Source organism: Pseudomonas sp. 1176_21, from assembly GCF_052850635.1.
Genome location: NZ_VXCV01000001.1, coordinates 1 through 108467, shown reverse-complemented (window position 1 = coordinate 108467; position 108467 = coordinate 1). Strand labels below are relative to the sequence as shown.

At 62.8% G+C, this 108467-nt stretch carries 125 protein-coding genes and 2 pseudogenes (1 of these 127 running past the window's edge); 47 read left to right on the top strand and 80 right to left on the bottom strand.

The features are described from left to right. From FW760_RS00635 to fusA, 4 genes and pseudogenes are all read left to right on the top strand, one after another. Positions 1–47, top strand: the 3' portion of a protein-coding gene (locus FW760_RS00635; RefSeq protein WP_116053550.1) for a Gfo/Idh/MocA family protein. Its footprint begins 1117 nt before the window's first position; only the last 47 of its 1164 coding nucleotides appear in the window; its start codon lies beyond the left edge, outside the window; its stop codon occupies positions 45–47. 100 nt (positions 48–147) lie between these two features. Next, positions 148–546, top strand: a pseudogene (locus FW760_RS00630) (ACT domain-containing protein). Between the two features lie 74 nt (positions 547–620). Further along, positions 621–1010, top strand: coding sequence for a tautomerase family protein (locus FW760_RS00625; protein WP_058540411.1), 390 nt, complete (start codon positions 621–623; stop codon positions 1008–1010). A 97-nt stretch (positions 1011–1107) separates the two neighbouring features. Continuing rightward, positions 1108–3213: an elongation factor G gene (gene fusA, locus FW760_RS00620; RefSeq protein ID WP_078481078.1), complete on the top strand. Its 2106-nt coding sequence runs from the start codon at positions 1108–1110 to the stop codon at positions 3211–3213. A 12-nt stretch (positions 3214–3225) separates the two neighbouring features. Here the strand turns inward: fusA and FW760_RS00615 are convergent, their stop codons facing one another. From FW760_RS00615 to FW760_RS00580, 8 genes are all read right to left on the bottom strand, one after another. Next, positions 3226–3561, bottom strand: coding sequence for a hypothetical protein (locus FW760_RS00615; protein WP_116053547.1), 336 nt, complete (start codon positions 3559–3561; stop codon positions 3226–3228). Between the two features lie 94 nt (positions 3562–3655). Continuing rightward, on the bottom strand, positions 3656–4303 hold the full coding sequence (locus FW760_RS00610; RefSeq protein WP_116053544.1) for a response regulator: 648 nt from the start codon (positions 4301–4303) through the stop codon (positions 3656–3658). Positions 4304–4346: 43 nt separating this feature from the next. Beyond that, positions 4347–6728, bottom strand: a complete 2382-nt coding sequence (locus FW760_RS00605; RefSeq protein ID WP_147303866.1) for an ATP-binding protein — start codon at positions 6726–6728, stop codon at positions 4347–4349. Continuing rightward, complete coding sequence (locus FW760_RS00600; RefSeq protein WP_116053539.1) at positions 6725–9526, bottom strand: ATP-binding protein; 2802 nt, start codon at positions 9524–9526, stop codon at positions 6725–6727. Before FW760_RS00600 ends, FW760_RS00605 begins: the two co-directional genes overlap by 4 nt. Before the next feature lie 139 nt (positions 9527–9665). After that, entirely contained in the window at positions 9666–11291 is a 1626-nt protein-coding gene (locus tag FW760_RS00595; RefSeq protein ID WP_043861104.1) for a methyl-accepting chemotaxis protein, read from the bottom strand. A 201-nt stretch (positions 11292–11492) separates the two neighbouring features. Continuing rightward, a complete protein-coding gene (locus FW760_RS00590) occupies positions 11493–12296 on the bottom strand; it encodes a putative bifunctional diguanylate cyclase/phosphodiesterase (RefSeq protein ID WP_100632481.1) in 804 nt (267 codons plus the stop codon). 164 nt (positions 12297–12460) lie between these two features. After that, positions 12461–13930 (bottom strand): SulP family inorganic anion transporter, encoded by a 1470-nt coding sequence (locus FW760_RS00585; RefSeq protein ID WP_100632480.1) that lies wholly within the window; start codon positions 13928–13930, stop codon positions 12461–12463. Between the two features lie 179 nt (positions 13931–14109). Continuing rightward, complete coding sequence (locus FW760_RS00580) at positions 14110–15873, bottom strand: S8/S53 family peptidase (protein WP_116053536.1); 1764 nt, start codon at positions 15871–15873, stop codon at positions 14110–14112. A 140-nt stretch (positions 15874–16013) separates the two neighbouring features. On the opposite strand from FW760_RS00580, the gene FW760_RS00575 reads away from it, so the two are divergent. The 3 genes from FW760_RS00575 (at position 16014) to FW760_RS00565 (ending at position 19820) form a co-directional block, all read left to right on the top strand. Continuing rightward, the gene (locus tag FW760_RS00575; RefSeq protein ID WP_054916502.1) at positions 16014–17291 is read left to right on the top strand and encodes a bifunctional O-acetylhomoserine aminocarboxypropyltransferase/cysteine synthase; all 1278 of its coding nucleotides are present in this window, start codon (positions 16014–16016) and stop codon (positions 17289–17291) included. A 123-nt stretch (positions 17292–17414) separates the two neighbouring features. Then, positions 17415–19367: a DNA topoisomerase III gene (locus tag FW760_RS00570; protein ID WP_446443483.1), complete on the top strand. Its 1953-nt coding sequence runs from the start codon at positions 17415–17417 to the stop codon at positions 19365–19367. A gap of 63 nt (positions 19368–19430) precedes the next feature. Next, positions 19431–19820, top strand: a complete 390-nt coding sequence (locus tag FW760_RS00565) for a VOC family protein (protein WP_054916504.1) — start codon at positions 19431–19433, stop codon at positions 19818–19820. Between the two features lie 58 nt (positions 19821–19878). On the opposite strand, the gene FW760_RS00560 is transcribed toward FW760_RS00565, so the two are convergent. From FW760_RS00560 to FW760_RS00545, 4 genes are all read right to left on the bottom strand, one after another. Next, on the bottom strand, positions 19879–20823 hold the full coding sequence (locus FW760_RS00560) for a p-hydroxyphenylacetate 3-hydroxylase reductase component (protein WP_043861111.1): 945 nt from the start codon (positions 20821–20823) through the stop codon (positions 19879–19881). Between the two features lie 62 nt (positions 20824–20885). Then, positions 20886–22055, bottom strand: coding sequence for a p-hydroxyphenylacetate 3-hydroxylase oxygenase component (locus tag FW760_RS00555; protein WP_043861112.1), 1170 nt, complete (start codon positions 22053–22055; stop codon positions 20886–20888). A gap of 206 nt (positions 22056–22261) precedes the next feature. Beyond that, positions 22262–23674, bottom strand: coding sequence for a DOPA decarboxylase (locus FW760_RS00550; protein WP_116053534.1), 1413 nt, complete (start codon positions 23672–23674; stop codon positions 22262–22264). A gap of 85 nt (positions 23675–23759) precedes the next feature. Next, the gene (locus FW760_RS00545; protein WP_043861114.1) at positions 23760–24704 is read right to left on the bottom strand and encodes a LysR family transcriptional regulator; all 945 of its coding nucleotides are present in this window, start codon (positions 24702–24704) and stop codon (positions 23760–23762) included. A 144-nt stretch (positions 24705–24848) separates the two neighbouring features. Between FW760_RS00545 and FW760_RS00540 the strand changes: the two genes are divergently transcribed. Beyond that, on the top strand, positions 24849–25712 hold the full coding sequence (locus FW760_RS00540) for a LysR family transcriptional regulator (RefSeq protein ID WP_116053531.1): 864 nt from the start codon (positions 24849–24851) through the stop codon (positions 25710–25712). On the opposite strand, the gene FW760_RS00535 is transcribed toward FW760_RS00540, so the two are convergent. Further along, a complete protein-coding gene (locus FW760_RS00535; RefSeq protein ID WP_116053528.1) occupies positions 25653–26849 on the bottom strand; it encodes an HPP family protein in 1197 nt (398 codons plus the stop codon). The genes FW760_RS00540 and FW760_RS00535 overlap by 60 nt on opposite strands. Positions 26850–27116: 267 nt before the next feature. Continuing rightward, on the bottom strand, positions 27117–27404 hold the full coding sequence (locus FW760_RS00530; RefSeq protein ID WP_043861117.1) for a hypothetical protein: 288 nt from the start codon (positions 27402–27404) through the stop codon (positions 27117–27119). Positions 27405–27673: 269 nt separating this feature from the next. Between FW760_RS00530 and FW760_RS00525 the strand changes: the two genes are divergently transcribed. From FW760_RS00525 to ppk2, 4 genes are all read left to right on the top strand, one after another. Continuing rightward, positions 27674–28597, top strand: a complete 924-nt coding sequence (locus FW760_RS00525) for a hypothetical protein (RefSeq protein ID WP_088514877.1) — start codon at positions 27674–27676, stop codon at positions 28595–28597. 283 nt (positions 28598–28880) lie between these two features. Continuing rightward, positions 28881–29861, top strand: a complete 981-nt coding sequence (locus FW760_RS00520; protein ID WP_078481093.1) for an aliphatic sulfonate ABC transporter substrate-binding protein — start codon at positions 28881–28883, stop codon at positions 29859–29861. Positions 29862–29878: 17 nt separating this feature from the next. Next, on the top strand, positions 29879–31240 hold the full coding sequence (locus FW760_RS00515; RefSeq protein ID WP_116053525.1) for an LLM class flavin-dependent oxidoreductase: 1362 nt from the start codon (positions 29879–29881) through the stop codon (positions 31238–31240). Between the two features lie 205 nt (positions 31241–31445). Then, positions 31446–32480 carry a polyphosphate kinase 2 gene (ppk2, locus tag FW760_RS00510; protein WP_043861121.1) on the top strand — a complete coding sequence of 345 codons (1035 nt, stop codon included), beginning with the start codon at positions 31446–31448 and terminating at the stop codon, positions 32478–32480. Between the two features lie 41 nt (positions 32481–32521). Here the strand turns inward: ppk2 and FW760_RS00505 are convergent, their stop codons facing one another. From FW760_RS00505 to FW760_RS00495, 3 genes are all read right to left on the bottom strand, one after another. After that, positions 32522–32707 (bottom strand): DUF1289 domain-containing protein, encoded by a 186-nt coding sequence (locus FW760_RS00505; protein WP_043861122.1) that lies wholly within the window; start codon positions 32705–32707, stop codon positions 32522–32524. A gap of 9 nt (positions 32708–32716) precedes the next feature. Beyond that, a complete protein-coding gene (locus FW760_RS00500) occupies positions 32717–33463 on the bottom strand; it encodes an SDR family oxidoreductase (protein WP_043861123.1) in 747 nt (248 codons plus the stop codon). A 70-nt stretch (positions 33464–33533) separates the two neighbouring features. Then, entirely contained in the window at positions 33534–34670 is a 1137-nt protein-coding gene (locus FW760_RS00495) for a sterol desaturase family protein (RefSeq protein WP_043861124.1), read from the bottom strand. A gap of 268 nt (positions 34671–34938) precedes the next feature. Here FW760_RS00495 and FW760_RS00490 point away from each other — a divergent pair, with 268 nt between their 5' ends. Then, a complete protein-coding gene (locus FW760_RS00490; RefSeq protein ID WP_043861125.1) occupies positions 34939–35370 on the top strand; it encodes a DUF411 domain-containing protein in 432 nt (143 codons plus the stop codon). 10 nt (positions 35371–35380) lie between these two features. Further along, positions 35381–35815 carry a YqaA family protein gene (locus FW760_RS00485; protein ID WP_058540424.1) on the top strand — a complete coding sequence of 145 codons (435 nt, stop codon included), beginning with the start codon at positions 35381–35383 and terminating at the stop codon, positions 35813–35815. Positions 35816–35821: 6 nt separating this feature from the next. Here the strand turns inward: FW760_RS00485 and zapE are convergent, their stop codons facing one another. The 3 genes from zapE to FW760_RS00470 all read right to left on the bottom strand — a co-directional run bounded on the left by zapE (position 35822) and on the right by FW760_RS00470 (position 38512). Further along, positions 35822–36931 (bottom strand): cell division protein ZapE, encoded by a 1110-nt coding sequence (gene zapE / locus FW760_RS00480; protein WP_116053522.1) that lies wholly within the window; start codon positions 36929–36931, stop codon positions 35822–35824. 104 nt (positions 36932–37035) lie between these two features. Beyond that, positions 37036–38184 (bottom strand): PQQ-dependent sugar dehydrogenase, encoded by a 1149-nt coding sequence (locus FW760_RS00475; RefSeq protein WP_116053519.1) that lies wholly within the window; start codon positions 38182–38184, stop codon positions 37036–37038. A 28-nt stretch (positions 38185–38212) separates the two neighbouring features. Next, on the bottom strand, positions 38213–38512 hold the full coding sequence (locus FW760_RS00470; protein ID WP_043861129.1) for a hypothetical protein: 300 nt from the start codon (positions 38510–38512) through the stop codon (positions 38213–38215). A gap of 181 nt (positions 38513–38693) precedes the next feature. Between FW760_RS00470 and FW760_RS00465 the strand changes: the two genes are divergently transcribed. Next, complete coding sequence (locus FW760_RS00465) at positions 38694–39182, top strand: LEA type 2 family protein (protein ID WP_043861130.1); 489 nt, start codon at positions 38694–38696, stop codon at positions 39180–39182. Positions 39183–39196: 14 nt separating this feature from the next. Here FW760_RS00465 and FW760_RS00460 read toward each other — a convergent pair whose 3' ends face one another. Next, positions 39197–39451, bottom strand: a complete 255-nt coding sequence (locus FW760_RS00460; protein ID WP_043861131.1) for a hypothetical protein — start codon at positions 39449–39451, stop codon at positions 39197–39199. A 130-nt stretch (positions 39452–39581) separates the two neighbouring features. Between FW760_RS00460 and FW760_RS00455 the strand changes: the two genes are divergently transcribed. Continuing rightward, positions 39582–39902: a DUF883 family protein gene (locus tag FW760_RS00455; protein ID WP_043861132.1), complete on the top strand. Its 321-nt coding sequence runs from the start codon at positions 39582–39584 to the stop codon at positions 39900–39902. Between the two features lie 75 nt (positions 39903–39977). Here FW760_RS00455 and FW760_RS00450 read toward each other — a convergent pair whose 3' ends face one another. Together FW760_RS00450 and FW760_RS00445 are read right to left on the bottom strand one after the other, a co-directional pair. Further along, positions 39978–40604, bottom strand: a complete 627-nt coding sequence (locus FW760_RS00450; RefSeq protein ID WP_088514900.1) for a response regulator transcription factor — start codon at positions 40602–40604, stop codon at positions 39978–39980. A 14-nt stretch (positions 40605–40618) separates the two neighbouring features. Continuing rightward, positions 40619–42418: a PAS domain-containing sensor histidine kinase gene (locus FW760_RS00445; protein ID WP_043861133.1), complete on the bottom strand. Its 1800-nt coding sequence runs from the start codon at positions 42416–42418 to the stop codon at positions 40619–40621. Between the two features lie 198 nt (positions 42419–42616). Here FW760_RS00445 and FW760_RS00440 point away from each other — a divergent pair, with 198 nt between their 5' ends. The 3 genes from FW760_RS00440 (at position 42617) to FW760_RS00430 (ending at position 47199) form a co-directional block, all read left to right on the top strand. Beyond that, entirely contained in the window at positions 42617–44239 is a 1623-nt protein-coding gene (locus FW760_RS00440) for an acyl-CoA synthetase (protein WP_116053516.1), read from the top strand. Positions 44240–44268: 29 nt separating this feature from the next. Continuing rightward, the gene (locus FW760_RS00435) at positions 44269–46038 is read left to right on the top strand and encodes an acyl-CoA dehydrogenase C-terminal domain-containing protein (protein WP_116053513.1); all 1770 of its coding nucleotides are present in this window, start codon (positions 44269–44271) and stop codon (positions 46036–46038) included. A gap of 156 nt (positions 46039–46194) precedes the next feature. Continuing rightward, the gene (locus FW760_RS00430; protein ID WP_058540429.1) at positions 46195–47199 is read left to right on the top strand and encodes a FecR family protein; all 1005 of its coding nucleotides are present in this window, start codon (positions 46195–46197) and stop codon (positions 47197–47199) included. 31 nt (positions 47200–47230) lie between these two features. On the opposite strand, the gene FW760_RS00425 is transcribed toward FW760_RS00430, so the two are convergent. After that, positions 47231–48550: a Na+/H+ antiporter family protein gene (locus tag FW760_RS00425; RefSeq protein WP_054916515.1), complete on the bottom strand. Its 1320-nt coding sequence runs from the start codon at positions 48548–48550 to the stop codon at positions 47231–47233. Positions 48551–48815: 265 nt separating this feature from the next. Here FW760_RS00425 and FW760_RS00420 point away from each other — a divergent pair, with 265 nt between their 5' ends. Continuing rightward, positions 48816–50963, top strand: coding sequence for a methyl-accepting chemotaxis protein (locus FW760_RS00420; protein WP_054916516.1), 2148 nt, complete (start codon positions 48816–48818; stop codon positions 50961–50963). Positions 50964–50968: 5 nt separating this feature from the next. Here the strand turns inward: FW760_RS00420 and FW760_RS00415 are convergent, their stop codons facing one another. Genes FW760_RS00415 through FW760_RS00400 form a run of 4 tightly spaced genes read right to left on the bottom strand, consistent with a single transcriptional unit; the run spans position 50969 to position 53578 of the window. Further along, positions 50969–52291 carry a sensor histidine kinase gene (locus FW760_RS00415; RefSeq protein ID WP_078481102.1) on the bottom strand — a complete coding sequence of 441 codons (1323 nt, stop codon included), beginning with the start codon at positions 52289–52291 and terminating at the stop codon, positions 50969–50971. Then, positions 52288–52956, bottom strand: coding sequence for a response regulator transcription factor (locus FW760_RS00410; RefSeq protein ID WP_043861139.1), 669 nt, complete (start codon positions 52954–52956; stop codon positions 52288–52290). The genes FW760_RS00415 and FW760_RS00410 overlap by 4 nt, the downstream gene beginning before the upstream one ends. Further along, positions 52956–53270: a PepSY domain-containing protein gene (locus FW760_RS00405; RefSeq protein ID WP_043861140.1), complete on the bottom strand. Its 315-nt coding sequence runs from the start codon at positions 53268–53270 to the stop codon at positions 52956–52958. The genes FW760_RS00410 and FW760_RS00405 overlap by 1 nt, the downstream gene beginning before the upstream one ends. Beyond that, complete coding sequence (locus tag FW760_RS00400; RefSeq protein ID WP_043861141.1) at positions 53270–53578, bottom strand: PepSY domain-containing protein; 309 nt, start codon at positions 53576–53578, stop codon at positions 53270–53272. Before FW760_RS00400 ends, FW760_RS00405 begins: the two co-directional genes overlap by 1 nt. A gap of 156 nt (positions 53579–53734) precedes the next feature. Between FW760_RS00400 and FW760_RS00395 the strand changes: the two genes are divergently transcribed. The 3 genes from FW760_RS00395 to FW760_RS00385 all read left to right on the top strand — a co-directional run bounded on the left by FW760_RS00395 (position 53735) and on the right by FW760_RS00385 (position 58446). Further along, positions 53735–54817, top strand: a complete 1083-nt coding sequence (locus FW760_RS00395) for a patatin-like phospholipase family protein (RefSeq protein ID WP_043861142.1) — start codon at positions 53735–53737, stop codon at positions 54815–54817. Positions 54818–55051: 234 nt separating this feature from the next. Then, entirely contained in the window at positions 55052–56230 is a 1179-nt protein-coding gene (locus FW760_RS00390) for a tyrosine-type recombinase/integrase (RefSeq protein ID WP_446443482.1), read from the top strand. Between the two features lie 197 nt (positions 56231–56427). Beyond that, positions 56428–58446, top strand: a complete 2019-nt coding sequence (locus FW760_RS00385) for an acyltransferase family protein (protein ID WP_446443481.1) — start codon at positions 56428–56430, stop codon at positions 58444–58446. Positions 58447–58509: 63 nt separating this feature from the next. Here the strand turns inward: FW760_RS00385 and FW760_RS00380 are convergent, their stop codons facing one another. From FW760_RS00380 to FW760_RS00320, 13 genes are all read right to left on the bottom strand, one after another. Further along, positions 58510–59010 carry a DUF2514 family protein gene (locus FW760_RS00380; RefSeq protein ID WP_446443480.1) on the bottom strand — a complete coding sequence of 167 codons (501 nt, stop codon included), beginning with the start codon at positions 59008–59010 and terminating at the stop codon, positions 58510–58512. Further along, on the bottom strand, positions 59007–59501 hold the full coding sequence (locus FW760_RS00375) for a glycoside hydrolase family 24 protein (RefSeq protein WP_446443479.1): 495 nt from the start codon (positions 59499–59501) through the stop codon (positions 59007–59009). Before FW760_RS00375 ends, FW760_RS00380 begins: the two co-directional genes overlap by 4 nt. Positions 59502–59558: 57 nt before the next feature. After that, positions 59559–60173 (bottom strand): tail fiber assembly protein, encoded by a 615-nt coding sequence (locus FW760_RS00370; protein WP_353229098.1) that lies wholly within the window; start codon positions 60171–60173, stop codon positions 59559–59561. Beyond that, entirely contained in the window at positions 60170–61363 is a 1194-nt protein-coding gene (locus tag FW760_RS00365) for a hypothetical protein (protein ID WP_446443478.1), read from the bottom strand. Before FW760_RS00365 ends, FW760_RS00370 begins: the two co-directional genes overlap by 4 nt. A 1016-nt stretch (positions 61364–62379) precedes the next feature. Next, positions 62380–65964, bottom strand: coding sequence for a phage tail protein (locus tag FW760_RS00360; RefSeq protein ID WP_446443477.1), 3585 nt, complete (start codon positions 65962–65964; stop codon positions 62380–62382). 56 nt (positions 65965–66020) lie between these two features. Continuing rightward, the gene (locus FW760_RS00355; protein WP_446443476.1) at positions 66021–66605 is read right to left on the bottom strand and encodes a tail assembly protein; all 585 of its coding nucleotides are present in this window, start codon (positions 66603–66605) and stop codon (positions 66021–66023) included. After that, positions 66602–67357 carry a C40 family peptidase gene (locus tag FW760_RS00350; RefSeq protein ID WP_446443475.1) on the bottom strand — a complete coding sequence of 252 codons (756 nt, stop codon included), beginning with the start codon at positions 67355–67357 and terminating at the stop codon, positions 66602–66604. Before FW760_RS00350 ends, FW760_RS00355 begins: the two co-directional genes overlap by 4 nt. A gap of 2 nt (positions 67358–67359) precedes the next feature. Next, on the bottom strand, positions 67360–68109 hold the full coding sequence (locus tag FW760_RS00345) for a phage minor tail protein L (RefSeq protein ID WP_446443474.1): 750 nt from the start codon (positions 68107–68109) through the stop codon (positions 67360–67362). A gap of 9 nt (positions 68110–68118) precedes the next feature. Continuing rightward, positions 68119–68457: a phage tail protein gene (locus FW760_RS00340; RefSeq protein WP_446443473.1), complete on the bottom strand. Its 339-nt coding sequence runs from the start codon at positions 68455–68457 to the stop codon at positions 68119–68121. After that, positions 68457–71639, bottom strand: coding sequence for a phage tail tape measure protein (locus tag FW760_RS00335; protein WP_446443472.1), 3183 nt, complete (start codon positions 71637–71639; stop codon positions 68457–68459). Before FW760_RS00335 ends, FW760_RS00340 begins: the two co-directional genes overlap by 1 nt. Before the next feature lie 56 nt (positions 71640–71695). Next, positions 71696–72022, bottom strand: coding sequence for a hypothetical protein (locus FW760_RS00330; protein WP_446443471.1), 327 nt, complete (start codon positions 72020–72022; stop codon positions 71696–71698). Further along, positions 72009–72857, bottom strand: a complete 849-nt coding sequence (locus FW760_RS00325) for a hypothetical protein (RefSeq protein WP_446443470.1) — start codon at positions 72855–72857, stop codon at positions 72009–72011. Before FW760_RS00325 ends, FW760_RS00330 begins: the two co-directional genes overlap by 14 nt. 123 nt (positions 72858–72980) lie before the next feature. Next, entirely contained in the window at positions 72981–73262 is a 282-nt protein-coding gene (locus FW760_RS00320; protein WP_446443469.1) for a DUF4236 domain-containing protein, read from the bottom strand. A 201-nt stretch (positions 73263–73463) separates the two neighbouring features. Between FW760_RS00320 and FW760_RS00315 the strand changes: the two genes are divergently transcribed. Then, on the top strand, positions 73464–73676 hold the full coding sequence (locus tag FW760_RS00315) for a hypothetical protein (protein WP_446443468.1): 213 nt from the start codon (positions 73464–73466) through the stop codon (positions 73674–73676). A 9-nt stretch (positions 73677–73685) separates the two neighbouring features. Here FW760_RS00315 and FW760_RS00310 read toward each other — a convergent pair whose 3' ends face one another. The 19 genes from FW760_RS00310 to FW760_RS00220 form a co-directional block, all read right to left on the bottom strand. After that, the gene (locus tag FW760_RS00310) at positions 73686–73919 is read right to left on the bottom strand and encodes a hypothetical protein (protein WP_353229094.1); all 234 of its coding nucleotides are present in this window, start codon (positions 73917–73919) and stop codon (positions 73686–73688) included. A 37-nt stretch (positions 73920–73956) separates the two neighbouring features. Continuing rightward, positions 73957–74223, bottom strand: coding sequence for a DUF1799 domain-containing protein (locus tag FW760_RS00305; protein WP_446443467.1), 267 nt, complete (start codon positions 74221–74223; stop codon positions 73957–73959). A 47-nt stretch (positions 74224–74270) separates the two neighbouring features. Further along, on the bottom strand, positions 74271–74654 hold the full coding sequence (locus FW760_RS00300) for a phage tail assembly chaperone (protein ID WP_446443466.1): 384 nt from the start codon (positions 74652–74654) through the stop codon (positions 74271–74273). Positions 74655–74664: 10 nt separating this feature from the next. Then, entirely contained in the window at positions 74665–75324 is a 660-nt protein-coding gene (locus FW760_RS00295) for a phage tail protein (RefSeq protein ID WP_446443465.1), read from the bottom strand. Positions 75325–75383: 59 nt separating this feature from the next. After that, a complete protein-coding gene (locus FW760_RS00290; protein ID WP_446443464.1) occupies positions 75384–76070 on the bottom strand; it encodes a hypothetical protein in 687 nt (228 codons plus the stop codon). Between the two features lie 94 nt (positions 76071–76164). Beyond that, positions 76165–76578 carry a phage tail terminator-like protein gene (locus FW760_RS00285; RefSeq protein ID WP_446443463.1) on the bottom strand — a complete coding sequence of 138 codons (414 nt, stop codon included), beginning with the start codon at positions 76576–76578 and terminating at the stop codon, positions 76165–76167. Beyond that, a complete protein-coding gene (locus tag FW760_RS00280) occupies positions 76575–77249 on the bottom strand; it encodes a hypothetical protein (RefSeq protein ID WP_236171592.1) in 675 nt (224 codons plus the stop codon). The genes FW760_RS00285 and FW760_RS00280 overlap by 4 nt, the downstream gene beginning before the upstream one ends. Position 77250: 1 nt before the next feature. Further along, on the bottom strand, positions 77251–77643 hold the full coding sequence (locus FW760_RS00275) for a hypothetical protein (RefSeq protein ID WP_446443462.1): 393 nt from the start codon (positions 77641–77643) through the stop codon (positions 77251–77253). A gap of 3 nt (positions 77644–77646) precedes the next feature. After that, positions 77647–78024 carry a hypothetical protein gene (locus FW760_RS00270; RefSeq protein ID WP_446443461.1) on the bottom strand — a complete coding sequence of 126 codons (378 nt, stop codon included), beginning with the start codon at positions 78022–78024 and terminating at the stop codon, positions 77647–77649. 3 nt (positions 78025–78027) lie between these two features. Next, positions 78028–78333, bottom strand: coding sequence for a HeH/LEM domain-containing protein (locus tag FW760_RS00265; protein ID WP_088514734.1), 306 nt, complete (start codon positions 78331–78333; stop codon positions 78028–78030). Between the two features lie 46 nt (positions 78334–78379). Continuing rightward, positions 78380–79357 carry a major capsid protein gene (locus FW760_RS00260; RefSeq protein ID WP_054915208.1) on the bottom strand — a complete coding sequence of 326 codons (978 nt, stop codon included), beginning with the start codon at positions 79355–79357 and terminating at the stop codon, positions 78380–78382. A gap of 3 nt (positions 79358–79360) precedes the next feature. Beyond that, the gene (locus FW760_RS00255; RefSeq protein WP_428599011.1) at positions 79361–80134 is read right to left on the bottom strand and encodes a hypothetical protein; all 774 of its coding nucleotides are present in this window, start codon (positions 80132–80134) and stop codon (positions 79361–79363) included. Positions 80135–80533: 399 nt separating this feature from the next. Then, positions 80534–81625, bottom strand: coding sequence for a minor capsid protein (locus FW760_RS00250; RefSeq protein ID WP_446443460.1), 1092 nt, complete (start codon positions 81623–81625; stop codon positions 80534–80536). After that, on the bottom strand, positions 81552–83003 hold the full coding sequence (locus FW760_RS00245) for a DUF4055 domain-containing protein (protein WP_446443459.1): 1452 nt from the start codon (positions 83001–83003) through the stop codon (positions 81552–81554). The genes FW760_RS00250 and FW760_RS00245 overlap by 74 nt, the downstream gene beginning before the upstream one ends. After that, entirely contained in the window at positions 83003–84331 is a 1329-nt protein-coding gene (locus FW760_RS00240; protein ID WP_446443458.1) for a phage terminase large subunit family protein, read from the bottom strand. Before FW760_RS00240 ends, FW760_RS00245 begins: the two co-directional genes overlap by 1 nt. Then, entirely contained in the window at positions 84306–84782 is a 477-nt protein-coding gene (locus FW760_RS00235; RefSeq protein WP_446443457.1) for a DUF2280 domain-containing protein, read from the bottom strand. The genes FW760_RS00240 and FW760_RS00235 overlap by 26 nt, the downstream gene beginning before the upstream one ends. Before the next feature lie 31 nt (positions 84783–84813). Continuing rightward, positions 84814–85437: a putative metallopeptidase gene (locus tag FW760_RS00230; protein WP_176516942.1), complete on the bottom strand. Its 624-nt coding sequence runs from the start codon at positions 85435–85437 to the stop codon at positions 84814–84816. Next, on the bottom strand, positions 85412–85864 hold the full coding sequence (locus FW760_RS00225; protein ID WP_236171584.1) for a proteasome subunit beta: 453 nt from the start codon (positions 85862–85864) through the stop codon (positions 85412–85414). The genes FW760_RS00230 and FW760_RS00225 overlap by 26 nt, the downstream gene beginning before the upstream one ends. 9 nt (positions 85865–85873) lie before the next feature. Then, the gene (locus FW760_RS00220) at positions 85874–86104 is read right to left on the bottom strand and encodes an Acb2/Tad1 domain-containing protein (protein WP_236171582.1); all 231 of its coding nucleotides are present in this window, start codon (positions 86102–86104) and stop codon (positions 85874–85876) included. 46 nt (positions 86105–86150) lie between these two features. Between FW760_RS00220 and FW760_RS00215 the strand changes: the two genes are divergently transcribed. Together FW760_RS00215 and FW760_RS00210 are read left to right on the top strand one after the other, a co-directional pair. Next, on the top strand, positions 86151–86354 hold the full coding sequence (locus FW760_RS00215; RefSeq protein WP_143516634.1) for a hypothetical protein: 204 nt from the start codon (positions 86151–86153) through the stop codon (positions 86352–86354). Between the two features lie 105 nt (positions 86355–86459). After that, positions 86460–86882 (top strand): hypothetical protein, encoded by a 423-nt coding sequence (locus FW760_RS00210; protein WP_123752616.1) that lies wholly within the window; start codon positions 86460–86462, stop codon positions 86880–86882. Here the strand turns inward: FW760_RS00210 and FW760_RS00205 are convergent. The 18 genes from FW760_RS00205 to FW760_RS00120 all read right to left on the bottom strand — a co-directional run bounded on the left by FW760_RS00205 (position 86863) and on the right by FW760_RS00120 (position 95410). Next, positions 86863–87180 (bottom strand): hypothetical protein, encoded by a 318-nt coding sequence (locus FW760_RS00205; protein ID WP_054915222.1) that lies wholly within the window; start codon positions 87178–87180, stop codon positions 86863–86865. The two genes, FW760_RS00210 and FW760_RS00205, sit on opposite strands and share 20 nt — an antisense overlap. Next, entirely contained in the window at positions 87180–87551 is a 372-nt protein-coding gene (locus FW760_RS00200) for a hypothetical protein (RefSeq protein ID WP_054915223.1), read from the bottom strand. Before FW760_RS00200 ends, FW760_RS00205 begins: the two co-directional genes overlap by 1 nt. Before the next feature lie 216 nt (positions 87552–87767). Beyond that, entirely contained in the window at positions 87768–87992 is a 225-nt protein-coding gene (locus tag FW760_RS00195; protein WP_054915224.1) for a hypothetical protein, read from the bottom strand. Positions 87993–88700: 708 nt separating this feature from the next. After that, on the bottom strand, positions 88701–89291 hold the full coding sequence (locus FW760_RS00190) for a hypothetical protein (protein WP_054915226.1): 591 nt from the start codon (positions 89289–89291) through the stop codon (positions 88701–88703). After that, entirely contained in the window at positions 89288–89413 is a 126-nt protein-coding gene (locus FW760_RS00185; protein WP_256213412.1) for a hypothetical protein, read from the bottom strand. The genes FW760_RS00190 and FW760_RS00185 overlap by 4 nt, the downstream gene beginning before the upstream one ends. Beyond that, positions 89410–89769: a Lar family restriction alleviation protein gene (locus tag FW760_RS00180; RefSeq protein ID WP_054915227.1), complete on the bottom strand. Its 360-nt coding sequence runs from the start codon at positions 89767–89769 to the stop codon at positions 89410–89412. The genes FW760_RS00185 and FW760_RS00180 overlap by 4 nt, the downstream gene beginning before the upstream one ends. Continuing rightward, positions 89766–90347 (bottom strand): recombination protein NinG, encoded by a 582-nt coding sequence (locus FW760_RS00175; RefSeq protein ID WP_446443456.1) that lies wholly within the window; start codon positions 90345–90347, stop codon positions 89766–89768. Before FW760_RS00175 ends, FW760_RS00180 begins: the two co-directional genes overlap by 4 nt. Next, positions 90344–90931, bottom strand: a complete 588-nt coding sequence (locus FW760_RS00170) for a DUF1367 family protein (RefSeq protein WP_446443455.1) — start codon at positions 90929–90931, stop codon at positions 90344–90346. The genes FW760_RS00175 and FW760_RS00170 overlap by 4 nt, the downstream gene beginning before the upstream one ends. Continuing rightward, positions 90924–91091 carry a hypothetical protein gene (locus FW760_RS00165; RefSeq protein WP_446443454.1) on the bottom strand — a complete coding sequence of 56 codons (168 nt, stop codon included), beginning with the start codon at positions 91089–91091 and terminating at the stop codon, positions 90924–90926. Before FW760_RS00165 ends, FW760_RS00170 begins: the two co-directional genes overlap by 8 nt. Continuing rightward, positions 91088–91627, bottom strand: coding sequence for a hypothetical protein (locus tag FW760_RS00160; protein ID WP_446443453.1), 540 nt, complete (start codon positions 91625–91627; stop codon positions 91088–91090). Before FW760_RS00160 ends, FW760_RS00165 begins: the two co-directional genes overlap by 4 nt. Beyond that, on the bottom strand, positions 91624–91857 hold the full coding sequence (locus tag FW760_RS00155; RefSeq protein WP_196932282.1) for a hypothetical protein: 234 nt from the start codon (positions 91855–91857) through the stop codon (positions 91624–91626). Before FW760_RS00155 ends, FW760_RS00160 begins: the two co-directional genes overlap by 4 nt. After that, entirely contained in the window at positions 91857–92117 is a 261-nt protein-coding gene (locus FW760_RS00150) for a hypothetical protein (protein WP_392513888.1), read from the bottom strand. The genes FW760_RS00155 and FW760_RS00150 overlap by 1 nt, the downstream gene beginning before the upstream one ends. Further along, entirely contained in the window at positions 92114–92839 is a 726-nt protein-coding gene (locus FW760_RS00145) for a replication protein P (protein ID WP_446443452.1), read from the bottom strand. The genes FW760_RS00150 and FW760_RS00145 overlap by 4 nt, the downstream gene beginning before the upstream one ends. Next, on the bottom strand, positions 92836–93579 hold the full coding sequence (locus tag FW760_RS00140) for a hypothetical protein (protein ID WP_446443451.1): 744 nt from the start codon (positions 93577–93579) through the stop codon (positions 92836–92838). The genes FW760_RS00145 and FW760_RS00140 overlap by 4 nt, the downstream gene beginning before the upstream one ends. Continuing rightward, positions 93576–93755, bottom strand: coding sequence for a hypothetical protein (locus FW760_RS00135; RefSeq protein WP_446443450.1), 180 nt, complete (start codon positions 93753–93755; stop codon positions 93576–93578). The genes FW760_RS00140 and FW760_RS00135 overlap by 4 nt, the downstream gene beginning before the upstream one ends. Further along, positions 93752–94609, bottom strand: a complete 858-nt coding sequence (locus FW760_RS00130) for a BRO-N domain-containing protein (protein ID WP_446443449.1) — start codon at positions 94607–94609, stop codon at positions 93752–93754. The genes FW760_RS00135 and FW760_RS00130 overlap by 4 nt, the downstream gene beginning before the upstream one ends. Before the next feature lie 333 nt (positions 94610–94942). Further along, positions 94943–95134 (bottom strand): hypothetical protein, encoded by a 192-nt coding sequence (locus FW760_RS00125; RefSeq protein ID WP_024718054.1) that lies wholly within the window; start codon positions 95132–95134, stop codon positions 94943–94945. A gap of 27 nt (positions 95135–95161) precedes the next feature. Beyond that, the gene (locus FW760_RS00120) at positions 95162–95410 is read right to left on the bottom strand and encodes a transcriptional regulator (RefSeq protein WP_210015055.1); all 249 of its coding nucleotides are present in this window, start codon (positions 95408–95410) and stop codon (positions 95162–95164) included. 96 nt (positions 95411–95506) lie between these two features. Here FW760_RS00120 and FW760_RS00115 point away from each other — a divergent pair, with 96 nt between their 5' ends. From FW760_RS00115 to FW760_RS00105, 3 genes are all read left to right on the top strand, one after another. Beyond that, positions 95507–96349 carry a S24 family peptidase gene (locus FW760_RS00115; RefSeq protein WP_446443448.1) on the top strand — a complete coding sequence of 281 codons (843 nt, stop codon included), beginning with the start codon at positions 95507–95509 and terminating at the stop codon, positions 96347–96349. Positions 96350–96540: 191 nt separating this feature from the next. Further along, positions 96541–97044: a hypothetical protein gene (locus FW760_RS00110; protein ID WP_156326219.1), complete on the top strand. Its 504-nt coding sequence runs from the start codon at positions 96541–96543 to the stop codon at positions 97042–97044. Positions 97045–97052: 8 nt separating this feature from the next. Further along, on the top strand, positions 97053–97493 hold the full coding sequence (locus tag FW760_RS00105) for a type II toxin-antitoxin system YafO family toxin (protein ID WP_446443447.1): 441 nt from the start codon (positions 97053–97055) through the stop codon (positions 97491–97493). 34 nt (positions 97494–97527) lie between these two features. Here the strand turns inward: FW760_RS00105 and FW760_RS00100 are convergent, their stop codons facing one another. Next, positions 97528–97854 (bottom strand): DUF1654 domain-containing protein, encoded by a 327-nt coding sequence (locus tag FW760_RS00100; RefSeq protein WP_054915239.1) that lies wholly within the window; start codon positions 97852–97854, stop codon positions 97528–97530. A gap of 475 nt (positions 97855–98329) precedes the next feature. Between FW760_RS00100 and FW760_RS00095 the strand changes: the two genes are divergently transcribed. From FW760_RS00095 to FW760_RS00020, 16 genes and pseudogenes are all read left to right on the top strand, one after another. Continuing rightward, positions 98330–98809 (top strand): DUF1566 domain-containing protein, encoded by a 480-nt coding sequence (locus FW760_RS00095; protein WP_446443446.1) that lies wholly within the window; start codon positions 98330–98332, stop codon positions 98807–98809. Between the two features lie 214 nt (positions 98810–99023). Beyond that, positions 99024–99317: a hypothetical protein gene (locus FW760_RS00090; protein WP_446443445.1), complete on the top strand. Its 294-nt coding sequence runs from the start codon at positions 99024–99026 to the stop codon at positions 99315–99317. A gap of 20 nt (positions 99318–99337) precedes the next feature. Beyond that, positions 99338–99592 carry a hypothetical protein gene (locus FW760_RS00085; protein WP_210014844.1) on the top strand — a complete coding sequence of 85 codons (255 nt, stop codon included), beginning with the start codon at positions 99338–99340 and terminating at the stop codon, positions 99590–99592. Next, the gene (locus FW760_RS00080; protein WP_446443444.1) at positions 99589–100035 is read left to right on the top strand and encodes a hypothetical protein; all 447 of its coding nucleotides are present in this window, start codon (positions 99589–99591) and stop codon (positions 100033–100035) included. The genes FW760_RS00085 and FW760_RS00080 overlap by 4 nt, the downstream gene beginning before the upstream one ends. Positions 100036–100180: 145 nt before the next feature. Further along, positions 100181–100936 carry a recombinase RecT gene (locus tag FW760_RS00075; RefSeq protein ID WP_446443443.1) on the top strand — a complete coding sequence of 252 codons (756 nt, stop codon included), beginning with the start codon at positions 100181–100183 and terminating at the stop codon, positions 100934–100936. After that, entirely contained in the window at positions 100933–102603 is a 1671-nt protein-coding gene (locus FW760_RS00070) for a YqaJ viral recombinase family protein (RefSeq protein WP_446443442.1), read from the top strand. The genes FW760_RS00075 and FW760_RS00070 overlap by 4 nt, the downstream gene beginning before the upstream one ends. Beyond that, positions 102600–103106: a hypothetical protein gene (locus tag FW760_RS00065; RefSeq protein WP_446443441.1), complete on the top strand. Its 507-nt coding sequence runs from the start codon at positions 102600–102602 to the stop codon at positions 103104–103106. Before FW760_RS00070 ends, FW760_RS00065 begins: the two co-directional genes overlap by 4 nt. Before the next feature lie 81 nt (positions 103107–103187). Further along, entirely contained in the window at positions 103188–103751 is a 564-nt protein-coding gene (locus FW760_RS00060; protein WP_446443440.1) for a hypothetical protein, read from the top strand. Positions 103752–103812: 61 nt separating this feature from the next. Continuing rightward, positions 103813–104412: a DUF1566 domain-containing protein gene (locus FW760_RS00055; protein WP_446443439.1), complete on the top strand. Its 600-nt coding sequence runs from the start codon at positions 103813–103815 to the stop codon at positions 104410–104412. Next, on the top strand, positions 104324–104875 hold the full coding sequence (locus FW760_RS00050) for an HNH endonuclease (RefSeq protein WP_446443438.1): 552 nt from the start codon (positions 104324–104326) through the stop codon (positions 104873–104875). Before FW760_RS00055 ends, FW760_RS00050 begins: the two co-directional genes overlap by 89 nt. Next, positions 104868–104999: pseudogene (locus tag FW760_RS00045) on the top strand (reverse transcriptase); the annotation flags it as partial. The gene FW760_RS00050 and the pseudogene FW760_RS00045, both read left to right, overlap by 8 nt. A gap of 49 nt (positions 105000–105048) precedes the next feature. After that, positions 105049–105423 carry an HNH endonuclease gene (locus FW760_RS00040; protein WP_446443437.1) on the top strand — a complete coding sequence of 125 codons (375 nt, stop codon included), beginning with the start codon at positions 105049–105051 and terminating at the stop codon, positions 105421–105423. Next, positions 105423–105677: a hypothetical protein gene (locus FW760_RS00035; RefSeq protein ID WP_446443436.1), complete on the top strand. Its 255-nt coding sequence runs from the start codon at positions 105423–105425 to the stop codon at positions 105675–105677. The genes FW760_RS00040 and FW760_RS00035 overlap by 1 nt, the downstream gene beginning before the upstream one ends. Before the next feature lie 106 nt (positions 105678–105783). Continuing rightward, positions 105784–106119: a hypothetical protein gene (locus FW760_RS00030; protein WP_104572736.1), complete on the top strand. Its 336-nt coding sequence runs from the start codon at positions 105784–105786 to the stop codon at positions 106117–106119. A gap of 43 nt (positions 106120–106162) precedes the next feature. Next, positions 106163–106765: a hypothetical protein gene (locus tag FW760_RS00025; RefSeq protein WP_446443435.1), complete on the top strand. Its 603-nt coding sequence runs from the start codon at positions 106163–106165 to the stop codon at positions 106763–106765. Between the two features lie 62 nt (positions 106766–106827). Then, the gene (locus FW760_RS00020) at positions 106828–107382 is read left to right on the top strand and encodes a hypothetical protein (RefSeq protein ID WP_446443434.1); all 555 of its coding nucleotides are present in this window, start codon (positions 106828–106830) and stop codon (positions 107380–107382) included. A gap of 27 nt (positions 107383–107409) precedes the next feature. On the opposite strand, the gene FW760_RS00015 is transcribed toward FW760_RS00020, so the two are convergent. Then, entirely contained in the window at positions 107410–107598 is a 189-nt protein-coding gene (locus FW760_RS00015; protein WP_446443433.1) for a hypothetical protein, read from the bottom strand. Positions 107599–107761: 163 nt separating this feature from the next. Here FW760_RS00015 and FW760_RS00010 point away from each other — a divergent pair, with 163 nt between their 5' ends. Together FW760_RS00010 and queD are read left to right on the top strand one after the other, a co-directional pair. Continuing rightward, a complete protein-coding gene (locus tag FW760_RS00010) occupies positions 107762–107974 on the top strand; it encodes a helix-turn-helix transcriptional regulator (RefSeq protein WP_058540512.1) in 213 nt (70 codons plus the stop codon). 63 nt (positions 107975–108037) lie between these two features. Then, complete coding sequence (gene queD / locus FW760_RS00005) at positions 108038–108394, top strand: 6-carboxytetrahydropterin synthase QueD (RefSeq protein ID WP_043861143.1); 357 nt, start codon at positions 108038–108040, stop codon at positions 108392–108394. The last annotated feature ends 73 nt before the right edge of the window (positions 108395–108467 follow it).

Below are 108467 nucleotides of genomic sequence, written 5' to 3'. Positions count from 1 at the left end.
CCTGCGTGCGCTCGGATGCGGCGGATGGGCGCTGGACGCAGGCCTGAACGCCAGAAGCTGCACTTATGCAGGCCCAGCAGAATTGATTTTGCTGATCAACAATCGGCTGCCAGACTGGCGGCCGATTTCTTTTGCAGGGGCACGATCATGTCGGGTGAAACAAGTCTGGCCGCGCTGTTGCGCAGCATGCGGCCGCAGTTGAATGAAGGCAGCTACGTGTTCTGCACGCTGGCCGACTAGTCGGGGCTGCAGCCTGACGAGGTGATCGGCAGCTTTCGCGAGCAGGAGGGGCTGACGGTGATCGTGTCGCGTGGGCGGGCCGAGGCGCTGAAACTGCCTTTCAGCTACGAGGCCGCGTGGATCACCCTGACGGTGCATTCGTCGCTGGAGGCGGTGGGCCTGACCGCGGCGTTCGCCACGGCGCTGGGCCAGGCCGGCATCAGCTGCAACGTGGTGGCCGCGTTCTACCATGACCATATCTTTGTCGCGCAGGCCGATGCGCAGCGGGCGATGGCGGTGCTGGAAGGGTTGGCGGCGGGGGCCTGATGATAGCGGGGGCCTTGCCGGCGCCAGGGCCATCGGCCACGATGCACCTCCCCCGCCCCACACGGAACGTCAGCATGGCCCAGATCAAGATCTATGGATTGCGCACCACCCTCGACCAGCACCGCCCTGCCCTTGCCGAAGCCATCCATGGCGCGGTGATGAGCGCCCTGCAGTACCCGCCGGAAAAACGCTTCCAGCGCTACCTGGCCCTGGACCCCGCCGACTTCCTCTACCCCGACGACCGCAGCGAACACTACCTGATCATCGAGATCAGCCTGTTCGAAGGCCGCTCCAGCGCCGCAAAGAAAGACCTCATCCGCCAACTGTTCCAGCGCATCGGCGAGCACACCGGCATCGGCGCCCAGGACATCGAGATCACCCTGTTCGAGACCCCCCGCGAAAACTGGGGCATACGCGGCCTGCCCGGCGACGAGCTGGGCCTGAACTACACCGTGGAGGTCTGAACACACGCGCCGACCGGTAGCAGCAGCCGTGCATTCTTCTGCTTAACTGGAAGAACCCGGGCCACAGGCTGCCCGCCTTTTGCACAGGTGAACGACCATGGCGCGCACCACCCCCATCGAGCTGTACCGCAATATCGGCATTGTCGCCCACGTCGACGCGGGCAAGACCACCACCACCGAACGCATCCTGTTCTACACCGGGGTCAACCACAAGATGGGCGAAGTGCACGACGGCGCCGCGACCATGGACTGGATGGCCCAGGAACAGGAGCGCGGCATCACCATCACCTCCGCCGCCACCACCGCCTTCTGGCAGGGCTCGACCAAGCAGTTCCCCGAGAAATTCCGCTTCAACATCATCGATACCCCCGGCCACGTCGACTTCACCATCGAGGTGGAGCGCTCGCTGCGCGTGCTCGATGGCGCTGTGGTGGTGTTCAGCGGCGCCGACGGGGTCGAGCCGCAGTCCGAGACGGTGTGGCGCCAGGCCAACAAGTACCATGTGCCGCGCCTGGCCTACGTCAACAAGATGGACCGCCAGGGCGCGGACTTCCTGCGCGTGGTCAAACAGATCGACAAGCGCCTGGGCCACCACCCGGTGCCTATCCAGCTGGCCATCGGCGCCGAGGAGCACTTCATCGGCCAGATCGACCTGGTGAAGATGAAGGCCATCTACTGGAACGAGGCCGACAACGGCACCAGCTACCGCGAAGAGGCGATACCGGCCGACATGCTGGAGCTGGCCACCGAGTGGCGTGCGCACATGATCGAGGCCGCCGCCGAGGCCAATGACGAGTTCATGGAGCTGTACCTCAACGGCACCGAACTCGACAACGAGCAGATCAAGGCCGGGCTGCGCCAGCGCACCCTCAACAACGAGATCGTGCCGGCCATCTGCGGGTCGTCGTTCAAGAACAAGGGCGTGCCGCTGATGCTCGACGCGGTGATCGACTACCTGCCCGCCCCGTCCGAGATCCCCTCCATCAACGGCACCGACCCGGATCATGAAGACCGGCACCTGGAGCGCCATGCCGACGACAGCGAGCCGTTCTCGGCGCTGGCCTTCAAGATTGCCACCGACCCCTTTGTCGGCACCCTGACCTTCGCCCGGGTGTACTCCGGGGTACTGAACTCGGGCGATGCGGTACTCAACTCGGTCAAGGGCAAGAAGGAGCGCGTGGGCCGCATGGTGCAGATGCACGCCAACCAGCGCGCCGAGATCAAGGCGGTGTGCGCCGGCGACATTGCCGCACTGATCGGCATGAAGGACGTGACCACCGGCGACACTCTGTGCGACATCAACCAGCCGATCATCCTCGAACGCATGGACTTCCCAGACCCGGTGATCTCGGTGGCCGTGGAACCCAGGACCAAGGCCGACCAGGAGAAGATGGGCATCGCCCTGAGCAAGCTGGCCCAGGAAGACCCGTCATTTCGCGTGCGCACCGATGAAGAAACCGCGCAGACGATCATCTCCGGCATGGGCGAGTTGCACCTGGACATCATCGTCGACCGCATGCGCCGCGAATTCGGCGTCGAGGCCAATGTGGGCAAGCCGCAGGTGGCCTACCGCGAGAAAATCCGCAACACCTGCGAGATCGAAGGCAAGTTCGTGCGCCAGTCTGGCGGGCGCGGCCAGTACGGGCACTGCTGGATCCGCTTCGCCCCGGCCGAGGAAGGCAAGGAAGGCCTGGAGTTCGTCAACGAGGTGGTCGGTGGCGTGATACCGCGCGAGTACATCCCGGCGATCCAGAAAGGCATCGAGGAGCAGATGAAGAACGGCGTGCTGGCCGGCTACCCGCTGATCGGCCTGAAGGCCACGGTGTTCGACGGCTCGTACCACGACGTCGACTCCAACGAGATGGCGTTCAAGGTGGCAGCGTCGATGGCCACCAAGCAACTGGCGCAGAAAGGCGGCGCGGTGCTGCTGGAGCCGGTGATGAAGGTCGAGGTGGTGACCCCCGAGGAGTACCAGGGCGACATCCTCGGCGACCTCAGCCGGCGCCGCGGGCTGATCCAGGAAGGCGAAGACACCCCGGCCGGCAAGGTGATCCGCGCCGACGTGCCGCTGGGCGAGATGTTCGGCTATTCGACGCAGATGCGCTCGATGACCCAGGGCCGCGCCAGCTACACCATGGAGTTCACCAAGTATGCCGAGGCGCCGGCGAGCGTGGCCGATGCCATCATCAAAAAGCAGGGCTAGGTCGTCGCGCGATTACTGCACGGTCGACGCCCCGCCGACCCGGTCGCTGGGTGCAGGGATGTGCTGATTGCTGACCACCAGCCGCAGCAGGTGTGCACTTGCCCGGTAAAAGGGGCGCCTGCTCAGTGTGTGGTCAAGCCAGGCATTGAGCTCGTACAGGCGCACCGGTGCTTCACCCGGGTAGTCCGCCAGTACGGCGAGGACCATGTTCCACACCGCAGGGCTGGAACGCAGGCAACGGCTGTCGATGTACTGACCTATGAACTGGCGAACATCCGCTGTCTCGCAGTGTGAAATGAAGATTGTCCGCACGCTGTCGGGGTATCGCTGCTCAAGATCGGGCGCCATGATTGCCTCCTGTGGAATGCTGCCGTCGCTTGACGCCATTGAACGATACAGCCGGGTCCCGTGCCATCAGGCAAACCTGAAAACGCGGGCACGCCTACTGGAACAGGTTGGCCTCCAGGCAGTACGAGATCAGCTCCTGGTCGCTGCGCACATCCAGCTTGCGCATGGCCGCGATCTTTTGCGTGCTGATGGTCTTGGGGCTGCGATTCTGATTGATCGCGATGTCGCGCAGGCTCATGCCCGCCACGAATAGACGCAGGATCTCCACTTCGCGGGTGGACAGCGAAGCCATGCGCTCGTCGATCTGGTAGCCGTTGTCGATCACCGAGTTCCGGTTCGCCGGCGTCAGCTTGTAGATGCGGTTCTGGCTCAAGGCTTCCAGTGCGCGCAGCAACTCTTCGTTCACCGTGCGCTTGTCGATCACGCCCGCCACGCCCAGATTGTACAGCCGCGTGAGGATGAGGCTGTTGGACACCATCGTCAGCACCAGCACGCGCAGCGCGGGGAAGTTGCGCGTCAGGTAGGTGATCAGCCGCAGGCCGTCGCCATACTGGGAACTCTCCGGCATGTTGTAGTCGGTGATCAGGATCTGGGGCTGCTTGTCGTGCAGCACGTTGATCAGTTCGGTGGAGCTGCCCGCTTCGCCAACCACCTCGAAGCGCGGGTCGGACTTGATGAGTTCGCGTACGCCAAACAGCACGATCGGGTGGTCATCGGCGATGACTACAGTGATTTTATGCATGATCGCTCCGGTGTGCACAAAGTGTGGCAAGTCTCGGCCCGGGTCATACCGACCTCATCAAGTCGCAGAGCCGGTCGAGCGCCTGGTGAATATCGTCAATCAAGGTGAGCTGCAGGCTGGGCGCGCGCAGGCGGTGCTCAAGCTCACCGAACAGCCTGGCCAGCGCGTGCGCCTGCACCACCGACAGTGCGCCACTGACACCATGCACTTTGTGCAGGACGTCGGTTTGCTCGCCGGCCGCCAGGGCCAGGCGAGTGGCGCGGATGTCCTTCTCCATGGTACTCAAAAACAGGTCGCGCATGGCCGGCGACAACACGATGCCCGCTGCCGATGACTCCCCCTCGGCCAACTGCACCGACAGCTCTAGCGACGGCTGGCGCCCGGCCTCCTCGTGCGCCAGCGCCGGGGTGACATTGAGCAGCAGGTTGCGCAAGGTGGTCAGGCTCAGCGGCTTGACCACCCAGCAGGTCATGCCCGCTGCCTGGCAACGCTCGCCCTCGTCGCGCATGGCATTGGCGGTAACGCCGATGATCGGCGCCTTGGCGTTCTGCAGGCGTATCGCGCGCGCCAGCTCGTAGCCGTTCATGACCGGCATGTTGACATCGGTCAGCAGCACGTCGAAGCGGTACTTGCGCCACTGCTGCAGCGCCTGCCGGCCATCACTGGCCAGTTCCACGGTGCAGCCCAGGGCTTCGAGTTGTTCCTTGAGAATGGCCTGGTTGATCAGGTTGTCCTCGGCCACCAGCACCTGCAGGCCAAGCGCCGGCAAGGCAGGGGCTGCGCCAGGCGGCGCGGGCTCGGTGACGCCGTTCTTTTCCATCAGCACGGCGCCGGCAATCGCCCGCACATGATTGGCGCTGACGCGCCAGCCCGCCTCCATCGGCTCGGGAACCTGCGGGCCGTCGTAGTCGCACAACAGGCGCCGGCCGTTCCAGTCCGGCAGCCACTTGCCGTTGCCCAGTACCTCGACCAGCAGCGCCCCGCTGTGCACCTCGTGCTGCGCGGCGCTGAGCACCGTAACCGTGGCATGCCAGCGCAGCAGCCAGCTGCCGATGTTCTCGGCCAGCTCCAGCACGGGCGCACGCACGTACACCTGCACGCCGCCGAGGTCGATGCCAGGTTCTGCCGGCAACGGCGTGTCCGGCAGCACGAACGGCAGGCGCACCGTGAAACTGCTGCCCAACCCCTGTTCGCTGACCACCTTCACCTCGCCGCCCATCAACGCACTGAAGCGGCTGCAGATCGACAGGCCAAGCCCGGTGCCGCTGACAAGGTTGTTCGCGCGGGCCTGGTAGAACGGCTCGAACAGGTGCAGCTGCTGCTCCGGGGAAATGCCGATGCCGGTGTCGGTGACCTGAAGTTCCAGCGTGATGTCTTGCCCTTCGCCCCTGACCACGCGACAGCGCAGCACAACCCGCCCGATGTCGGTGAACTTGATCGCGTTGCCCAGCAGGTTGTTGAGGATCTGCCAGATGCGCACCTCGTCCCCGACCAGCTGGTCGGGTATTTCCGGTGCCACGCAGGCATAGATCTGCAGGCCCTTGGCACGCGCGTTGGCGATGTGCGCGGACATCACGTCCTCGATCAGGCCCAATGGCGAAAAGGCCACCGACTCAAGGGTGAGTTGACCCGACTCGATCCTGGACACGTCCAGCACATCGCTGATCAGTTGCAACAATGTGGAGGACGAGCGCTGGATGATGCTGAGGTAATCCATCTGGCGCTGGTCGAGGCCGGTCAGGCCGAGCAGCTCCAGGGTGCCCAATACGCCGTACAGCGGGGTGCGGATCTCGTGGCTCATGGTCGCCAGGAAGAGGGTCTTGGCTTCACTGGCCTTGTCGGCCATGGACTTGGCCTGGCTCAAGGCCACCGCGCGTTCCAGGTGTTCGGTGACGTCGGTGAACGCGCACAGCAGAACCTGCTGGTCCTGGTAGCGGGTCGAGGAGAAACTGAGCCGGAAACAGCGACCCTGCAGCACCATGCTCGCCTCGCCGCACAGTTCGATGCCGGGTTGGCGCGCCATCTCGACGATGGACTGCGCCACTTCGCGACTGTCCTTGGCACGCTGATTTTCCACCACCACCTGGTGGTCGTGCAGGCGGATGACAATCAGCCCGGCAGGTGCGCTTTCGATCACCGCCAGGCTGAACGCCTGGCTGTCGAGCAGCTCGCTCCGGGCTTGGCGAGCCGGCGCGATGACCTGCCGGCGATAGTGGTAGTACAGCCACCCCAGCAGGGCACTGAGCAACGCGAATGCCAGCACGATGCGCAGCAGCGGTAAATTCGCCCCACGGATGAAGCTGACGCAATCGACGCAGTACTGCGCCGCCCATTGCTCGTGGGTCATCGCCAGCAGGAAGATCAGGGCAATGCCAAGCAGCAAGCCGATACCGAGGCGTAGGGAGCTTCTGGCCAACGACGTCACGCTCGCCTCTCTTCACGCTGGCAGTGCTGCAGGCAGGTGAACAGCGCACCGAGGCCGAAGGGTTTGACCAGCAGCTGCTGCATGCCTACCGCCAGGCACCGATCGCCCTCGTCGCGCATGGCATTGGCCGTGGCACCGATGATGGGCACCACGCAGCCTTGACGACGAAGGGCCTTGGCCAGGTCATAGCCATTCATGCGCGGCATGTTGATGTCGGTGAGCACCACGTCGAACACCTCGTTCTGCCACAGCGCCAGGGCCTCATGCCCATCGCGGGCCAGGCCCACGCTGCACCCCAGCTCTTCCAGCTGGTCCTTGACGATCAGCTGGTTGATCACATTGTCTTCGGCGACCAGTACCCTCAGGTCCAGTTGCCGGGTGATCTCGTGCTCGATCCGGCCAGGCGCCGGGGGGGCGATGCCCTGGGCCTGGCTGACGGCCGCCAGCAGCCCGTTCAGGTCGTTGAGCTTGACCCGCCAGTAGCGTTGCTGCGACGGCGGCTCGCACTCCTGCGGGCATATCACTACACGCGGCCCGCTCCACTCCAGCAGGACGGGGTGCGCGGTGTGCGGGTGGGCCTCCACCAGCAGCACGTCATGCGCGGCCTGGATCTCGGGTGGCAGCCCGATATGGGTCTGCGCGCCCCAGCGCCGCAGCCAGCCACTCACGTACTCGGCCATTTCCAGCACCGGGGAATGCACGTAGATCATCTCGTCGGCCAGGCGCGGCGTATCGCTCGCCGGCATCGGGTACGAGCGCCCCAGCGGAATGCTCAAGGTAAAGCTGCTGCCCAGGCCCACGGCGCTGACCACGCGGATGCTGCCGTTCATCAAGGCGGCCAGGCGCTGGCAGATGGACAGGCCCAGGCCGGTGCCGGGCACCACGTTGGTCTTGGTCGAGGACTGGTAGAACGGCTCGAACAGCAAGGCCTGGTCGTCCGGGGCAATGCCCGGGCCGCTGTCGCTGACCTGCCAGAGGATGTCGGCCCGTTCCTCGGTCATCGAGCCGACCTTGGCACGCAGTACGATCTGCCCGCTCTCGGTGAACTTCACCGCATTGTTGAGCAGGTTGTTCAGCACCTGGCGGATGCGCGTTATGTCGCCGCGCAACAGCGCCGGCATGTGCGGGTCGACGAAGGCATACAGATACAACCCCTTGCTGCGCGCAGCACCGGCGTAGCTCTGGGTCACGTCGTGGATCAGCTCCAGCGGCGAGAACTCGCTGGCCTCCAGGGCCAACTGACCGGCTTCGATCTTGGCCACATCGAGAACATCGCACACCAGGTTGAGCAGCGCTGCCGAGGAACTCTCGATGGCGTGCAGGTAGTCTTTCTGCGGCCCCCTCAGCTCGGTACGGGCCAGCAGCTCCAGGGTTCCGAGCACGCCATACAACGGCGTGCGTATCTCGTGACTCATGGTCGCCAGGAACAGTGTCTTGGCTTCATTGGCGGCATCGGCCATCTGCTTGGCCATGGTCATCGCGGCCTCGGCCTGCTTGCGCGTACTGATATCGCTGAAGGCGCAGAACAGCACATCCTCGCCGTTGTAGCGGGTGCGCACGAAACTCAGGTGCAGGTGGCGACCGTCGCCGGCCTGGAACTCGTCGGACTGGACAATTTCGCGGTCGCTGAAGGCTTGTTCGATCCAGCCATGGCACAGGCGCTCGCGCTCCTTGCACTCGCCCAGCCACTGCTGCGACAAGGTGTTCTCCAGTACCACCTGGCCATCCGCGCGGCGCAGCACGCACAGCGCCACCGGGGCGGTCTGGATGATCGCGCGGTTGAACGCTTCACTTTCGATCAGTGCATCGATGCGCTGGGTTGCCGGGGTGATCAGGCGCCGTTCGACGCGCGTCACCAGGCGCCCCACCAGCACGCCGATCAGCAGGATCAGGGTGCTGGCAGCCAGCAACGGCCACCACAACACCTTGAGCAAGGCCTCCAGCCCAATGGCATAGAACAGCTTCCAATCCGAGTAGCCCAGCTTCTTGCGCATCACCAGCTGGTCGGGCCAGAAGCCTTCCCCGGAGAAGCCGAAGTCATGGCCTGTCTCCAGCTTCGGCAAGGGCAGCGACGGGTACACGCTCGACACGCTGCGCATCATCACATCGCCTCTGGGGTTGAGCATCATGAACTGCCCTGCCGCGTCATCGTGCAGCGTGCTGGCCACGTCGCTGGCATCCATCTCCATGCCGAGCCAGCCCGATCGGGGCTGGTGGAAATCCACCCGCACGAACAGATACAGCCGCGGCGTCGACGCCTGCTGATCGCTGAGCCAGACCGCCTGGTCCGCCTCGGGCAGGGTGGGATCAATACGCTGCAGGCGGCTCAGCACCGCGCCAGGGATCGGCGTATCGAAGCTGACCGTGCGGTTCAGGTACACCACGCGGGCCGCCACCTGATCGGCGACGTACAGCAGGTTGATGCGGTTTGTCGTGAGGAAATCCACCATGCGCCCGGACAACTGCAGGTCCCAGCGGAGATCGTCACCGGGCTGTCGGTGACCGACCTGCTGCGCCACCGCGAACTGTTGCCCAGATGGCTTCGCCACCGCCGACAGCGCGAGGCTCTTGAGCAACGCCTCGCGCTGGGTGAAGAACACCCGTGCATTGGCGATGGCATCGCTCATGAGCCCCTGACGACGGGAAACTTCGTTTCTGAGAATCGAGCTCAGGGAAATGATCGCACCCACCACCATGCCCAGCACCAGCAACTGGGCGAACAATCGCAGCAGCCGGCGCACGGCCTTGGGGGTGGAGAAGAACGAGTCGGTGGGTTGCAGGAAATGCTTCAATTTCATGGCGCCAGCTTAAGTGCCCTTTGCTGCGCAGCACTATCAGGCAAGCCTTAAAAATGCGCCCCAGCACAGCCAGGGCGCTTGGCTCAGCTCGATGTACCGCCGCGAATGCGCATGCCGTGGCTGGTGCACCGGCGCGGTTTCACGTGGTGAAACGCCGGGTCAGGTCGGCCATGGCAATCGCCAGCCTGGACAGCTCGTTGCTTGCAGTGGCCGTCTGGCTGGCGCCGTCGGAGGTCTGCACCGAGTGATCGCGAATGCTCACCAGGTTGTGGTCCACCGAACGTGCCACCTGCGCCTGCTCTTCGGAAGCGGTTGCAATCAGGAAGTTGCGGTCGTTGATCTCGGTGATCGAACGGGCAATCGCATCCAGTGCGGCGCCGGCTTCCTGCGCGATCCCCAGGGTGTCCTGGGCATTGACGCGGCTTTGCGACATCGCCGTTACCGCCTGCTCGGCCCCCGCCTGGATGTCGGCGATCATGGTCTCGATTTCCTTGGTGGACTCCTGGGTGCGGTGGGCCAGTGCCCTCACCTCGTCGGCCACCACGGCGAACCCGCGCCCCTGGTCACCGGCCCTGGCAGCCTCGATGGCAGCATTGAGGGCCAGCAGGTTGGTCTGCTCGGCAATCGCGCGAATCACGTCCAGCACCTTGCTGATGTTCTGTGCCCTGTTCGCAAGGCCTTCGACTTCCCCGCTGGTGGACTCGACAATCGTTGTCAGGTTCTGGATGGCGACAACCGCCTGGGTCACCCGCTCGGAACCGGTGCGGGTCGAACTGGCGGATTGCTGGGTGACTTCCGACGCGGAGGCTGCGTTGCGCGCCACCTCTTCGACCGCAACCGTCATCTCGTTCACGGCGGTGGCGGCCTGTTCGATTTCATCGCTCTGCTGCTGCAGCCCGCGGCTCGATTCCTCGGCCACCGAATGCATCTGTTCGGCCGCTGCGGCCAACTGGTTCGACGAGTCGCCCATCAGACGAATGGTGTCACGCAGGCTGGCCTGCATGCTCGCGGTCGAGGCCATCAGGTCGGTCAGCTCGTCCTTGCCGGACATCGGCACGACACTGCGCAGGTCGCCTTCGGCAATCCGCTGGTTGATCCCCAGCACCGCCAGCAACGGTACGGTGATGCTGCGCGCAAACAGAACCCCCATCAGGATGCTCAACACCACGACCACGCTGATGATCACGATCACGGTCTTCACCGAGCTCTGATAGATGGCCTCGGACTCGATCCCCGATTGGCGGGCACCTTCGCGGTTGATGTCCATCATCTTGCCGATAACGACCTGCAGGCTGTTCGCCAGCGGCCGAGTCGTCTGGTTTAGGTACTCGGTGGCTTCGGCGGCGTGGTCGGCCTGCACCCGCTCCAGAAAGCTGTCCAGCTGCCCTATGTAGTTGGCGATCCCTGTCTTGACATCGTCGTAGGCCGCTTGTTCGTCCGGGCTGGACACCTGGTGACGATAGTCGGTGACCGCCTTGTCGAGCTCGCTGCGTGCACCGGTGATGGTCTCGATGGACATCTTCCTGATCGCTGGGTCATCGGTACTGAGGAGGCGATAGCTTTCAAGCCGCAGGCGCAGCACCAGCGCGTCGATCGCGCCTCCCTGGCGCACACTTTCCATCCAGTTCTTCTCGATTTCCAGGGCAGCGGCACGCACCCGGCCCATTTGCATGATGGAAACCACACCCAGGACAATGACCAGCACGTTCAATACGAAAAACACCAGTATTGCTCGATGGCCCAGCCTGAAATTTCTAAGCAGCATGTTCAATCCCTCATAGAAACAAGCAGAAAATCGGAGGCACCCGACTCCGCGTCGTTGCTGGTGGGGACTTTAATGAGGGCGTTTGAAATAGCCTATCAGGCAAGCCTTAAAACGGGCCTGCACACCGCCCTCCGATGATCGGCGATCGAGGTACGCCCACCCTCCGAGCGGCCAGGCGCCCTTGCGTGGCGGTGGCAGCCGCTAGTTGAACAGGCGTTGCAACTCCGTCGGCGGCAAGGGCCGACTGAGCAGGTAACCCTGCGCGTAATGGCAGCCCTGGCCCACGATGAAGTCCAGGTGGTCAGCCTCCTCGACGCCTTCGGCAACCACTTCGAAGCCCAGCTCGCACCCCAGCCCGATGATTGCACGACAGATGGCGTGCAGCTTGCCGCTCTGGGGCTGGCCGCTGACGAAGCTCCTGTCGACCTTGAGGATGCTCAATGGAAAACGCAGCAGGCAACTCAGGGCTGAGTAGCCGGTGCCAAAATCATCCAGCGCCAGCCGCACGCCCAGGCTCACCAGTTCATCGAGGCAGGCCTTGACCTGGGCACTGTCGCTGACCCACTGGCTTTCGGTGATTTCCAGGATCAGGCTCGCCGGCGGCAGCCCGCAGGCCTGCAGAACGCGCCGCACCGAGGCGGCGAAGCCGACCTGCTCCAGCTGCAGGCTGGAGACGTTGACCGAACAGTGCAGCTGCCCCTGCCCGGCCAGTTGCCAGTCGCGGACCTGTCGACAGGCGCGCTGCAGCACCCACTCGCCAACCGGTACGATCTGCCCGGTGGCTTCAAGGGTGGGGATGAATGCCAGCGGCGGCACCAGTTGCCCGGCAGATCGCCAGCGCAGCAGCGCCTCGACACCCGCGATGTAGGGGCGACCCTGATCGACGCGGTAGAGCGGTTGATAATGCAGTTCGAACTGATCCCGCTCCAGGGCCCTTCCGAGGTCCGACTGCAACGACGTACTCGCGACGGGCGTCGAGACCACGTAAAGCGCCGACTGATTCATCACTCACCCCTCCCACGCAGGCGTGCCATAGCCCATCCACCGCTTCGAAAGACTCCTCCAATCAACAGGCTTGCCGTCAGAGAACGTCACTCCCGTGACAGGCCAATGTTCAGGCACATGCCGCAGCGCGGACCATCAGCAGATCCTTAAAAATGCGCGTGGGCTCAGGCGGTGTGCTGCTCCCCCGCGCGCCTGAGCAGTTGCTTGCAGCGCTCGGTCAGGTGCACCACGCGCAGGTGCTTGCCGGCCTTGGCATAGCGCTCGCGCAGGGTCTTGATGGCAGCGATCGCCGAGTAGTCGACCACCCGCAGGTGGGCGCAGTCCAGGGTCACCTCGGCCGGGTCGTCGGCCGGGGTGAACTGGTTCAGAAAGGTGGTGACCGACGCAAAGAACAGGGTGCCGTGCACGCGGTACAGCTTGCTGCCGTCGGCGTGCACGTCGCTGTCGGCGTACAGCTCGCGGGCCTGCTGCCAGGCAAAGTTCAGGGCGGCGATGATGATGCCGAACATCACGGCAGCCGCCAGGTCGGTGAACACCGTGACCACGGTGACCGCCACGATGGTCAGCACGTCGTTCACCGGCACCTTGTGCAGCACCCGCAGCGATGCCCAGGCGAAGGTCTGCTGCGCCACCACGAACATCACCCCCACCAGTGCCGCCAGCGGAATGCGCTCGATCAGCGGCGCGAGAAACAGCACGAACATCAGGATCATCACCCCGGCCACGACGCCCGACAGCCGGCCGCGCCCGCCGGAGCCGAGGTTGATCACGGTCTGCCCGATCATCGCGCAGCCGCCCATGCCGCCGCACAGGCCCGAGACCATGTTGGCCGCGCCCAGCGCCACACATTCGCGGTCGGGGTGGCCGCGGCTCTCGGTGATTTCGTCGGTGAGGTTGAGGGTGAGCAGGGTTTCGAGCAGGCCGACCATGGCCATCAGTACTGCATATGGCGCGATGATGCGCAGGGTGTCGAGGGTCCATGGCACCTCGGGCAGGGCCAGGCCCGGCAGGCCGCCGGCAATGTGCGCCATGTCGCCCAGGGTGCGGGTGGGCAGGTCGAACAGGTACACCAGCAGGCCCACGCCGAGAATCGCCACCAGCGCCGGCGGCACGGCGCGGGTCAGGCGTGGCAGCACGTAGACGATGGCCATGGTCAGTGCCACCAGGCCGAGCATCAGGTACAGCGCATTGCCGGCAAGCCAGGCCTGGCCGGACTTGAAGTGTTCGAGCTGGGCCAGGGCAATCACGATGGCCAGGCCGTTGACGAAGCCGAGCATCACCGGGTACGGCACCAGACGCACCAGCTTGCCCAGGCGCAGCAGGCCGAACAGCAGCATCACCAGCCCGCCCAGCAGCACCGTGGCCAGCAGGTATTGCACGCCGTGCTGCACCACCAGCGCGACGATCACCACCGCCATCGAGCCGGCGGCGCCGGAAACCATGCCCGGGCGCCCACCGAACAGTGCGGTCAGGGTGCAGATGATGAAGGCGCCGTACAGGCCCAACAGCGGGTTCAGGTGCGCAACCAGGGCGAAGGCGATGCACTCGGGCACCAGGGCGAAGGCGGTGGTGAGGCCGGCGAGCACGTCGGCGCGCACGGGGGCGAGTCGGAAGGGTTTGCGTGTGGGCTGCATCGGGGTTCCAATCGGCAGGGCATCGCCTGCGGGGGTGACAGGGTATCGAGGGGGTGCAAAAGGTTGGCTAGCTTACCTCAAACACAAACGGCGTCGCAGCCATCGCGGGGCAAGCCCGCTCCCACAGGACTGTGCAGAGCCTGTGGGAGCGGGCTTGACCCGCGATGAAGGCGACACCCTCATCGCACCCGGTCGCGGCTCTGCACCGCCAGGTCCAGGGCCTTGTGCATGTCCAGCCGCGCCGAGCGGCCGACGTCCTTGTCATTGAGCTGGTAGTTGCGCTCGGACGGCAGGATCGGCGCGGTCAGGTCTTCGGCGTCCATGGGCTCGAAGTCGCCCTCGCCGCCCAGGGTCATGGCGCTGCGGCGCAGCAACAGGCGCAGTTGCTCGGGCTGCAGGCGCGGGTTGATCGAGAGCATGGCCGCCACCACCCCGGCCACCATCGGCGTGGCATAGGAGGTACCGCAGTGCACCTCGCCGCGCTGGTCGGCCTGCGCAGTGGACGCCTGCACGCAGGCGGCGGCGGTGATGTCCACGCGCGCATCGATGTTGGAGGCGGCGCGCTTGACCACATAGGCCGGATCATCCACCGCCACCGGGCGCTCGCTGCGCTGGTGCCCGCCCACCACCAGCAACTGCTCGGTGACGAACGAGGACGGCAGGCGGTACTCGTCGGTACCCGAGTACGACGCGCCATTGCCCGCCGAGTTGATCACCACCACGTCCGGGTGCTCCTTGCGCAGCCACAGGAAGAACTCCTCCAGCAGCTCTTCATAGCCGCTCATGGCCAGGCCCGAGCGCACCAGCGAGTCGACCTCGTCGCCCTCGACGTTCTTCGCCCCCACCCGGTGGATGCCCCAGCTCCAGTTCAGCACCCGCACGCCGTCCTCCACCAGGTTGACCGAGGCGGCGATGTTGGCGGTGATGCCGGCGTCGGAATTGCGCTCCACGATCACCTCGAAGCCGGGGCTGGCCGGGTCGAGCCCGCGCAGAAAACCGGTATTGCCGCCCTGCTCCCAGCGCGCGGCGAGCACCCCGGCCACCGTGCTGCCATGCCCGTCGGGCTTGTCGGCGTCACGCGCGTACAGGCAGGTGCGTGGTCGCTCGCCGCGGCACGGGCCCAGGTAATCGGCGAAATCGGGGGCGTCGAAATCCACGTCGCGCTCGATCACGCCGATGCGAACCGGGCTGACCGGTACCGCCGCATCGCGGGCAGGGATGCGCCGCTGGTAGAAGTTGACCGCGTCCATGAAACGGTTGGCGGCCCACTCCTCGCCGCCGGGCCGGGCCTGCGCATCTGCGGGTTCGCGCTCCTCGCCCTTTTCCGGCGCGGACTCCTCGATCACCACGGCGTCCACGCTGACCTCGCTGCCCAGGCGCAGCACCATGGCATCGCGCTGCACCAGGTCACTGACCGGCAGGCGCAGCTGGTAGACGTTCAGCGGCGCGATCGCCCCCACCACCTTGGCGCCGTACTTGTCGGCCAGGCGCCGGGCCTCCTGCAGGCCGTCGTGGCGCTCTTCGATCAGCAGGCTGACCAGGTCGACATAGGTGGTCAGGCCGTCCATGTTCTTCGCCACCTCGCCCGGCCCGGCGGGCACCACATGGCTGGCCTTGAGCGACAGCCACACCGGGTTGCTGGCCTGGCCGCCCGCGTCCTGCAGCCACAACGGGCCGCTGTCCAACCGCGCCGTATCGAGGTTCAGGCGCAGCGTATCGCCATCGCGGGTGACACGGGCGGCGGGCAGCACGTGCCCGTCCAGATGCACCCCGGGCGTGCCCTGCGCCAGGCCGCGGGTGCTCAAGCACCACTGCTGCTGCACCGCGCTCAGCACATCGCCACAGCGCTGCAGGCCGGTGATGCGCAAGGGCTCGGCGGCGATGGCCAGGGTGCTGGCCAGGGCCAGCAGGGCGAAACCGGGTGCAATCAGGTGGGGCAGCATGGGCGACTCCGTTGCAGGGTGGCAGGCAATGACCATCCGACCGGCTGGCGCAGGTCATCGTTCAGCGGGGCAAGGCTTGACCCCGCGTTTGCGCGCCGCGCATGCTTCGGCCTCCACGACTTTCAAGGAACGACTGCATCATGAAGCTGGAAACCTTGGCGATCCATGCGGGCTTCAGCCCCGATCCGACCACCAAAGCGGTTGCGGTGCCGATCTACCAGACCACCTCGTTCGCCTTCGATGACACCCAGCATGGTGCCGACCTGTTCGACCTCAAGGTGGCCGGCAACATCTACAGCCGCATCATGAACCCCACCAACGATGTGCTGGAACAGCGCATGGCCGCGCTGGAAGGCGGCGTGGGCGCACTGGCGGTGGCCTCGGGCATGGCGGCGATCACCTACGCCATCCAGACCGTGGCAGAGGCCGGCGACAACATCGTCTCGGTGGCCAAGCTGTATGGCGGCACCTACAACCTGCTGGCCCATACCCTGCCGCGCTTCGGCATCCAGACCCGCTTCGCCGCCCATGACGACATCGCCGCCCTCGAGGCGCTGATCGACGACAAGACCAAGGCGGTGTTCTGCGAGTCGATCGGCAACCCGGCCGGCAACATCGTCGACCTGCGCGCGCTGGCCGATGCCGCGCACCGCCATGGCGTGCCGCTGATCGTCGACAACACCGTGGCCACGCCGATCCTGTGCCGCCCGTTCGAGCACGGCGCCGACGTGGTGGTGCACTCGCTGACCAAGTACATCGGCGGCCACGGCACCAGCATCGGCGGCATCGTGATCGACTCGGGCAACTTCCCGTGGGCCGACCACAAGCAGCGCTTCGCCCTGCTCAACACCCCCGACCCGTCCTACCACGGCGTGACCTACACCGAGGCCTTCGGCCCGGCGGCGTTCATCGGGCGCTGCCGCGTGGTGCCGCTGCGCAACACCGGCGCGGCGCTGTCGCCGTTCAACGCCTTCCTGATCCTGCAGGGGCTGGAGACCCTGGCCCTGCGCATGGAGCGTCACACCGAGAACGCCCTGAAGGTGGCCCACTACCTCCAGGGTCACGAGCAGGTGGCGTGGGTCAAGTACGCCGGCCTGCCGGACCACCCCGAGCACGCGCTGGCGCTGCGCTACACCGAGGGCAAGCCGGCGTCGATCCTGTCGTTCGGGATCAAGGGCGGCCAGGAGGCCGGTGCACGCTTCATCGACGCACTCAAGCTGGTGGTGCGCCTGGTGAACATCGGCGATGCCAAGTCGCTGGCCTGCCACCCGGCCTCCACCACCCATCGCCAGTTGAACGACGAAGAGCTGGAAAAGGCCGGCGTGCCGCGTGACATGGTGCGCCTGTCGATCGGCATCGAACACAGCGACGACATCCTGGCCGACCTGGCCCAGGCACTGGAAGCGTCGCGCGGCTGAGGCATCGGCGGGCAGGCAAGCGCTACACATTCATCTGTATATCCATACAGATAAACCTTGCCTGCATCGCCAATCCTGCGCATTCTAGGGCCCATCACAGCCCGACCAAGAGCTCACCCGGCCATGCGCCTGTACCTCTGCGAAAAACCCTCCCAGGCCAAGGACATCGCCAAGGTCCTTGGCGCCAGCCGCCGCGGCGACGGTTGCTGGGTCGGCACGGGCGTCACGGTGACCTGGTGCATCGGCCACCTGCTCGAAACCGCCCCGCCCGACGCCTACGATGCCCGTTACAAGCGCTGGTCGCTGGCCGACCTGCCGATCATCCCGGCGCAATGGAAAATGCTGGTAAAACCCAGGACGGCCGCGCAGTTCAAGGCGGTCAAGCGCCTGCTCGGCGAGGCGGCCGAACTGGTGATTGCCACCGACGCCGACCGCGAGGGCGAAATGATCGCCCGCGAGCTGGTGGAGCACTGCCGCTATCGCGGGCCGATCCAGCGCCTGTGGCTGTCGGCGCTGGACGACGCCTCGATCCGCAAGGCCCTGGCCGCCCTCAGGCCCGGCGCCGCCACCTTCAACCTGTACCACTCGGCCCTGGGCCGCTCGCGTGCCGACTGGCTGATCGGCATGAACATGAGCCGGCTGTTCACCCTGCTCGGCCGCCAGTCCGGCTATCAGGGCGTGTTGCCGGTGGGCCGGGTGCAAACCCCGACACTGCGCCTGGTGGTGGACCGCGACCGCAGCATCGCCGATTTCGTGCCGGTGCCGTTCTGGGCCATCGATGTGCAGTTGCGCAGCGCCGGCGAGGTGTTCAATGCCCAGTGGCGTGCGCCCGACGAGCTGTGCGACGACCAGGGCCGCTGCCTGAACCAGGCGTTCGCGCAGCAGGCGGCTGCGGCCATCCAGGCGGCGCCCACGGCGCGCCTTTTGACGCTGACCACCGAGCGCGTGCGCGAGGCAGCGCCGCTGCCCTTCGACCTGGGCACCCTGCAGGAGCTGTGCTCGAAGAAATTCGGCCTGGGCGCCCAGGAAACCCTCGACATCGCCCAGGCGCTGTACGAAACCCACAAGGTCATCACCTACCCGCGCAGCGACTGTGGCTACCTGCCCCTGAGCCAGCACGCCGAGGCGCCGGCGATTCTTGCCGCGCTGGGGCGCGCCGACCCGAGCCTGGCGCCCTTGCAGCCGCACCTGCAGGCGCAACGCCGCTCACGCGCGTGGAACGACGCCAAGGTCAGCGCCCACCACGGCATCATCCCCACCGCCGCCGCGCTCGACCCGGCGCGCCTGCCGCCCAAGCACAAGTCGGTGTACGTGCTGATTCGTGCCCGCTACCTGGCGCAGTTTCTGCCCAACCATGAATACGACCGCACCCAGGCCGACTTCGATTGCGCCGGGCAGGCGCTGCGTGCGGTGGGCAAGCAGATCGTCGAGCCGGGCTGGCGGCGCGCGCTGCCCGAAGCCCTGACCCCGCCCAAGGGCCGCGAGGCGCCGGTGGCGCAAGTGCTGCCGGCATTGCACGAGGGTCAGCTGTGCGAGGTGGCCGGGATCAACCTCAAGGACCTGTGGACCCAACCGCCCAAGCCCTTCACCGAAGGCGACCTGATCAAGGCGATGAAGAACGTCGCCAAGCTGGTGGACGACCCGCGCCTTAAACAGAAGCTCAAGGACACCACCGGCATCGGCACCGAAGCGACCCGCGCCGGGATCATCCAGGGCCTGCTCGACCGGGGCTACCTGGTCAAGCAGGGCAAGGCGCTGTCGGCCACGCCGGCGGCGTTCAGCCTGATCGACGCGGTGCCAAGGGCGATTGCCGACCCTGGCACCACGGCGATCTGGGAGCAGGCGCTGGACATGGTGCAGAGCGGCGAAATGAGCCTGGAAGCGTTCGTGGCCAAGCAGTCGGCGTGGATGAGCAAGCAGGTGGAGCGCTGCTCGGGCATGAGCCTGCGCATTTCAGGGCCGCCGGTGCCGGCCGGGCGCGGCGGCGCGCCGTGGAAGAAGAAGAAGAAGCGCAAGAGCAGCGCCACGGCCGGCAAGCGACCCCGTGCCACCAAAGCGAAAAAAACCGGGGCTTAGGCCCATGCCGGCTGCTTCGCCGGCAAGGCCAGCCCCTACAGAAACCACCGACAAGGAATGTGTATGAAACTGGGCTACACCATCGTTTATGTACCCGATGTCGAGGCATCGTTGAGCTTCTTCGAGAATGCCTTCGGCCTCAAGCGTCGTTTTCTGCATGAGTCCGGCGATTACGGCGAGCTGGACACCGGGCCAACCACCCTGGCCTTCGCGTCGCTGGAACTGGGCGAGTCGAATTTTCCGGAAGGTTTCGTTGCCGCCAGCAACAGCCACAAGCCCCTGGGCATGGAGATCGCGCTGGTGACCGAGAAGGTCGCGGCGGCCCACGCCAATGCCCTGGTCAACGGCGCCGAGGAAATCAGGGCGCCGCAGAGCAAGCCCTGGGGCCAGACGGTTTCCTACTTGCGCTGCCCGGCCGGGGTGCTGGTGGAGCTGTGCTCGCCGATGGGTTGAAAGCGCTTGGCCAGCAAGGCTGGCGCCTACAGGGGCCGTCCTTGGCAAAGCCTTTGGCTCACGCGCGAATCACTGCCTTGAGCACCGTCTTGAACGTCTCGATCTGCTCGTCGCTGAACGCGGCAAACACCGTGTCCTGCTGCTCGCGCGCAATCGTCCACAGGGCCTCGGTCTGGTCGATGCCGGCCACGCTCAGGCGCACATGCCCGGCCGCCTCGCTGTCGCACACCAGCCCCTTGCGCTTGAGGTTGGCCACCGCCTCGTCGATCTCTCGCGCCGGCATCGCCACCTCGCGCTGCAGGTCGGCCAGGTTCAACCCCGCATCGTTCTCCAGCACCATCAGCATGCGCGCCTCGCTGGTGCGCAAGCCACTGGACAGCTGGCGCGGCTGGTAGCTGGCTTGGTAGGCACGCAGCGCCTGGGTCATCAGGTAGTACAGGTTGTGGCTCAGGCGCCCCTGAAAATGGCTGCTGGGGGCCTGCCCCTCTTCGCGTCGGGTCATGCGGGTGTGCGGCAGCACCATCGAGTACGCACCCTGGTGGTAGAGCAACGGCGAACGCCCGCCATCGTCGAACGCTACCACCTTGCCCAGCATGATCCAGTGGTCACCGCCGTCGAGCAGCTGATGGCGTTCGCACTGGAAGCACGCGGCGCAATCGGCCAGCAGCGGTGCGCCCCCCTCGCCCGCCCGGTGCTCGATGCCGGCAAAGCGGTCCTCCCGTGGCTTGGCGAAGTTATTCGACAGCTCGATCTGGTCGGCGGCCAGGATATTCACCGCAAAGTGGCTGGCGGCTTCGAACACCGCGAGGCTGCTGGAGCGCTTGTCCAGGCTCCAGAGGATCAGCGGCGGGTCCAGCGAGACCGAATTGAAGCTGTTGGCCGTGACCCCGACCTTGTTGCCCGCGGCATCGGCGGCGGTGACCACGGTGACGCCGGTGGCGAAGTTGCCCAGGGCGCGGCGGAACGCGCGGCTGTCGAAGGCCACGGCAGGTTCAGTAGACATGCAAGACTCCCCGGCTGCCGCCAGGGCAGCCGTACGTTGTTGTTATGGGCAGGGCGCGGTGTTCACACCATGCTCGGGTCGGGCTCCAGGCCCATCAGCTCGCGACCGAGAATCTGCGCGCAGACGTCGTAGTCGGTGTAGGCATGGGCGCCGGTCATGTGCGAGTCGCGCCACAGGCGCTGCATCTCGTTGGCCTCGAACCAGGCGGTGCCGCCTGCGGCTTCGAACAGGCGATCCACGGCCTGGATGCACATCTTCACCGCGTAGCCCTGGTTGGTGCGCCAGAACGCCAGGGTCTCGCGGCTGGGGTACTGGTGGCGGGCGCTGTGGTCGGCGTGCTCCTGCCAGGTTTTTTCGAGAAAAGCCCGCGCGGCTGCCACCTGGTGGGTGGACTCGGCCAGGCGCATCAATGCGGGGGTGGCTGCGCCAACCGCGGCGCCGGTGTAGGCGCGCACGCGGTTGGCGGTCTTCTCGCGGAAGGCCTGGAGCATGCGCTCGGCCACCCCCAGGCTGACCGTGGAAAAGCCACTGGCGAAATACGGCCGATACGGCGAATAGAATACCTTGCTGTCCGGGTACAGGCCGAAGCCGGCGGACTTGCCTTCCATCATGTCCTTGGCTTTCTGGATGCGGTACTCGGGCACGAAGGCCTTGTCGATGAGCAGGGTCTTGGTGCCGCTGCCCTTCATGCCCGCAGCGTGCCAGTCGTCGCGGATCACGTAGTCGCTGCGCGGCAGCACGGCGAAGCAGTAGTCCTGGGTGCCTTCGGCGTTGGCGCGGCGACAGCCGACGATGGCCCATTCGGCATGGTCGCTGCCGCTGCTCCAGCCCATCTCGCCGCTGAACAGCAGGCCGCCCTCGACCTCCTCGATACGCCCGAACGGCGCGATGCTGCTGCTGGCAGTGGCGTCGCGATCGGTGCCCCAGATCTCTTCCTGCAACCGGGCCGGGAACATCGCCAGCTGGTGGCTGTGGGTGCACAGCAGGCTCATGGCCCAGGCGGTACTGGCACAGGCACCGGCCAGCGCGGCGATGCAGTCGGCGAATTCGGGCAGGGAAATTTCCAGGCCGCCATACAGCTTGGGCTGGAAAGCGCGGTGCAGGCCGATGCCCTTGAGCAGCGCGATGTTTTCGGCGGGTACCTGGCGATCCTGCTCGGCACGGGCGGCGTTGGCGGCGATGGTCGGCAACAGTGGCTTGAGGTCTTCAAGCAGCGGGTTTGGCTTTTTCATGGAGGGCCCTGCTTATTATTGGATGTCCGGGCCGGGCTGCGAGGTGGGCAGCTGGCGGCGGATGCAGGGCCAGTATGGGATGGGTGTGACGGGGGGAAAATGCACCTTCCAGAGGCAAGGTTGTACTTTTCATGGGCCTCTTCGCCGGCAAGGCCGGCGCCTACTATCGGTAGGAGCCGGCCTTGCCAGCGAAGGGGCCGCAGGGATCAGCCCTTGACCACCTGCTGCAACCCCTCCCACAGCCTTGCCACATGCTCGCGCTCGGTGGGCAACGCGCCCACCGACACCCGCACCATCCACTGCCCGTTCAACGTCGCCGGGGTCACATACGCCGCGCCCGAGGCATTGAGCCGGTCGGCCCAGGCGCGGGTGTGGCGGTCCAGTGCCTCGCCTTCCAGCCCGCCAGGCTGGTGACGAATGCACAGGGTCTGCAACTGCACCGGCGCCAGCACCTCCCAGCCCGGCGCCGCACCTACCTGCTGTTCAAGCCAGCGAGCATTGCCCAGGTCGCGGCGCAGGCGTTGCTGCAAGCCTTCCACGCCTTCACTGCGCAACATGAACCACAGCTTCAACGCACGGAACCTGCGCCCCAGCGGGATGCCCCAGTCGCGCAGGTTCTTCACTTCGCCATCGACCGCCGACTGCAGGTAGCTGGGGTTGGTGCTCATCACACGGATCAGGTGCTGCGGGTCACGTACGAAATACAGCGAGCAGTCGAACGCCACCCCCAGCCATTTGTGCGCATTGACCACGATGGAGTCGGCCTGCTCGATGCCGGTCCACATCCAGCGGCATTCGGGCAGAATCATCGCCGAACCGGCCATGGCCGAGTCCACATGCAGCCACAGGCCATGGGCGCGGGCGATGCGGCCGATCGGTTCGAGCGGGTCGAGGGCGGTGGTGGCCGTGGTGCCGGTGGTGGCGACCACCGCGCACGGTTGCAGCCCTGCGGCAAGGTCCTGCTCGATGGCCGCTGCCAGCGCTTCAGGGCGCATGGCGAAGGCTTCGTCGACTTCGATGTAGCGGATGTTGTGCTTGCCGAAGCCGGCCAGCAGCGCGGCCTTGTCTACCGAGCTGTGGGCCTGGGCGCTGGTGTAGATCATCAGCGGCCGGGCCTGCGCTTGCAGGCCACCCTTGACCAGCGCGTAGTCGCTGGCGCGCTCGCGGGCGCAGATCAGCGCCACCAGCGTGCTGCTGGAGGCGGTGTCCTGGATCACCCCGCTCCAGGCACCGGACAGGCCGATCATCTGGCGCAGCCAGTCGACCGTGGTTTCCTCCAGCTCGCTCAGCGCCGGGCTCGACTGCCACGACAGGCCGAGCACGCCCAGGCCGGTGCTGAGAAAGTCGCCCAGCACCGAAGACAGCGTGCCGTTGGAGGGGAAGTAGCCGAAGAAGTCCGGGTGCTGCCAGTGCGACAGGCCGGGCATCACCAGCTGGTCCACGTCGGCGAGGATCTGCTCGAAAGGCTCGCCCTGCTGCGGCGCGGCCTGGGGCAAGGCATTCTTCAGGTAGCCCGGCTCGACCTGGGCCGTGACCGGCAGGCTTGCGACATTGGCACGGTAATCGGCGATGCGGTCGATCAGTTGGTGACCTTGCTGGCGAAATTCTTCTGGGCTCACGCGCTGGCTCCTGTGGGGGTGATTGCAGTGCCAGCGAGTCTAGGCGCTGGCTGGCCGCTGAAACACGCCGCGCCGCGCATAGCTGCTATGGCGAATCCACATAGCTGCCGGTGACGCCGAACTGCGACTGCTGCCACAGCTCGAACACCTGCGCACGAAACCAGCGGTGCTCGGCCGAAGCCTGCAGGCGCTGGTGCCACACCACCCAGTAGCGCTGGGTGTGTTCGACGAACGCCAGCGGGCACCACACCACGGGGTGCAGGCGGCTGAGCTGACGGGCGATGTGTTCGGGCACGGTGACCAGTGTCTGGCTGGCGCACACCACCTGCACCGCCGCCGAGAAGAACGGCACCTGCAGGGTGATGCGCCGGGCAAGGCCCTGGCCGCGCAGGTGGCGGTCGATGAAGCTGTCCTTGTCGCCGCCGCCACAGATGCGCACGTGCCCCCAGGCCAGGTAGTCATCCTGGCTCAGCTCGGCGTGCCGGGCCAGCGGGTGTTCGCGGTGCATCAGGCACACCGCGCGATCCTCGCCGAGCATGCGCCCGTGCAGGTTGGCCGGGGCGCTGTCGAACAGCGTGGTGGCCAGGTCGATTTCACCGCTGGCCAGGCGTTCGAACTGGTCCGGCGACCAGCTGCGGTAGTCGATCGACACCCCCGGTGCCTGCTCGGCCAGGCGGCTGACCAGCAACGGCAGCATGTGTTCGGCGATGTAGTCGGAGGCGGCCAGACAGAAGCGCCGCTCGCAGCGCTGCGGGCTGAAGGCCTCGGGTTGGCGCAGGGCGTCGAGCTCGCCCAGTACCTGGCGCAGGGGCAGCACCAGCGCCTGGGCCCGTTCGCTGAGTACATAGCCGCGGCCCTGGCGAACCAGCAGCGGGTCGTCGAAGGCTTCGCGCATGTGCGCCAGCTGGCGGCTGAGCACCGACTGGCTGCTGCCCAGGCGCTCGGCGGCATGGCTGAGGTTCTTGAGCTGCAACAGCGTGTCGAGGGTACGCAGGTGCGCAAGGCTCAACGAGGCGAAGGTGGGGTTCAAGGCGCGCTCCGGCGGTGTAGTCGCCCTAGGCTAAGGGGTTTTGTGCCTGACGCAAAATCCGTTGCGTGGCCTTCGCCGGCAAGGCCGGCTCCTACAAGGGTACTGAAAGCTCTAGACTGTGCGCTGGTAGAACACGAGGCCCCCATGGATATCGACCTGGCGCGTACCTTCATCGAAATCGTGCGCAGCGGCAGCCTGGTGGCCGCCGCAGAGCACCTGCACGTGACTCAGACCGCGATCAGCGCACGGGTGCAGAAGCTCGAGCAGTTGCTCGGCTGCCAATTGTTCGTGCGCAGCCGCAACGGCGCCAGCCTGACCGCCGACGGCAAGGGCTTCGTGGCCTACGCCAACCAGCTGGTGCACACCTGGGAGGCGGCGCGGCGCGACCTGCCGTTGCCCGCCGGCGGCTACCAGGTGCTGCACATCGGCGGCGAGGTCAGCCTGTGCAACCCGCTGCTGCTGGACTGGGTTCGCGTACTGCATCAGGAGGTGCCCAGCCATGCCATCCGCAGCGAGGTGGGCGACAGCGACACGCTGCTGCGCAAACTGGACATGGGCCTGCTGGATGCAGCGCTGGTGTACCAGCCGGGGTACGGCCCGGGGGTGCAGGTGGAGCAACTGCTGGAAGAGAAGCTGGTGTGCGTGCGCCGTGCCGGCCAGCCCGAGCCGTATATCTACATCGACTGGGGCGAGGCGTTCCGCCGCCAGCATGACGCAGCGCTGCCCGAGCACGCGCGCCCTGCCTTGAGCTTCAACCTCGGCCCGATGGCCTTGCAGTACATCCTCGAACACGGCGGCAGCGGCTACTTTCGCGCCCGCGTTGTGCAGAGCTACCTGGACTGCGGCGTGCTCGAACGGGTGCCGCAGGCGCCGGAGTTCACCTACCCGACCTACCTGGTGTACGCCCGCGAGCGCGACTCGGCAGCGCTGCAACAGGCGTTTGGCCTGTTACGCGGCGTGGTCGCGGGGGACAGTGACTGGTCCCAGCGCTGGGACCCGCTGATCTAGACCGGCCTGCTCGCGCTGCAGCAGTTGCTGGTGCAGCGCGCCGATCAGGTCGGTCTGGGTGACCACCCCGACCAGTTGCCCGGCTTCGAGCACCGGCAGGCAATGCAGGCCCTGGTCGCACAGCAGCGGGATCAGGGCCACCGCCGGTTCGTCGCTGTTCACGCTGCGTACCGGTTTGGTCATGACCTGTTCCAGGCGCACCGGGCGACGCCGGCCGAACAGCGCGCGCCAGCTGAAACGGCGTGCGGCCATTGCCGAATCGAGCAGGTCGCCGACGCTGACGATACCCACCAGCTGGCGCGCCTCGTCGAGCACGGGGAGGATCTTCAGGCGATGCTCGCCCAGCATCTTGAAGGCTTGCTCAAGCGTGGTGTCCGGGCTGGCGGACTGCACGTCGCGCGACATCACCCGGGCAGCCGTCATGCCGCCCAGGCTGCGCTGCAAGGCATGGCGCTCGGTGGCCAGGATGATGCGCTCCAGGTCATCACGGGTCACGTCGACGAACTCGCCCAGTTCATTCAATGCGCGGTCCAGGTCGCCGGCACTCACCCCTACCCGCTCGCTCACGGGCGCATCCTGGGTACGGTGCAGGTCGGGCCGCGGGGCGACGATCTTGGGGTAGCGCACGCCGGTCAGGCGGTTGTACACCACTGCCACCAGCAGCAGGCACAGGGCATTGAGCAGCACCGGCTCGACCACCTTGGCGCCCAGGCTCGCCAGCGACGGGTCGGCCATCGCCAGGCTGACCGCCAGTGCCGCGCCCGGCGGGTGCAGGCAGCGCAGCAGGCACATCAGCAGCACCACCAGCACCAGCGCCATGCACACCACCACCAGGCTTGCGCCCAGCCAGTGGTGCAGCACCAGGCCTACCAGCATCGCGCAGCTGTAGCTGCCCAGCAGCGGCCAGGGCTGCGACAGTGCGCCCGAGGACACCCCGAACAGCAGCACCGCCGACGCAGCCAGCGGGGCCATCAGGTGCAGGGTGACGGCGTTGCCGAACAGCACGCTGCACAGCCCGCCGGCCACCAGCAGGCCGAGCACGGCACCAAGGCCGGCCCGCAGCCACTCTTTGGGCGGGATATGCAACGCGGCGGGGATGAAGCGATCGAGCCAGTTGTTCAGACGGCGGGTGGGCATGCGACGACCTGGTACCTGTTGAAATAAAAGAAGCCCGCCCAAGACGAGGGGGCTTTGTATCGCGAGGGGGCAATACGCAAAGGGCTCCGTCCCTGGAGATGGAAATCCGGGGGTTCGGATGCGCGCAGTCTGAACAAAAGCGGGGATGGGCTCCAACGCAAAAAAATGCAGCTTGAGTGCAATTATTTTGCTGGATGAGCCGGCGGGAGGGTTATGGCAGGAACGCAAGGCTGCGCTCCTGCCGCTGACCGGGCCTGAACGGCCGAATCAGCCAAGCAGTGCCGGGTCGATGCCATCGCAGTCGAAGGCGATGTAGCCACCCACTTCATCGGCCCTGCCATCGGTGATCTCGCCGTGATAGGACAGGCCGTTGCTCAGGGTGACGCAGATGTGGGTGGGGTCCTGCGGGGCGTCCAGCTTGCCGTTGAACTCGACCGTGAAGCGGGTTTCGCCATCGACCTTCAACCCGATCAACACATTGGCATTGTCCACGGCCTCGGTCTCCTTGCCTGCGTATTCGGCGCTGACGGTCACGGTGGCGGTGTCTTGATACATGCTAGAGCTCCAACGGCAGGAATGCGTGACGCCCACTGGCGCCAACCGGCGGCTAGGGTAAGCCACCAGGCGGGGTGTGGGGAATCCCCGTCGGGCGCAAGGTTGCAATTTGCATGAGGCAAAACGGGCACTCATGCAGGCTGCATGGCCTTAGGACGGTTCGGTTTTACAACTGATTGATTTTGAAAGGATAAATATTTCGTAGCATTTGGCACAGCAACTGCTCTACAGGAGGGGGAAGACCCATTTTCATGACTGGAGCACCAACAATGATTACAAGTGCCGATACCTACGCCGTCCCCGCGGGGGACACCTCCAGCCACTCAGGGGTGTCCTGGGCGGCCATCTTCGCCGGTGCCACCGGTGCCGCCGCACTGTCGCTGATCCTTATCGTGCTGGGCTTCGGCCTGGGGTTCTCGGCTGTCTCGCCGTGGCCGGGTGATGGCGCCACGGCCAAGCAACTGGGTATTTCGAGCATCGTGTGGCTGGCGCTGACGCAGATCATTGCCTCGGGCCTGGGCGGCTACATCGCCGGGCGGCTGCGGGTCAAATGGGCCAACCTGCATGGCGATGAAGTGTATTTCCGCGATACCGCCCACGGTTTCCTGGCCTGGGCCTTTGCCACGCTGGTAACTGCGGTGCTGGTGGTGGGTTCGGTGAGCTCGGTGGTGAGCGGCGGCGTCCAGGCCGGCGCGATGGCGGCCTCTGGCGTGGCTGCGGCCGGTGCCGGCGCGGCTGCCAACAGCAGCAAGGCGAGCAATGACGATTCGGCCTACTTCATCGACATGTTGTTCCGTGACGAACGCCCGGTGGCGGTCACCGATGACGCGGCCCACGGCATTGCCGCGCGCATCTTCGTGCGTGGCCTGGCCGACGGCCAGCTGAACGCCGAAGACCGTACCTACCTGGCCAACGTGATTGCCCAGCGCACCCAGATCAGCCAGGCAGAAGCCGAACAGCGCATCGACACCGTGTTCGCCGAAGCCCGCCAGGCCATCGAAGAGGCCAAGCAACTGGCCGACGCCGCACGCAAGGCCGCTGCCGCCTCTGCGTTGTGGATGTTCGTGGCCCTGCTGTGCGGCGCGTTCTTCGCCAGCCTGTTCGCCATCTGGGGTGGCCGTCGCCGTGATGCCGCCGTGTTCCTGACGGCCGACCCGGTGCGCGTCGACCCCACCACTGCCCGTACCCTCTGACAGGAGATTCACCATGCGCTCGATACTGCTGTTCTTCCTCGGTGTGCCTATCCCGATCATCATTCTGATCGCCTTGTTCATGCATTGATGCACACACAAAGCCCCCGACCCGTCGGGGGCTTTTTTGTGGGCGACTGGCACGGTCGATAAATTCAAAAAGGATATAAAAATAACTATTTGTTCTAACTAAAAGTAATAAAAAAATTGCACTCCGCGGGCGTCAGCCTTTACTTTCAGGCCCTACCAGAAAACACCTGACGAACCCGCCTGCGGAGCCCTCACCATGTCCAACAAACCTCCTTCGACCCTGCGCCGCCTGCTGCTTGGCGGTGCCTTTGCCGCGCTCGCCAGCCTGGTACTGCCTGGCCCGGCCGCCTACGCCGAGCCAACCAAGAACCTGCGTATCGGCTACCAGAAGTTCAACAGCGTCAACATTCTCAAGGGCTCCGGCGCCCTGGAAAAAGCCCTGGCACCGCAAGGCATCAAGGTCAGCTGGTACGAGTTCGCCGCCGGCCCGCAGTTGCTCGAGGCCCTGAGCACCGGCGCCATCGACCTGGGGCACGCCGCCGATGCGCCCTCGGTGTTCGCCCAGGCATCGGGCAAGTCGGTGGTGTACCTGGCCGCCGAACAGCCCTACCCGCGCGGCATCGGCATTGTGGTGCGCGAGCAGGACAAGGTCGCCGATATCGCCGCCCTCAAGGGCCAGCGCGTGGCCACCGGTCGCGGCTGGAATGCCCAGTATCTGCTGGCCGTGGCCCTGCAGGACACCGGCCTGAGCTACAAGGACATCGACCCGGCCTACGTCAACAACGCCGCCGATGCCGTGGCCGCCCTGCAATCGGGCAGCGTCAAGGCCGTGACCCTGTGGGACCCCTTCCTCGCCGCAGCGGAAAAACAACCCGGCCTCAAGACCCTGCGCGACGGCACCGGGCTGACCAACAACCGCACCTTCTACCTGTCTTCGCCAGCCTTTGCCGACGAGAACCGTGGTGTGCTCAAGACCTTCTTCACCGAGCTGGGCAAGGTCAGCAACTGGGCCAACGCAAAACCCAAGGAAGTGGCGGCCCTGCTGGCTCCGCAACTGGGTATCGGCGCCGACGTGCTGGAAGTGGCCAGCGAGCGTCGCAACTACAACGCGGTGGCCATCACCCCCGAGATCACGGCCGAACAGCAGAAGCTGGCGGACACCTTCCAGGGCCTGGGCCTGATTCCCAAGCCGCTCAAGGTCGCCGACGCCGTGTACCCCGTCTCCGTACTGCCTTGACCGCGAGCGATTCGAGCATGTCCAAGCCCATCCGTTTCAACGCCTTCAGCATGAACGCCGCCACGCACCAGTCGCCGGGGCTGTGGCGCCACCCACGCAACACCAGCAGCGATTTCAATCGCCTGAGCTACTGGACCGGGCTGGCCAGGCTGCTGGAGCGCGGACGTTTCGACGCGCTGTTCATCGCGGATGTGCTGGGCGTGTACGACGTGTACCAGGGCAGCCACGACGCAGCCCTGCGCGGCGGCGTGCAGGTACCGGTGAACGATCCGTTGCTGATCGTGCCGGCCATGGCCGGGGTCACCGAGCACCTGGGCTTCGGCATCACCTTCAGCCTCACCTATGAGCACCCGTACCCGTTCGCCCGGCGCATGTCGACCCTCGATCACCTGAGCGACGGGCGGGTGGGCTGGAACATCGTCACCGGCTACCTGGACAGCGCCGCGCGCAACCTGGGGCTGGCCCGGCAGCTGGCCCACGACGAGCGTTACGAGCTGGCCGAGGAGTACCTGCAGGTGCTCTACAAGCTGTGGGAGAAGAGCTGGGACGACGATGCGGTGGTCCGCGACCGGGCCCGCGGGGTGTTCGTGGAGCCTGCGCGGGTGCACCCGATCGGGCATGCCGGTGCGCACTTCCAGGTGCCTGGCGTGCACCTGAGCGAACCATCGCCCCAGCGCACCCCGGTGCTGTTCCAGGCCGGCGCCTCGGCACGCGGGCAGCGCTTTGCCGCTACCCATGCCGAATGCGTGTTCATCAGCGGCCCGACCCAGACGGTACTGCGCAGCTATGTGGACGGCATTCGCCAGGCCACGCGCGAGGCCGGGCGCCAGGAGAACGAGGTGCTGATATACGCGCAGGCGCTGCTGATCGTGGGTGACACGCGCGAAGCGGCCCAGGCCAGGCTGGACGAGTACCGCCAGTACGTGGATATCGAGGCGGCGCTGGCCTTGCTGTCGGGCTGGACCGGGATCGATTTTTCCAACCTGGAGCCGGATGCGCTGATCGAGTACATCGAGAACGATGCCGGGCGCACGGCGCTGGCCGCCTTTACCAGGTCGGACCCGAACCGGCGCTGGACCGTGCGCGAGGCGGCGGAGTTCGTCAGCCTGGGCGGGCGTGGCCCGGTGCTGCTGGGGTCGCCGGTGGAGATTGCCGACCAGCTGGAGCAATGGCTGGATGCCACCGGCATCGACGGCTTCAACCTCACCTACGCGGTGGTGCCGGATGACCTGCAGGCGGTGGTCGACACGGTGGTGCCGGAACTGCAGCGGCGCGGGCGCTATCGCACCGAGTATGAGGCGGGCACCTTGCGCCACAAGCTGTTCGGGCGTGGGGATCGGTTGCCGGCCGAGCATGCGGGGCGGTTGGTGCAGATCTGAGACCGTGCCGTCTGCAATCGCGGGTCAAGCCCGCTCCCACAGGTTCGACGGTTTCTGTGGGAGCGGGCTTGACCCGCGATTGCAGCACCACCGTTACCGCGTGATATATGGCCACTTGCCTCCACGCTATTGACCAGGATCAACAGATCGCAAAATCACACTCCTACACTAGATAGAGGAAATCAGAACGCAAAACAGGCCCACCATGAGCGAAGAATCCACCGTACACCCCCTGCCCCTGCCATCCGCCTCGTCCAACGACAGCAGTTCGCCGGCCACGCCCAAAGCGGCCGTCACTCGTTCGCGCCGCCCACGCGCCCCGCGCAAGCCTGCTCAGGTGATCCCTGCCGAAATCGAAATCAGTGCCATCAGCCACGAGCCTGCCGCGCTGCAGGTGGCCAGTGCGCCGCGTCGCGGCTCCAACGAAGACAGCGTGTCTGCCGCCCTGCCCGCCAATTACCCCTACCGCAACCGCATGCGCCGCGCCGAGTACGAAAAGGCCAAGCATGAGTTGCAGATAGAGCTGCTGAAGGTACAGAACTGGGTAAAAGCCACCGGCCAGCGCATCGTGGTGCTGTTCGAAGGCCGCGATGCCGCCGGCAAGGGCGGCACCATCAAGCGCTTCATGGAGCACCTGAACCCGCGTGGCGCACGTATCGTGGCCCTGGAAAAACCTTCCGACCAGGAGAAGGGCCAGTGGTACTTCCAGCGCTATATCCAGCACCTGCCCACCGCCGGTGAAATGGTCTTCTTCGACCGCTCCTGGTACAACCGCGCCGGCGTCGAGCGGGTGATGGACTTCTGCACGCCGATGCAGTACCTGGAGTTCATGCGTCAGACCCCGGAGCTTGAACGCATGCTGTGCAACAGCGGCATCCTGCTGTTCAAGTTCTGGTTCTCGGTGAACCGCGAAGAGCAACTGCGCCGGTTCATCTCGCGCCGTGACGACCCGCTCAAGCACTGGAAGCTCTCGCCCATCGACATCAAGTCGCTGGACAAGTGGGACGAGTACACCGCCGCCAAGGAGGCGATGTACTTCCACACCGATACTGCCGATGCACCGTGGACCGTGATCAAGTCGGACGACAAGAAGCGGGCGCGCCTGAACTGCATCCGCCACTTCCTGCACACGCTGGACTACCCCGACAAGGACCCGAAAGTCGCCCACCAGCCCGACCCGTTGCTGGTCGGCCGCGCCTCGCGCGGGCTGGAGGAAGAGGACCTGGTCAACACCCACTGACCACCGCTGGGGGCGCGTCAGGATGGCGCGCTACCTGCGGCCTAGCGCTTGTTTTTCTTCTTCAGGGCCTTCAGGCGCTTGGCCGCCCGCTCCACCGTGGCCATCTTCTCGGGCCGCTTCATGCGCTTCCACTGCTTGATCTCGTCCTTGCTGCGCCCGCAGCTCACGCACAGCTCGCCGCTGAGCTTGCACGCCGAAATGCACGGGTTGTCGATATCCTTGGCCATGCTGCGCGCTCAGCGCCCACCGCCCAGGTCGATGAAGCTGCCGGTGGTGTAGGAGGCCTTGTCCGACAGTAGCCACAGGATCGCTTCGGCCACTTCGGCCGCCTGCCCGCCACGGCCCATGGGGATGCCCGGTTCCAGCTTGCGGACCCGCTCGGCATCGCCGCTGAGGGCATGGAAGTCGGTGAAGATGTAGCCCGGCCGTACGCCATTGACACGCACGCCCTCGCCCGCCACTTCCTTGGCCAGGCCCAGGGTGAAGGTGTCCAGCGCGCCCTTGGAGGCGGCGTAGTCGACATACTCGTTGGGCGAACCCAACCGCGCGGCCACCGATGACACGTTGACGATGGCACCGCCCGGCCCGCCATGGCGGGTCGACATGCGTTGCAGCGCATGCCTGGCGCACAGCATCGGCCCCACCACGTTGGTTTTCATCAGCTTGAGCAGGCGAAACTCGGACATCTCTTCCACCCGGCTCTGGTGGCCGATGGTGCCGGCGTTGTTGACCAGCGCCGTGACCCGGCCCAGTTCCTTGTCGACACGCTGGAACAGCTGGATGATTTCATCCTCGACGCTGACATCGGCGCGCACCGTGATCGCCTCGGCACCCAGCGCGCGCACCTGCTCCAGCACGCGATGGGCCGAGGCGTCATCGGCAAGGTAGTTGATGCAGATGCGGTAGCCGGCCCGCGCAGCGGCCAGCGCAGTGGCCGCGCCAATGCCGCGACCGGCGCCGGTAATGATGATCACGTTGTCCATGGATACTCCTGGCCCCAATGCCGTTCACCCGGCAAGGCTAACGCAGCATGGGGCAGCGGGCAAAGGGCTATCAGGCCTTGGGCTCGGGCTTTTGCAGCGGGTACAGGTGCTGGCGCACGATGCCTTCGGGCAGGTCCTTGCCGAATACGCCGTAGCGGGTCGGCCATTCCTTGCGCGGCAGCTTGAAGGTGCCGAACAGCATGTCGACCAGGGGCAGGTGGATCGCGTAGTTCTTGTAGATGTAGTCCTTGTGCCGGGCATGGTGCCAGTGGTGGTAGCGCGGCATCACCAGCACGTAGTTCAGCCAGCCGCCGTCGATTCGCACGTTGGCATGCGCCAGCACCGCCTGCACGCCCACCAGGATCACGTAGGCATTCATCGCCTGCGGCGAGAAGCCCAGCAGGATCAGCGGTACCAGCACGCCGGTGCGGGTCAGCAGGATTTCGGCGAAATGGATGCGCGAGCCGGCCAGCCAGTCCATCGCGGTGCTGGAATGGTGCACCGCATGGAAGCGCCACATCCACGGCACCACGTGGTACAGGCGGTGCAGCCAGTACTGCCCCAGGTCGGCGACGAACACCGCCAGCACGAACTGCACCACGATCGGCAGGCTCTGCACCTTGGCCTGCAGCGTTTCGGACACCACCCAGCCGGCCAGCCAGGTGGACGAGGCGGTGACGAAGATCAGGATGAACTGCACCAGCATGTGGCTGACGAAGAAGTAGCTCAGGTCGGTACGCCACTGCGGGCGCAGGATGTTCTGCTGCGGGTCCTTGGCGTAGAGCTTTTCCAGCGGGATGAAGATGATCGCCGAAACCAGCAACGCCAGCACGAACCAGTCAAGGCCAAGGGAATACGGGGTTTGACCGATGGTTTCGGTCTGAATGTTGGTGCCGCCCAGAAACACGGCCAGGCCCGCCGCGCTGATGCCGGTGAAGCCCAGGCGCTTGCGCCGGTTGAGCAGGATGTTGAGGGTGCCCAGGCTGAACGCCAGCACCAGCCCGGCCAGCAGCAGGGTGCGGGCGAACTGCTCGCTGTAGACCTTGCGGAACTCGCCGAAGGTCAGCCACTGCGGGAACAGAAAGCACAGCACCGCCAGCAGGCTGAGCAAGCCGAGCATGGCCGACAGGTAGCCGCTGATACGCCCTTCACCGAACCGGAACGGCTCGTGCCCGTGACGCTTGAAGTAGGCCTTGAGTGCCTGCATGGGTCATGTTTCCTTGATTGACTGTGGTACTCCATCACCGATGGTCGCCCTGACCAGGCACGACGCCATCGTTTGGGGTTAGAGGAGCGAGTGCTCCCACAGGTCACGCAGGCAGTGTCCTACCTTACAAATCTGTAATGCAGCGCTCAGTCTGGCGACAGCTTCACCCGGCTATGCTCCAGCCATGAGCCCGGTTACCCTGTTGCACTGACCGACCACCGATCATTCGAGACGCGGGTTGCCCTGGCGGCGGCCCCGGAGATCCACGATGCTGAAAAAGAATTTCGTTGCCTTCGGCCTGCTGGCCATGAGTGCGCTGGCCCAGGCCGGCCAGACCATCGATGTGTACCGCGACCCCAACTGCGGTTGCTGCAAGGAATGGATCAGCCACCTGCGCGACAACGGCTTTAGCGTGAATGACCATGTGGAGCCGAACATGAGTGCAGTCAAGCAGCGCCTGGGCGTGGCGCCGCGCCTGGCGTCGTGCCACACCGGGGTGATCGACGGCAAGTTCGTCGAGGGCCATGTGCCGGCCGAGCAGATCCAGCTGCTGGCCAAGCGTCCCGACCTGCGCGGCCTGGCCGTGCCGGGCATGCCGATGGGCTCGCCAGGCATGGAGATGGGCGATCACAAGGATGCCTACCAGGTCATCGGCCTGACCCGCGACGGCACCGACGAAGTGGTCGCCAACTACCCGTGAGCACGGCGCCATGCTGAGCGGCTGGGGGCTGTTCCTCAGCGCCTTTGGCGCGGCCACCCTGCTGCCGTTGCAGTCCGAGGCGGTATTGGTCGGGCTGCTGCTGCACGAACCTGATGCCTGGTTGCTGCTGCTGGCGATTGCCACCGCCGGCAATGTACTGGGCTCGGTGGTCAACTGGCTGCTGGGCCGGGGTATCGAGCACTTGCGCGACAAGCGCTGGTTTCCGTTCAGCCAGGCCCAGCTGGACAAGGCCCAGCAGCGCTACCAGCGCTATGGCCAGTGGTCGCTGCTGTTGAGCTGGATGCCGGTGATCGGCGACCCGCTGACGCTGATCGCCGGGATCATGCGCGAGCCATTCTGGCGTTTCATGCTGCTGGTGACCGTGGCCAAGGCCGGGCGTTACCTGGTGCTGGTGCTGCTGACCCTGGGCTGGGTGCACAGCTGAGCGGCTTCAGCAGAAGCGTTGCAGTTGCATCTCGCGCAGCCGGCTGAGGGTGCGGCGGAACGGGAACTCCAGGTAGCCTTCGGTATACAGCGCCTCGAGTGCCACCTCGGCCTCCAGGTACAGCGCCACGCGGCGGTCATAGCATTCATCGACCAGCGCGATGAAGCGCCGCACGCTGTCGTCGTGGATCGACAGCTGCGGCAGTTCGCGATCCCCCGCCACTACCCGCTCGGCGCCGTCCTCGGTGCCACGGGCGATTCTGCCCGGTCGTTGCCGGGCCCCGAGTGCAGGCACCTCGCCCAGCAGAATGACCTTGAAGCGATCACACAGGGCCATGAAGTCCATGGCGGCCAGGGGCTGCTCGCACAGTTCGTTGTAAGTGCACCACACCGCCGAGGTGCTGCGTCGCACCACCTTGACCGTGCGGTAGCCCAGGCTCAGGTCCTCGCGGCTGACCGGTTCACCCGCGCTCGACTGCTCGAACACCTGGGCCAGCGCGCTGGGCTGGCCCGGCTGGCGCACCCAGTAGCGTTGCAGTTCGGCACCGGGATGCAGGCGATGGTCCTGGCCGCCGTCCACCGCCACCACGTGCATGTGCCGCTCGATGGCGGCAATCGCCGGCACGAAGCGTTCGCGATTGAAACCGTCGGCGTAGAGCTGCGCCGGCGGCTGGTTGGAGGTGGCAACGATGACCACGCCGCTGTCGAACAGCACCTGGAACAGGCGACCGAGAATGATGGCGTCACCGATGTCGTTGACGAACAGTTCGTCGAAGCACAGCACGCGGATCTCTTCGGCCAGGCCGTGGGCAAGGGCCTGCAAGGGGTCGGCGGTGCCGTTGAGCTGGAACAGGCGCTGATGCACCCAGCGCATGAAGTGGTGAAAGTGCTGGCGGCGGGCGGGCACCTGCAGGCAGCGGTGGAACTGGTCCATGAGCCAGGTCTTGCCGCGCCCGACCGGGCCCCACAGGTACACCCCACGCGCCACCTCGCCGCGCTCAAGAGCCTCGAAGCAGGCTTGAAGGCAGTCGACGGCATGCTGCTGCGCAGCGTCGGGGACAAAGCCATTGAGTGCGATGGATTGCTGGTACAACGACAGCGGGGTGAGGCTGGACATGCCGGGGGCCTGTGCGGAAAAAGGCCAAGGGTAGCATCAGTGAGGTTTGCGGGGCGTGCTTCGCCTGCAGCAGCCGGCCTTGCCGGCGAAGGACGCGCCGCCGCTTACTGCGTCAGGCCCACCTTCAGCAGCGCACCGTCACTCTCGTCGGTCAGCACATAGAGAAAGCCGTCCGGCCCCATCCGCACATCGCGAATGCGCGCATTCAACTGCCCCAGCAGGCGCTCTTCATGCACCACCTTGTCGCCATCCAGTTGCAGGCGGATCAGCTCCTGGGCGGCCAGCGCGCCGATGAACAGGTTGTGGTCCCAGGCCTTGAAGCGCGGGTTGTCGTAGAACGCCATGCCGCTGATGGCCGGGGACTTCTCCCACACGTGCAGCGGGTCCACCGCGCCCTCGACGCGCTTGCCCTTGGCCTCGGGTATCGGCAGCAGCGAGTAGTTGATGCCGTGCGTCGCCAGGGGCCAGCCGTAGTTCTTGCCCGGCTTGGGAATGTTGATCTCGTCGCCGCCGCGAGGCCCGTGCTCGTTGGTCCACAGTTCGCCTGTCCACGGGTTCAATGCCGCGCCCTGCTGGTTGCGATGGCCATACGACCAGATCTCGGGGCGCACGTTGCTCTGGCCGACAAAGGGGTTGTCCTTGGGCACCTGGCCGTCGGGCAGGATGCGCACCACCTTGCCCTGCAGCTTGTCCAGGTCCTGCGCGGTGGGCCGCTGGTTGTTCTCGCCCAGGGCGATGAACAGGTAGCCGTCGCGGTCGAACACCAGCCGCGAACCGAAGTGGTTGCCGCTGGACAGCTTGGGCTGCTGACGGAAGATCACGTTGAAGTCGTCCAGGCGCAGGTTGTCGCTCGACAGGCGGCCGCGCCCCACGGTAGTACCGGCCGTGTCGCCATCACCCCCGCCTTCGGCATACGAGAGGTAGACCATGCGGTCCTGCTCGAACTGCGGCGACAGCGCCACGTCGAGCAACCCGCCCTGCCCCTTGGCCCACACCTGCGGCACGCCGCTCAACGGCGAACCGACCTTGCCGTCGGCACTGATGATGCGCAGGTTGCCCTGGCGCTCGGTCACCAGCATGCCCTGCCCGTCGGGCAGGAACGCCAGCGCCCATGGGTTCTTCAGCCCCTCGGCCAGGGTACTGACGGTGAGCTGGCCTTCTTCGCTGGGGAAGGTGCGCTCGGGGGCGGCGGTGGCGGTCAGCGGCAACAGCGCCGCAGCGCAGAGGGAGAGTAGCCAGGTACGTGATGACATGCAGGGTTCCTTGCAGTGGGCCAAGCGATCAGGGCGTACGCGTCGATTCGCGCGGCGGGCGGGAGGGGTCCAGGCGCGGCGGCACCTGTTCACGGCGCAGGTTCTGGCCGTTGCCGATGCCGCCATTGTCGAGGGTGGGTGGGCGCGGCAGCGGCTGGGTGGAAGGCCCGCGCGGCGGTGGCGTGGAACGCACGGTGCCCTGCTGGGAATTGGGGTTGGCGCGGCGTACCGGGTCGTTGTAGGGATTGCCCGCGTCGGCGGCCTGAACAGGCATGCCCAGTATCAGGCTCAGTGCTGCGCCGGTCAGTGCCGGCAACCATCGGTTCATCGCGTTCATCTCCTGCACAACGTCAGTGGCCCCAGGCGTTGGATAGCCTACGGCGCGAGAGGTTCGCGACGAAACCCGTTGCCGGGCCGGAGATGATTCAGATTGTTACGCTGCTTGCGCCACTTTCAACCGCGCCGGGCATTTGCCACACTGCAGAGACATTTGTCCGGAGCCAAGCCCCATGCCCTGTTTCCTGCGTCATACCCTGCGTGTCGGCCTGGGCCTGCTGCTGGCCCTGAGCCTGAGCGCCTGCGCGTTGCTGCAGGGGCGCGACCCGTTGACCATCAGCGTGATCGGCATCGAGCCGCTGCCCGGCCAGGACCTGGAAATGCGCATGGCGGTGAAACTGCGGGTGCAGAACCCCAATGAAACGCCCATCGACTACAACGGCGTGGCGCTCAACCTGGAGGTCAATGGCCAGCCGCTGGCAACCGGGGTCAGCGATCAGCACGGCAGCATCGGGCGCTATGACGAAGCGGTACTGAGCATTCCGGTGAGCATCACCGCGTTCTCGATGCTGCGCCAGGCCGTGGGCCTGAGCCGGGTGAGCAACCTGGATGGCATGCCCTATGTGCTGCGCGGCAAGCTGGCCGGGGGCGCCTTCGGCACGATGCGCTTCACCGACAGCGGGCGGCTGGCGCTGCCCAAGCCCACCGATACGGCGTGGTAGCGCTGGGGGGTCGGCTACTTGGCAGCCGCCATCAGCTTGTTGACTTCGCTGCGCACCATGTTGGCGAACTCCGGCGGCGACATGCCGTCGAGCTCGGCGCGCACCCACTCGGCCCATTTGCCCTTGCGCCGCGGCTTCTCGCTGATCAGCCGCGCGGCTTCGGCCTTGGCCTTGCCCAGGTTCGATTGCCAGAGCTCGAACAGTCGCGACTTCTCGTCCTCGATCTGTGCCCGCTCGGCGAAGCTCATGTTGGCCAGATTGAAACTCATGGGGATTCCTGCCACTTGAAAATGGGGGCTATCTTACACTGTAGCCACCGAGCGCCGCCAAGGCGCTGCAACTTTCGGCGCGCTCAGGCATCCATTGATACAGTGACCATCATTCAACGAGGAAGCGTACATGGCCAGGAAAAGCACCCTTAAAGCCGATGCCGAACAAATCAAGGACCAGGCCTTCAGCGAACTGCAGGCGCTGATCGAAGAGTCTGACAAGCTGCTCAAGGACAGCTCCACCCTGGTGGGCGAAGAAGCCGAGACCCTGCGCGCACAGGTGGGCCTCAAGCTCAAGCAGGCCCTGGATGCGGTGGGCGGCGTGCGTGAAAAGGCCAAGCCGGCGGTGGATGCCACCGAGGATTACATTGGCGGCCACCCGTGGCAGACCGTGGCGATTTCGGCCGGCTTCGGGCTGGTGGTCGGGCTGTTGCTGGGACGTCGCTCCTGACACCCAATCGCGGGTCAAGCCCGCTCCCACAGGCTTGCACTGTACCTGTGGGAGCGGGCTTGACCCGCGATGCATTCAACGCAGTTTCAAGGGGTCCACCACCCCACACGCAATCGCCATCCCCACCAGGTCCGGCAGGTGTTCGGCCTGCATGCGCTTCATCACCCGCGAACGGTACAGGTCCACGGTCTTCACGCTGACCTGCAACTGCTCGGCAATCTCCCGATTGGTATAGCCCTGCACCAGGGGCACGAACACGTCGCGCTCACGCGGGGTGAGGCTGTCGATGCGCCCCTGCACTTCATCGCGCTGGCGACTGCTGACCTGAACCCGTGACGAGCGCCCGAGGGCATCCTGCACGCTGTCGAGCAACAACTGGTCGTTGTAGGGCTTCTCGATGAAATCGATGGCCCCGGCCTTGAAGGCGCGTACCACGATCGGCACATCGGCATGCCCGCTGACAAAGATCACCGGCACCTGCACGCCCCGGGCGCGCAAGGCTTCCTGCACGCTCAGCCCACCCATGCCGGGCATGCGCACATCCAGCAGCACGCACGCCGGCAACGCCGCATCGCAGGCCTCCAGAAAAGCCTGGCCACTGGTGAACGGCAGCGCCTGCAGGCCCACCGACTCCAGCAGCCAGACGGTGGAGTCGAGCATGCCCTGGTCGTCGTCGACCACGTAGACCTTCGGTTCCTGCATGGAAATCCCCTTGTTCATGCACTGGCCACCGGCGCCAGCCGACAGCACAAAATCAATCCACCGGTATCACCCGGGTGCGCCTGCAAGGTACCGCCGAACCCTTCGACGATACTGCGGCTCATGCTCAAGCCCAGCCCCAGCCCTTCGGGCTTGCTGGTGGTAAACGGGGTGAAGATGCCGTCCAGCTGCTCGGCGGCCACCCCGGGGCCCTGGTCGGCCACCTGGATACGCAGCCAACCGGCCTGCTGGTCGGCGCTGATCAGCACGCGCGAAGGCGCCCCGGCATGCTGCTCGCGGTTGGCGTCGATGGCGTTGCGCAACAGGTTGAGCAGGACCTGTTCGAGCAAGACACGATCGGCGTATACCGGCGGCAGGTTGTACACCATGTGCTGCTCGATGGTCACCTGGGCCTGCGCCGCCTCCCAGGCACACAGGCGCACGGCCTCGCGCGATACATCGGCCACGTTGAGCGCCTGCAAGCGGCGCGGCTCCTTGCGCAGGAACGAGCGCAGGCGCTTGATCACTTCGGCGGCATGGGTGGCCTGCTCGGTGATGCGCTGCAGGCCCTGGGCGACCCGCCCGGCCGCCTGCGGGTCACGCTCCACCGCCAGCAGGTAGCGCTGACTGGCACTGGCATAGTTGACCACCGCTGCCAGCGGTTGGTTGATCTCGTGGGCGATGCCGGAGGCCAGCTCGCCCAGGGTGACCAGCCGCGCGGTGTGCGCCAGTTCATCCTGGTGCCGGCGCTGCTGGCGTTCACGCAGCTCGCGCTCGGTCATGTCGCGAGCCACCAGCGAGTAGTAGCGCTCGCCACCTGCCGCCCGGTGCGCCAGCAGTACCAGCGACACCGGGAACGGCGCCGAGCCGTTGTAGGGCGCCAGCCGCGCCTCGCATTGCCACACCCCTTCGCGCTCGGCGCAGGCCCAGCCCTCTTCGTCGAGGCGTTGCAGGGCTTCTTCGTCCAGCAGCTCGCGCAGGGGCGGCACGGCCTGCACCTCCAGCAGGCCCAGTGCACGCCGGGCGGAACGGTTGAGGTAGGTGAGCTGGCCGGCGGGGTCGGTGAACAGCACCAGGTCGGTGTTGGCCTCGACCACCTCGGCCAGGCGCCGGCGGTTTTCCTGGGCTTCGATGCGCACGGTGATGTCGCGTGACACGCTGACGATCTCGACCACCGCACCGGTGTAGGTTTCGCGGATGGCGCGGCTGGCGATCTCGAACCACAGGTCGCGGCCATCGCGGTGGCGCACGCGGCAGGTCATGGTCTGGTAGCCGTCCTGCTCCAGCGCCTGGGAGGCCTGCAGCAGCGATTGCTGGCGGTCCTGGGGGTGAAACAGCGACTGCACCGCCACCCCGCGCAGCTCTTCCGGCCAGTAGCCCAGCAGGCGATAGGAGGCCGGCGAAGCATCCAGGAAACACCCGTCGGGGGTATGGCGCGAGATCAGGTCGGTGGTGTTTTCGGTGATCAGGCGGTACAACCGACGTGCCTGGCTGGCCTCGCGCTCGGCCAGGCGCTCAACCGTGGCGTCGCGGCAGCGGGCCAGCACCTGCAGGCCGCCCTCCAGCGGGACGAAGGTCCACAACAGGATACGCTGTTGCACCAGGGCCTCGACCTCGGCAATCGCCCGCTGCTGGTGCAGGCAGGCGCTCACCAGCGCCTTGTAGTTGGCGGGCAGCAGGCTGCCGACGGGCGGCTTGGGCCAGGTGTCGAACAACGCCTGCACCGCCGGGTTGGCGGCCACCACCTGGGCGGCGGCATCGAGCAGCACGGTGGGTTGCGGGTCCTTGTCGAGCAAGGCCGAGGGAGGAAAGGTCACTTGGGGCTCCGGCTTTTTATAGTATTTATACCATATTGCTATAGTCTATCTTCCAAGTAATATGGAGAACAGCGTAAAAATGAAACACCGAAGTCGGTCTGCGTACCGCCTTCCAGAAACCTGATCAGAGCTAACAATCAGCCATCGGAGGTTTCAGCCAGCGCCTGATCGCGGCTGCCTCCTGCACAGGAACCGTTCATGTCGATCTTCTCCCAGGGCCTGCAGCCCGCCCCCGTCAACCATGTCGCCCTTTCCCCGCTGAGTTTCATCGAACGCACGGCTGCGGTCTATGGCGATTACCCGGCGGTGATCCATGGTGCCATCCGCCGCAACTGGCAGGAAACCTACCAGCGCTCCCGCCGCCTGGCCAGCGCCCTGGCCGGCCGCGGCATCGGGCTGGGCGATACGGTGGCGGTGATGCTGCCCAACATTCCGGCCATGCTCGAGGCGCATTTCGGTGTGCCGATGATCGGTGCGGTGCTCAACGCCCTGAACGTGCGCCTGGATGCCGAGGCCATCGCATTCATGCTCGAGCACGGTGAAGCCAAGGTGCTGATCACCGACCGCGAATTCCACAAGGTGATCGAAGCAGCGCTGGGCCTGATGGCCCACCCGCCGCTGGTGATCGATGTGGACGACCCGGAGTACGGCGAGGGCCGCGCCGTCAGCGACCTGGATTACGAAGCCTTCCTGGCCGAGGGCGACCCCGAGTTCGTGTGGCACTGGCCCGAGGACGAGTGGCAGGCGATCTCGTTGAGCTACACCTCCGGCACCACCGGCAACCCCAAGGGGGTGGTCTACCACCACCGCGGCGCCTACCTGAACGCACTGGGCAACCAGATGACCTGGGCCATGGGCAACCACCCGGTGTACCTGTGGACCCTGCCGATGTTCCACTGCAATGGCTGGTGCTACCCGTGGACCGTGACGGCCCTGGCCGGCACCCATGTGTTCCTGCGCCGGGTCGACCCGCAGAAGATCCTGACCCTGATTCGCGACCACCAGGTCACCCACCTGTGCGGCGCACCGATCGTGCTCAATGCGCTGATCAACATGCCCGACTCGGCCAAGGCCGCCATCGACCACCCCGTGAACGCGATGGTGGCCGGGGCGGCGCCACCCGCCAAGGTGATCGGCGCGGTGGAGGAAATGGGCATCAAGGTGACCCACGTCTACGGCCTGACCGAGGTCTACGGCCCGGTGACGGTGTGTGCCTGGCATGCCGAATGGGACGCGCAGCCGCTGGAGGAGCGGGCCCGCATCAAGTCGCGCCAGGGCGTGCGCTACCCTACCCTCGAGGGGCTGATGGTGGCCGACCCGCAAACGCTTGAGCCGGTGGCCCGCGACGGCAACACGCTGGGCGAGATCTTCATGCGCGGCAACACCGTGATGAAGGGCTACCTGAAGAACCCCGAGGCCACCGCCGAAGCCTTCCGAGGCGGCTGGTTCCACACCGGCGACCTGGCAGTGTGGCATGCCGACGGCTATGTGGAGATCAAGGACCGGCTCAAGGACATCATCATTTCCGGGGGCGAGAACATCTCGACCATCGAGGTCGAAGACACGCTGTACCGCCACCCGGCCGTGCTCGAGGCTGCGGTGGTCGCCCGCCCGGATGAAAAATGGGGCGAAACCCCCTGTGCCTACGTCACCCTCAAGGCCGGTTTCGAAGGTACCCGCGAGGCGGACATCATCGCCTTCTGCCGCGAGCATCTGGCCGGCTTCAAGCTGCCCAAGACCGTGGTGTTCAGCGAACTGCCGAAAACCTCCACGGGCAAGATCCAGAAGTACCTGTTGCGCGACTGGGCCAAGGCGCTCTGACCTTTTTTCACCTTTATTCGGAAACCGTTATGCCTGAGTTCAATGCACCGCTGCGCGACATGCGTTTTGTTCTTCACGAAGTGTTCCAGGGCCCGGCCCTGTGGGCACGCCTGCCGGCGCTGGCGGCCAGCGTCGACGCGGATACCGCCGATGCGATACTGGAAGAGGCGGCCAAGATCACCGGCCAGCTGATTGCGCCGCTCAACCGCAGCGGCGATGAGGAAGGCGTGCACTTTGCGCAGGGTCGGGTCACCACTGCGCAGGGGTTCGTGCAGGCCTGGGAGACCTACCGCGAAGGCGGCTGGGTCGGGCTGGCGGGCAACCCCGAGTACGGCGGCCTGGGCATGCCCAAGATGCTCGCGGTGCAGTTCGAGGAGATGCTCTACGCCGCCAACTGCAGCTTCAGCCTGTATTCGGCGCTGAGCGCCGGCTGCTGCCTGGCCATCGACGCGCACGCCAGCGAGGCATTGAAGGCCACCTACCTGCCGGCGCTGTACAGCGGGCAGTGGGCCGGCACCATGTGCCTGACCGAACCGCATGCAGGTACCGACCTGGGGATCATCCGCAGCAAGGCCGAACCCCAGGCCGATGGCAGCTACCGGGTCAGCGGCACCAAGATCTTCATCACCGGCGGCGACCAGGACCTGACCGAGAACATCGTGCACCTGGTGCTGGCCAAGCTGCCCGACGCGCCGGCCGGGCCCAAGGGCATCTCGCTGTTTCTGGTGCCCAAGCGCCTGGTGGGCGAGGACGGCAGCCTGGGTGAAACCAACGCGGTGAGCTGTGGATCGATCGAGCACAAGATGGGCATCAAGGCCTCGGCCACCTGCGTGATGAACTTCGATGGCGCCGTGGGCTACCTGGTGGGCGAACCCAACCGCGGCCTGGCGGCGATGTTCACCATGATGAACTACGAGCGCCTGTCCATCGGCATCCAGGGCATCGGCTGCGCCGAGGCGTCGTACCAGAACGCCGCACGCTACGCCCGGGACCGCCTGCAAAGCCGCGCCGCCACCGGGCCGCTGGCCAGCGACAAGGTGGCCGACCCGATCATCGTGCATGCCGATGTACGGCGCATGCTGCTGAGCATGCGCGCCCTGACCGAAGGCGGCCGGGCGTTCGCCACCTATGTCGGCCTGCAGCTGGATATCGCCAAGTACGCCGAGCAGCCGGAGGAGCGCGAGGCCGCGCAGCGCCTGGTGGCCTTGCTGACACCGGTGGCCAAGGCGTTTTTCACCGACATGGGCCTGGAAAGCTGCGTACTGGGCCAGCAGGTGTTCGGCGGGCATGGCTACATTCGCGAATGGGGCCAGGAACAGCTGGTGCGCGATGTTCGCATCGCGCAGATCTACGAAGGCACCAACGGCATCCAGGCGCTGGACCTGCTGGGGCGCAAGGTGGTGGCCGATGGCGGACAGTCGCTGGCGCTGTTCGCCAACGAGATCCGCAGCTTCTGTGAAACCCGTCCGCCCCTGTGCGAACCGCTGCTGCATGCCCTGGCGCAGCTGGAAAGCGTGAGCCAGTGGGTACGCGAGCAGGCCACCGGTGATGCCAACGCGGTGGGCGCGGCGTCGGTGGAGTACCTGCACCTGTTCGGCTATGTGGCCTACGCCTACATGTGGTCGCGCATGGCGGCCACTGCCCGCGAACGGCGCGAGCAGGAGCCGGCGTTCTACGAGGCCAAGCTGGCCACGGCTACCTTCTACGTCGAGCGTCTGCTGCCCAGGGTACTGTCGTTGCAGGCCAGCATCCGCGCAGGCAGTGCGCCGCTGTACCAGTTGCCAGCCGAGCTGTTCTGAGCCGCGCAACGCTCCAGGCGGGTGCTTAAACGATAAAAACCACGCATTTGCGTGGTTTTTCGTTCAAATATTTCTTACAACTGATAGTCATTCACGATGAACTCGGTTCTCGTTGGCCACCTGCCAAGGGTAGAATGGCCAAAACCGGGAGTATCAATGAACCAAACCAGCCTCAGCGCAGCCGAACTTGATGCCATCACCGATGCCGCTGCGCACTGGTGCATGCGCCTGCATGCTGAGGACTGCAGTGAACAGGAACGTGCCGCCTGCGCGCAATGGCGCGCAGCCGACCCACTGCACGAGCAGGAATTCCAGGCCATGCAGGAGATCTGGCAGACCGCCGACCACCTGCCCCGCCCTGCTGCCCCGGTAATCAATCTGTCAGCCAGGCCACGCGGGCGCGCCCTGCGTCGGCTGGCCTCGGCTGCGGCCGTGGCGCTGGTGGCGCTGCCGATTGGCGCCTGGGTGGGCTGGGAACAGGGCTGGCTGCCCAACAGCTATGAGCGCGTTGAAAGCGGCAATGCCATCGCCCGCGCGGTGCTGCCGGATGGCAGCGAGGTGGAGTTGAACCTCAACACCACCCTGCGCTACGCCAACTACAAGGACGAACGACGGGTGACGCTGGTCAACGGCGAGGCCTTCTTCAAGGTGCAGCACGATACCCAGCACCCGTTCGTGGTGCGTGCCGGCAAGGGCCAGACCCGGGTGACCGGTACCCAGTTCAACGTTTGGAAGTATCAGGACCAGGTGAAGGTCACCCTGGTGGAAGGTTCGGTGCTGGTCAGCAGCAACAGCAGCGACCCGGACAGCGGCTATCGCCTGGGCCCCGGCATGCAGGCCAGCTACCGTCGCGGCGACTACGAGCCGGCCCTCAGCCAGACCTATGCCCACGACACCAGCCTGGCCTGGCGCGGCGGCAAGCTGATCCTCGACAATCTGCCACTGGACCAGGCCCTGCCGCTGATCAACCGCTACCTGGAAACGCCGTTGCTGCTGGCGGACGCCAGTACCGGCAGCATCCGCATCAGCGGCATCTACAACACCACCGAGGTCAATCGCCTGGTGAGCAACATGCCCAAGGTGCTGCCGGTGTACCTGACGCGCAACAAGAACGGCGATACGGTGCTCAACCGCATCTCGCCGCCCCCGCGAAAAAGCTGAGCCTCGCGCCCAGCTCCTGCGCCCTGGCGCGCTACAGCACCATCGCCGCTACCCAGCCGAACGCCAGCAACGGCAGGTTGTAATGCAGGAAGGTCGGCACCACCGTGTCCCAGATGTGATGGTGCTGGCCGTCGACGTTCAGGCCCGAGGTCGGGCCCAGGGTGGAGTCCGACGCCGGTGAGCCGGCATCACCCAACGCGCCGGCAGTGCCGACGATGCACACGGTGGCCAGCGGGTCGAAGCCCAGTTGCACGCACAGCGGCACGAAGATCGCCGCCAGGATCGGCACCGTGGAGAACGACGAACCGATACCCATGGTCACCAGCAGGCCCACCAGCAGCATCAGCAGCGCCCCGACCGCCTTGCTGTGGTCGATCCAGCCGGCCGAGGCCTCCACCAGGGTCTTCACTTCGCCGGTGGCCTTCATGACCTCGGCAAAGCCGGACGCGGCAATCATGATGAAGCCGATCATGGCCATCATCTTCATGCCTTCGGTGAACAGGTCATCGGTGTCCTTCCAGCGCACGATGCCCGACAGCGAGAAGATCAGAAAGCCCGCCATCGCACCGATGATCATCGAGTCCAGCCACAGCTGGATGATGAACGCCGCGGCGATCGCACAGCCGGCCACCATCAGCGTCAACGGGTTGTAGCTGACGGCCACCTGCTCGACCTGCTCGATCTTTGCCACGTCGTACACGCGCTTTTTGCGGTAGCTGAAGAACACCGCCAGCAGCAACCCGAACAGCATGCCCGCCGCCGGTATCGCCATGGCCTGGGTCACGTTGACGCCGCTGACGTCCACCCCGCTACGGCTGACGTTGGCCAGCAGGATCTGATTGAGGAAGATGTTGCCGAACCCCACTGGCAGGAACATGTAGGGGGTGATCAGGCCGAAGGTCATCACGCAGGCCACCAGGCGCCGATCGATCTGCAGGCGAGTCAGCACGTACAGCAGCGGCGGCACCAGCAGCGGAATGAAGGCGATATGAATGGGCAGGATGTTCTGCGACGAGATCGCCACCACCAGCAACAGGCCGATCAGCAGCCACTTGATCTTGCCGCCTTCGGCATTGCGCTGACCATGGAACATCGACAGGGCGCGATCGGCCAGCGCATGGGCCAGCCCGGACTTGGCGATGGCCACGGCGAATGCGCCCAGCAGCGCATACGACAATGCCACCGTGGCGCCGCCACCCAGGCCGCCGTTGAACGCCTTGAGCGTGCCTTCGATACCCAGGCCGCCCACCAGGCCGCCGGCGAGCGCGCCGATGATGAGGGCGATGACCACGTGCACACGGGCCAGGCTCAATATCAGCATGATGCCGACCGCGGCAATTACTGCATTCATTTCATGACCTCTAGAAACCAGACAAAGCTTGCGCTGCGGCGACAGACTGCGAGCGCAGTGGCCGAACGACAGGTGTTTTTATGGGAGGGCGCACACTCTGAAGCAGCACCCGCCACTTGTCAAAGTACGGGGCTAGACGGCTGCACGCGGGTCGCATGCATGACTGAAAACGACGCATTTCAATTGAACGTTTGAATAAAGAAAAACTGCGCCTGGCCGTTACAGTCGTCAGCCTCAATCTTTTTTTGGATCAAAGGACTTCGTCATGTCGTCGAGACAACTTTCCATCCAGTGGAAAATCACCCTGCTGGCCGGGCTCTGCCTGGCCAGCATCGTTACGCTGCTGGTGGGCCTTTCGCTGTACCGCATGGAGCACAACTCCGAGCTGGTCAAGGCCAGCAGCATGCAGATGCTGACCGAAGCGGCCCAGTCGCGTATCGAGTCCCAGGGCGAAGTCCAGGCCTTGAGCATCCGCCGCCAGTTCATGGATGCCTACCAGTACGGTGCAGGCTTTGCGCGCCAGGTGCTGTTTTTGCGCGAGCAGGCCGAAAAGCGCTTTCTGGACGCCTTCGACCTGCGCGAGGACATGACCCGCCAGGTGCGCGCCGCGCTGCAGGCCAACCCCGACCTGCTGGGGCTGTCGCTGGTGTTCGAGCCCAACGCCCTGGACAACAAGGATGCCCTGTTCGCCAACCAGGCCGAGCTGGGCAGCAACGAGGCCGGCCGCTTTGCCCTGTACTGGTCGCAGCCCACGCCCGGCAAGCTGACCTCGATGGCGCTGCCCGAAAAGGACATGACCGACACCAGCATCGGCCCCAGCGGCGAGCCGGCCAACACCTGGTCGGTGTGCCCGCGTACCACGCGCAAGACCTGCGTGATCGAACCCTACTTCTATGACATCGCCGGTCAGCGGGTGCTGATGACCAGCATCGTGTTCCCGCTGATCGTGGCCGACAAGGTGGTCGCCACCCTGTCGATCGACATCAACCTGAACAGCCTGCAGGCGCTGAGCCAGCAGGCCAGCCAGAACCTGTACCAGGGCCAGACCCGCATCGGCATCATCAGCCCGGTCGGCCTGCTGGCCGGCTACAGCCCGGATGCGGGCAAGCTGGCGCAACGCTTCGACCAGGTCGACAGCACCAGCGGCAAGGAACTGATAGGCCTGCTGAGCAGCGGCACGCCCCTGCAGAGCCTCCACAAGGACGAGCGCCTGAAGGTGCTGGCATCGTTTGCACCGATTCCGGGGGGCAAGCCCTGGGGCGTGCTGCTGGATGTGCCGCAAAGCGCCCTGACCGGCCCGGCCGAGACCCTCAAGAACGAGCTCGACCAGCGCAATACCAGTGGCACCCTGATCGAGCTGGGCCTGGGTGTGCTGGCCGCGATCGTGGGGCTGCTGCTGATCTGGGTGATGGCGCGCAGTGTGACCCGCCCCATCCTGGGCGTGGCCGCCATGCTCAAGGACATCGCCAGCGGCGAAGGCGACCTGACCCGCCGCCTGAACTACGACAAGCGCGACGAGCTGGGGGAACTGGCCGGCTGGTTCAACCGCTTCCTCGACAAGCTGCAGCCGATCATCGCCGAGGTCAAACGCTCGGTGCAGGCGGCGCGCGACACCGCCGACCAGTCTTCGGCGATTGCCTCGCAGACCAGCGCCGGCATGGAGCAGCAGTACCGTCAGGTCGACCAGGTGGCCACGGCGTCCCACGAAATGAGCGCCACCGCCCAGGATGTGGCGCGCAGTGCTGCGCAAGCGGCCCAGGCGGCGCGTGACGCCGACCAGGCGACCCGTCAGGGCCTGGCGGTGATCGACCGCACCACCACCAGCATCGATACCCTGGCAGCCGACATGAACACCGCCATGGCCCAGGTCGAAGGCCTTGCCGACAACAGCGAGAAGATCGGTTCGGTACTGGAAGTGATCCGCTCCATCGCCGAGCAGACCAACCTGCTGGCGCTCAATGCCGCCATCGAGGCGGCCCGTGCCGGGGAAGCCGGGCGCGGCTTTGCGGTGGTCGCCGACGAGGTGCGCAACCTGGCCCGACGCACCCAGGAGTCGGTGGAGGAGACCCGTCAGGTGATCGAGCAACTGCAGGCCGGCACCCGCGAGGTGGTGGGCGCCATGGACAGCAGCCACCGCCAGGCCCAGGGTAGCGTCGACCAGGTCGGTCAGGCCGTGACTGCGCTGCGCCAGATCGGCGAGGCCGTCACCGTGATCAGCGACATGAACCTGCAGATTGCCAGTGCCGCCGAAGAGCAGAGCGCGGTGGCCGAGGAAATCAACAACAACGTGGCGACCATTCGCGATGTGACCGAGTCACTCTCGGAGCAGGCCAATGAGTCGGCGCGGGTCAGCCAGTCGCTGAACAGCCTGGCCAACCAGCAGCAGGGGCTGATGGACCAGTTCCGCGTCTGATGGTGTTATCGGGCTACCCTGCGGGGTAGCTCGATGCTCACCCGCAGCCCGCCCAGCGGGCTTTCCAGCAACCTCATCTGCCCACCCCAGGCTTCGGCGATATCGCGAACGATGCCCAGGCCAAGCCCATGGCCATCGACCTGTTCGTCGAGCCGCGCACCGCGCTCCAGCACCCCGGCCCTGGCATTTTCGGGGATGCCCGGGCCATCATCGTCCACCCACAAGCGATACACCCCGCCCTCTTGCTCGATGCTCAGGCAGACCTCGCTGTCGGCCCACTTGCAGGCGTTGTCCAGCAGGTTGCCCAGCAGCTCGAGCAGGTCTTCGCGGTCCCAGGGCAAGGACAGCCCATCGGGCACCTGATGGCGGATGAGCAGGTGATCGCCGTGAATCATGCCCAGGGTCGATAGCAGGCCCGGCAGTTCGGTGGCGCAATCGAAATGCGCCCCCGGCAGGGCATCGCCGGCCAGCCGGGCGCGATTGAGTTCGCGGCTCAGGCGTTGCTGGATCTGCTCCAGCTGAGCCTGCAACTGGGCGCGAACCTCGGGCAGGTCGTTCAGGCGCTCGCTCGACGCCAGGCTCATCAGCACCGCCAGGGGGGTCTTCAGGGCATGCCCCAGGTTACCCAGCGCGTTGCGTGAACGTCTGAGGCTGTCTTCGGTGTGTGCCAGCAGGTGGTTGATCTGCGCCACCAGGGGCTCGAGTTCGACAGGCACCTCACTGTCGAGCTGCGAGCGCTTGCCCTGCTGCAGTTGGGCGATCTGTTCGCGCGTGCGTTCCAGTGGGCGCAGGGAGCGTGTGACCGTGATGCGTTGCAGCACCAGAATCAACAGCAGCGCCACCAGCCCCAGGCCAAGGCCGAGCTGCTGCATGCGCCGGAAGCCGTCGCGCACGGGGGTATAGTCCTGCGCCACGCTGATCGAGATCGCCTGGCCCAGGCGCCGGTAGTCGGCACGCAGCACCAGCAGTTGCTGGCCAGCCGGGCCCAGCTCCAGGCCCGCGTGCAGGCCGGGAGTTGGCGGACGGGGCATGTCCATGTCCCAGAGCGAGCGGGAACGCCAACTGCCCCCTTCGAAATCGATACGGAAGTAGTAGCCGGAAAACGGCCGCTGGTACGCCGACGACAGGCGTCGCTCGTCCAGTTCGAGGCCGCTGTGGCCGCGCACCAGCGCCACCAGCAGGTTTTCGCTTTCCTTGCGCAACCCCGTCTCCAGGTAGCGCTGCAACCCGACCTCGAACAGCCACAGGCTGATCTGCGCCAGGGCCAGGCCGACCACCACCAGTACACCGACCAGCCCCAGGCTCAGGCGCGCCTGGATCGACTTCACTCGACCACTCCGCCAAAGCGATAGCCCTGGCCGCGATGGGTTTCGATCACGCTGCGCCCCAGCTTGCGGCGCAGGTGGTTGACGTGTACTTCGAGCACATTCGAGTCGCGTTCGGTTTCGCCGTTGTAGAGGTGCTCGGCCAGGTGGCTTTTGGAAAGGATCTGCTGCGGGTGCAACATGAAGTAGCGCAGCAGGCGAAACTCGGCGGCGGTCAGTTGCACGTCCTGTCCGTCGCGGCTCACGCACTGGCGGCCTTCGTCCAGGTGCAGGCCGGCGGCCTGCAGGGTCGGCTGGTTGGCCAGGCCACGGGCGCGGCGCAGCAGCGACTGGATGCGCAGTTGCAGCTCTTCGGGGTGAAAGGGTTTGCTCAGGTAATCGTCGGCACCGGCCTTGAGGCCCTCGATGCGCTCGGCCCAGGAACCCCGTGCGGTCAGGATCAGCACCGGGGTCGACAGCCCGCCGGCGCGCCATTGGGCCAGCACCTCGAGGCCGGGCAGGCCGGGCAGCCCCAGGTCCAGGATAATCAGGTCATAGGGCTCGCTGCTACCCTGGTACACCGCATCTCGGCCGTCGGCCAGCCAGTCGATGGCGTAGCCCTGGCGCTGCAGGCTCTGGGTGAGTTCATCGGCCAGCGGGACGTTGTCCTCGACCAGTAACAGGCGCATCAGTCATCTTCCTCATCTTTGATCAGCACACCCGTGCGTGCATCGAACTTGATTTCACGCACGACCCCTTGCGGGGTGACCAGCTCGACTTCGTACTCGTAGCGGTTGTGCTTCTCTTCCAGCTCCGCCTCAAGCAACTTCGCCCCGGGGTAACGCCCCAGGGCGGAGTTCAACAGTTGCTCCAGCGGCAGGATGATGCCCTTCTGACGTAGCTCCAGGGCTTCATCCTGATCGAGGTCGCGGGCCAGGGCCGGCGTACAGAAGACCAGCAATGCGAGGAACAGCCACGGTGCCGTTCGCTTGCGTGCAGTCATCAGGTGTCCTTGGCGTCCTTGAGTACTTCACCGGTCTTGGCATCAAGGTCCACGTCCCATTCGACGTTCTGCGCGTCACGCAGTTCGACCTTGTACACATAACGGCCGTACACGTCCTCGAGCTCGGAGTCCTTGATGGTGGCACCCGGATGCTTGGCCAGCGCTTTTGCGTTGAGGTCATCCAGCGACAGGATGGTCTTGGCCTGGACCAGCTGCACGACTTCATTGGTGGGGATGTCTTTAGCCAGCGCAACGTTGGCGCTCAGGGCAAGGGCGGCGGTGGCGAACAGGGCAGTCAATGTTTTCATCGTGTCTCTCCATTTAGGATCAATCTTGCTTACGGGTTCAGAATACCGAACCGAACTTAACTGAAACTGAAAACAACTGGCGCCATGATAGCTCAGGCGCGCCCCTGTTCCGTCCACGCTTCTCTATAATCGTTGATCCAGGACAACGAGGCCCTTATGAGCTCAATCCAGATCAAGTTTCCAGCGCTGACACTCAAGGCCGGCACGCGGGCGTTTGCCCATGTACACGAACGCGGTCTGCAGGCTGCAGACGTGGGGGTGCTACCGGGCGCTGCAGGCGGCCCCAAGGCGCTGGGTATCCAGGGTATCGACCTGGCGCTGTTCGGCCAGTGGCTGCCCACAGCACCGCGCGCGCGCTCGCTGATCGGGGCATCGATCGGCTCCTGGCGCTTCGCCAGTGCCTGCCTGCCCGACCCCGCCCAGGCCCTGCTGCGCCTGGGCCATCTGTATACCGAGCAGGATTTCGCCAAGGGCGTGACCCAGGCCCAGGTCAGCCAGAGCTGTCGTCGCATGCTCGATGACCTACTGGAGGGCCAGGATGCTCGCATTCTCGACAACCCCCACTATCGGCTCAACATCATGCTGGTCAGAAGCCACGGCCTGCTTCAGCACGATCATCGAGGCCGACTGGGCGTAGGCCTGTCGTCGGTGATTGCCGACAACCTCGTGAGCCGTTCGCGGCTGGCCCGGCACTTCGAACGCGTGATCCTGCATGACGCACGCTGCGCACCGCCGTTGAACCCCCTCACGGACTTCCCTTCGCGCTGCCTGCCGCTGGCGGTCGACAACCTGCGTCATGCCCTGCTCGCTTCAGGCTCCATTCCCATGGTGATGGAAGGCGTGCGGGACATTCCGGGGGTCGGGGCGGGCACCTACCGGGATGGTGGCTTGCTCGACTATCACCTCGACCTGCCCTACAGCGGCGAGGACATCGTGCTTTACCCTCACTTCACCCACAAGGTGGTGCCGGGGTGGTTCGACAAGGCCCTGCCCTGGCGGCGCAGCAATGCGCAATACCTGCAGAACGTGCTGTTGCTGGCACCCTCGCCGCAGTACCTGGCCCGCCTGCCCTACGGCAAGCTGCCGGATCGCAGCGACTTCAAGCGCTTCATGGGCGATGCCGGTAACCGCCAACGTTACTGGCGTACCGCCATGAGCGAAAGCCAGCGGCTGGGCGACGAGTTCCTGGAACTGGTGGAAACCGGCAAGCTGCACCAGCATCTGCAACCGTTGAAGTAGGCTTGCTGTTAAGCTGCCGGTCAGCATTGGTTTTCAGAGTTCTAAGATACCGTGGAAATTTTCAAAGATTCCACAGTGGATTCCCGCCGAAAACCGAGCGATACCATAAACAGCCATGACGCCCTAAAACAGGCGTCATTGGCGTATCGCCGCGTACCACTCTGTACCTTCCCAATCTCGAAAACCTAGTACATCATCCAGTACATCCAACTACCACCAAGAGGCAATGTACTAGTGGCGCTCACTGACACCGCGGCCAGGCAGGCCAAGTCCCGGGAAAAGGGCTACACCCTTGCGGACTCGCTAGGGCTCACGCTGTACATCGCCGATACGGGGGTAAAGAGCTGGCATTTCAGGTTCACGTGGCTTGGCAAGCAGGCCAGGATTTCGCTTGGGACTTACCCAGAGATTGGCTTGAAGGAGGCGCGCGCGCGGCGGGATGAAGCGCGGGAGGATGTTGCGCAAGGCAAAGACCCACGCGAATCAAGGCGGGTGAAGAAGACAGAGCGCCTCGGCGCTCAGGAGAGGACATTCCGCCGAGTCTATGACGAGTGGCTGGAATTCAGGAAGGGAAGCCTGACCGAGTCGACGATCAAGATTATTTCGAATGCGATGGAGCTGGATGTACTGCCGGCCTTTGGCCTGCGACAGATTGATTCCATCAAGCGATCAGACGTGATCACGCTGATTCGCAGGATTGAGCGCCGAGGATCGTTGACCACCTCAGTCAAGACCAGGCAATGGATGGGTCAGGTGTTCCGGTACGCGATTGCAACCGGCATGATCGAGAACAACCCCACGGCGGAAATGCACACTGTCACTGAGAAGATGGCGCCGCATAAACACCGGCCGTTCCTGGCTTTCTCCGAAATGCCCGCCATCATCAAGGCCATCGAGGAAAGTCAGTCAGGCCTGCAGCTGCAATGCGCCACCAAGCTGCTCATCCTTACGGCTTGCCGTCCGGCAGAGGTGCGCAAGGCCGAATGGGCGGAAATCGATCTGGACACCGCGACCTGGTCCATCCCTGCCAGCAAGATGAAGATGCGCCGCGACCACGTGGTACCGCTATCGCGGCAGGCCGTGGAGATACTACGCTCGATGCTGCCGATATCCGGCGGCATGAAGTACGTGTTCCAGAACCGGTCAGATGCCGTCCGCCCAATCGGCATTAACTATGCCGTCAACCTGCTGGACCGCTGCGGATATACCGGCCGGCAGTCGCCGCATGGATTCCGGCACCTCTTCTCCACCGAGATGAACACCCGCGGCTACAACAAGGACTGGATCGAGCGGCAGCTGGCCCACGCTGACAGCAGCGCAATCCGCGACGTGTACAACCACGCCACATATATAGAGCAGCGCCGCGACATGATGCAGGCCTGGGCAGACATGGTGCTTCCCTTCACTACTTGAACTGTCATTAGCTAACCACTAGGCCTTTCGCCTAGCAAGAGCTAGCCCGGATATGCGAAGTCGCTCAAGGGTTTCTTCGCGGTCTCCCACCACTCGAAAGAGACATCTTGACGGCTGCAAAAAAAACCTACGCTCTGTAGACTCTACGCTCTGTTAAATTGACGATGGCTATCGTCTTCTGCTTATGGATATTTTAAGTGGGCTCTCCTCAGCACTCCATGAATACTTTTAATTTCAGGCGCGATATTAATGGGCTTCGCTCTTGGGCCGTTATTGCTGTGATCCTGTATCACTTTGGGATTCCTGGATTCGGCGGTGGCTACGTCGGAGTAGATGTGTTTTTTGTGATCTCTGGTTATTTAATGACTGGAATTATCGCAGCCGGCCTAAATGATAAAGCCGGGAGCTTTTCATTGCCGTCATTCTATATAGCCAGAGCTAAACGACTGCTGCCGGCGCTTGCGGCACTGTGTAGCGTGCTGCTACTGCTTGGATGGTTCTATCTCCCGCAGGCAGATTACAACACACTAACAACACACATTCTTAGCGCAATTGGATTTTATTCAAATTTCCAATTTCTATCGGAAGCAGGGTATTTTGACGCAGCATCTTATGACAAATTGCTGCTCCATACTTGGTCACTTTCGGTTGAATGGCAATTCTACCTAATCCTCCCAATAATATTAAAGATTGTATGGAGAATTAGCCCGCGCCAACGATCGCTCGCTACAAGCATACTATTGCTGTCAATGTCATCGCTAGCCATTTGCATATATACATCTGAAGTTGATAGATCTTCTGCCTTTTATCTTTTCCATACTCGCGCCTGGGAGATGCTGGCTGGCGGTTTAGTATTTTTTATGCGTAGAAAAGACCCAACATCAGAAATTAACGGTAGATTATTAGAAGCATCGGGCGCAGTTCTTATAATACTGTCGATGACTTTTTTTGATTCCACAACAAATTGGCCAAGCTGGAGAGCTTTGGCTCCAGTCATCGGCACTATGCTCATCATTGCGGCGGCTAGACAGGATTCGGTACTAACTGATTCCAGGCCAGCCCAATGGATTGGTGATTGCTCTTACTCGCTCTACCTATGGCATTGGCCCATCGTGGCCACAATGGCATCCTTTGAGCTGCTAGGAAACCCCATCGCCATTGTTGCCGGCCTAATATTAACTTTTTTTATCGGCCGCCTGTCTTACACCCACATAGAGAAAGGAGCCAGAAGAAAAACAGTAAATTCATCAACAACCAAATCACTTTCATTAATCTTAATTGCACTTATTGCAATAGCAGCTCCTAGCTTGATAATCAAACACCTGGAAGGAGCTCCGAACAGAAGCTTTGCAACGAAAGTAGGTTTAATATTAGAGCAAGCAGAAAATAAAAACCCCAGACTGGAAGAATGCAGAACACCAGGTAGACAGCCATTTACAAAGTGTCATTATGGCGGAGAAAATCTTGGCGTAATTGTTTTAGGTGACAGTCATGTCCCACCGATAATACGTGCTATTGAAAAATCACTACCAAAAGAGCTATACGCCCTAGACTTAAGCATCTCAGGATGTCTAACAATAAGGAATATAAATATTGTCACTGCCCCTAAGTCGCGGTGCTCAGAGCTTATAGAAAACGCGTTAGATATATCAAAAGCAGCGCCACATGACATTCCGATAGTGATAATAAATAGAGCTAGCGCCTATATTTTCGGCCCAAACGAGCCCGACAGGAAGGCAGAAATAGAGCAGCCCGCCGTATATGTAACAAAAATGTATAGCGAACGAACACAGGAATACCTTGATGAGATTCGAGAAGGAATTATAAGCACTGCGTGTGAGTTCGCAAAAAATAGAACGGTTTACATGATGAAGCCGATTCCCGAAATGAAACTAGACGTACCAAAAACAATGGCACGACGAGCAATGATACCTGGGAAAGAAACAGACATATTTATAAGCATCGATGAGTACAAGGAACGAAATGCTTTTGTGCTCAATGCGCAAGAGGAAGCGCGAGACAGGTGCGGGATTGTAATTCTCGACCCCACGCCATACCTATGCGATAAAGGTCGCTGCTCCGGCTCTAAAGATGAGCTCCCTATCTACTTTGATGATGATCATTTAAATGAGCGCGGAGCAGATCAAATAGTGCCAATGTTCAGATCAATGATGACCCCATCTGCATTACCTGGCGCAAAGATCTCAAAAGAGTAATGCACGAACAGCTCAGATTAACCCGCCAAGCCACGCGGCCAGCATGGCAGTTTGCATGATCGGCTATTGACCACCTAGCTGAGTGTAGGATTGCTGGCAGGTCAGCCCCCTTCCCCGGCTTTGATCAGCATCAGCCGCCAGGTCTCCCGCTCTTTCATCAGCGCGCTTGAGCACGTCGGCAAGCACCAGGGCGACGCGGGAAGCTGCCGCGCTTGCGGCGGCAGTGCAGGAATGGCCGCCGGCCGGACTGGTGATACGGCTGGCTGTTCGGTCAGCTTCATCCCGCAGGCTGAGATCAGCGCGAGCAGCGGCAGCATCAGCCACCGCACGGTCAATGATTTTCTGTCCATCCAGAATCACCTTGTTCATTTGTTGTTGGTGGGCCTGCTCCTTGGTCCGCTCTGCAGTCTCGGCCAGGGCCCAGGCCTGCTTGTCGCCAGCATCGCGCGCGGCCCACCTGCCCTGCCACTCGGCGTCCATCGTCGTGCGCCCATGCTCATAGGCGCACCAGTACGACGCCAGCAACAGCAGCAAGGCCGTAGCGCGCCAGGCCCAGCCGTTCACGCCAGCCTCCCGCCGGCCGCGATGTAGTGCGACAGCAGGTCATCCAGCTTGCGCTCATGCTGCCCGTACCCAGCGCCTGGCAGGCTGGCCCAGATGTTCCGGCACTTCGTGATCGCGGCTTGGATGCGGCCGGCGTGCACGTCCGCCAGGGCGCCACGTTCCTTGACTAGGTGCAGGGCCAGCTTGTCTTGGCTGGTGGGCCCGAAGTCGGGCAGCTTGAGCAGGTCGCGATAGTGCGGCCAGTAGCGCTGGAGTTGCTGGTACCGGCCAGCGGCCGTGGACTTCAGGCCCTTATTGTTCACTGTCACCAGCACGCCAGGGTGAGTGCTGTAGCTCTTGAACGTGTTCGGGCTATCGATGCCGCCAACAACCACGTCATAACCATCGTCGCGGGTGTGCTTGCTAGTCGAGGTGCCTTCGGACCAGGCCAGCATATCGAGGAAAGCGAGCGCATTCTTGCTGCCCGCCAGGGAGTCGGAAATTCGAGCCATGCGTTTCTCCAGGCAATAAAAAACCCGCTCAAGGCGGGTATCGGTGTTCAGCTGTGGTCAGGCCGGCGGCGCGGGCCAGTCGATATCGGTCGGGTAACCTGGCTGCTCAGGTAGCCGGCTCAGCGCGACCCGGTATTTCTTCCAGGCCTTGAGCGAAAGCAACTCAGCGTCGGTCGCGTCGTCCAGGTCGACTGCGTCCTGCAGGGGTGCAATTGCCGCGTCTGCAGCGGCGCGGCGAAATGCGGCATCAGCGACCACGGCGGCAAGGCGAGCGGCAGTGGCTGCCTGCTCTTTGCCCTCTCTCGTGATGACCAGAGTCCAGTCGATGCTGGCGTCTGAATGCGGCCAGGTCTCGGGCGCTACCGCAGCATCTGGAAGCCCGTCGGTCGGCAACGGGACCCTGCCGTCTGCAGGGTCAATGATAGGTTCCGGCCAACGCACAGCTTCACCCGCGCCAGGTGGATACGGCAGCCGCAGCACAACGTGAAGCTCGCCATCGACGCGCTGCGCATCGCCGGCGAAATGCGACTCTGGAAAAGCCTCGAGCGGCAGCGTCGCGCCTTCAGGCAACTGCGACAGATCGAACCGGGCGCCATTGAGCGTGAGCACGTCGCCGGCCCTGAGTACTTCGAACGGCAGATTGATGCCAGCCGGAGAAAGTTTGATGATCATGAGTACCACCTTCCTATTGCCAATACGCAGATGCCGGACGATGCGGTAGTTGTGGTGTACACCTGGATTGAGGCGCTAGAAGTCGAACTTGAAAGTGGACGAGCCCCCCATGCCGCACCCGAATTGACTGAGGCCCAGACCATCGGGGCTCCTGCGAATGGCGCAGCAAACGTGACGGGTATGTTCTTGAAGTAGGTGTTACCCGATGCAGACCCAACGAAGTTCGAGCTCGTTGCAGAGAACAAGCCCGTGTCAGCCATTGCCATGCAGAGCATGGTGCCGTTAGGCAGCTTCAGGTATTCGCCATTTGCATTCGCGCCGTATTCGAAGAGTGCGCCGGTCGGTACGCCGCCGGACTGGCTGACTGTGCCGAGAATGTCTGCCAGTGCCGCCAGTTTCAGGCCCAGGTTGCTGCGAGCATCAGCAGCGGTCTTCCCGCCGGTACCGCCCTGGGCGATCGAGAGGGCTGTAGTCAGCGCTGACAGCGACGTGATGTCGGAGTTGGCGCCGGCGTTCGCCTTGTGGGAGACGTTCTGTTCGGACTGCGCAGCTGCCGCCGCCGAAGCCGCAGCAGCGGTGGCCGATGCCGACGCCTGGGTATTGTGACCGGCCGCGGCATTTCGATATGCGAGCGCGTTCTGAGCGGACGTTTGAGCTGCAACTCGGTATCCATCCGCAGCCTGCTCGGACCCCAGCGCTGCTCCAGCTGAGATTTCGGCCGCTGCGCGATCGTTACCAGCTTGAGTTGCCGACGCGCCGGCGCGGGTCGCTGAGCTTTCTGCGTCGCTAGCAGCCTGCTTAGCTGCTGCAACGTCCTCCTCCACGCTCACAAGCCCGGCGGTGATTGCACGCAATCTATCCGCCGACTCCTTCACATAACCTTGCATCGGCGCGAGAGCATAATGGCCGACGGTCACCGCCTCCCCTTGGTAGGCCGGAATAATTGACAGCACCGAAGCACTGGCGATGTTGGTGACCTCGTACCAGCGCCCATCAGGCCCCTGAAATGCGTCACCTACACGTCCATTGGCAGAGAACGCCGTGCCTGTACCAGTTACTGTGACCTCTCCAGGCACGACTGCAACCGTGCCACTTCTATACCAAGACATAAATTCTCCAGGCAATAAAAAGCCCGCGCGAGGCGAGCAAATGTTTTCTACTGCTGGCTCAAGTGCCAGGTAGCCGGGCAAATACCACTGCAGGCGCGCCTAAATCAGACCAGGCTGTGATCCCACCCGGCCCCGAACCGACGCCAAACAACTGCAATCTGTTTTCTGAGTAGTTGAATCGAGCGCCGGTTGACAGCCAGTCAGGACTGTTGGGTGCAAGAATTCCCCTTGAAAAAGGGTTGATCATGAAATATTCATCGGTTGCTATCGGTCCTGTTATGGCCGAGCGCCAATAATACGCAGAGCCGATGTCTGTCCAGTTCCCCCAGCCCTCAAATGCCCACGCATTTGTTGCCTTGGTGAACAGGACGGGGGCCGCTCCAGAGTCGTAAATAATTACCCCCTCCCCATCCCACATTCTTAGCCCCCAGGCTGATGCTGATCGGGAGGCAAATACCGCAGCGAACCATTTACCAGCTGGCCTGAAGCCGATGTTTCCTGTTGCATCAAGCCGGAACCCTGTCCATGCCCCCGGCCCACCTAAAACCGTCATTCCGTTGTACAGAACTTGGGGTTGGCTGGGCGAATTTCGGATGAACACACACGGCGGCTCGGGAGTTCGTATAGGAGCGGGGAACGTGATAGTCACGGACGTAGAAGTTGCAGCGTACGTGCCGCTATACATCGCACATAGCCTGGGGTTATCGGCGTCAATTTGAATGTAACTATCGTCATTCCTTACCAGCAGACCGAAGCTCAATTTCTATACCTCATCACCAAAAGCCTGACCTGGATTGCGGTCACAGCTTCATTCAGCCCACTAGGCTGGTCAGGGTGTATCGCGCGCAGAGTTACCCCCCCGCTATAAACGGCCATGTATGGCATTGCGTTCACCGCATAGGTATTCGGGGCCGCTTGCGTAGGAAGTAACGTTGCAACACAGGTCGATGGGTTGAAACCGGGTATTGGTACGACGATTACTAATCCGTTTCCTTGAGGACCTAGCCTATACAGCTGATTGTGAATGACCTGGTACGTGAAGCTGTCGGTGTCCATTTCCAGCACGCCTTCATCGTTCCAGGTCCGCAGTCCGTAGGTCATGCTGTGAGATCTCCAAGCTGGACGCGCAGCCGATTGTTGCCATCGAACACTTTCACTGCACGATGGGTGATCGTGAGCCGGCCCTGCCCGGCTACCACACCATTGATTTCGAGCGTCCCGTCCTTGTTCAGCCTCCAGCCCTGCACGCCCGCCACGTAGTTTGTCGAGCTGATGAAGCTCCCGATCTTGGCGTTGGTGATCGTGCCGTCCTGGATGAACGCCTGATTCATGAACACTTGGCCGGACTGTACGACAAACGGCGTGAAGAGCTGCCCATTGTCCAGCGTGCCGATCACAGCGAAGCGATTGGCATTGACGAGGAACTGGCTGATCGGGTTGCCGTTGTTGTCGTTCTCGATCGACAGGCCGAAGCCCGCCGCGACGAGCTGGTTATTGCTGGTCTGCTGCATCTTCACCGACCACATCGTGCTCAACTTGCCGTCGGTGTCGGCCTGGGCGCGCGCCACGGTCTGGATCTCGGACTTGCTGTCGCCGACCTCGGCACGGATCTGCGTGATTGCCTCTGCCGTGGCCTCGGTGCTTGTCGCAACGGTTCGCTCAAGCTCAGAGATGCCAGCCGACACATCGCCAACCGTAGCGGCCAGCTCTGTTGCGCGCTGGGCCAGGGCTTCGTCAGCTGTCGCACGGACGATCACTTCCTGCGCAAAGGCGGCATTGGCGTCATAGGCGTTCATGGCGTCAGTGAGGTCGCCCTCGCCGTCGTCCTCCCGCCATGCAGCCCTGAGCGCCTGCAGGCTCGATGCCTGGGCCGTTACCACCCCATCCAGTTCGGTGATGTCGGCCGTGTTCATCTGTACCTGCATGGCCAGACCGTTGGCCGATTCCAGTGATTGCCCCACATCCAGCCAGAAGGCCACGTTTGGCGGGGCGTTGCCGCCCTCTGGATCTGCTGGTACGTCGTGCGCGGCTTGGTAGATCCTGCCAGCGACCACAACCATCTCGCCCTGGGTGTAGGCCTGCTCAGGGTCGTATGCCTTGAGCCCGTCCAGTGCGTCGATCTGATCTTGCAGGCCGGGGATCTTGTCGATCTGATCCTTGAGGTCCTGGCCGAGTTCCGTCTCTCCGATCTGCCCCGCAATGAGGTCGAGGATCGGCGCAGCATCCATGCCGCTTTGCCCCAGCACGCCGTTATCCACGGGGTACCACGGCCCGATGTTGCCGGTGCGGTCGACGAGGCGTGCCCAGAAGAAGAACGACACGCCCGCAGCCAGCCCCTGCAGCATGAAGTCACGCTGCGGGTGGGCCAGGTCGGTGAGCTTCGTTGCCGTCGACAGGTCGTTGCTTGGGCTGTACCAGATCTCTGTGCGCTGTGTGTCCTCGGCGCCGGGCGGAAAGCCCCAGCGCAGGCCGATTGCGAACAGCTCGCTCGAGGCGTTCAGATAAGACACCGCCGGTGGCAGGCCTTCCTTGCCCTTGAGATCGGTGAGTATCGAGTCTCGCCAGATCGACGAGATATCGAACGCGCTGACTGCGCGAACCCGGGCGAGGTACTGACCGGCGTAGATGCCAACCACATCGACTGACGCGGTGCCGGTGCGTTGAAGCCTGATCCAGTTGCCATTGTCCTTGCGCCACTCGACGTCGTATCCCACGGCCCCTTCCACCGCAGGCCAGGCAATGGTCATCGTGCTGACGGCCAGGCCCTGGCTGATCGCGTAGTCCGAGGTCAGGGTGACGCTCGCCGGCGGCGGAACAGTGGTCACCGGGATGACGCTGATTGGGCGCTCCTCAAGCTTGGCGCCGGTGTCGATCGCTGGAAACTTGCTCGGGTTGAATTCCAGCCCGGTGATCTCGTACTCGCCCTCGGCGGTGCGCGCAGTCTTCAGTACGCGAAACAGCTGGATGGCCAGGTCGTCGGCATCGATTGCCCACTGCAACTGAGGCTCCGGCTGCACGCTGTAGGCCGTGGTCACGGTCACGGCGCGTCCGGCAACCGACTGCACGGTACGGCCTTGGGCACTGCCGTTTGGCAGGTTGATAATCAGGCGGTCGCCGGCCTTGATTTGGGTGTCGCGGTCCAAGGTCACAACCTTGCCGACAGCCGCGGCGATGCGCCCGCCGTTCGGGCGGCCAGAAAGAAGCTCATCCGCAACCGGAATGACGTGCCCAGGCAGCGGAATGCGTCCCTCCATGCCAGTCTTGAAGGTGACAGTCCGATCCTGGTTGTTGCTCAGCAGCGCCCACTTGCCGCGGCGCTGGGCCTCGCTGGCCCTGGTGCAACCAATAGCCGAGATCTCGATCGGACGATCCTGGAAGCGGCGCTGCAGCGCCAGGTCGGTGACCGGGATCACATCCGTGTCGTAGTTGTTGCCGGGGTTGTCGTAGCTGACCAGGGCCCGGCTGTAGTGCGTGCTGCGCTCGGCGCCGCCATAGGTGAACTCGCCATCGATGACGTTCGCCCGGGTGAACACGTAGTCGAAATCCTGCGCACGCGGCATGTCGGCCTGCATGAACAGCGCGCCCTGGGCCCAGTACACCATGCCTCGATAAATGGCAGAGAGATCGCGAAGCAGCGTCCAGGCCTCGGCCTTGCCCTGCAGGTTCAGGTCGCACAGGAATCGCGGTTCCTGCCCGCCCACCCCATTCGGTACAAGCTGGTCGCAGTACTGGGCGATGCGGTACATCTCCCACTTGTCGACCATCCACGACTTGATGCGCTTTCCCAGGCCGAACCGGTCTTCCACGCACAGGCCATAGGTGACGAATGCAGGGTTGTTGGTCCACGCCTGCTTGAAGGTGCCGTCCCATGTACCGGTATAGGTGCGGGCAATCGGGTCGTAGTTGGTAGGCACTGGCCAGCGGCGCGCCTTGCACTTCACCGTCACAGACGGGATGTTCTGGAACTGCTCAGCGTCGAACTCGATGTAGAGCAGCGCAGTGTTCGGATAGCGCAGCTTCTGGTCGATGATCTCGGTGTAAGCCTCAATCATCATGGTGTCGGCGATGTTGCCAGCGTTCCGATTGGGTGTGAGGCGGCGAACGCGAACAACCCATCCTGTGGTCGCGGCCGGCAAATCCACGCGCACTGACCGTTGGTAGCCATTGCTGGTCTTGCCGCTTACCGAGTTGCGGTGTGCTTGAACGAATGCGCCACCATCGGTGGCGATGTCGATCGCATACTCGATGGTGTAGCCGTTGGTGTCGCCAGAGCTGGTGTCTTGGCTGAGCAGGCGTGGCCAATTGAAACGCAGCCGTATTGCCGACAACTGAGTGTTGCTCAGCGCACGCGTCCATGGCTGTTCGCTGCGCAGTTCAACGCCAACCGAGGTCTCGCTCTCGATCGCAGGAATACCCTTGATGTAGCTTTGCTCCACAGTGCCACGGCGGAACTCCCATTTCACGCCCGGGAAGTTCATATTGCCGCTGGCATCTTGGATTGGTGTGTTGTCGAGGTAGATATCGCGCGCTGTCGGCGTTCCGTCGAATTCGCCCTCGCCCACTGCCAGAAGTATCTTGGCGATGTTGGTTGACCGCAGGCTGTCGGGAGCCTCGTAGGGAGCCTTGGGCTTCTTGCTGCCGCCTTTGGCGCCAGTGACGTCAGGTGGGAGTGCTGCGCCCATGCTTTCCTCCGGGCAATAAAAAACCGCCCGAAGGCGGCTTGTCGTCTGTTCTAAGGCTACGCCTTGTCTTCGGCGTAGATGGACGCGGAAATGATCGCCCCACCCCACCGGCGCTCGCCGATGCAGATTGGCACGGGGTTTCCGCTGGCGGTGGTGTTGTTCGCACTGCCGAAGGCGTATGAAGGTCGGTTCTCGGGCGCTGCGCTCTGAGACAGCCCCTTCGCCTGCGGACTCAGCATTTGGATTACACCGCCGAGCGCCATGGCCGCGCCGATTTGCATAGCCCATGCCTGCCCTGTAACAGCGCCAGCTACCACCATGGCCACGCCGACGATAGTCTGGAGAAGACCGCCGCGCTTGCTACCGCCGATCACCGGAACGATGCGCACCTCGCGCGCGCCGCCGCGACCGAAGTCTTCGGCGCCCACGTTCTTGCGGTTGCGGAACACGGCGAACCGCAAACCCATTCCATCCAGGCGCTGGATCTCGGCCTCAAACCCCTCCAGCGTTGCTTTCAGGGCCTTGAATACCTCCCAAACCTCGCCGCTATCGATCTGCCGGCGGTGGGTGCGCCCGAACTTCTGGGCCAGCGATCCGGATAGTTTGATGGTGGTCATGGGTGCGTAGACGATGGCGCTCATCGGGCCTCCTTGTGCCGCAGAATCAGGCGAGTTCGGTCATGCCAGGGGCCGCCATAGATGATGATCTCGGATGGCCGGTCGTACAGGTGGTGCAGCAGAAATGGCCCTGGGCCGAACAGTTCGGCCTGCTCACACGGCAATTTCGGGTCGCCAGCCAGGTAGATACCGGCATGGTTCGGGTGCACGGTGCGCCCTACGGCCATGACGATCATGTCGCCGCGCTCTGGCGTGTCCACCTGGTAGAACCCGGCAGACTCGTAGGTCTGCTCGTAAAGGCTCGGGCCCGCGGCCTGCTCCCACCATCCATCCTCTCGGGCGTAGTCTGGGAACTCCACGCCCCATTCCCGCTGGTACCAGTCGGCGCACACTTGCCAGCAATCCCAGGCGCCGTGCACAAATGGCCGGCCCAGCAACGGGGTTTCGCCGGTGGGTGTGATCGTCCGCAGGTCACCTTCCGGCCAGGACAGGATGTGCCAAGGCAGCCCGGTGGCCTCGCACATGGCCAGGTCACGCGGCGAAGGCCTGCTGGTGGCGTCCGGGTGAGAGTGAACGACGCCGATCACCTGTCCCTGGTCTTCCGCGCCGGCGTACTGCTCCGGGGCAATGCGGAACTCCTCGGTCGGCTCGGTTGCCACGTTCGCGCAGGGGAAATACACCTGCCTCCGGCCCACGGCCAAGATTAGCCCGCAACACTCGCGCGGGTACTCCGCCGCAGCGTGCTTCTGCACGGCAGCAAGGATGTGTTTCAGCATGATCAGCTCCTGGCGATCAGGGAGACGGCAGGGAAGCCGCCGAAGGGCAGTTGGTTGCCTTGGCCGAAGCGCACCACGCAGCCAGTGTCGAGACAACCGTTGCACTGATCCTTGGCCGGGTCATCCGTGCGGTTGCCGTCGAAGTCGAAGTACGGCCCGGTGTACCCGCAGTTCGGCCCCCGGTAGCCGTTCGTCATGGCCCAGTGGCACAGCTGAGTCATCTGGCGGCCGATGCTCTCGCCGCCGACATCACCGGGGCTGGCCAGCTCCCACGACACGGTGGTGCCGTTTTCAGACACTTTCTGGTCGATGTACCAGACCTCAATCGCTTCCTCGGTCGGGTCTGCCTCTGGGTTGCCTCCCGGGAAGTTGATCGGGTCCAGGTACCGCCTCATCGTCTGCCGAATCGTCAGCTTGAACTCCAGCAGGTTGTCGAAGGCCAGGCACAACGCTGTGATCCGCCCGTTGACGTTGCCGACCGAGATCGTTGGGCGTACCGCAGTCCCGTCCGAATTTGCCTCGATACCGTCGACCTGTATGGGCCAGGCGCCGTACTCATTTCCCTGCCACCAGATCGACTTGGCCGGCAGTTCATCTGCGTTGACTCCGGCCGCCGCCAGCTCTTCAGGTGTATGGGGGATGGCGTGGCCGTGGAAGCGCAGAACATCAGCCCCCCAGTCCGAGCCGTCCAGTTCAAACAGCAGCACCTCGCTGCCTGGCTGGAGCAGCTGGATGTCTTTGATCAGTGACATGAGGATTCCTTACGGGTGGAAGGCCCGCTGGAAGGTGGCGGTGACCTTGAACTGCTCGCCGCCCATAGGGGTCGGCTTTGGATCGGCGCAGGTGAACAGGCCCAGCTCGCCAAGCGGCGTGATCCAAAGGAAGGCCTTCGCGCCAGCGTGCCGATCGAAGAAGTCCATGACCTCCAGCACCCGGCTCTTCCTGCCGGTGATGGTCACCGGGTAGCTGTCTTCCTTGTTGTTCGGGCCATCGCCGACGACCTGTCGGTATCCACCGCCGAAGCGAGAATCCCGCACCCTGTACTGGATATCAGGGGTCTCGCCGCGCTCAGTAGCCCAGCGGAAGGTTTCAATGGCCATCAGGTTCTCCGCGTTGCGTTTCGGTGGCTGATTCCGCCCGGTCGCCAAGATTCTGCTACGGCCTTCTGGGCAGCGATTTCCATCTGCTTCTGCATGTTCTGCTGCAGTAGGCCATGGTCCAGCTCCATTCCCTCGCCGCTCCTATCCGGAACACTGATGTTCACGGGCGCATTGACTGAGATGGACGTGGAGGCACCACCGCCAGCCGCAGCAACTGAAGTAGGCCCAGCCCCCAGCGGCGTGATCGTGCCGCCCTCGGCCCCCATCATCAGGTAGGTCTTCCCTCCCTGATTCAGCAGCTCCGGTCCCAGTTCGTTGACCTGGTAGAGCGAGTTCGCCGCTACCGGGCCACCAGCAGCGCGCTGGCCGGAGACGAAGTTGTCCATGAACTGCGGGCCGTATCCGGCCTGCGTCGACCCAGCCGAAGCTGCAGCGCCACCAGCTCCACTGAACCACGAACCGAGCGCACTGCCGGCAATGCTCGATAGCAGCCCTGATGCAGCCTGCCGGGTGGCAATCCGCGCCATGTCCGCCAGCACCGACTTGGTGAAGTCGGAGAACGACAGCTTGCCGGTGATGGCGAAGTTCGCCACCGCGTCCTCCATGCTGGTGAAAGCATTGCCGAACAGCGTGCGAGTCTGGCCGGCGACGTCCCTGGCCTGCTCGAGGTAGGTGGAGAAGGCCGACCGCGCGCCAAGCGACCAATCCTGCTGTTGTGCGTCTACATCCTGGTAGTACTTCTCCTGCCTCGCCAAACGCGAATCCAGGGCTTTCTGCAGGGCCTGATTTTCCTTCTCATATAGGCTTTCGCTTATTCGGCCCTCGTTGCGCTGCTGCTGGAGGTTGTCCATCTGCTGCTGGTACTGCTGCTCGATGCTCAACCGCTCTTGCATGCGCTGCCGGGCGACATCTCCCAGGCCCATGCCGGCCAGATTGCTGTCGAGACCGAGCGATGCGCGCTGCAACTGGCTGTTCAGGTTGCCCTGAAAGGCCGCAAGCTTCTGCGCCTCCTCCGTGGACACCTTGCGCAGCTGCATCTCCTTCTCCAACCCAGCATTCTTCTGGAGCTGGGCGGTGACCTGCTGCTGGTTGGCCAGCAGCGACTTCTGGTCGGCGGTCAGGACCTTCTTGTCCTTGATGTCGGCCAGCTGCTGCTCCCATTTCACCAGCGCCTGGCCAGCCTCACCCAGCTTCTGCATCTCGCCGCGCTGGGCACCGATGAGGCCGTTCTGCTGCTGGAGGACAGAGTACTGCTGGCGGGCCTGGTCGAGGGCCTTGGTGCCTGCGTCCTCGCGGTAGGTCGGCCCTGCTGGCCCTGACTTTTCTTTGAATTGCTCGCGAGCTGCATCACGCAGCTGGTTGAGTTCAGCATCCGTGTATACCCGGCCACCGTCACCAGCGGCAGACTTCTTGGCGAGTTCGTTGATCTCCTCCAGACGAGCCGCCAGCTTGTCTTGATTGCTTGCCGTAGTTCGAAGCTGGCCGTTGAGAGTTTCCTGGGAAAGGATGGAATCGCGCTGCCTCTGACGGTAGTTTTCTTGGGCCTGATCAATGGATTTCTGAAGCCTGATCTGGTCGTTGAGAGCCTGGATGCGACTTTCCAGTAAAGCTCTCTCATTGCCCGCTTCTGCGCTCTTGGCAACAATAGAGTTGCCCGCGACATTCTTTTCCAGCGCTGCCAGATCCTTTTGCGCTTCGGCTAGTTGGTCTGCCAGGCTCGCAGATCGGCCGAAATCAAGCGCCGCATCGCCGGCATTTTTCGTCATCCCCCAGACGCCGCGCCATGCTTTTTCGATCCAGCCCAGGTTTTCGACGATCTCCTTGGTCCTAGAGTCAATAGTCTGGGCATAGGTATCTGTCAGCAGCTTGGCTGCTCCGACTGTGTCACCTTGCTCTTTCAGGGCAGCAATCTGAGCGTACGTACTGGCGGTAAGGAAGTTATATTGGTCGTTCAGCTCTTTGGCGGCTGATACTGGGTCTTTCCCGATCTTGACGAATTCGGCGACAGTCTGCTCAACCGCGCGCCCTGTAGCGTCCTTCATCTGAAGAGATGCAGTTGCAACGGTGCCGATGCTTTCACCGGCAATATTCGCATTACCTGCAAGCTGAGCCAGAATCTCAGCTGCAGCCCCAGTTGTACCTACAGTCGAGGCGATCTGCCGGGAAAGATCTGCCATGGCGCCCACGTTCGTGCCGGCCGCATTGCCGCTTAGAATCAGAGACTTCCGAAAAGCCTCTTGCTCCTCACTACCTTTGTAGTAGGCGACTCCAAGGCCGGCCACCGCCGCTCCAGCAAGCGTGAAGGGGTTGATCAGGCCGGCGATGTATCCGCCCATAGCCCTTGCAGCCGGCCCAATACCACCAAACATGTCCTTGAGCTGGCCGCCTTGCTGGAGAAACACCGTCAGAGGGGCTTGGCCGCCCTGTAAGCTCACGACGATGTCTGTCAGTTGCGCCGGAACTCCTCGCAGCGCTGCCGCCGTCGCTCTGGCCGACATGCCAGTGCGGGACAGTGAGGAATCCATCCTGCTCAATCCTTCCCGCGCCTGATCTATCTTCCCTTTGTAATCTGCGAATGTGTCCGCGTCCAAAGCGCCAGAAGCCTTGAACCCCTGAAGTCGGCGCTCCATGTCATCTAGCCTGCCGAGGGCAGCGACAGCCGGATCAATTCGACCCAGCAGCTCCTGCAGGCCATCAGCTTGAGTGCCGGTCGTGACAGCTGCCTGCCTTGCAGCAGCAGCGATTCTATCCTCCGTCTCAATGAGGGCGCGACCGCGCTCGTTGATCTGCGCCTGATAGGCTGACCAGTCAGTCGCGGCGGACTTCGAGGTCTCCATGGCGCTGCCAACGCTTACTACACTCGATGCCAGCCCCTTGTGATAGTCACTTGCCTCAAGGGAAGCCTTGGCCATGGCGGTGAGTCGAGCCATGGCCTCACTTGCGGTTTCTGCAACCTTTTCTTCAGCAGAAGCCAGCTTGCCCATTGATTGCTCGGCTGCTGAGCTGCTAGCGGCAAGATCCTTGATCGAAACGCCGGAGGATCTGGCCTGCGCCCCAACAGCAGCTGCAGCTTTCTCTGCACGCTCTCCGGCTTTTGCGAAGTTCTCCAGATTATCGGCCGCAGTGACTGCTTCTCCCGACTCGACGCGGACCCCCAGGACGGCAATATCACCTTGGCTCATGATTTCTCCAGGCATAAAAAAACCCGCCGAAGCGGGTTGTGTGAAATGTGGGGTTTCTACTGCTGTCCATCAGCTTTACATAGAGCTCTATCCAATGAGCTCTCATCAACTCCTTCAAACGATACTGCCTGACCGCCACCATCCTTCCAGATCACGGTGTAGCGCTTGAATCCAACGTAACCGCCCATGGCATTTTTCGAGTTAACCTCACCACACACCCAGCCATCCTTCTTGCTCCGCTCATTCCGGAATTGAGCAGACGACGGGTCAGTGAGCTTCTCTGCGACGGCCTCCCGCGCCCTATCAATATCGCTCTTCCCGCAGCCAGTCAGGGTTACCCCGACCAGCGCCAGTAAAGCCAAAGTACGGTTAATCAAAGTCATTTTCATCCTCGTCATCAAGTTCAGTGGACATGATGCCAATAAGTCCGCCCATGCCGCCAACCTTGTCTATATACCCGTCGAAGAAATGCCCTTCAGACCCACACATGACCTTCATGCCCTCAAGGAGACTCACCTTCTCCTGGTAGCTGCATTTAGTGGCACCAATCACCTTCGCCATGAGAAGAAAGCGAAGATAGTCACCGCCATCAAATGGGATCGAGCCTATATCTGATGACATCTGTTGCCAGTCGCCTGGCTCGACAAAACTCTTGGTTACTGGGTACCAACCACCTTGCCAATCCTCGTCCACAAAAATTGGAAGAATCTCCCGAGGCAGGCATTCAATACGCCCATGTTGCTGCAGAACTTTGAGTTTATTCTTTCGCCAGACCATAGCCACGAACCGGTATCCCACAATTAGATCGGACGGGGCGGTCTGACTCTCATATGGCAAACGGTAGTACCGCTCCACAAATGGGCTGTAGCTCTCGACAAGCTGTATTCGATGCCCAAACGGGCCGATCTTTCCACTATCTCGCACATTCAAACAAATTCGTTCAGGGCCATCCCATGGCATCTGCTTCAACGTTTCAGGTGCGAACAGCCACCGTAGGTAAGTCTCATCCGGGCCAGCGAAACGCATAGCTGACCGCAGGTACAGCATAGCGCCGCCCTTCGTGACATTCTGCAGAGCGCCAGCGCCGTGCTTCCTGATAGTGTCTTCGATTTGACGCTTGTCCTTGGCGGTAAGGCGATACGCCGCTGGATCATATTCGTGACTTATGGTGTCTTCGGGGCCGTAGAGATACGGCTGAAGGAGTTCTAGCGGATTCACATCGAGAGCATCCCTGTCTACATGCAGGGCAATCTACCACCGTCAGCAGGAAGCGCCAAAGCCCAGCTCTAGTAAGGCGCTTGGCTCAGACGCAGAAAACCAGCGCGGGGCTGGTCTATGCAGTCAGCTGAAAACCCACCAAAGAACGCCTGCAATCATCAGCCAAGTGACGACGTGCGCCCACATTGGTGTCGGTGCGGCCGGGGCGGCGCCCTTCTTGCCAGAGCTATAGAGCTTGGATGCCGATAATCCCGAGCCAGGAATTCCGGCAGTCAACCGCGTACCACGCTTGCCGAGATTGGCGGTAAAACCCTTGCCGCCAACCGAAGTACTGACTCCGCTTTTGCTGAGGTTTATCCGCACACCCGGGGCGACCTTAAAGCTCTTTAGAAAACGCAACGCCATGATTCGACTCCTTGAAAAAGGCAATGCGCCATCATCCTCCGAAGTCATTACGACGACCATCCTGTTCGCCCATCCACCCTGGACGGAAAGCCAGTACGCGGGCTGGGCTGGGGCGTAGTAGCGTTGTGCCTCCCAACGAACCGCCCCGGTCCGTTGCCGGAAAGCCCATGGACTGGGGCATTGATGACCTAGGAGGTCCTTATGAGTGATGAGCAGTACGCAAAGAGCAAAGCAGGATGGATTTACACCTGGGGAGTCGTACGTGACGAGCCAAAGATCATGGTAGGTGCATTTCCGACCAAAGAAGCCGCACAGGCTAGAGCCTTGACCATGGGCGAAGGCTACGCGGCCACATACATGTACCATCTCCCAGGCACCGATGAGTACATCATCGAGGATGAGCCGAAGCGCTGATTGCCGAGGTCAGATCGCCATAAAAGTGATCTGACCTACCCCATCTTTGAGCTCAGCCCTCAGCCCAGGCTTACCCTTGTACTCTCGCTGATAACCACTCCCGCCAGGACCGACTTTGCCAGTAATCCCTACTCGATCGACTTCCGTATCACCATCCAAGATTGCAATCTCAGCCTTGGCGCCACATACGTCGCCCCCCTTCATCGTGAACAGATCCCGGATTGTCAGCATGTAACGCTGCATGTTCATCTCCTGCGGCCTGGCCGCGTCAGTCGTTGCGCTACTCCGCCGTCTCGGCCATAACGGCCAGAGCTTCGTGCTCCATGATGCGGAGGTCAGGAAAAATATTGGTGAGCTCTTGGCGTTTGATGCCGAGCATTGAGGCGGCGGCCGGAATCACTGTGTAGTCCAGCCCAGAAGGCCCGCCCGGCCCAAGGCGCCACTGCGTTCCAATTGCCTCGAACAGGCAGAAGCCGAGCCAGGCATCTGGCCAGACCTCCACCCCGACCGCTTCGATGTCGTCAGGCGTCAGCCCCAGTGCGCCCAACTGTTCGGCGGACGGGCCCCGCTCGTACAGCGCCCGTGCCGCCGCCCTCAGTTTCCCAGGCGAGCCGGGCTATAGGCTGCCTGGTAGGCATCGATGACGGCCTTCGGAGCGCCAGTGCAGGTACGCACCAAGTCGAGGATGGCGTCGTCGCTGAACTCGTCGTCGAGACCCCAGCCGACCACGATATCCTTCAGTTGATCAGCCTGAAGCTTGATCTCGGCGTCAGTGGCGTCCTTCCAGCTGACGCCCTCCTCCTTCGCCTTTTCCGCCCAGGCATCGCGCGCCTTGTTCCAGCGGTCGAACATCTCGGCCAGGGTGACACGATCCATGTAGCGGAAAGTGAACTCCACCGGCACCGCCTCACCGCCAATACGCGGCACCTGAACCAGGGCAGTGAACTTCGGGTTCTGCGAAATCTTGATCTTCGCCATGGGGGTCTCCTTAGGCCGCTTTCAGGTAGCGCAATGGGCGGCCGGACAGGCCTACGCTGATGGTGCGGGTCATCAGGTTATTCCGCTCCATGGTTGGGGTGGTGGTGATACTCACGTAGCCCGGATAGAGGATCTGGTCACCGTTGCGCAGCTTCAGGCGCACCACAGTCAGCTCCTTGGTCTCGTCGAAACCCTCTACAGCGCCAACATAGGCGGCGGTGGGCTGGTCCTCGACCACAATGGCCAGGCTGATCGGGTTGCGGTTGGTTGGCATCTGACGGTCATCGTCGTCTTCCAGGTAGCCGACGGTCAGGAACTGCTGTTCACCGCCAGATGGGGTAAAGCCGGTGACCTTGGAGATCTGCACCCAGTCGGTCACGGGGATGACGGAGCCCAGGCCGGCGCCGGGGGTGAAGGTATCGACGTCAGCGGTGCTCACACCGCCCAGCGCGAAACTGTCAGTCAGCGCGTTGGCCACCCGGGCGGCGCGGTCGGTGAGCTTGGCCCAGCCGGAGTCGATCAGCACCACGGCCTGCGTGTCGAGACCATGGTCCTCGGCGGCCAGAACTGGCGGCGCAGCGTTGGAAATTGCAGTGAAGGGGATGGCAGTCCCCAGGGTCATGGCGATCTCAACGATAGCGCCGTTCGGCAGCGGGAAGCGTGCGGCCATGGTGTTTTCCTCTTGGGTAGAAACGAAAAAGCCCGCTCAAGGCGGGCAATATGAAGAAGTCAGTTGCGGTGAAGCATGCCGCCGGGCTTGAGTTCGTCGCGGATCACCTGGCGGATCTGGTCGGCTGGGTCGGTGATCTTTAAGTTGACCTCCTCGATACTGGCGGCGAGCGCGCTGAGCAGATCACTTTGCGACTGCAGCTCAGCGCTGAGGCCGATCGAACCTTCATCAAGGAACGCCTCGCTGATATAGGTCTGACCACCTTCAACAACGAAAGGCTGAACCAGGCCCGAGATCACGATGCGAGTCACCCCGCCATAACTGACAGTCAGCTTGCCCTTCTCCAGCTTGATCGAGGCGCCCATGCGGGCCTGCACACGAGCCGACGCTTCATCGACGGTCTCGGGCCGCTCGTAGGTCAGCGTGGTACGGATGTCCGAGCCGTCGCGATCGAACGAAATATCCTCAGTCGAGAATTCGGCGCTATCTCGATGCTCGGCGGGGATTTTCATCACCTGGTCGCCGATGAACCTGTAGCGCTCGACTGCGTTGCTGGGCAGGTCGCTCTCTGCCCACTCGCCAACCGTCACAGTGGCCATCTGCGGCTCAGGCGGCAGGCTGCCGAGTTGAACATCAGGGCCGTTGATTTCGAGGACACCTGAAGCCAGATCGAGCTTCCAGCCGGAACCCTTCTTGCCGCATGGCGTTTTGGGCGTGTAGTTGACGGATTGGATCGAGCCGCGCATTTGTGGATCTCCAGAAACAAAAAAGCCTCCGCAAATGCAGAGGCTTGAGATGGACCAGATGGTTGGCGCCGCTCTCCCGGCAATCTACATCTGGCTATTGGTCCGCGACGCCGCGGTAAGTGAAGCTGCCCGGGACCGAGTAGGTCGCAGGCTCGGTGATGGTGGGCCCCTGCTCCAGCGGCTCGACGATCAAGCCTTCGAAGCCGTTGCGGCTGAGCTCGGTGTCGACGCGGAACAAGATGCTCAGTTCGTCGACCATGACCTCAGCAGTAGACAGAGCCTGGCCCGCCGGGCAGACGATGCTCACCTGGTAGACACCGGTGTACTCGTAGGCCTCGCCACCCAGGTAGCGGCAGGCGGTTCCAGCCGGCAGAAGGTACGCTCGTAGGTAGGACTCGTTTATCTGTGGCTCAAAGCCTTCTTCAAAATTGGCGACCCGGATCTGTCGCGCCGCAGCCCAGTCCATCAGTTTGATCTCGATGGCCTGACGGGCTCGTGCATGGCTCATACTTGGTTGTTCCTGATAGCTTCGTCGACGATGCGCTGAAAGTTGGCCAGGGTGACCCGGACCATACCGTGCGGTGCCTGGGTTGAGTGCCCGTATTCCAAAGGCACCGCGTAGATTAGGTTGTTCACGATGTAGGCCGTCTGGCCAATGGTCAGGGCCTGCACCTGGGCCTGCAGGTCAGCGATCGCCTGGCTGCCCGACGGGTCGATGCGGTCGAGCTCGCCAGTTGCCGGAGCATCGATGGAGAATTGCCAGTTGCCCCGGAACCGTCCGCCGACGTAGCCCTGGCCTGCTACCAAGCCATTGGTGGCGAAGTTCTGCTCGCGCTCGGTCTTGGTCAGGGGCTTGGCGTACTTGACGCCCTTGCGCAGATTGCCGGCTTTGGTGAAGTTGTCCTGGTTCAGGTTGATCAGGGTGTTGCGGACCGCGACCTTGAAGTCGTAGTCATCGGCGGCCCTGGTTGCCTTGGCCCGATGGGCCACGTTGGCCGCCCATATCTCAGGGTTGCCTACCGGCGACATGCGGATAACGCTGCTGCCGATCTCGATCACGATTTCGCGGAAGGTAGCGTCGAGTGCTTGCTCGGCCTGCTCGGCGAACGCCCGGATAGCCTCGGCAAAGCCGCCCTGCAAGCCGCCGTAGCGCTGGGTCATGTGTGATCCGCGGGGCATGTCACTTCCTCAGTTGGACGGCCCAGGTGGCTTGGGCTGGGTCTTCGGATACGTTGAGCGTCCGGAACCCGCTGATCAGGTCGCCGATCTTCGGCACGGCCGGGGTGGCGGCCACCGCATCGGCCCGCCCTTCGAACAGTTCGTTCTGCAGCACCAACAGCTTCACGTCCTCGGTTTGGATGCGCGAGCCGTCGATTTCCTTGGCCAGGTAGCTACCGAACACACCGCGCCCGGCGTAATTGATGGTCGAGGCCGGGACAGTGCCGCCGATCTCGGGGTCATATCCGCCCTTCACGGTGCGAGATCCGGCTACAGGCTTCACCGCGTCAGCAAGGCCGTCTGGATCATCGAACGCTTCCGCCAGCTCCGCTTGGAGTTCTTCGCGCATGCCCATGGGTCAGATCCTCTTGAGCATTACGGTGCCGACGCGGCGGGTCCAGGGTGCGATGAGGTCGAGAGCGAAGTTCTCGCCGGTCGAGCGATCGACAGACCCCGCGACGTAGGTCTTACTGGTCGAGGTGCCAGCCTGGGCCGACACAGTCTTGCTCTGGATCTCGCGCTGGGTGTCCTTGTAGAGCTGGCCGGCGGCGGCCAACTTGGCCACCTGCGCGCCAGCACTCACGATGGCGTCCGGCACCGGGTCTGGCACCATTCGCTTTATCTTGGCCGTCAGCCAGGCGTTGGCCATGGCCACGGCAAGGACCGCATCACCGGCGCCAGCCCAGCCCTGCCCGAGCTTTTCGTCAACGTCAGCGACAGTGATGAAGTCAGTCATGGATCACTCCTGGGGGATCAGGGCTTGCAGGTCGGGCTTTTTCGCGCCGGCGTCGAAGTCGATGCCCTTGGCAGTGAGCCATTCCTTCAGTTCGGGAACGTTCATCTTGCGCGGGTCAGTCTCGGCCTCTTCTTGGCCGTCTTGCTCGCCAACCTTGATACCCGCAGCCTCGTAGGCCTCGACGATCTCAGGCGCCTCGCCTTCGACCACAACATGCGTTGCGCCGTCGATGACCCCGAAGAACTGACTCAGGAGCCGGTAACAAACGCCGCGCTCGCGGCCTGGCTTGTCGGTGTAGATAACTTTCATGGTGATCTCCTGCACAGGGCGCCAAGTCGGCGCCCCGCATCATGGGTCAAGGGGTGGCGGTGCCGCTGATGACGGCGGCGAACGGTACCTGCTTGCGGTCGAACACACGTTCCCAGTTCGCAGCGCTGGCGTACTGGGTGGCGCTCGGGCTCAGGTTAAGGTTGTTGCTGCCTTTCCAGCTGAAACCGGCGGGCTGCAGGATGAAGGTCTTGCGTTCCCACAGGACTTCGGCACCGCCGCCATTGCCACCGTCCGGTTTGCGCTGCAGCTCGACCGGCACATGCGGGGCACCCTCGCCATAACCGAAAGCGCCTTGGCCGAAGAATACCGACAGGAATTGACCGGGCGCGTAGGTCAGGCTGTCATCCATGAAGACCGGCTTACCCAGGTAGGTGGCCAGAATGATTTTTCCGGTCGAGTCGCGCAGATACTCAATCAGGTCCTGCTTGACCATCTGGTTCATGACCACCGAGTGCACGCCAATGGCTCCGAACATGTCGGCCGCATCGCCGGCAGTGAAGGCAGCGTCCTGAAACGCGGTGGCGCTGATGGTGGCACCTGCGTCCTTGACCATGTCACCGGCATTGTTGGCAATGTTCGACGCGATGATGCCTCGTGCAGCGCCCAGCAGATAACGCTGCCACTGGCGGGTCCAGTACGTACCGAAGCGGTTGCGGATGTGCTGCATGGGCTCGCTATTGGCCAGCTCAGCAGTGAGGTCGGCAACACCGTAACCTTTGTTGAGGTAAAGCGTGCGGGCCCGCATGCTGCCCTGCTCGGCCTTGCCGACCTCGCCCAAGTCATCCGGGTTGTCGTTGGAGATGTTCGGCGCCTCGTCGGCGTCGAGATCTTGCCAGTAGCTGATCTCGGAGGTGCCCTGGCCGTTGTTGGCGATATTGTCGAGCGTCGGCGAGCGGGTCACGATTCCCGATTCGAAGACGGAAGTTTTTTCAGGGGTGTTCACCGGCGCCAGCGCGCCGTAGTAGTCGCGGACGAAGATGTCCGACAGCTGGGTCGTGGCCATGGATTAGGTTCCTTGGGTGGCTTGCAGTTTTTTGAATGCTTCGGGGTTGTCGCGAGCGATCGCAGCGCGCTCGGTCTCGGTGTACTCACCCCACTTCTTCGTGGCCTTGCCACCGTTGTCGCCGGTCTGCCCGGCACCCTGAGCCCTTGGCCACAGGTGTGTGGCGGTTTCGCGCAGCGATTCCGCCCATTCGAGGGGAGACAGCGGGGTCTTGCCATCCTTCCCGTACACGACTTCGCCGGCACGGTCAGTGGCAATAGGCTCGCCGTCTTCGCTCAGTTTGAAGGTGCCGCGGGCGCGGAGGATGATGTCCTCGGCAGCCTCAGGCAGCGCGCCGGCTTTGATGGCCGCAGCGCGAATGGAATCGGCTAGCACCTTGTCGCTGTACTTGGCAGCGAAGGCTTCGGCTTTGTCCGCGCGCTCGTTGGCGGCCTTGACCTGCTTATCCAGGTCGGTGCGCAGGCGCTCGGTACGCCGGGTGATGACTTCGTCCAGCTTGCCCTCGGCGATCAGCTTGGTCTCTTCGTCCTGGCCAACCTTGGCCAGCAGCCCCTTCACTGCCTCGATATCCAGGCCTTCGAATTGACCCTTCAGTTTGTCCAGCTCGGTCTTGATGGTCTTGTTGGAGCCGATCAGCTCCTGGTTCTTGGTCTTGAGGCCCGAGACCTCACCGTCCAGGAATTTCTGCACCTCGCCGCCCAGCGCTGCCTTCAGCGCAGCGGTTTGGGTTTCGTCGAGAGTGAGGCCGTGGGCGGCCGGGTCGAAGTCAAAAGGCATGTGGCTATCCCCTTGGGATTGATTGGCCCGCCTTGCGGGCATAAAAAAGCCCCGGCGACTGCCAGGGCTGGTTGAACTTTCCGCAGTTAAGGCGCAAATCCAAAACAGCTGATCCGACCTCTATCGGTGAGCGAAAGCTGAATCCATGGATACTTGGCCTCCAACCTCAACTTGATCTGACGAAATTCCTCTTCGGTCCGATCTGCAGGCCCTTCGATAGGAAATTCCCCGGTTACTCCTATTCCTCTGCGATGCGGCATCGCCAAGTAGGATTCGAGAATCTGAATGGTGATCTCTAGACCAGAGTCAAACGTGATACCCATAAACACCTCAATGATTTGTGAAAGCGCAATGTTAAATCACGTTTCAACACTGAAAATTGAGGGGTTTCCGAAACACTCACAAACCAGCCCGACCAAACGCCAACGGCTCCAGCTCCTTGAGCTGGTCCAGCGTCAGGGGCTTGAAGTTCTTGTCCAGTTGCAAGGCGGCGAAGCGTTCAGCCGTCAGCCCACCATCGCGGAACAGCTTGCCACGCACCGGCCCCAGTGCGGCATCCTGAAACGCCGCTGGTTGCGTTTTGAGCCACTGGTAGTAGCTGAGGCTTGCCGAGACCTGCCCGCCGCCGTCCGCGCCCACTGCTGCCCTCGTGGCCCCTTCCCCGAACAGCGCCGACAACCTGGTGATCGGCGTGATGGTGGTTCGGCAGTGAATGTGGAACGGGGGCACTGGCCCTTTGCCCATCTCGTACTCCCGACCATCCAGGCTCCGGCACTGCACGCTGGTCTTTCGGTCCAGGGTGGCGACGATGCGATAGCCTGGCACCACCTCAGCGTTCGCCTTGAGTGTTTCCATGCGCGCCGTGGTGGCCACATGCTGGACTGCGGTCTGGACGACGGCACGGGCGCTTTTGTTCGTGACTGCCAGCACGCCGTCGGTGAAGTTCTGCACGGCGGTGCCGCGTATGGCCTGAGTGATCTCGGCGTTGGTCTGGCCCTGGACGACGCCCATGCGGATGGCGTTGGTTACCCGATCCGACTCGGTGCGCGTCCATCCAGTCAGGAAGGACTTCAGCAGCTTGCCGCCATCGACGCCCGCCACCTGCAGGGGCTGTGTGTTGATCGCCGCCCTGAGTAGCGAGTCCGCCGGCATGACCGCATCGATCAGCAGCGCCTTGGCCAGGCTGCGGCCCTCGAATGCGGCCTCGTACTGCGCGATGTCCACCAGGTCGGACTGCATCCGGTCGCTGAAGGCCTTGTAGATCTCTAGCAGCTTGCCGCCCACACGCCCTAGAAACTCCTCAAGCCGGCTCCGGCTGTAGGTCGTCAACTCCTTGCGCGTGAGCTGATCCCTGACCTGCGTGTCGACCTTGCGCAGGACGGTTTCGAACTTCTTGACCTCGCCAGCCTTAAGCCGCTCAAGCAGAACCGAGTGGCGGCTTACTTGCTCCAGCAGCTTCTCGTCCGCCGTTTGCTCCGCTTTCGTCGCCATCGTCTTTGTCCAGGTTGACGCCGCCAGCGCCGTGGTCGTCGCCGATCAGCTCGGCCTCTTCGTTGTACGGGCGCTCGGGCAGCTTGCCAGTGGTGAGGTACTGCCAATACGTCTCGGCGCTGATGGTGCCTGCCATGACGCTCTTCTGCAGCTCGGCCAGCACCTGGGCGTTGACCTCCGGGATCACGAACTCAGGCTTAACCGTGAAGACCACCTCATCCGGGTTGAAGCCGGTCCACTCTGCGGCGTACCGCAGGGCCTGCTCGATGGCCTCTGCAGCGGTCATCACGATGCTATGCAGCGTTGCATGCTGGTCGTTCTGGCGGGTTTTGCGGGCCTCGCCCGATTCGGTGCCTGAGACGTCCATGACCTTGGCGCCAGCTTCGAGCGCGGCGTTCTTCTGGTCGCCCATCGCCGTGCGCACTGCCTGAATGCCAGCGCCCTGGAACTCTAGGTAGCCGCATTTACCGTTCGGCCCAAGATCCCAGGCCGCAGACGGCCCGGTCACGCTGAGCTCCACACTCTCGTCCAGCCCAGAGACCCACGGCTGCGGGTGGCTGGTCTGGTGCAGTGCGGTGAAGTAGTCGGCACTGAGCTGGTACGACTTCAGCGCAGCCCGGGCCATGGTCAGCAGCGGGACCTCGTCCACGTCCGGTGAGTTGTCGGTCGAGCCGCAGTAGATGACCGGGATGTAGCCTAGACCGCGTACCAGATTGGCGTTGCCGTCGACGACACCCAGTGGCCGGTCATCCTCTACCAGCTCTCCGGCCTCGTTGCGCACGCCAGTGCGGCAGACCGTGCCGTCCATGTAGAACTCGCGATAGACCGTCTCGCATTCGTGGCTGTACCGATCCTGCTCTTTGCGCCGGAATTCACGGAACACTGACAACACCAGGTCCTGGCGGCCGCCTTGATCGGCAGTGTCCCAGTTGATGGCGTTGCGCACCGCGTAGGTGGCGAAGTACGGCTGGCCCGCATCATCGATGTTGACCACCAGCGGTACCCGGCCATGAGAGATTGCCTGGCGCACGATCCGCAGGAACAGCTGAGTCAGGCCGAAGCCGTCGGCCGTGGCGTTGTCCTCAAGCCCCTTCAGCCCCGCAGGCAGCTTCACCTCGGGTATCAGCCGCGATACCAAGCCCATCATCGAGCGCAGCGAGTCACGCACCCAGTGCTCGTACTGAGCGCGGTCAGTGTAGTTCCGGTAGAGGTAGGCATTGCCTGCGCCGTCCAGCTTCTCTGCCTCGACCATACCGCTTGGCTTCGGCAAATTGCGCGGGCTGCGCTTGATGGCGCATTCGCCCTCCAGGGCGTCGTCCATCATCCGCCACTCTTCGATGTGAGCGTCGTAGTCTGGGTTGGTTGATTGAACAGGCATTACGCCAAACCTCCGATGCGGCGGGTGCCGGCGGACTGAGTCTTGATCGGGAACCGCTTGGCGATGAAGTAGCCGGCGGCGTCGTTCATGTGGTCGTGCCCTTTCTTGGGGTCCTTGTCCGGTTCGCCCTTGTCGGTGTACGTCTGCCGCTCCAGGCACTGAGTGAGCTGCGGGCACTGGTCAATGTTGACCTTTAGACGCCGTTCACCGTAGGTGTTGAGGAACATGGCATTGACCGCGTTGACGCGATCCTTCACCCCAGGGTTTTGTGAGTCGACGACCACGGTGAAGCCAGCCTTCTTCAGCAGTGAGAGGTCAGACTCGCTGGCGTTCTTGCTGCTGGTGTTCTGGCCGCTGGCATCGGGGTAGACGGAGACGCTGTGCCCCGAGAAACGCACCTTGATCTTCTCGATCATCTCGGGCGTGTCACGCACCGAGTGGAACTCATCCAGTGCCAAAGGCAAGCCGTCTCGGACCACGTACACAACTGCGGCCATCTTCATGACGTTGAAGTCCATACCGATGTGTATCGCCTCTCCCGGCTTGATGCGCTCGCTGGTCCGGCACTCTGCCCTGTCGAATGTGTAGTAGACGACCCCGGCATAGTTCTCGAACCCTGCCTCGTACTCCTGGCGGAACGTGCGCGGGTCCATCTTGCGGCGAGCGGCGTCCAGTTCCTCGGCCGGGACGTTGCCGCCCTGCAGCGAGGTGTACTGCCAGCTCTTGTGGTCAGGCTCGCCGCCCGGCTGCCCGTCGCGGTAAGTGTCGTAGCAGTGATTGAAACCCTTCGGGGTGCCGATCCGCAGCGCATGTCCGCCTTTGCGCGACTCTCCGGTCTGGGGGATCGTGTACTGGCAGGTCGAGAGCATCGGCCGGAGGACTTCTTCCCAGGCCGCCCACGGGCAGTCCGCCCACTCGTCCACCAGGACGAAGAACAGGCCCGAGCCCCGCAGGTTGTCGTAGTTGTCCAGGCCGACCACGCGCATGATGTGGCCGGACTTGAGAGTAATCGAACACTCGGTCTCGTTCGGCCGTGCTGCGCGCCACGCCTCAGGGATGGCCTGCTTCAGCCGGCGCCAGAACACCCGCTTGGCCTGCTTGAACGTTGGCGCCCCATACCAGATCTCGTCCTCGACGCTCACGCCCCACTCCGCAGCCAGCCGGGCCGCGCGGCGCATCTCTGCCTTGCCGAGGAAGGTCTTGCCGAATCGTCGCCCGCACACCGCATCACGGAAGCGCGCCTCAGGCTGGAAACCCCAGCAGTAGATGTTCGCCTGCTTCGGCGTCAGCTTCACCGGCGGATCATAGGTACGGGGTAACGGGGACATTCTCGTCTGGCTCCAGCTTGTACTCAGCAACGGCGTGCTGCTGGTCCGCCTGGGAGCCCAGGGGCTTGTCTGGTTCGAGCTTGCGGTTGACGTACATGTCGCCGCACTCCTTGGCCGCCTGCTCGTAAAGCTGGGCAGTCAGGGCCAGGTTGCGCATGTTCTCGGCCTTCTCGGCCATTCGCCCAAGCCCGCGAAGCCGGAACGCTCGGTTGGCGATCGGAATGTCTGCCGTCTCTTCACGAAAGCGCTTTCGGCATTCGTGGAACAGGCCAGCCCACTTTTGGGCCAGGCCTCTGCCTGCATACTTGGTTGGGTCATGCGACTCGCACTGCTGGCGACTCACCTCGATCCCGAATTCCTTCTTGACGGCCTCCACCACCTGGCTGGGTGAATCGAAGCAGGCCAGAGCCTGAACAATGAAGGCTTTGACCTCGCTTCGTAGTGCTGCCATGGGTTTGTCATCCGTCAAAACCTGTCAAAAATCAGGCCGACTTTAGTAGGCAGGTTCCGCAGGCCCTCGAAATGTTGATCTTGGCCACCTCAGGCGGCCGGCTTGCAGCGTCGATCAGCTGCTGAACGTCTTCGCTGGCGCCGTAGCGGCGGACCACACCGACGAATTCCTCCACATCGTGTCCGCGGAGCGTCAGGCTTGGCAGTCCGTCCTGGGTGAACTTAGGAGCACCGTACTGATCGAGCTTCTGGGCAATGTGGTAAAGCTCGTGCTCGATGAGGGCGCAGAACTCGGTGTCGGAGCACTGTGAGCAGTAATCAGCAGCCAGGGTGATGACGAAGCCCGGCACCTCACCGAACCAATCGATCATCTGTTGCTCTTGTCGGGCCTTCTGCCATCCGCCAGCGCGGAACATCACCGCCTCGGCCTGGCCAACTACCGTCCGACCTTGTTTCTCGAAGCAGGCTGAAGCCCACAGGAAGCGAAGCGGCGCGTCGATCAGGTGGGCATGGTCAGGGTTGTGCAGCTCGCCACCCTCACTGAGAATCGCAGCCTGAACCCATTCGCCAACCTCGGGGGCCGGCTGAATCCGGGCACCGAGCATAGACAGCTCGGTCAGCTCAAGGAGATCAGCCGGTGGAACTGGCCTTTCCATGCTGTTCAACCCTCATAGTCCGAACCCTGCCGCCGGTGTAGATATCCCGCTTCATCGCGGCCCTGACCGCATCCTCTGCGCTTGCACCCATATCCATTGCAGCCAGGGCATAGGCTGAGCCACTGCCAATGGCGTCAGGGTTGGCTGGGTCGAGTTCCTGCTTCCAGATGCCCGTCTTGTCGTCGTAGCCGACCATGAGCAGCCTGCCGCCATCGACGGCATAGCCTGAACATTCGACCGGGACCGCCGAGGGGGTGCCGAAGTAGGCCGCAATCAGGGCCTTCTCGTCGCACACAGCACCAGCCAGAAAGAAGCTGACCCCATCCACCACCTGGCACTTCGAACAATCATCAGAAACGATTGCGCCACCCCGCACCTGGCGAGTGTCGCAGGCGATAACGCCGTCCTTGTCGGCAATAGTGGTCATGACGGGCTCTCAGGCGAACGGGTCAGCGGGGTTGGCGATCGAGCGCACGAACCACATGAAGCCCTGCTGCAGGTTGGTCTTGGCCAGGGCCAGTAGCCGTGGGTCGACACCCTCAATCTGCCCGACCTGCTTGAACAGCTCACCGGCGTCGGCCTCCAGAGCCTTGATCGAATTCATGCCGTCGATCTCGCTCTGGGTGAGGTCGCGGTAGCCGGTGATCTTCTTGTGCTGGTTATCCATGGATGATTCTCTATGCTGTTTGCAAGGCCTAATGGAGAAGGACGCTATGGAAGGAAAAAAGGATCTCGCCAAAAAGCATCTAGAGCTGATCGACCAACTCAAGCGGCTTTCTAGCATGCTGCACGATCACCCAGGCAGCACCGATCCACTGCTGGTCATGCGGCTTGATTATCGAATACACCAACTAGAACAAGCTGTCGTGCAGGAGAAAGGCTGGCGATCTCCATTTTCGACAGGGGTTAAAAGATAGGCGCCTGATCTGTCAGTCAGCATCGCGCCACGAAACGGCGCATTTCGATTTTGTGGCGCGGTGGACTTATCCTATCCGCGAATGAATTACCCCACAGGGATCGGGATGACCAAGCTAACCAAGATTCGTATTGCCCTCACGCTCGGTGCGATCGTAGGAATCGCTCCTGTGACACTGATCTTCATATGGGGACTAATCTATTTGGTCATAGCCATCGTCTATACGGATAAGATTGCCTTGCCAGTGACGATAATCGCCATCTCTGTACCGAGCCTATGGGGGTGCTGGAAATCCTATGCAGCCGCAATGGCGAGCAAGCCCAGGCACCCACGTGACTGGCGAGTTATCGCGTCAGTCATTGTCGCCACTTTCTGGGCCTTCCCATGCAGCGCGGCAATGAGCTGGGATCTCACGATCCTATTCACCTTCCTCATGCCGGGATTGACTGCAGCGATCATGCTCGCCGTGACCGAGTGCCGCGCTCGCAGGAATGGTCAGAACGGCGAGGTTACGGCGATACCCGATTGAGGGCCTCATCAGCCTTGTCGGCTGCCTTGGTCGCGGTAGTCGCCGCCTTGGTTGCCTTCTCGGCTGCCGTGCTGGTCTTCCGGGTCAGCTCATCCAGGCGATGGTCACGCTGCAGTGTGGCCTCGTCGTAGGCGGCACGGATCTCGGCGACCTGCTGGCGGTAGGAATCTGCCAGCGCCCACTGCCCGAGCTGGAAGCCGAAGAACACCCCGCCGGTGACCAGCAGCATCGCGATGAACCACACCTCGACCCTGCGCCACCAATGGCGAGCCATGAACTGGATTGCGCACTTGTCCATCAGGTTGTACCTCCCAGCTTGATGCGCAGGCGGGCGATCTCGTCGCTTTGCAGCGTCACCCGCTCTGTGAGGTTGGCGACCTGACTGGTCAGGGCTTCGATTTTCCCTTCCATGCGGCCGACTGTTGCGGCCAGGTCATTGCGCTCCTTGGCGAACTGGTCAGCGCGGGCCTCGGCAAGCTTGCGGGCCTCGCGCTCCGAGTCGAGCAGCTCATTCAGCCGGCGGACGGTGCCTATGTCGGCATTGTCCATGGCGCGGTCAGCGGCATCCTTTGAGAGGAACTTACGCAGCCAGAGGAAGCCACCCAGCAATACGGTGCCCGTGCCGCCCAGCCAGGTAGCTGTGCCTGGGCCGAGGTCGGTTGGGTCCATTCTTAACTCCGGAAACGAAAAAGCCCCGGCAAATGCCGAGGCTTCAATAAAAAAACCCGGCCTTTCGACCGGGCATCCCGAACCGCCTTGCCGACCCGTGTTGCCACGAGCATGTGCAGTTCGGATAGCCATACTGCCATGTAATCGCTGTATCCGCTACGTCAGCTGGAGACGCGGGTCACCGGTGAACCGCAAAAGCTCAACGCAGATAAAGCTTTACGCTTGCGGGGCGGGAACTTCATCAACGCTGATGCAGTGCTCAATTTCGGTGATCTTCACAAGGGCCTGCTCTGCGAGCGGATAAGCGCCAAACACCCGACCTTGGTAGAACACAACCCATACGAACTCTACCGGTTCAGAGCCACCGAAAGTGCGAACCAGATCTTGGAACCTCTCAGCCAAGTCATCGAAATGCATCTGCGCCATGCCACGCAACACCATGCTGAACGCTCCTTCACTCAAAGCTGCATTCTGCGCTCAGTGAAATGTGTGGGCAACTCGGGGCTTGATTTCAAGGGTGCAGAGGGCCGGTGCTTACCCGGCTTGATGGGCTGGATCGCTGGGTCACGTACCCCAGCCTCTCATCGCGTAACCGATCAGGGAGCGCACGGCTTTGATCAATGCCACTACCGACTTAGCCCAGCTGCCTGGGCGTGTCATCTGCATAAAACGGGACGGCCGACACAGCCAAGATCCTCGGCATTGCCTAGACTGCAGCCCAGACCGACATGATAGGAATCGTGATGAGATTTAGAATTGACTATTTCCTGAGGGGAAAGGAGCGATGGTGGTGCTGCGAGGCATCAACTGACACCCTATCGCTCGATGATGCTTTGCTCGCACTCATCACGCTCCACATGTCCTATGAGGACCAGGTATTGCGCGTCGATCTGCCTCGCACCTCAGCTCTGGATCACATTCAGCTGGCGAAGGAGCTCGGTATCTCAGACGTGAGAGTGAGCCCCTCAATAACAAAAAACCCCGATTTGTAGGTCGGGGTTCGTCTGTGTCGTGCTGCTTGCAAGCCGCATAAACGAAAAGCCCAGCACGACGGCGGGGCTATGTTGAATCTTAAGAGTAATTTGCCAAAGGCAAAACTCTAACAGTGGCGATACGGTATCACCAGCCGCACGGGAACGCAATAGGCCCTCAAGCGGCACTCTTCATTTCGTAAATTACGGCCGCAACTGGTCCGAGCGCCATCCGATCCACATCCTCACAGCAGTCGAACGCCAGCCGCACGAACCCACCCCAGTCGCGCTCCCAGTTGGCTGATTCCAGTCTTACCCCGTAGTGAGCATCCAGCCAGGCCCTGAAACCTTCCGGCGACGCCAGGGGGTCATCGTTGGCCGACTGGCCGCCCTGGTGCATGTAGCGGTACCGGGTCATGACTCCCTTCACCACGTACTCGAGCTTTTCGCGCTTGGCGGCGGTCATGCGCGGCGACTTGCTCTGCACCAGGCTGAAGATCACTTCCTCTGCTGTCTCTCGGGTGTCGTCATCCAGGCGCGGGTTGTACATGAAGTTGCCAAAGGAGCGGACCTGGCTGTGCAGCTTGCCGATCGCCGACTGCACTCGCCCGGCAAGCGCCTGGTGCACCGCGTGGCTCGCACTGCGCTGCTTGTCGGTGGTCTGCACCATTGCTCCCAGCAGGCCCAGTTGCTCGATGAATGCACCCTGGCTATCCCAAGCCGTGTAGAGGCAGTCGTGCCATGCCTGGCGTGCGCTGTTCAGTTTCATCGGGCACCCTCCTCGCGCTTGCGCTTCATTGCGATCAACTGGCCGCGCCCAAGGCACCAGGTCGAAGCGATTGCCATGGCCAGCAGGAAGATGCAGGCCGTATCGGTGATGGTCCAGTTCATGCTGTCTCCTCAGGCTCGTCATTGCGCGGGAAAAGGTTCAGCCGCTCGTTATCGCCTGCGTCATACAGGCTCCGAGCCTTGGCGTGGCGATCATTCCAGCGCTCGGCAGCAATGCGCATAACATCAAGTACGGTAAGGTCGAAAATGTGCTCGAAGGTGCTCAGGGAGCACGAATCGATGTTTGGCCCCTGCGCACCGCAGTCATGGCACCAAACGTGCGCCGAGTAGTCCTCGTCGAAATGCTCTGTCTGCGGCCTGTCGATCGCCACGGGCGAGTTAGTGACGAAGTCAAAAGCCGAAATGCAGGGGGGGCCTTCGCAGAATGGGCAAGGTGCCAACTTGATTTGTTCGGTCATGCCGCTGCCCTCCTCAGGTCTTTGAGCTTCTGCCTGTACAGGGCCTTGATGGCCTTCAAGTCTTCGATGGTGTAGCGCTTGGCCTCATGAGGCCCTTCGATCCAATCGACCCGTTCTTGGCCAATGCGGCGGATCAGCTCCAGGCGGTATTCCACGATGTTTCCCGACAGCTGCGTGTTGCAGGGCGAGCACTGCTTGTGCACGTTGAGCGGATCGAAGCGAAGCTCAGGACAGGCAGCGGTCGTGCGATAGTGGCCAGCGTCATATTTGCCTTGGTGATGCCGCCCGCAGCTGATGCACGGCTGATCGGCGTCACGCAGGCGAACCCAGGCGTTGAACGCCTGCTGCGCCTCGCGCATGTAGTCGCCGCGGCTCTTGAGCTTCTCCTTGCGCACCTTGACCTCGCGGCGCTCGCGCTGGTCGATGGCCTTGCGGGCCTTCTGCTGGTTGGCCGGGGCATGGGCAAGTGCGCACTTCGGACTGCACACCACCTGCGTGCTGTTGAAGCTCGGCCGGAACTTCCCCCCGCAGGCCTTGCAGGTCTTCTGCTTCACTTCCTTGAGGGCTACGCGCGTCATGCAAAGCTCCCGATCTGGTCAGCAGCAGCCAGGGCGGCCTGCTCTGTTTCGAAGTGAGCCGACAGCACCAGGCGCCAGCAGGCGTTGAACACGTCGCGGTACAGCGGCTCGAAGGCCGTGTCATCCATTGCCGCCCAACTGATCGACTTGGCTTCCTTGCGGACCCCTTCGGGTGTGCGCACCAGGTGGAAATGGCCGGCCTCGATGGTCACCCACTCGCGGAACGCTTCACGGCTCTTGTCGACTGCAGGGAAGCGCTGGGCGCGATCGGCTTCGAGCTGGGCGATGTAGGAATCTACAGCGACTGAGAGCTGCCCTGGCTTGCCGCTGCACTCCTCGAAGTACTTGGCCAGCCCGCGGATGCCGCGAAGCTCCTGCCGAGGCACCAGGCCACCCACAGGCTCCCAGTAGTCCCAAGCCAGATCAAGCATGGCGAAGAACTTGCCGTGGAACTTGGCGTTGCGCATGCGGGTGAATTTGCCGTGGACGACCTGGCCCAGCTTCCACTTCTGGGTGACTTCACGGTCGGCCTCGGTAGCCGGGACAAGGCCTTGGGCGGTGCGGACAAGGGCTAGCTCAGCCATGACCCACCCCCTTCGCCACTGGGTTGGTCAGCCAATGCAGAGCCAGTGGCCCGCACGTGATAACCACCAGCATCAGCATTGGGCGCATGCCGCCGCCAACAAGAACGCCTATCACCGCATAGAGCGAGCAGACAAAAAATGCGATCTGTGCGCGAGTCATGGCTGCTCCCCCTTGCCCATGGCGGCGTCTACAGCGGAGTCGTATTCGGCTGCCGACTGAACATCGAGGATCGCCCTGCCCAAATCGATGTGAGGAATATCGTCACGGATCGCGCGATATCGCTCGGCATCCTTGCGCAGTGCCTCGTTCTCGGCCTTGAGCTGGTCTCGGTCGGCTGCTAGCGCTTCAAAGTCCTCCAGAGGGCCAAGAACGCCATCCCCTCCACAAGTCCCGCACACGTCCATGTCCGGCTCTGGCGGCTGGTGGTGACCTTGGTACGAGTCGCGACCGGAGTAGATCTCGCCCCGTCCTGCGCAGTCACGGCACACGCATAGCCGAGCCTTAATGCGATCAATCTCCGCGAGCAGGGCCAGGACAGCAGCCGGCGTGGAGACGCCCGCAAATGTCGTCACCGCGTCGATTTCTGCCTGATTCGGCCCAGCCTCACTGCAGATTGTGATTTCAACATTCGCGGCGCCGGTCACTGCGTTGGCGGCCTCGGCCAGCGCCTTCAGCTTTGCTTTGTCGATGGTCATGGCGCCACCTTCAGGCCCTGGGCCTCGATGGCATTAGCGCATTCATCGCGCATGGCCTGGGCGGCATCTTCGCTGAATCCGTAACCCTCCGCGCCTGGCAGCTCCACCACCACGGCCTCGCGGGAGGACTTCCAGCCAGCCTCAAATGCTCGGAGATAAGCGCCACGCATGCGCTTCGGCTTGCGGCGCATGAATTCTTCGAACTGCTCGCGCATCTTGTTGGTGTCCATCAGTGCTTCTCCTTGGCCAGGTACTCGTGGCACAGCTTGCCGGTGGTCTTGTGCTCAAGATTCCCCTGGCGGTTGGTGAAGAACTCACCCTTGGGCAGGTATTCACGCGTGAACACGCCATGCCACTTGCCGATGCTTGGGTCGCAGGCCGCGCACAGCTTGCGGCCTTGGCATGGGTTCCCCGCGTCATTGCGGAACCAGTAGCCACTGGTAGCGGTGTTGTCGCGGCAACCGCACTCTTCACACTGGAATAGGCTCACACCCCCTCCCCGGCCGGCTGCCCGGCGCGCTTGATGTTCAACTTGGCCAGCAGGTGTGCCCGGCATGCGGCAGCACCACTGGGAATTTGCTGGACTTCGAGCAACCGGGCCTGGCGTTGGCGTGCGTACTCATCTGCCAGCTCGATCAGGCTCTTCTGGCTGTCGTGGCCGATGCCGGTGGCGATCTTGCCGTCCAGGGGCTGGCCTTCCTTCGCCCGGCGCAGCACGATGTCGTAGGCCCGGTCGAAGCGCGCCAGCAGGCCCTTGTCGTTCTGCTGTGCGGCGCGCAGGTCGAACAGGCCGGTGGCCACGGCGGCGATCTTCACGCCCTCGTGGCTGTAGACGCCCAGCAGGGCCTCGACCCAGGCAGCGGCCGGCGCCGGCATACCGAAGTCCTCAGGAGTCGGCTGGCACATGGCGATGAACTCGCCCACGCTCGGCGCGAAAGGCTTCTTGAGCTTTCGGCACTTCTCGATTCCGAACTCGATCTGCTCGATGGTGCGGATGCCTTGGGCGGCGAACTCCTTGATCCACTCTTCCTTGGCGGCCGCCAGAGCCTCTGTGGAGGGCCAGGCTTGGCGCCAAGCAGGGAAGATGCCCCGTAGACGCCTGAACAGGCCGTTGACCACCTCAGCGGTCTCCAGGGAGACCACAACGGGGCCGCCATGCAGCTCTGGTGGCCGGTTGTTCATTGACGTCATCAGTTGGTTGGCTGATCTCATGTGCGCACCATCAGCCCTTCGGCCCAGGTCGAGTCGTTGAAGTCGGGTTCGTTGGAGCGGGTACCGCGTTGCTGTGCACCCGGCAGCACCTTCTCCGGGAACAGGCCGGTCCAGCCGTTGCTGATCGACTGGTTGATCACGGCGTCAGGCGCGTGGTGGCCGGCCAGAGTCTTTGCCTGCTTGGCGCAGGTGGTGGCCGTCAGCGGCTTGCGGATCTCTTTGCGGTGCTGGCACCAGTCGGCCCAGGTATCAGGACTGACGTTGGCCGGGCAAACCTGAATCGGATCGAAACCCGCGACCTTCGCGGGCGAAGGTTTTTCAGTCCTTACTCGCTTTTTCAGTCCTTGCTCACCATCAATACTTACTAGTGTCGGATTTGCCGGATACGGCTGAGCCGGAAGCGGTTCAACCGGATACGGCAAAGCCGGAAGCGGTGTTTCCGACACGACGTAGTGGGTTTCACCCAACAAACCGGACTCCCCACGATCCTGGCGGCGTTCAACGTAGCCAGCGGCGATCAGCTCTTGCAGAAGGCCGTACACACCGTCACGCCCGGTAGGTTTCGACGACTTGGCAGTCTCGTTGCGCAGGTGGGTTACAGACACAGCCCAGTGGTCCGGCTTGCCCAACAGGAAGACCAGCAGGCCACGGGCAGCCCAGCTCAGGCGACCGTCCTCGCTGATCGACTTGTTGAGCATGTAGAAATTGGCCTCAGGGCGAGGCGCGCGGATGATGCTCATGACGACATACCCCACTGAAGGGCCAGGCCGATCACGATGAACCACCCTGTCAGCGCGAGCGTGCGGAAGATTCGCGCATCGTCCTCAGCCTTGTGAGCGCGAATCAAGTTGGTCATAGTCTGGGAACGCTGATCGTCAAAAAGCTGCTGGATGCGATCGCGGTCTTCTGGGTTCATGCTGCACCTCGCACGGCCTTGTCGTGGGTGTGCAAGCCGTCCCAGTTCTTCTTCATGGGCAGATCGCCGGCAAGGTACAGGTCGTACAGACGCACGGCGCCCTTGCGCAGCAGGATCGGCGTGAAGCTGATGAAGGGCTCCCTGCCGTGCGGGGTGATCTCCTGCTGATGCTCGGTCATGTACTTGTCGCGGGCGTACGAGCCGACGCGCCAGCGGGTTCCGGACTTGCTCTCGTTGTAGAGCCAGCTGCGGCCTTCCAGGTAGTGCCCGATCTGCATGACGTTGACCCCATTGAGGCCCTTGCAGAACTGGGTGGCGGTCATGCCTTCCTTGAACAGGTTTTCGAGGTGCTCAATCTTGGTGGCCTGGGCCTTCACTTCGACGGTCAGCAGAACGCGGGCCTTCTCCGACTCCAGCGCCATCTGGAGGATTTCCAGCTTGCTGAGGTCGGAGGGCTGGGCGGGGGCGGTATAGCCACCCGTTTTGCGAATGCTGGGCAGCACTTCGCTCACCACCCACTCCTCAAAGCGTTCGGCTTGAGGCATCTTCGAGCGCATTACCAGCCGGTATACGTCACGCTCGGGGATGATGTTTGCCGAAGGGCCAAGGGTGAACGAATCGTTCACCCCCACCGGGCGCGGGCTTTTGCAGTGGTCGCGCACGGCTTTTTGTGGATTGGAATAGCCGAGACCTTCAGCAACATCGCGGGCAGAGAACCAGGGCTCACCATCAACGAGCACGACACGAACGTCGAACCCCTCGAAATTGAACAGGTTTACTGTGCGCGCCACGAAATCGTGGTTCGCATTTCGTGGCGCGAGGGCCACGGTATTGCTTTGGATGGTCTGGTGCATATATGATGACCTCGCACAAGCGTTACGAATGCAGTACAAGAAGCCGGTCTAGCCACCGGCTTTTTTGCGTCTGCGGTTTGGGTGTTGGTGTTTTCAACGGCAGTTCCTCATGAGTCCCTCAGGGGCTTATCAGCCCTTTCGAAACGACCGAACATTGCTTCGGCCGGGCTCTGTTCTCGTCATCCGGTCGAGAGCCTCGTTGATGATTCGTGCCGCCAGTTGCTCAGGGGTTAAGCCCTTCTGCCTGGCAAGAAACTCCAGATCTGAATTGCCCTTCCCGTCGAGCTGGATTCCCAGCTCTTTGCTTTCTGGCACAGGGCCTCCTCGGCCACTTCAGGCCGCGTCAGTGTTCGCGTTAAGCTCTTGCATCATCTGGTCGAGACCGCGCTCCAGAATTTCCCTGGCGAGAACTGCCTTCTGCGTGCGCTTGAAGCGAGCCATCGCCGACAGCAGATCGTCGGCAGCCTCATCCAAGCGAACCTTGGTGGGCTTGTTGTGCAGGTGGTCGGGGTCGAAGTACGACACGGTGGGTTCCTTTGTGGTTGAAAGTGGTTAAGCGGCGGAAAGCGCGTGGGTCGGGTTGCTGTCGATCTGGCCCCATGGGAACGAAGGGCACAGATCGGCACGATTCACGACGCCATTCGTAAGCGCCTCAATCTGTAATGCGCGCTTGGCTGGGACCGTGCGCTCTCCTGAACACCATTGATTGACGGTGGGTGCCGCAACATTCAGCCGGCGCGCCAATTCCGCCTGGCTGCCCAGCACGCGGGATGCTTCTTTGGCTGCTTCTGCTGATTTCATGAGTTCTCTCCTGGAGATTTACCGATGAATATAAGGCATTACCTTATTTCGCACAAGCCATTGCCTAACCGCGCTGGCGATAGGCCTAATTAGGCAATGCTTACCGGACCAGAACTAGGTGCAGCCATTGATGCTGCGCGGATCGCCAAGGGCGTATCCAAGAAACAGCTCGCAGACGACTTCCAGGTGAAGCCTCCGTCGGTGCAGGGCTGGGTGAAAAACGGCCGGATCGACAAGTCCAAGCTGATGGACGTGATCGCTTACTTTTCTGACGTGGTTGGCCCTGAACACTGGGGGCTTCGCCCTGGCTTCTCCTACGAGAGCATCCAGGACGTCACTTCTGAGCCTGCTGCAGAGCCGGCGCCAACCTCAGCTGCCGATATGGTTCGCGCCATGCTCGCCAAACAAGGCAAGAACTTGTCGGATTCGGCGCGCGCGCAGTTGATCGCAGCCGCCGAAGCGACCGATGAGGGAAATGTGATTACAGCGGATTTCTCCCGGCCTGGACTGGTCGGCGACGAGGTTCGGATAGCCCACTACGATATTCGCGCAGCAATGGGTGGCGGCCAGATCCCGCACGATTACCCCGAGATGCTCAAGGACATTCGCGTTAGCCCGAGTCACCTGCGGGAAATCGGCGTTGAGTTCGAAGAGCACCACCACCTGAAAGTGGTCACCGGCTGGGGGCAGTCGATGGAGCCCACCATCAAGCATCGCGACCCGCTGATCGTGAATATCAACGTCCGCGACTTCGTGGGCGATGGGGTGTACCTCTTCGTCTGGGATGACCTGCTCTACATCAAGCGGCTGCAGGTGGCTGATGAGGAGCACTTCGAGATGATTTCTGACAACCCGCGGCACAAGGATCGGCTGATCCGCCGGGACATGACCTACATCCAGGCCCGGGTGCTGCTGGTCTGGAACGCTCATCTGGTTTGATCCGCTACATTCGAACCAAATGACCTGAACCTACGCCTACCCTGTCCGTCTTTACTATAGTGATCCTGCGCGCCACGTTTATCGGTTTTACGATTTCGTGGCGCGAGGTGGATTGACTATTTCTCTACGGAGCCGATAATCACGGTCCGATTTGGCGAATTTCGCCATCGAGTTTTCAAATGGAGGCTTTCATGTCAATCAAAGCGGCAGCACCGGCCCTTATAGTCGCCGCTCTCGCCTTGGTAGGTGACTACTCGACCATCTCGCATCAAGAAGACTCACGCGCAGTGCGTGAATCCTGTGCCAACCCAGTCAGCTTATCCAACCTGCGCGGAGCTATCTCCGAGCTAACACAAGGCTGGGCTGAGCTTGATTCGGTCTACTCTCAAAGCGTAGCTGCAGTCATGAAGTCGAGCTCGCTGGACGATACCAAGTATCTCAAAAATATCGAGCTCCTTCAGGCTGTTAGGCAGCTTGAAGAAAATCTTCGTTTGGCTGATGTGCCTCCTCCACTGCAACCCGATCACATCGCATTGCGCAGGGCGATCGCGAAGGTTCGCACTAGGATGACTACGATTGACAGCATCTATCAACAGTTCTTCGTCAAGCCTGAAGAATTCCAGAGCGATCTGAGCCGTACCGGTCTGCGCGACCTGGCTGAGCACACGACACGTAGACTCGGCCAGCTGGCCTAAGGCACTCGATGACGGTAGAGGTATCTTTCCATCCAGGGACGTTTGGTGAGTTTTTCTCTCCCATAGACGAGAAACACCCAAGGCTTTCAGATCTGCTGCTGAGCGAATTCCGTACGTATATGGAATCAAATCGCCTGGTCATACCGTCGATTTTTGGTCGCGACGTGCCCTACACGCAACCACCTTTGGCACTCCAGTCATGCCTAATGCACATCCATATCAGGATCCCGCCCAACTCCTTTCCGAAAGGCGTGCCTCAGCATGACAGGGTCTGCAAATTTGGCCGGCCTGGCGATGACGCAGCGCTGGTTTACGTTCCGGGTGAGCTTTATGAGAATCGTTATCTGATCCTTGCGATGTTCTGGCCTGACGCGCATACCAAGGCTAGGGATAGATCTGCCATGCGCTATCTTGCTCGATTAGCTAAAGATTGGCGCGAGAACAATTAGAACCAGCCCGCCTCGGCGGGCTTTTTCATGCTCGTCAAAAAGGTGCCTCCTCCTCTACCCTCTCCTCCTCCCAACCCTTCTCCACGACCAAGTCGTCTCGATCCTCGGCGCTCTGTTCCTCCCAGCGGACCGTCACGCTCTCGTCGTCGTTGAACGTCAGGTCCAGCTCCGGCGTCTCGGCCAGCAGCCCCATCACCTCCTCCCACTCCATGTCTCCGTCCGTATCCAAGCGATGGATCGTCACCCAGCGCTGCGATTGCGCGATCGGGTGATTGATCATCGACGAGACCCGCAGGCCCAGCCGCTCGAGGGCTGTCATTTCTTGGCGCGCTTGTGGAGTCGACTTCTTCTGCTTGGCCATACCTTCCTCCGCTAACTGTACATTCATCCAGTATTAGGCAGAGCTTACCCGAGCTATCGAACGATGCAAGCCCGGAAGGCGGATTAGGCACTCTCGAAAAAGTTAGGCATTACCTATTTACAATTATTAGGCATTGGCTTATCGTTCATTCCATCGAGGCGCTCCAAAGCCCCTCGGGAGGCCCTCAACCGGGCCCGCTCTTTAGCGACACACCTTGCCGGATCGACACCGGCCCAGATTCAAAGGCAGCGATGGACTGGCCTCAACAGTCCAGAGGGGTGGCAACTGCCCCGGGCGTGCAGCGTAAAGCGCCGAGAACAGTTATCCAGCGGGACGAAATGCCGAAAGGCCCGCGGCTGGAGGAACAACGAGATTTGAGCCAGCGACCGACGCCAGTAGCGGGTCGCGGCAGATTTCCTCGATGCCCTTCTTGCGAGGGGCATCCGGGAAATCAACCCGACACAGGAACAACTCAATGAACGCACAGCAGCAGCTCACCCCGCCTGCTATCGGCCAGATCTGGCCAGGCCAGGGCGGCATCTACGCCGGGATCATGCCGGCGCGCAACAGCCAAGAGGCCTACCACCTGATCCTTGGCGAAGAGCTGGGCCGCTTCGAGTGGGGTCCGTACGGCGAAGAGTCGTCGGCTACTAGCCTGATCGATGGCCTGGCTAACACCAAGAACCTGATCGGCGAAGGTGATGACTATCCGGCTGCCAAGGCTGCCGCCGCGCACATCGCCGACGGACACAGCGACTTCTACCTGCCGGCCGCTGCCGAGCTGTACGAAGCGTGGTTGAACCTGGGCGACCAAGACTGGCACTGGGTGTGGTCGAGTTCGCAGCGCTCCGCCTACTTCGCATTCGACATGTACTTCGGTGATGGCTATCAGGACTACGGCGTCAAGAACGACGAGCTCCGTGTCCGCCCCGTCCGCAGATTGCCCATTCAGTAATTCATTCATTCGATGAGCGCAGCTCATCACGCTTTTGCAGGCGATTCCGGAACTCAGGACGAGTTAGACCAGAAGCAGCCCGGGCGGCGCCGGGCGCCTGCACCACTCCCCTAAATTTCGACCGCATTGGCAGGCGCCAGGCCACCTTTCACGGTGGGTTTGGTCGCCCGCGCCTGGCCCCTGGCCAATGCGGTTGGCTACCGAGGTTTTCGCGATGAGCGCACCACCACTCATGGTCACCTGCCCCGACTGCGGCGGCGACGGCAAGGAGACTTGCCACAACCCAGATCACGGCCTGATAGGCGCGCTAGGTTTTCACGACATCGGACGCATCGGCTGCCCATGCTGCGGCCATGACGAGCGCCACAAGGTCAAGAATGGCGGCGTGTGCGACACGTGCGCTGGCGAAAAGCAGGTTACCGAAGAGGTCGCCCGACAGTTCTGCCAGGACCTCGACTACGACTTCGAGCATGTGATGGGAATGCTGTCTTCCCCACCCACCGAGTAACCAACCACCTGGAGGCGACCATGCACCCAAGCATTCAAACCCGGCGCGACATTCTTTCCGTGCTCAAGGAGCGCTCTGTGATTGCCACTGCCGAGTTCTACGAGAAGGTTGGCCGGGTGATGCCGGTGATCCTGTTCCGACTCCAGGTAAAGCCTGCGGGCCGGGACTTCTTCCACGTAGTGGACAGTTCCAGCGGCAGGGTCGTTGGATTCCGCCGTGATCACAACGAGGCCTGTGCATTGGCGCGCCGGCTGGAGACGGAGACAAGGTCATGAGCAACTTCCTCGAAACGCCGGAAGGCCCGAACTGGCTGCACGACTCGATCAACAAGCTGATCTGCGGCGAGAGCGTCACGGCGCCTCGCCCATTTGGCAAAGAGGTCTCGCTGGTAACTCCCCAGTCGCTGTACGAGGCCCTCGCGGAGCACTTGGGCGCACAGGAGCACATCGCGCCGCTGCTGACCGACAATCGGGAGTACCCGATCGAGCGGATGATCTGCGAGGTCATCGCCGACGGGCGTGGCATCCACCGCAAGGTACACGACCTTGCCTGCGAGGCGGTCGGCCCCTCCAAAGCGGGCCACCCTACTGCCCTGCATGACGTGGCTGAAGCCCTGATTCGGCCGTGGGCCAATGAGTATGGCCGGGCCCTAGCCGAAGAGGTCGCTGCTGACCAGGCTATCGATCGGTACGAGCAGGCCAAGGCTGACGCAGCATGACAAGCCTGCAGTACGCCCGACGCCTCGCCATCTGGCGATCCTCCTTCCTGATCCTGACCGCCTGCACAGCGGTAATGCTGGCGGTCCCGCTCACCCAATAGTCTTTTCATCAGCGCCCACCGCAGGGATGGCGCGGGAGATTCGCATGTCCGATTTGACCGTAAAGCAAAGCTTCAGCCTCACCCCTTCATCGCTTACTGAAGCGATGGAATTCGCCAACATCCTGGCCCAATCGACCATCGTGCCGAAAGAGTTCCTGGGCAATCCAGGCAACATCCTGGTGGCTATTCAGTGGGGGTTGGAGCTGGGCCTTCAGCCATTGCAGGCCATGCAGAACATCGCAGTCATCAACGGCCGCCCGGCACTCTGGGGTGACGCAGTGATCGCCCTGGTGCGCGGCTCGCCACTTTGCGAGTACGTGTATGAGGAAGACGACGGCCACACCGCGACTTGCCGGGTAAAGCGCCGCGGCGAGAACGAGCAGGTGCGCATCTACAGCATGGAGGACGCCAAGACAGCCGGCCTGGTTGGTAAGGCCGGGCCATGGACTCAGCACCCAAAGCGGATGCGCCAGATGCGCGCCCGGGCTTTTGCTCTGCGCGACGTATTCCCTGACGTGTTGCGCGGCATGCCAGTCGCCGAAGAACTGCAAGACATGCCGAAAGATCGCGAACAAGTAGCGAATCTTTCGAGCGTTCCGAAGATTGACGCACCCGAAGCTCTGCCTGGATATCCAGACGAGAAGCTGACCGAGAACCTACCGAAATGGCGAGCTGCGATCGAGGCTGGCAAGTCTTCGGCTGAGCACCTGATCGCCACCATCGGCAGTAAGTATGCACTCACTCAACAACAGATTGACGCCATCAACCAGCTGAAGCCTATCGAAGGGGAAGCCGCATGAAGATCCATAACGTCACCCAGGGCTCAGCCGAATGGCACGCCCTCCGCGCTCAACACTTCACCGCCTCAGAGGCGCCGGCCATGATGGGCGCCTCGAAGTACCAGACTCGCACTGATCTGCTGAAGCTGAAGAAGACCGGCATCACTCCTGAAGTGACGTCGTCACAGCAGCGCATCTTCGACAAAGGCCACGAGACCGAGGCAATGGCACGGCCAATCGTCGAGCGCATGATTGGAGAGGATCTGTTCCCGGTGGTTGGCACTGAAGGCAACTTGCTCGCCTCCATGGACGGCATGACCATGCTTGGCGAGACTCTGTTCGAGCATAAGCTTTGGAACGAGTCCTTGGTTGCCCAGGTACGCGCCGGTGAATTGGAGCCGCATTACTACTGGCAGCTCGAACAGCAACTGCTGGTCAGCGGTGCCGAGAAAACGATCTTCGTTTGCTCCGACGGCACTGAAGCCAACTTCGTTTCGCTGGAGTACTTCCCGGTCGCTGGCCGGGCCGCGCAACTGGCCGAGGGCTGGAAGCAGTTTGAAGCTGACCTCGCCTCTTTCGAGCCGGTCGCGGCTGTGGCCGAGGTCGTTGGCAACACCCCTGAAACGCTACCAGCGCTGCGCATCGAAGTTACCGGCATGGTTACTGCCAGCAACTTGGAACAGTTCAAAGCTCACTCGCTGGCCGTCATTGAAGGCATCAACACTGATCTGCAGACCGACCAGCACTTTGCTGACGCCGAGAAAACGGTCAAGTGGTGCGGCGACGTAGAAAGTCGCCTTGAAGCTGCCAAGCAGCACGCTCTGAGCCAAACCGAAAGCATCGACGTCTTGTTCAAGACCATCGAAGACATCAGCGCTCAGGTGCGACTGAAGCGCCTGGAGCTGGATAAGCTGGTCAAGGCGCGCAAGGTCGCCATTCGCGATGAGATCGTGATCACCGCTGCCAAAGCGCTGCAGGTTCACATCGACAAGATCAATGAGTCGTTTGGAGGCAAGGTTCGCTTGCCGGCTGTACCAGCTGATTTTGCAGGCGCCATCAAGGGCAAGAAGACCATCAGCAGTCTGCGCGATGCTGCCGACTCTGAACTGGCCCGGGCCAAGATCGAAGCCAGCCAGATCGGCGATGGTATCCGCACCAACCTGGAGAGCCTGCGCACTTTGGCGAAGGACCATGCTTTCCTGTTCAACGATGCCCAGCAATTGGTGCTCAAGGATAACGAAGACCTGGTCGCGCTGATCAAGGTACGCATCAGCGAGCACCAGCAGGCCGAGGATCAGAAGGCCGAAGCTCAGCGCGAGAAAATCCGCAAGGAAGAGCGCGAGCGCCTGGAGCAAGAACAGCGCGCCGAGACAGCACGCCTTGAGGCAGAAGCCAAAGCAACTGAGGCGCCTGCTGCCGCGCCGGCAACAGGGCAAGCCTCTAATCCAGTTGCCTCGGTACCGACCCAACCCAAGCCAGCAGCGAAGCCGGCAGCACCAACTGCTTCAAAACCACTCGCCTATCAGGCCGAGGTCAAAGACTTCGAAGCCTTGGTGAAGGCCGTAGCCAACGGCCAGGTGCCAATCGATGTGCTTACCGTCAACTGGCAGGCACTCGACGCGATCGTCGCTGCCAAGGGTTCAAACTTCAACATGGCGGGGGTAACCCTGACTCAGGTGGCAGCATGACCGACAACCAAATCATCGCCGGCGCCCAGCGCCAGGCAGAACTGGAGGCAGCTAAGCATGCCTTCTTCGCATCTGGCGGCCGGGTGGTCGAGCTCCAGGGGTTCAACTACAAGCCCCGCCCGCCCAAGGCAGCTGGCTCCGATCAGATCTTTTCCATCAAGTCGGAGGCCCAGAAGAAGCGCGCGGCAGAAGCCAGGCGAATCGCGGAAATCCGCGAAATGTCGAAAACCATGACGCAGGCCGAAGTGATGGAGGCCACCGGGTTATCCAGGAAGCAGCTGTTCAAGCTCTCTGAAAAGTACGGCATCGGCTTTCAGTCGGCCAAGGCCCGCGAGCACGAAGAATGCCGCCGGCGCCGGGAAGCGCTTTCAGGGTTCGTGCGGTACTGCGCCGAAGACCAGGGCATGAACAGAACTGATACCGCCGAGGCACTGGGTGTCAGCAGGGCGCTGATCTCGACCATCCAGAAAGAGTTCGATATCAAATTCCAGGCGGCCCAATGAGGCGCATCAACAACCGAGTGCAGCAGCGCCGCCGGCAGTTGCACGTTCACTTGCCGCCCAGCGGTTTAAAGGGGGTGCCGTATGGCGATGACGCCGAAAGAGCGCGACCTGAGGCGCCGAGAGAAACAGGAGCGCCTGGGCGAGCAGGACTTGAGAATCAAGGCCACTGCCGCACACGCCGCACAGCTCGCTGACCTGATGCTGTGGGGCGAAATGGTCGAGAGCAGCGAAGCGCTCACCCTCCTGATCTACCATGCGCACAAGCTGGGCCGGGAGAAATTCACCTTCTTCGCCGCTGGGGCGCAACTCGAGATTGAGAGCGACCAGCACATCAAGGCAGAGCGCACCGAGATCAGGCTGATGGCCAGGCGCGGCACCGTCCATCAGGTCGACGAAATGGGCGGGTGGATCAACGCCACCGACCGAAGCTTCGTAGTCCGCCTGCTGATTGAGCGTGCCCATGCTCTGGGGCCGATTCAGGCCCTCACATTGCTGTCGCTGCCTCCGCGCCACGATTTCGTCATCAGCAATTCCGTGGCGCGAACTCTCTATGAGTGGCGAGTGCAGCGTGAGCTTCGTGCATCAGACATCCGCCTGGGCGATGACCCCGATGACACCGGCCTGTTGTTGCTCGGCAACGGCTGAACCAAAACTTCAATTACCCATATGCCGCCCAGGTAGGGCTGCTCATTCCTGAGAGATGCTCATGAAATCTGAAATGGTAAAGCTTGAACACAACGGTCTGCACTTCAAGGTGGCCCGCCCGAAGCTCGCCGAACTTGCCCTGGTTAGCGCTCTGGCCGGCCTGTCGTCCGCCAACGCCCCGAGCAACATCGCTGTGCCGCCAGTCGGCCAGCCTTGGCCGGGCCAGGGCGGCATCAACGGAGGCTTCGTGCCGGCCATCGGTGACGTGCCAGCGCACTACCTGATCTTCGCCGACAGCGATGTTGGCGAGCACGAGTGGGGCGGCCGCAATACTGAGTCGAAAGCTACCAGTCGGCACGACGGCAAGGCCAATACTGACATCCTGATAGCAGAGGGCGGCCATCCTGCTGCTGAAGCAGCCCGGGCATACCGCGCTGACGACCATGCCGACTTCGACCTTCCGGCCGCATCCCAGCTCTACCAGGCCTGGGTACACGGGCTGATCACCGAGGGGGCGTACTGGAGCAGTTCGCAGCGCTCCGCCTACAACGCATTCAGCATGTACTTCGGTGATGGCTGTCAGGGCTACAACGGCAAGCTCAGCGAGCTCCGTGTCCGCCCCGTCCGCAGCGTGCCGATCGACTCGCTCATCGAGGCGTGACGCTATGGCCACCATAGAATCAATGCTGAATCGATCCGAGCGGGTGGGCGAATGCCTTATTTGGCGAGGTGGCGTTAACGCCGGTGGTTATGGGTATGTTTGGCACGAAGGCAAGAATCGCGGCGCGCATCGTGTCAGCTATGAGCTGAACATTGGCGAAATACCAGATGGCATGGAGATCCTTCACTCTTGCGACACGCCTGGATGCATTGAGCCATCTCATCTTTCGCCCGGAACCCATCGCAAGAACATTCAGGAAATGGTGGCACGAAGCAGGCGAGATACAGCGTCCGGCTCGAAGCATGGGATGTCGAAGCTAAGCGAGGTGCAGGTAGCGGAGATTCGATCCCGATACAGGCCGCGCTGCCGCGTGAACAGCTCTTGCGCACTGGCAAGGGAATTCGGCGTCACGCAGGCGACCATCTGGAGCGCCTTGAAAGGATCCACATGGAAAAGCGCCTGATGTCTTCGGCCTGCTCAGCCAGGCCAGCCACAGCCAGAAAGACCGCGCAGCGCTGGCGAACCTGATCCTGCGCCGGGGCCATTCGGTCAACGGCGACCTGACAAAAACCTACCTCAAGCGATAACCCCTCTCCCCTCTATTCACTGCCGCGATATGGCGGCCAAGGAGCACCCGTGCGCCTGAAGAAAGCTGAGCGTGAGCAGGTCCGCCTGAAGTACGACGGACTGTGCGCCTACTGCGGCAATGCCCTGGGCGACCGCTGGCACGCCGACCACTTCGAGCCTGTCGTCCGCAACTGGGGCGAAGCCGCGAAGACAGTCCCAGTCCTGCGGCCAGGCAATCACAACCTGGCCAACATGATGCCGGCCTGCGTCCCGTGCAACCTGAGCAAAAACCGCATGCAGCTAGAGGACTGGCGCCGCTGGCTCGCCGGCCACGTCAACAGCCTCAACCAGTACCACCCCATCTACCGCCTGGCCAAGGCCTACGGCTTGATCGCCGAGACTGGTGCCGAGGTCGTCTTTCACTTCGAAAAGGTGAGCGAGTAATGAGCGACTTCGAGATTGCTGTAACGGAGATGCCCGCAAACAAACTGCCGGAGTACATCAGTGCGCTGGACCAGGCCACGCGCGACTGGACTGATCGCGCTGCTCGTGGCGAATGCCCATGGGTTTGCGCGGACTGTTGTTACACCTTCAACGAAGGCATGCCAGATCAATGCTGCCACGGGTTGCAGGAGTGCACCGACATTATCAAGCGCGACAAGCTGCGCGCCATGCGTGAAGGAAACGAACCATCATGACCCGCCTCGCCCTCTGCCTCCTGCTGCTGGCCACCGGCGCCATCTGCAGAGCCGTCATAACCAAAATCACCGACTGGACAGTCCAGGTGCCGAAGGATCTGATGTCATGACCGAACAAAGTCCCAAGGAATTCTACTCTGTCGATCAAGCCTCTCAGCATGCTGCTGAATGGTGCAAGCGCAATCCCGCATGGCGCAGGATCTGTGATATCCCTGATATCTCCGTGTTCGAAAAAACCTACGATGAGATCCCAAAGCGCGAGCGCGCCTACTGGGAAAAGAACGGCGGCGAAGAATGCTGGCGTGAATTCGGCGCCGGGGGAACCAAGGTGCCTACCGGGTTCATCTCTGGAAAGGGCGAGTTCTTCGACCACGTCCTCAAAGTTCCGCTTCATCACAACATGATGATGGTTTACCGCGTGGGCAAGAGGTGGAAGCCATGATCGCCCTCGCCTATATGGCCTACCTGATCTGGAGGGCTCCGAGATGAACAAATTGGTCTGTGGCTGGGGAGTGAACGACGCCGATTACCAGATCCAGATAAGCATTCCGAATCCAACTGGAGGAGCGCTGAAGGGGACGACCAGGATCGACTGCCCTTACTACCGGGCATGGGGCCGCATGGTCGAGAGATGCCACGGCGGAAGGTTTCCAGCCTATGCCGGAACCACGATCTGTGAAGAGTGGAGGCACTTCATGACCTTCAGATCATGGATGGAGCAGCAACCCTGGAGAGGGAACGAGCTCGACAAAGACATTCTCGGCGACGGCACGCTCTACTCCCCTGACACATGCTGCTTCGTGCCGAGGAACGTGAATATGTTCTGGAACAAGACGAGCCGAAGCGGCCACGGCCTGGTTGGCGCAAGCTACCGAAAATCAACCGGCAGATACGTAGCCCAATGCAAGATCGGTGATCGGAACATGGCGCTTGGGTATTTCGATACCGAAGCTGAAGCCCATGGCGCCTGGGTCGCAGCCAAAGAGAAAGCCATGGCGATCCTGCTTGGCAGCGTCAGTCTGGAGCCAAGGGTGGTAGCAGGCATGTACAACAAGCTGAAGCAGTTCCAGGGCCGGCTAGCGGCCTAACCCATCTCCCCCTACATACAACTCAAGCCCGCCGACATGCGCGGGCATGGAGAGCTATTGCCATGATCATCGACGACATGATGACGGACAAAATCACGCTCCACGGCCTGGGCTTCGTTCAGGTTCAGCTACAGGGCGGCCAGCGCCTGCACGTGTGGCACCCAGAGCTGCCCCGCCGGGCCTGCTTCGAGCACTCGGCAATTCACGACCACCGCTTCAACTTCGCGTCGCGGATCTTAGTCGGGAAGCAGATCAATCACTGCTACGACATGCGCAGGCTGGATGATGAAGGCGAATTCGTTCTCTACCTGCATGAGGGTGCGCGTCAAGCCGGCGGCGGAAGACCATGGACACCAGACGGTAAGGCCAACATGGTGCACCACTCGACCTGCACTATTGCCGCCGGCGATGTGTACACCACCAGGGCCTATGAGTATCACCGGACAGAACCAGGCGGTGACGGCCGTGTGGCCACCGTCATGCAGAAGCGCGGCGAGTACCCGGCCGGCGCTCATTCCACCTGCCGCTACGGCGTGCAGCCGGACACAGACTTTGATCGCTACCAATGGCCCGCCGCCCGCCTATGGGAAGTCGTGCGCGACGTGCTTCTGGCCTGACCACCAACCTGCCGCCCCGGCCCGACCTTACTCTCGCGCAAGCCTCCGGAACCGCACCAGGTCAGCTACGACCGCCACAGCGAGCGCGATCATCACGCAATCGAACCCGCGCTGCAGCGCAATGCTGTGCGCGTCTGTGAGCACCCAGGCCATCAGCAGCAGATCCATCACGGCCAGCAGCACAAACGCCCGGGTTATCGCATTCAACGCTCTCATGGGAAGCCGTTCCTTCGTGCTCGGTTTTCCCTATGAAAGCACGCCTGCGGGGTCAGGAAAGCCCTGCCCAGCAGCTCAAGGCCATTCCCACAACGCACCCAGAAAGCGGTGCGATTACGCAATTTTTTGACACGTGCCGCCACCGGCGGCGTGGAGACCACATATGCGCCACGCAGAAAACATTGATCGCTTCCTGCGCCTCGATGAGGTGCTGCACGTGACCGGCATCGGCCGGAACACCGTGTATCGCAGAATCCGGGAAGGCACCTTCCCAAAACAGGTTAGAATAGGACCCAACTCGGTCGCCTGGCGGCAGTCGGACATCTCTCAATGGATGACCTCTTTTGAGCCCAGCGACGACCAATCAGTACATTGAGCAGTACATCGAATCAGACAATTCCGCTCAAGCCCTTACCCCACCAGCATTACAGGTTCACCAGTGGAAATTTTCAAAGAGTTCACCTTCGAATCGGCCCACCGCTTGCCGAATGTGCCCGCCGGGCACAAATGCGGGCGCCTGCACGGCCACTCCTTCAAGGTTGCCTTGCACCTGACCGGCCAGCTGGATCCGCATACCGGCTGGATTCGCGACTTCTCGGAGATCAAGGCGATTTTCAAGCCGCTGTACGAGCAGCTAGACCACAACTACCTCAATGACATCCCTGGCCTGGAGAACCCGACCAGCGAAGTGATTGCCAAATGGATCTGGGACCAGGTCAAGCCGTTGCTGCCAGAACTGAGCAAGGTGCGTATCCATGAGACCTGCACCAGTGGCTGCGAGTATTACGGCGACTGAGCTGACAGTGACATGTCTGAAAACCACCTCCCAAGGTGGTTTTTTTATGCCCGCCTTGCAGGAAACTTTCAGC

What these genes read in the sequence shown, in the direction of transcription:
- FW760_RS00610 (WP_116053544.1), bottom strand. Translation starts at nt 4,303, where the DNA reads ATGCATAAAATCACTGTAGTCATCGCCGATGACCACCCGATCGTGCTG.
- FW760_RS00615 (WP_116053547.1), bottom strand. Translation starts at nt 3,561, where the DNA reads ATGGCGCCCGATCTTGAGCAGCGATACCCCGACAGCGTGCGGACAATC.
- FW760_RS00245 (WP_446443459.1), bottom strand. Translation starts at nt 83,003, where the DNA reads ATGCCTGTTCAATCAACCAACCCAGACTACGACGCTCACATCGAAGAG.
- FW760_RS00375 (WP_446443479.1), bottom strand. Translation starts at nt 59,501, where the DNA reads ATGGCTCGAATTTCCGACTCCCTGGCGGGCAGCAAGAATGCGCTCGCT.
- FW760_RS00310 (WP_353229094.1), bottom strand. Translation starts at nt 73,919, where the DNA reads ATGCAGCGTTACATGCTGACAATCCGGGATCTGTTCACGATGAAGGGG.
- FW760_RS00555 (WP_043861112.1), bottom strand. Translation starts at nt 22,055, where the DNA reads ATGAAAAAGCCAAACCCGCTGCTTGAAGACCTCAAGCCACTGTTGCCG.
- FW760_RS00355 (WP_446443476.1), bottom strand. Translation starts at nt 66,605, where the DNA reads ATGAGCGCCATCGTCTACGCACCCATGACCACCATCAAACTATCCGGA.
- FW760_RS00420 (WP_054916516.1), top strand. Translation starts at nt 48,816, where the DNA reads ATGTCGTCGAGACAACTTTCCATCCAGTGGAAAATCACCCTGCTGGCC.
- FW760_RS00565 (WP_054916504.1), top strand. Translation starts at nt 19,431, where the DNA reads ATGAAACTGGGCTACACCATCGTTTATGTACCCGATGTCGAGGCATCG.
- FW760_RS00570 (WP_446443483.1), top strand. Translation starts at nt 17,415, where the DNA reads ATGCGCCTGTACCTCTGCGAAAAACCCTCCCAGGCCAAGGACATCGCC.
- FW760_RS00135 (WP_446443450.1), bottom strand. Translation starts at nt 93,755, where the DNA reads ATGAACCCAGAAGACCGCGATCGCATCCAGCAGCTTTTTGACGATCAG.
- FW760_RS00235 (WP_446443457.1), bottom strand. Translation starts at nt 84,782, where the DNA reads ATGGCAGCACTACGAAGCGAGGTCAAAGCCTTCATTGTTCAGGCTCTG.
- FW760_RS00285 (WP_446443463.1), bottom strand. Translation starts at nt 76,578, where the DNA reads ATGAGCCATGCACGAGCCCGTCAGGCCATCGAGATCAAACTGATGGAC.
- FW760_RS00330 (WP_446443471.1), bottom strand. Translation starts at nt 72,022, where the DNA reads ATGACTTTGATTAACCGTACTTTGGCTTTACTGGCGCTGGTCGGGGTA.
- FW760_RS00110 (WP_156326219.1), top strand. Translation starts at nt 96,541, where the DNA reads ATGTCAATCAAAGCGGCAGCACCGGCCCTTATAGTCGCCGCTCTCGCC.
- FW760_RS00495 (WP_043861124.1), bottom strand. Translation starts at nt 34,670, where the DNA reads ATGCAGGCACTCAAGGCCTACTTCAAGCGTCACGGGCACGAGCCGTTC.
- FW760_RS00300 (WP_446443466.1), bottom strand. Translation starts at nt 74,654, where the DNA reads ATGGCGAAGATCAAGATTTCGCAGAACCCGAAGTTCACTGCCCTGGTT.
- FW760_RS00195 (WP_054915224.1), bottom strand. Translation starts at nt 87,992, where the DNA reads ATGGTGTTGCGTGGCATGGCGCAGATGCATTTCGATGACTTGGCTGAG.
- FW760_RS00465 (WP_043861130.1), top strand. Translation starts at nt 38,694, where the DNA reads ATGCCCTGTTTCCTGCGTCATACCCTGCGTGTCGGCCTGGGCCTGCTG.
- zapE (WP_116053522.1), bottom strand. Translation starts at nt 36,931, where the DNA reads ATGTCCAGCCTCACCCCGCTGTCGTTGTACCAGCAATCCATCGCACTC.
- FW760_RS00190 (WP_054915226.1), bottom strand. Translation starts at nt 89,291, where the DNA reads ATGAAACTGAACAGCGCACGCCAGGCATGGCACGACTGCCTCTACACG.
- FW760_RS00575 (WP_054916502.1), top strand. Translation starts at nt 16,014, where the DNA reads ATGAAGCTGGAAACCTTGGCGATCCATGCGGGCTTCAGCCCCGATCCG.
- FW760_RS00010 (WP_058540512.1), top strand. Translation starts at nt 107,762, where the DNA reads ATGCGCCACGCAGAAAACATTGATCGCTTCCTGCGCCTCGATGAGGTG.
- FW760_RS00360 (WP_446443477.1), bottom strand. Translation starts at nt 65,964, where the DNA reads ATGGGCGCAGCACTCCCACCTGACGTCACTGGCGCCAAAGGCGGCAGC.
- FW760_RS00530 (WP_043861117.1), bottom strand. Translation starts at nt 27,404, where the DNA reads ATGTATCAAGACACCGCCACCGTGACCGTCAGCGCCGAATACGCAGGC.
- FW760_RS00440 (WP_116053516.1), top strand. Translation starts at nt 42,617, where the DNA reads ATGTCGATCTTCTCCCAGGGCCTGCAGCCCGCCCCCGTCAACCATGTC.
- FW760_RS00030 (WP_104572736.1), top strand. Translation starts at nt 105,784, where the DNA reads ATGACCGAACAAAGTCCCAAGGAATTCTACTCTGTCGATCAAGCCTCT.
- FW760_RS00540 (WP_116053531.1), top strand. Translation starts at nt 24,849, where the DNA reads ATGGATATCGACCTGGCGCGTACCTTCATCGAAATCGTGCGCAGCGGC.
- FW760_RS00100 (WP_054915239.1), bottom strand. Translation starts at nt 97,854, where the DNA reads ATGGCCAAGCAGAAGAAGTCGACTCCACAAGCGCGCCAAGAAATGACA.
- FW760_RS00105 (WP_446443447.1), top strand. Translation starts at nt 97,053, where the DNA reads ATGACGGTAGAGGTATCTTTCCATCCAGGGACGTTTGGTGAGTTTTTC.
- FW760_RS00460 (WP_043861131.1), bottom strand. Translation starts at nt 39,451, where the DNA reads ATGAGTTTCAATCTGGCCAACATGAGCTTCGCCGAGCGGGCACAGATC.
- FW760_RS00090 (WP_446443445.1), top strand. Translation starts at nt 99,024, where the DNA reads ATGAGCGCACCACCACTCATGGTCACCTGCCCCGACTGCGGCGGCGAC.
- FW760_RS00585 (WP_100632480.1), bottom strand. Translation starts at nt 13,930, where the DNA reads ATGCAGCCCACACGCAAACCCTTCCGACTCGCCCCCGTGCGCGCCGAC.
- FW760_RS00210 (WP_123752616.1), top strand. Translation starts at nt 86,460, where the DNA reads ATGACCAAGCTAACCAAGATTCGTATTGCCCTCACGCTCGGTGCGATC.
- ppk2 (WP_043861121.1), top strand. Translation starts at nt 31,446, where the DNA reads ATGAGCGAAGAATCCACCGTACACCCCCTGCCCCTGCCATCCGCCTCG.
- FW760_RS00515 (WP_116053525.1), top strand. Translation starts at nt 29,879, where the DNA reads ATGTCCAAGCCCATCCGTTTCAACGCCTTCAGCATGAACGCCGCCACG.
- FW760_RS00115 (WP_446443448.1), top strand. Translation starts at nt 95,507, where the DNA reads ATGCTTACCGGACCAGAACTAGGTGCAGCCATTGATGCTGCGCGGATC.
- FW760_RS00405 (WP_043861140.1), bottom strand. Translation starts at nt 53,270, where the DNA reads ATGACTGCACGCAAGCGAACGGCACCGTGGCTGTTCCTCGCATTGCTG.
- FW760_RS00290 (WP_446443464.1), bottom strand. Translation starts at nt 76,070, where the DNA reads ATGCGCGGCTCGATCCAATCCGTCAACTACACGCCCAAAACGCCATGC.
- FW760_RS00060 (WP_446443440.1), top strand. Translation starts at nt 103,188, where the DNA reads ATGGCGATGACGCCGAAAGAGCGCGACCTGAGGCGCCGAGAGAAACAG.
- FW760_RS00320 (WP_446443469.1), bottom strand. Translation starts at nt 73,262, where the DNA reads ATGGCGTTGCGTTTTCTAAAGAGCTTTAAGGTCGCCCCGGGTGTGCGG.
- FW760_RS00270 (WP_446443461.1), bottom strand. Translation starts at nt 78,024, where the DNA reads ATGACTGACTTCATCACTGTCGCTGACGTTGACGAAAAGCTCGGGCAG.
- FW760_RS00280 (WP_236171592.1), bottom strand. Translation starts at nt 77,249, where the DNA reads ATGCCCCGCGGATCACACATGACCCAGCGCTACGGCGGCTTGCAGGGC.
- FW760_RS00595 (WP_043861104.1), bottom strand. Translation starts at nt 11,291, where the DNA reads ATGCTGCTTAGAAATTTCAGGCTGGGCCATCGAGCAATACTGGTGTTT.
- FW760_RS00140 (WP_446443451.1), bottom strand. Translation starts at nt 93,579, where the DNA reads ATGAGCATCATCCGCGCGCCTCGCCCTGAGGCCAATTTCTACATGCTC.
- FW760_RS00580 (WP_116053536.1), bottom strand. Translation starts at nt 15,873, where the DNA reads ATGCTGCCCCACCTGATTGCACCCGGTTTCGCCCTGCTGGCCCTGGCC.
- FW760_RS00590 (WP_100632481.1), bottom strand. Translation starts at nt 12,296, where the DNA reads ATGAATCAGTCGGCGCTTTACGTGGTCTCGACGCCCGTCGCGAGTACG.
- FW760_RS00020 (WP_446443434.1), top strand. Translation starts at nt 106,828, where the DNA reads ATGATCATCGACGACATGATGACGGACAAAATCACGCTCCACGGCCTG.
- FW760_RS00055 (WP_446443439.1), top strand. Translation starts at nt 103,813, where the DNA reads ATGAAATCTGAAATGGTAAAGCTTGAACACAACGGTCTGCACTTCAAG.
- FW760_RS00120 (WP_210015055.1), bottom strand. Translation starts at nt 95,410, where the DNA reads ATGAAATCAGCAGAAGCAGCCAAAGAAGCATCCCGCGTGCTGGGCAGC.
- FW760_RS00490 (WP_043861125.1), top strand. Translation starts at nt 34,939, where the DNA reads ATGCTGAAAAAGAATTTCGTTGCCTTCGGCCTGCTGGCCATGAGTGCG.
- FW760_RS00350 (WP_446443475.1), bottom strand. Translation starts at nt 67,357, where the DNA reads ATGCTGAAACACATCCTTGCTGCCGTGCAGAAGCACGCTGCGGCGGAG.
- FW760_RS00500 (WP_043861123.1), bottom strand. Translation starts at nt 33,463, where the DNA reads ATGGACAACGTGATCATCATTACCGGCGCCGGTCGCGGCATTGGCGCG.
- FW760_RS00025 (WP_446443435.1), top strand. Translation starts at nt 106,163, where the DNA reads ATGAACAAATTGGTCTGTGGCTGGGGAGTGAACGACGCCGATTACCAG.
- FW760_RS00395 (WP_043861142.1), top strand. Translation starts at nt 53,735, where the DNA reads ATGAGCTCAATCCAGATCAAGTTTCCAGCGCTGACACTCAAGGCCGGC.
- FW760_RS00145 (WP_446443452.1), bottom strand. Translation starts at nt 92,839, where the DNA reads ATGAGATCAGCCAACCAACTGATGACGTCAATGAACAACCGGCCACCA.
- FW760_RS00200 (WP_054915223.1), bottom strand. Translation starts at nt 87,551, where the DNA reads ATGGACCCAACCGACCTCGGCCCAGGCACAGCTACCTGGCTGGGCGGC.
- FW760_RS00435 (WP_116053513.1), top strand. Translation starts at nt 44,269, where the DNA reads ATGCCTGAGTTCAATGCACCGCTGCGCGACATGCGTTTTGTTCTTCAC.
- FW760_RS00520 (WP_078481093.1), top strand. Translation starts at nt 28,881, where the DNA reads ATGTCCAACAAACCTCCTTCGACCCTGCGCCGCCTGCTGCTTGGCGGT.
- FW760_RS00130 (WP_446443449.1), bottom strand. Translation starts at nt 94,609, where the DNA reads ATGCACCAGACCATCCAAAGCAATACCGTGGCCCTCGCGCCACGAAAT.
- FW760_RS00065 (WP_446443441.1), top strand. Translation starts at nt 102,600, where the DNA reads ATGACCGACAACCAAATCATCGCCGGCGCCCAGCGCCAGGCAGAACTG.
- FW760_RS00225 (WP_236171584.1), bottom strand. Translation starts at nt 85,864, where the DNA reads ATGACCACTATTGCCGACAAGGACGGCGTTATCGCCTGCGACACTCGC.
- FW760_RS00070 (WP_446443442.1), top strand. Translation starts at nt 100,933, where the DNA reads ATGAAGATCCATAACGTCACCCAGGGCTCAGCCGAATGGCACGCCCTC.
- FW760_RS00015 (WP_446443433.1), bottom strand. Translation starts at nt 107,598, where the DNA reads ATGAGAGCGTTGAATGCGATAACCCGGGCGTTTGTGCTGCTGGCCGTG.
- FW760_RS00080 (WP_446443444.1), top strand. Translation starts at nt 99,589, where the DNA reads ATGAGCAACTTCCTCGAAACGCCGGAAGGCCCGAACTGGCTGCACGAC.
- FW760_RS00450 (WP_088514900.1), bottom strand. Translation starts at nt 40,604, where the DNA reads ATGCAGGAACCGAAGGTCTACGTGGTCGACGACGACCAGGGCATGCTC.
- FW760_RS00455 (WP_043861132.1), top strand. Translation starts at nt 39,582, where the DNA reads ATGGCCAGGAAAAGCACCCTTAAAGCCGATGCCGAACAAATCAAGGAC.
- FW760_RS00095 (WP_446443446.1), top strand. Translation starts at nt 98,330, where the DNA reads ATGAACGCACAGCAGCAGCTCACCCCGCCTGCTATCGGCCAGATCTGG.
- FW760_RS00275 (WP_446443462.1), bottom strand. Translation starts at nt 77,643, where the DNA reads ATGGGCATGCGCGAAGAACTCCAAGCGGAGCTGGCGGAAGCGTTCGAT.
- FW760_RS00430 (WP_058540429.1), top strand. Translation starts at nt 46,195, where the DNA reads ATGAACCAAACCAGCCTCAGCGCAGCCGAACTTGATGCCATCACCGAT.
- FW760_RS00160 (WP_446443453.1), bottom strand. Translation starts at nt 91,627, where the DNA reads ATGACCATCGACAAAGCAAAGCTGAAGGCGCTGGCCGAGGCCGCCAAC.
- FW760_RS00215 (WP_143516634.1), top strand. Translation starts at nt 86,151, where the DNA reads ATGGAAGGAAAAAAGGATCTCGCCAAAAAGCATCTAGAGCTGATCGAC.
- FW760_RS00035 (WP_446443436.1), top strand. Translation starts at nt 105,423, where the DNA reads ATGAGCGACTTCGAGATTGCTGTAACGGAGATGCCCGCAAACAAACTG.
- FW760_RS00505 (WP_043861122.1), bottom strand. Translation starts at nt 32,707, where the DNA reads ATGGCCAAGGATATCGACAACCCGTGCATTTCGGCGTGCAAGCTCAGC.
- FW760_RS00535 (WP_116053528.1), bottom strand. Translation starts at nt 26,849, where the DNA reads ATGCCCACCCGCCGTCTGAACAACTGGCTCGATCGCTTCATCCCCGCC.
- FW760_RS00230 (WP_176516942.1), bottom strand. Translation starts at nt 85,437, where the DNA reads ATGGAAAGGCCAGTTCCACCGGCTGATCTCCTTGAGCTGACCGAGCTG.
- FW760_RS00185 (WP_256213412.1), bottom strand. Translation starts at nt 89,413, where the DNA reads ATGAACTGGACCATCACCGATACGGCCTGCATCTTCCTGCTGGCCATG.
- FW760_RS00250 (WP_446443460.1), bottom strand. Translation starts at nt 81,625, where the DNA reads ATGGCGACGAAAGCGGAGCAAACGGCGGACGAGAAGCTGCTGGAGCAA.
- FW760_RS00260 (WP_054915208.1), bottom strand. Translation starts at nt 79,357, where the DNA reads ATGGCCACGACCCAGCTGTCGGACATCTTCGTCCGCGACTACTACGGC.
- FW760_RS00475 (WP_116053519.1), bottom strand. Translation starts at nt 38,184, where the DNA reads ATGTCATCACGTACCTGGCTACTCTCCCTCTGCGCTGCGGCGCTGTTG.
- FW760_RS00470 (WP_043861129.1), bottom strand. Translation starts at nt 38,512, where the DNA reads ATGAACCGATGGTTGCCGGCACTGACCGGCGCAGCACTGAGCCTGATA.
- FW760_RS00560 (WP_043861111.1), bottom strand. Translation starts at nt 20,823, where the DNA reads ATGTCTACTGAACCTGCCGTGGCCTTCGACAGCCGCGCGTTCCGCCGC.
- FW760_RS00075 (WP_446443443.1), top strand. Translation starts at nt 100,181, where the DNA reads ATGTCCGATTTGACCGTAAAGCAAAGCTTCAGCCTCACCCCTTCATCG.
- FW760_RS00085 (WP_210014844.1), top strand. Translation starts at nt 99,338, where the DNA reads ATGCACCCAAGCATTCAAACCCGGCGCGACATTCTTTCCGTGCTCAAG.
- FW760_RS00255 (WP_428599011.1), bottom strand. Translation starts at nt 80,134, where the DNA reads ATGCCTTTTGACTTCGACCCGGCCGCCCACGGCCTCACTCTCGACGAA.
- FW760_RS00525 (WP_088514877.1), top strand. Translation starts at nt 27,674, where the DNA reads ATGATTACAAGTGCCGATACCTACGCCGTCCCCGCGGGGGACACCTCC.
- FW760_RS00170 (WP_446443455.1), bottom strand. Translation starts at nt 90,931, where the DNA reads ATGGCTGAGCTAGCCCTTGTCCGCACCGCCCAAGGCCTTGTCCCGGCT.
- FW760_RS00295 (WP_446443465.1), bottom strand. Translation starts at nt 75,324, where the DNA reads ATGGCCGCACGCTTCCCGCTGCCGAACGGCGCTATCGTTGAGATCGCC.
- FW760_RS00425 (WP_054916515.1), bottom strand. Translation starts at nt 48,550, where the DNA reads ATGAATGCAGTAATTGCCGCGGTCGGCATCATGCTGATATTGAGCCTG.
- FW760_RS00625 (WP_058540411.1), top strand. Translation starts at nt 621, where the DNA reads ATGGCCCAGATCAAGATCTATGGATTGCGCACCACCCTCGACCAGCAC.
- FW760_RS00400 (WP_043861141.1), bottom strand. Translation starts at nt 53,578, where the DNA reads ATGAAAACATTGACTGCCCTGTTCGCCACCGCCGCCCTTGCCCTGAGC.
- FW760_RS00410 (WP_043861139.1), bottom strand. Translation starts at nt 52,956, where the DNA reads ATGCGCCTGTTACTGGTCGAGGACAACGTCCCGCTGGCCGATGAACTC.
- FW760_RS00175 (WP_446443456.1), bottom strand. Translation starts at nt 90,347, where the DNA reads ATGACGCGCGTAGCCCTCAAGGAAGTGAAGCAGAAGACCTGCAAGGCC.
- FW760_RS00165 (WP_446443454.1), bottom strand. Translation starts at nt 91,091, where the DNA reads ATGACTCGCGCACAGATCGCATTTTTTGTCTGCTCGCTCTATGCGGTG.
- fusA (WP_078481078.1), top strand. Translation starts at nt 1,108, where the DNA reads ATGGCGCGCACCACCCCCATCGAGCTGTACCGCAATATCGGCATTGTC.
- FW760_RS00050 (WP_446443438.1), top strand. Translation starts at nt 104,324, where the DNA reads ATGGCTGTCAGGGCTACAACGGCAAGCTCAGCGAGCTCCGTGTCCGCC.
- FW760_RS00340 (WP_446443473.1), bottom strand. Translation starts at nt 68,457, where the DNA reads ATGGCCATTGAAACCTTCCGCTGGGCTACTGAGCGCGGCGAGACCCCT.
- FW760_RS00335 (WP_446443472.1), bottom strand. Translation starts at nt 71,639, where the DNA reads ATGAGCCAAGGTGATATTGCCGTCCTGGGGGTCCGCGTCGAGTCGGGA.
- FW760_RS00220 (WP_236171582.1), bottom strand. Translation starts at nt 86,104, where the DNA reads ATGGATAACCAGCACAAGAAGATCACCGGCTACCGCGACCTCACCCAG.
- FW760_RS00180 (WP_054915227.1), bottom strand. Translation starts at nt 89,769, where the DNA reads ATGACCGAACAAATCAAGTTGGCACCTTGCCCATTCTGCGAAGGCCCC.
- FW760_RS00205 (WP_054915222.1), bottom strand. Translation starts at nt 87,180, where the DNA reads ATGGACAAGTGCGCAATCCAGTTCATGGCTCGCCATTGGTGGCGCAGG.
- FW760_RS00345 (WP_446443474.1), bottom strand. Translation starts at nt 68,109, where the DNA reads ATGTCACTGATCAAAGACATCCAGCTGCTCCAGCCAGGCAGCGAGGTG.
- FW760_RS00370 (WP_353229098.1), bottom strand. Translation starts at nt 60,173, where the DNA reads ATGATCATCAAACTTTCTCCGGCTGGCATCAATCTGCCGTTCGAAGTA.
- FW760_RS00600 (WP_116053539.1), bottom strand. Translation starts at nt 9,526, where the DNA reads ATGAAATTGAAGCATTTCCTGCAACCCACCGACTCGTTCTTCTCCACC.
- FW760_RS00155 (WP_196932282.1), bottom strand. Translation starts at nt 91,857, where the DNA reads ATGGACACCAACAAGATGCGCGAGCAGTTCGAAGAATTCATGCGCCGC.
- FW760_RS00485 (WP_058540424.1), top strand. Translation starts at nt 35,381, where the DNA reads ATGCTGAGCGGCTGGGGGCTGTTCCTCAGCGCCTTTGGCGCGGCCACC.
- FW760_RS00265 (WP_088514734.1), bottom strand. Translation starts at nt 78,333, where the DNA reads ATGAAAGTTATCTACACCGACAAGCCAGGCCGCGAGCGCGGCGTTTGT.
- FW760_RS00315 (WP_446443468.1), top strand. Translation starts at nt 73,464, where the DNA reads ATGAGTGATGAGCAGTACGCAAAGAGCAAAGCAGGATGGATTTACACC.
- FW760_RS00240 (WP_446443458.1), bottom strand. Translation starts at nt 84,331, where the DNA reads ATGTCCCCGTTACCCCGTACCTATGATCCGCCGGTGAAGCTGACGCCG.